General features: G+C 64.6%; 101 protein-coding genes, 1 rRNA gene and 1 pseudogene (1 of these 103 running past the window's edge). 46 read left to right on the top strand and 57 right to left on the bottom strand.

Going from position 1 to position 115,343, the window contains the following annotated elements; translation table 11 throughout:
* Positions 1-1,775 carry the 3' portion of a helicase-related protein gene (locus PUN71_RS10970; RefSeq protein ID WP_277798427.1) on the top strand. 1,426 nt of this gene lie to the left of the window's left edge, so only the last 1,775 of its 3,201 coding nucleotides appear in the window; its start codon lies beyond the left edge, outside the window; the stop codon is at positions 1,773-1,775.
* Complete coding sequence (drmB, locus tag PUN71_RS10965) at positions 1,768-3,858, top strand: DrmB family protein (protein WP_277798426.1); 2,091 nt, start codon at positions 1,768-1,770, stop codon at positions 3,856-3,858. The genes PUN71_RS10970 and drmB overlap by 8 nt, the downstream gene beginning before the upstream one ends.
* Positions 3,859-3,917: 59 nt before the next feature.
* Here drmB and PUN71_RS10960 read toward each other — a convergent pair whose 3' ends face one another.
* The 11 genes from PUN71_RS10960 to PUN71_RS10910 form a co-directional block, all read right to left on the bottom strand.
* Positions 3,918-4,847 carry a protein NO VEIN domain-containing protein gene (locus tag PUN71_RS10960; RefSeq protein WP_277798425.1) on the bottom strand — a complete coding sequence of 310 codons (930 nt, stop codon included), beginning with the start codon at positions 4,845-4,847 and terminating at the stop codon, positions 3,918-3,920.
* Positions 4,848-4,943: 96 nt separating this feature from the next.
* A complete protein-coding gene (locus PUN71_RS10955) occupies positions 4,944-7,199 on the bottom strand; it encodes a 3'-5' exonuclease (protein WP_277798424.1) in 2,256 nt (751 codons plus the stop codon).
* Between the two features lies 1 nt (position 7,200).
* The gene (locus PUN71_RS10950; protein WP_277798423.1) at positions 7,201-13,596 is read right to left on the bottom strand and encodes a DEAD/DEAH box helicase family protein; all 6,396 of its coding nucleotides are present in this window, start codon (positions 13,594-13,596) and stop codon (positions 7,201-7,203) included.
* The gene (locus PUN71_RS10945; RefSeq protein ID WP_277798422.1) at positions 13,596-18,185 is read right to left on the bottom strand and encodes an Eco57I restriction-modification methylase domain-containing protein; all 4,590 of its coding nucleotides are present in this window, start codon (positions 18,183-18,185) and stop codon (positions 13,596-13,598) included. Before PUN71_RS10945 ends, PUN71_RS10950 begins: the two co-directional genes overlap by 1 nt.
* Positions 18,185-21,046, bottom strand: coding sequence for a helicase-related protein (locus PUN71_RS10940; RefSeq protein WP_277798421.1), 2,862 nt, complete (start codon positions 21,044-21,046; stop codon positions 18,185-18,187). Before PUN71_RS10940 ends, PUN71_RS10945 begins: the two co-directional genes overlap by 1 nt.
* Positions 21,047-21,711: 665 nt before the next feature.
* Entirely contained in the window at positions 21,712-22,296 is a 585-nt protein-coding gene (locus PUN71_RS10935; RefSeq protein ID WP_277798420.1) for a hypothetical protein, read from the bottom strand.
* Between the two features lie 364 nt (positions 22,297-22,660).
* The gene (locus PUN71_RS10930; protein WP_277798419.1) at positions 22,661-24,136 is read right to left on the bottom strand and encodes an ATP-dependent nuclease; all 1,476 of its coding nucleotides are present in this window, start codon (positions 24,134-24,136) and stop codon (positions 22,661-22,663) included.
* On the bottom strand, positions 24,124-25,284 hold the full coding sequence (locus PUN71_RS10925) for a GmrSD restriction endonuclease domain-containing protein (protein WP_277798418.1): 1,161 nt from the start codon (positions 25,282-25,284) through the stop codon (positions 24,124-24,126). Before PUN71_RS10925 ends, PUN71_RS10930 begins: the two co-directional genes overlap by 13 nt.
* 75 nt (positions 25,285-25,359) lie before the next feature.
* Positions 25,360-26,139 carry a carbon-nitrogen hydrolase family protein gene (locus PUN71_RS10920; RefSeq protein WP_277798417.1) on the bottom strand — a complete coding sequence of 260 codons (780 nt, stop codon included), beginning with the start codon at positions 26,137-26,139 and terminating at the stop codon, positions 25,360-25,362.
* Between the two features lie 48 nt (positions 26,140-26,187).
* Positions 26,188-27,537 (bottom strand): APC family permease, encoded by a 1,350-nt coding sequence (locus PUN71_RS10915; RefSeq protein WP_277798416.1) that lies wholly within the window; start codon positions 27,535-27,537, stop codon positions 26,188-26,190.
* A 9-nt stretch (positions 27,538-27,546) separates the two neighbouring features.
* On the bottom strand, positions 27,547-28,425 hold the full coding sequence (locus PUN71_RS10910) for a carbon-nitrogen hydrolase family protein (RefSeq protein ID WP_277798415.1): 879 nt from the start codon (positions 28,423-28,425) through the stop codon (positions 27,547-27,549).
* Between the two features lie 96 nt (positions 28,426-28,521).
* Between PUN71_RS10910 and PUN71_RS10905 the strand changes: the two genes are divergently transcribed.
* Together PUN71_RS10905 and PUN71_RS10900 are read left to right on the top strand one after the other, a co-directional pair.
* Positions 28,522-29,295, top strand: coding sequence for a FadR/GntR family transcriptional regulator (locus PUN71_RS10905; protein WP_277798414.1), 774 nt, complete (start codon positions 28,522-28,524; stop codon positions 29,293-29,295).
* Between the two features lie 373 nt (positions 29,296-29,668).
* Positions 29,669-30,142 (top strand): hypothetical protein, encoded by a 474-nt coding sequence (locus PUN71_RS10900; protein WP_277798413.1) that lies wholly within the window; start codon positions 29,669-29,671, stop codon positions 30,140-30,142.
* A 160-nt stretch (positions 30,143-30,302) separates the two neighbouring features.
* Here the strand turns inward: PUN71_RS10900 and PUN71_RS10895 are convergent, their stop codons facing one another.
* The gene (locus tag PUN71_RS10895; protein ID WP_277798412.1) at positions 30,303-31,046 is read right to left on the bottom strand and encodes a hypothetical protein; all 744 of its coding nucleotides are present in this window, start codon (positions 31,044-31,046) and stop codon (positions 30,303-30,305) included.
* Between the two features lie 180 nt (positions 31,047-31,226).
* Here PUN71_RS10895 and PUN71_RS10890 point away from each other — a divergent pair, with 180 nt between their 5' ends.
* On the top strand, positions 31,227-31,436 hold the full coding sequence (locus PUN71_RS10890; protein WP_277798411.1) for a hypothetical protein: 210 nt from the start codon (positions 31,227-31,229) through the stop codon (positions 31,434-31,436).
* Positions 31,437-31,639: 203 nt separating this feature from the next.
* Positions 31,640-32,062, top strand: a complete 423-nt coding sequence (locus PUN71_RS10885) for a GIY-YIG nuclease family protein (protein WP_277798410.1) — start codon at positions 31,640-31,642, stop codon at positions 32,060-32,062.
* 146 nt (positions 32,063-32,208) lie between these two features.
* Here the strand turns inward: PUN71_RS10885 and PUN71_RS10880 are convergent, their stop codons facing one another.
* From PUN71_RS10880 to hisC, 4 genes are all read right to left on the bottom strand, one after another.
* Positions 32,209-32,562: a type II toxin-antitoxin system HicB family antitoxin gene (locus PUN71_RS10880; RefSeq protein ID WP_277798409.1), complete on the bottom strand. Its 354-nt coding sequence runs from the start codon at positions 32,560-32,562 to the stop codon at positions 32,209-32,211.
* Positions 32,563-32,811: a toxin HicA gene (locus PUN71_RS10875; protein ID WP_277798408.1), complete on the bottom strand. Its 249-nt coding sequence runs from the start codon at positions 32,809-32,811 to the stop codon at positions 32,563-32,565.
* 127 nt (positions 32,812-32,938) lie between these two features.
* Entirely contained in the window at positions 32,939-34,351 is a 1,413-nt protein-coding gene (locus tag PUN71_RS10870; RefSeq protein WP_277798407.1) for an amino acid permease, read from the bottom strand.
* A gap of 57 nt (positions 34,352-34,408) precedes the next feature.
* Positions 34,409-35,521 (bottom strand): histidinol-phosphate transaminase, encoded by a 1,113-nt coding sequence (hisC, locus tag PUN71_RS10865; RefSeq protein ID WP_277798406.1) that lies wholly within the window; start codon positions 35,519-35,521, stop codon positions 34,409-34,411.
* 93 nt (positions 35,522-35,614) lie between these two features.
* On the opposite strand from hisC, the gene PUN71_RS10860 reads away from it, so the two are divergent.
* The 3 genes from PUN71_RS10860 (at position 35,615) to PUN71_RS10850 (ending at position 38,576) form a co-directional block, all read left to right on the top strand.
* Positions 35,615-36,118: an Lrp/AsnC family transcriptional regulator gene (locus tag PUN71_RS10860; RefSeq protein ID WP_277798405.1), complete on the top strand. Its 504-nt coding sequence runs from the start codon at positions 35,615-35,617 to the stop codon at positions 36,116-36,118.
* A gap of 119 nt (positions 36,119-36,237) precedes the next feature.
* A complete protein-coding gene (locus PUN71_RS10855) occupies positions 36,238-37,902 on the top strand; it encodes a thiamine pyrophosphate-binding protein (RefSeq protein WP_277798404.1) in 1,665 nt (554 codons plus the stop codon).
* 224 nt (positions 37,903-38,126) lie between these two features.
* Positions 38,127-38,576: a hypothetical protein gene (locus tag PUN71_RS10850; protein ID WP_277798403.1), complete on the top strand. Its 450-nt coding sequence runs from the start codon at positions 38,127-38,129 to the stop codon at positions 38,574-38,576.
* Between the two features lie 140 nt (positions 38,577-38,716).
* On the opposite strand, the gene PUN71_RS10845 is transcribed toward PUN71_RS10850, so the two are convergent.
* The 3 genes from PUN71_RS10845 to PUN71_RS10835 form a co-directional block, all read right to left on the bottom strand.
* Complete coding sequence (locus PUN71_RS10845) at positions 38,717-39,460, bottom strand: hypothetical protein (RefSeq protein WP_277798402.1); 744 nt, start codon at positions 39,458-39,460, stop codon at positions 38,717-38,719.
* Between the two features lie 72 nt (positions 39,461-39,532).
* Complete coding sequence (locus PUN71_RS10840; protein WP_277798401.1) at positions 39,533-40,291, bottom strand: DUF6994 family protein; 759 nt, start codon at positions 40,289-40,291, stop codon at positions 39,533-39,535.
* An 11-nt stretch (positions 40,292-40,302) separates the two neighbouring features.
* Positions 40,303-41,079 carry a VWA domain-containing protein gene (locus tag PUN71_RS10835; protein WP_277798400.1) on the bottom strand — a complete coding sequence of 259 codons (777 nt, stop codon included), beginning with the start codon at positions 41,077-41,079 and terminating at the stop codon, positions 40,303-40,305.
* A gap of 341 nt (positions 41,080-41,420) precedes the next feature.
* Between PUN71_RS10835 and PUN71_RS10830 the strand changes: the two genes are divergently transcribed.
* The 10 genes from PUN71_RS10830 (at position 41,421) to PUN71_RS10785 (ending at position 51,383) form a co-directional block, all read left to right on the top strand.
* Positions 41,421-42,527 (top strand): DUF475 domain-containing protein, encoded by a 1,107-nt coding sequence (locus tag PUN71_RS10830; protein WP_277798399.1) that lies wholly within the window; start codon positions 41,421-41,423, stop codon positions 42,525-42,527.
* A 23-nt stretch (positions 42,528-42,550) separates the two neighbouring features.
* A complete protein-coding gene (locus PUN71_RS10825; protein ID WP_277798398.1) occupies positions 42,551-43,141 on the top strand; it encodes a TerD family protein in 591 nt (196 codons plus the stop codon).
* 27 nt (positions 43,142-43,168) lie between these two features.
* The gene (locus PUN71_RS10820; RefSeq protein WP_277798397.1) at positions 43,169-43,750 is read left to right on the top strand and encodes a TerD family protein; all 582 of its coding nucleotides are present in this window, start codon (positions 43,169-43,171) and stop codon (positions 43,748-43,750) included.
* A gap of 102 nt (positions 43,751-43,852) precedes the next feature.
* Positions 43,853-45,046, top strand: coding sequence for a toxic anion resistance protein (locus PUN71_RS10815; protein ID WP_277798396.1), 1,194 nt, complete (start codon positions 43,853-43,855; stop codon positions 45,044-45,046).
* Positions 45,047-45,076: 30 nt separating this feature from the next.
* Positions 45,077-45,586 carry a hypothetical protein gene (locus PUN71_RS10810; protein ID WP_277798395.1) on the top strand — a complete coding sequence of 170 codons (510 nt, stop codon included), beginning with the start codon at positions 45,077-45,079 and terminating at the stop codon, positions 45,584-45,586.
* The gene (locus tag PUN71_RS10805) at positions 45,587-46,138 is read left to right on the top strand and encodes a TerD family protein (protein ID WP_277798394.1); all 552 of its coding nucleotides are present in this window, start codon (positions 45,587-45,589) and stop codon (positions 46,136-46,138) included.
* A gap of 858 nt (positions 46,139-46,996) precedes the next feature.
* Entirely contained in the window at positions 46,997-47,746 is a 750-nt protein-coding gene (locus PUN71_RS10800) for an SDR family oxidoreductase (RefSeq protein ID WP_277798393.1), read from the top strand.
* 84 nt (positions 47,747-47,830) lie between these two features.
* The gene (locus PUN71_RS10795; protein ID WP_277798392.1) at positions 47,831-48,583 is read left to right on the top strand and encodes a hypothetical protein; all 753 of its coding nucleotides are present in this window, start codon (positions 47,831-47,833) and stop codon (positions 48,581-48,583) included.
* A gap of 71 nt (positions 48,584-48,654) precedes the next feature.
* The gene (locus tag PUN71_RS10790; RefSeq protein ID WP_277798391.1) at positions 48,655-50,196 is read left to right on the top strand and encodes an HD domain-containing phosphohydrolase; all 1,542 of its coding nucleotides are present in this window, start codon (positions 48,655-48,657) and stop codon (positions 50,194-50,196) included.
* A 251-nt stretch (positions 50,197-50,447) separates the two neighbouring features.
* Positions 50,448-51,383, top strand: a complete 936-nt coding sequence (locus PUN71_RS10785) for a hypothetical protein (protein ID WP_283532400.1) — start codon at positions 50,448-50,450, stop codon at positions 51,381-51,383.
* Positions 51,384-51,548: 165 nt separating this feature from the next.
* On the opposite strand, the gene PUN71_RS10780 is transcribed toward PUN71_RS10785, so the two are convergent.
* The 7 genes from PUN71_RS10780 to PUN71_RS10750 form a co-directional block, all read right to left on the bottom strand.
* Positions 51,549-52,649 (bottom strand): oxidoreductase, encoded by a 1,101-nt coding sequence (locus tag PUN71_RS10780; RefSeq protein WP_277798389.1) that lies wholly within the window; start codon positions 52,647-52,649, stop codon positions 51,549-51,551.
* Entirely contained in the window at positions 52,642-52,941 is a 300-nt protein-coding gene (locus PUN71_RS10775) for a hypothetical protein (protein ID WP_283532399.1), read from the bottom strand. Before PUN71_RS10775 ends, PUN71_RS10780 begins: the two co-directional genes overlap by 8 nt.
* Positions 52,942-53,033: 92 nt before the next feature.
* Positions 53,034-53,777: an SDR family NAD(P)-dependent oxidoreductase gene (locus PUN71_RS10770; protein ID WP_052259868.1), complete on the bottom strand. Its 744-nt coding sequence runs from the start codon at positions 53,775-53,777 to the stop codon at positions 53,034-53,036.
* A 26-nt stretch (positions 53,778-53,803) separates the two neighbouring features.
* On the bottom strand, positions 53,804-54,571 hold the full coding sequence (locus tag PUN71_RS10765) for an SDR family NAD(P)-dependent oxidoreductase (RefSeq protein ID WP_277798387.1): 768 nt from the start codon (positions 54,569-54,571) through the stop codon (positions 53,804-53,806).
* A complete protein-coding gene (locus tag PUN71_RS10760) occupies positions 54,558-55,949 on the bottom strand; it encodes an MFS transporter (RefSeq protein WP_277798386.1) in 1,392 nt (463 codons plus the stop codon). The genes PUN71_RS10765 and PUN71_RS10760 overlap by 14 nt, the downstream gene beginning before the upstream one ends.
* Positions 55,946-56,836, bottom strand: a complete 891-nt coding sequence (locus PUN71_RS10755; protein ID WP_043448838.1) for a polysaccharide deacetylase family protein — start codon at positions 56,834-56,836, stop codon at positions 55,946-55,948. The genes PUN71_RS10760 and PUN71_RS10755 overlap by 4 nt, the downstream gene beginning before the upstream one ends.
* A gap of 44 nt (positions 56,837-56,880) precedes the next feature.
* Positions 56,881-57,900 (bottom strand): asparaginase, encoded by a 1,020-nt coding sequence (locus tag PUN71_RS10750; RefSeq protein ID WP_277798385.1) that lies wholly within the window; start codon positions 57,898-57,900, stop codon positions 56,881-56,883.
* A 255-nt stretch (positions 57,901-58,155) separates the two neighbouring features.
* On the opposite strand from PUN71_RS10750, the gene PUN71_RS10745 reads away from it, so the two are divergent.
* Positions 58,156-59,217, top strand: coding sequence for a LacI family DNA-binding transcriptional regulator (locus PUN71_RS10745; RefSeq protein WP_277798384.1), 1,062 nt, complete (start codon positions 58,156-58,158; stop codon positions 59,215-59,217).
* Here the strand turns inward: PUN71_RS10745 and PUN71_RS10740 are convergent.
* Entirely contained in the window at positions 59,214-60,659 is a 1,446-nt protein-coding gene (locus PUN71_RS10740) for a PucR family transcriptional regulator (RefSeq protein ID WP_277798383.1), read from the bottom strand. The two genes, PUN71_RS10745 and PUN71_RS10740, sit on opposite strands and share 4 nt — an antisense overlap.
* Before the next feature lie 100 nt (positions 60,660-60,759).
* Between PUN71_RS10740 and pxpA the strand changes: the two genes are divergently transcribed.
* The 9 genes from pxpA (at position 60,760) to PUN71_RS10695 (ending at position 68,800) form a co-directional block, all read left to right on the top strand.
* The gene (gene pxpA / locus PUN71_RS10735; protein ID WP_043448831.1) at positions 60,760-61,524 is read left to right on the top strand and encodes a 5-oxoprolinase subunit PxpA; all 765 of its coding nucleotides are present in this window, start codon (positions 60,760-60,762) and stop codon (positions 61,522-61,524) included.
* A gap of 13 nt (positions 61,525-61,537) precedes the next feature.
* On the top strand, positions 61,538-61,777 hold the full coding sequence (locus PUN71_RS10730) for an acetyl-CoA carboxylase (RefSeq protein ID WP_043448830.1): 240 nt from the start codon (positions 61,538-61,540) through the stop codon (positions 61,775-61,777).
* Between the two features lie 9 nt (positions 61,778-61,786).
* Positions 61,787-63,136, top strand: coding sequence for an acetyl-CoA carboxylase biotin carboxylase subunit (locus tag PUN71_RS10725; protein ID WP_277798382.1), 1,350 nt, complete (start codon positions 61,787-61,789; stop codon positions 63,134-63,136).
* Positions 63,133-64,038: a 5-oxoprolinase subunit B family protein gene (locus PUN71_RS10720; RefSeq protein ID WP_277798381.1), complete on the top strand. Its 906-nt coding sequence runs from the start codon at positions 63,133-63,135 to the stop codon at positions 64,036-64,038. Before PUN71_RS10725 ends, PUN71_RS10720 begins: the two co-directional genes overlap by 4 nt.
* Entirely contained in the window at positions 64,028-65,014 is a 987-nt protein-coding gene (locus PUN71_RS10715) for a 5-oxoprolinase subunit C family protein (RefSeq protein WP_277798380.1), read from the top strand. The genes PUN71_RS10720 and PUN71_RS10715 overlap by 11 nt, the downstream gene beginning before the upstream one ends.
* Positions 65,015-65,257: 243 nt before the next feature.
* The gene (locus PUN71_RS10710) at positions 65,258-66,541 is read left to right on the top strand and encodes a hypothetical protein (protein WP_277798379.1); all 1,284 of its coding nucleotides are present in this window, start codon (positions 65,258-65,260) and stop codon (positions 66,539-66,541) included.
* 99 nt (positions 66,542-66,640) lie between these two features.
* Positions 66,641-67,054 carry an SRPBCC family protein gene (locus PUN71_RS10705; RefSeq protein ID WP_277798378.1) on the top strand — a complete coding sequence of 138 codons (414 nt, stop codon included), beginning with the start codon at positions 66,641-66,643 and terminating at the stop codon, positions 67,052-67,054.
* Positions 67,054-67,557, top strand: a complete 504-nt coding sequence (locus PUN71_RS10700) for a MarR family winged helix-turn-helix transcriptional regulator (protein ID WP_277798377.1) — start codon at positions 67,054-67,056, stop codon at positions 67,555-67,557. Before PUN71_RS10705 ends, PUN71_RS10700 begins: the two co-directional genes overlap by 1 nt.
* 10 nt (positions 67,558-67,567) lie before the next feature.
* Positions 67,568-68,800, top strand: coding sequence for an amidohydrolase (locus PUN71_RS10695; protein ID WP_277798376.1), 1,233 nt, complete (start codon positions 67,568-67,570; stop codon positions 68,798-68,800).
* Positions 68,801-68,892: 92 nt separating this feature from the next.
* Here the strand turns inward: PUN71_RS10695 and PUN71_RS10690 are convergent, their stop codons facing one another.
* On the bottom strand, positions 68,893-69,213 hold the full coding sequence (locus PUN71_RS10690) for a GYD domain-containing protein (protein ID WP_043448811.1): 321 nt from the start codon (positions 69,211-69,213) through the stop codon (positions 68,893-68,895).
* Positions 69,214-69,656: 443 nt separating this feature from the next.
* Between PUN71_RS10690 and PUN71_RS10685 the strand changes: the two genes are divergently transcribed.
* Positions 69,657-70,352 (top strand): DUF2306 domain-containing protein, encoded by a 696-nt coding sequence (locus PUN71_RS10685; protein WP_277798375.1) that lies wholly within the window; start codon positions 69,657-69,659, stop codon positions 70,350-70,352.
* Between the two features lie 102 nt (positions 70,353-70,454).
* Here the strand turns inward: PUN71_RS10685 and PUN71_RS10680 are convergent, their stop codons facing one another.
* From PUN71_RS10680 to PUN71_RS10670, 3 genes and pseudogenes are all read right to left on the bottom strand, one after another.
* Positions 70,455-71,594 (bottom strand): cyclase family protein, encoded by a 1,140-nt coding sequence (locus PUN71_RS10680; RefSeq protein ID WP_277798468.1) that lies wholly within the window; start codon positions 71,592-71,594, stop codon positions 70,455-70,457.
* Positions 71,595-71,678: 84 nt separating this feature from the next.
* Positions 71,679-72,011, bottom strand: coding sequence for a cytosine permease (locus tag PUN71_RS10675; RefSeq protein WP_277798467.1), 333 nt, complete (start codon positions 72,009-72,011; stop codon positions 71,679-71,681).
* A 62-nt stretch (positions 72,012-72,073) separates the two neighbouring features.
* Positions 72,074-73,237 (bottom strand): annotated as a pseudogene (locus PUN71_RS10670) (purine-cytosine permease family protein); the annotation flags it as partial.
* 233 nt (positions 73,238-73,470) lie between these two features.
* Between PUN71_RS10670 and PUN71_RS10665 the strand changes: the two are divergent.
* The 4 genes from PUN71_RS10665 to PUN71_RS10650 all read left to right on the top strand — a co-directional run bounded on the left by PUN71_RS10665 (position 73,471) and on the right by PUN71_RS10650 (position 77,855).
* Positions 73,471-76,140 carry a PEP/pyruvate-binding domain-containing protein gene (locus PUN71_RS10665; RefSeq protein ID WP_277798374.1) on the top strand — a complete coding sequence of 890 codons (2,670 nt, stop codon included), beginning with the start codon at positions 73,471-73,473 and terminating at the stop codon, positions 76,138-76,140.
* 32 nt (positions 76,141-76,172) lie between these two features.
* Complete coding sequence (locus tag PUN71_RS10660; protein WP_277798373.1) at positions 76,173-76,721, top strand: hypothetical protein; 549 nt, start codon at positions 76,173-76,175, stop codon at positions 76,719-76,721.
* Between the two features lie 373 nt (positions 76,722-77,094).
* The gene (locus PUN71_RS10655; RefSeq protein ID WP_277798372.1) at positions 77,095-77,535 is read left to right on the top strand and encodes a hypothetical protein; all 441 of its coding nucleotides are present in this window, start codon (positions 77,095-77,097) and stop codon (positions 77,533-77,535) included.
* 53 nt (positions 77,536-77,588) lie between these two features.
* On the top strand, positions 77,589-77,855 hold the full coding sequence (locus tag PUN71_RS10650) for a hypothetical protein (protein WP_277798371.1): 267 nt from the start codon (positions 77,589-77,591) through the stop codon (positions 77,853-77,855).
* A 44-nt stretch (positions 77,856-77,899) separates the two neighbouring features.
* Here PUN71_RS10650 and PUN71_RS10645 read toward each other — a convergent pair whose 3' ends face one another.
* Entirely contained in the window at positions 77,900-78,796 is an 897-nt protein-coding gene (locus PUN71_RS10645; protein WP_277798370.1) for a diacylglycerol/lipid kinase family protein, read from the bottom strand.
* A gap of 220 nt (positions 78,797-79,016) precedes the next feature.
* Between PUN71_RS10645 and PUN71_RS10640 the strand changes: the two genes are divergently transcribed.
* A complete protein-coding gene (locus PUN71_RS10640) occupies positions 79,017-79,619 on the top strand; it encodes a TMEM175 family protein (RefSeq protein ID WP_277798369.1) in 603 nt (200 codons plus the stop codon).
* A gap of 34 nt (positions 79,620-79,653) precedes the next feature.
* Here the strand turns inward: PUN71_RS10640 and PUN71_RS10635 are convergent, their stop codons facing one another.
* From PUN71_RS10635 to PUN71_RS10610, 6 genes are all read right to left on the bottom strand, one after another.
* Positions 79,654-79,920, bottom strand: coding sequence for a hypothetical protein (locus PUN71_RS10635; protein ID WP_277798368.1), 267 nt, complete (start codon positions 79,918-79,920; stop codon positions 79,654-79,656).
* 127 nt (positions 79,921-80,047) lie between these two features.
* Complete coding sequence (locus PUN71_RS10630) at positions 80,048-80,914, bottom strand: GmrSD restriction endonuclease domain-containing protein (protein ID WP_277798367.1); 867 nt, start codon at positions 80,912-80,914, stop codon at positions 80,048-80,050.
* Positions 80,915-81,179: 265 nt separating this feature from the next.
* Positions 81,180-82,244 carry a TerC family protein gene (locus PUN71_RS10625; RefSeq protein WP_082006918.1) on the bottom strand — a complete coding sequence of 355 codons (1,065 nt, stop codon included), beginning with the start codon at positions 82,242-82,244 and terminating at the stop codon, positions 81,180-81,182.
* A gap of 247 nt (positions 82,245-82,491) precedes the next feature.
* A complete protein-coding gene (locus PUN71_RS10620; RefSeq protein WP_277798366.1) occupies positions 82,492-84,315 on the bottom strand; it encodes a metallophosphoesterase family protein in 1,824 nt (607 codons plus the stop codon).
* Positions 84,316-84,329: 14 nt separating this feature from the next.
* On the bottom strand, positions 84,330-85,445 hold the full coding sequence (locus PUN71_RS10615) for a hypothetical protein (RefSeq protein WP_283532398.1): 1,116 nt from the start codon (positions 85,443-85,445) through the stop codon (positions 84,330-84,332).
* Between the two features lie 279 nt (positions 85,446-85,724).
* A complete protein-coding gene (locus PUN71_RS10610; RefSeq protein WP_277798364.1) occupies positions 85,725-86,594 on the bottom strand; it encodes a DUF1295 domain-containing protein in 870 nt (289 codons plus the stop codon).
* Positions 86,595-86,834: 240 nt separating this feature from the next.
* Here PUN71_RS10610 and PUN71_RS10605 point away from each other — a divergent pair, with 240 nt between their 5' ends.
* Positions 86,835-87,266 carry a DUF2177 family protein gene (locus tag PUN71_RS10605; protein ID WP_277798363.1) on the top strand — a complete coding sequence of 144 codons (432 nt, stop codon included), beginning with the start codon at positions 86,835-86,837 and terminating at the stop codon, positions 87,264-87,266.
* 235 nt (positions 87,267-87,501) lie between these two features.
* On the opposite strand, the gene PUN71_RS10600 is transcribed toward PUN71_RS10605, so the two are convergent.
* Both PUN71_RS10600 and PUN71_RS10595 read right to left on the bottom strand, forming a co-directional pair.
* A complete protein-coding gene (locus PUN71_RS10600; protein WP_167562144.1) occupies positions 87,502-87,648 on the bottom strand; it encodes an MFS transporter small subunit in 147 nt (48 codons plus the stop codon).
* 1 nt (position 87,649) lies between these two features.
* Positions 87,650-89,035 carry an OFA family MFS transporter gene (locus PUN71_RS10595; RefSeq protein WP_043448784.1) on the bottom strand — a complete coding sequence of 462 codons (1,386 nt, stop codon included), beginning with the start codon at positions 89,033-89,035 and terminating at the stop codon, positions 87,650-87,652.
* 360 nt (positions 89,036-89,395) lie between these two features.
* Here PUN71_RS10595 and PUN71_RS10590 point away from each other — a divergent pair, with 360 nt between their 5' ends.
* From PUN71_RS10590 to PUN71_RS10580, 3 genes are read left to right on the top strand one after another with little or no spacing between them, the layout of a single operon-like run.
* Positions 89,396-90,661 carry an alkaline phosphatase family protein gene (locus tag PUN71_RS10590; protein ID WP_277798362.1) on the top strand — a complete coding sequence of 422 codons (1,266 nt, stop codon included), beginning with the start codon at positions 89,396-89,398 and terminating at the stop codon, positions 90,659-90,661.
* Between the two features lie 2 nt (positions 90,662-90,663).
* Entirely contained in the window at positions 90,664-91,794 is a 1,131-nt protein-coding gene (locus PUN71_RS10585; protein WP_277798466.1) for an alkaline phosphatase family protein, read from the top strand.
* Positions 91,795-91,825: 31 nt separating this feature from the next.
* On the top strand, positions 91,826-93,502 hold the full coding sequence (locus tag PUN71_RS10580; protein WP_277798361.1) for an FAD-binding dehydrogenase: 1,677 nt from the start codon (positions 91,826-91,828) through the stop codon (positions 93,500-93,502).
* A 68-nt stretch (positions 93,503-93,570) separates the two neighbouring features.
* Here PUN71_RS10580 and PUN71_RS10575 read toward each other — a convergent pair whose 3' ends face one another.
* From PUN71_RS10575 to PUN71_RS10565, 3 genes are read right to left on the bottom strand one after another with little or no spacing between them, the layout of a single operon-like run.
* The gene (locus tag PUN71_RS10575) at positions 93,571-94,161 is read right to left on the bottom strand and encodes a DUF1254 domain-containing protein (protein ID WP_277798360.1); all 591 of its coding nucleotides are present in this window, start codon (positions 94,159-94,161) and stop codon (positions 93,571-93,573) included.
* On the bottom strand, positions 94,158-94,832 hold the full coding sequence (locus PUN71_RS10570) for a DUF1214 domain-containing protein (RefSeq protein WP_277798359.1): 675 nt from the start codon (positions 94,830-94,832) through the stop codon (positions 94,158-94,160). Before PUN71_RS10570 ends, PUN71_RS10575 begins: the two co-directional genes overlap by 4 nt.
* Positions 94,829-95,341 carry a GNAT family N-acetyltransferase gene (locus tag PUN71_RS10565; RefSeq protein WP_277798358.1) on the bottom strand — a complete coding sequence of 171 codons (513 nt, stop codon included), beginning with the start codon at positions 95,339-95,341 and terminating at the stop codon, positions 94,829-94,831. The genes PUN71_RS10570 and PUN71_RS10565 overlap by 4 nt, the downstream gene beginning before the upstream one ends.
* Positions 95,342-95,446: 105 nt before the next feature.
* Between PUN71_RS10565 and PUN71_RS10560 the strand changes: the two genes are divergently transcribed.
* Together PUN71_RS10560 and PUN71_RS10555 are read left to right on the top strand one after the other, a co-directional pair.
* Entirely contained in the window at positions 95,447-96,337 is an 891-nt protein-coding gene (locus PUN71_RS10560; protein ID WP_277798357.1) for a potassium channel family protein, read from the top strand.
* A gap of 37 nt (positions 96,338-96,374) precedes the next feature.
* Positions 96,375-96,881, top strand: a complete 507-nt coding sequence (locus PUN71_RS10555; protein ID WP_277798356.1) for a DinB family protein — start codon at positions 96,375-96,377, stop codon at positions 96,879-96,881.
* 26 nt (positions 96,882-96,907) lie between these two features.
* Here PUN71_RS10555 and PUN71_RS10550 read toward each other — a convergent pair whose 3' ends face one another.
* Positions 96,908-97,813, bottom strand: a complete 906-nt coding sequence (locus tag PUN71_RS10550) for a CPBP family intramembrane glutamic endopeptidase (RefSeq protein WP_277798355.1) — start codon at positions 97,811-97,813, stop codon at positions 96,908-96,910.
* 16 nt (positions 97,814-97,829) lie between these two features.
* Positions 97,830-98,879 (bottom strand): helix-turn-helix transcriptional regulator, encoded by a 1,050-nt coding sequence (locus PUN71_RS10545; RefSeq protein ID WP_277798354.1) that lies wholly within the window; start codon positions 98,877-98,879, stop codon positions 97,830-97,832.
* A gap of 174 nt (positions 98,880-99,053) precedes the next feature.
* Here PUN71_RS10545 and PUN71_RS10540 point away from each other — a divergent pair, with 174 nt between their 5' ends.
* Positions 99,054-99,488 carry a nuclear transport factor 2 family protein gene (locus tag PUN71_RS10540; RefSeq protein ID WP_277798353.1) on the top strand — a complete coding sequence of 145 codons (435 nt, stop codon included), beginning with the start codon at positions 99,054-99,056 and terminating at the stop codon, positions 99,486-99,488.
* Positions 99,489-99,499: 11 nt separating this feature from the next.
* Here PUN71_RS10540 and ppsA read toward each other — a convergent pair whose 3' ends face one another.
* The 3 genes from ppsA to PUN71_RS10525 form a co-directional block, all read right to left on the bottom strand.
* Positions 99,500-101,911, bottom strand: a complete 2,412-nt coding sequence (ppsA, locus tag PUN71_RS10535; protein WP_277798352.1) for a phosphoenolpyruvate synthase — start codon at positions 101,909-101,911, stop codon at positions 99,500-99,502.
* A gap of 149 nt (positions 101,912-102,060) precedes the next feature.
* Positions 102,061-102,879, bottom strand: a complete 819-nt coding sequence (locus PUN71_RS10530; protein WP_043448754.1) for a pyruvate, water dikinase regulatory protein — start codon at positions 102,877-102,879, stop codon at positions 102,061-102,063.
* Positions 102,880-102,977: 98 nt separating this feature from the next.
* Positions 102,978-103,787, bottom strand: a complete 810-nt coding sequence (locus PUN71_RS10525; protein ID WP_277798465.1) for a slipin family protein — start codon at positions 103,785-103,787, stop codon at positions 102,978-102,980.
* Positions 103,788-104,095: 308 nt separating this feature from the next.
* Between PUN71_RS10525 and PUN71_RS10520 the strand changes: the two genes are divergently transcribed.
* Genes PUN71_RS10520 through PUN71_RS10510 form a run of 3 tightly spaced genes read left to right on the top strand, consistent with a single transcriptional unit; the run spans position 104,096 to position 105,076 of the window.
* Positions 104,096-104,659 (top strand): hypothetical protein, encoded by a 564-nt coding sequence (locus tag PUN71_RS10520; protein WP_277798351.1) that lies wholly within the window; start codon positions 104,096-104,098, stop codon positions 104,657-104,659.
* Entirely contained in the window at positions 104,652-104,810 is a 159-nt protein-coding gene (locus PUN71_RS10515) for a hypothetical protein (RefSeq protein WP_167562143.1), read from the top strand. Before PUN71_RS10520 ends, PUN71_RS10515 begins: the two co-directional genes overlap by 8 nt.
* A 38-nt stretch (positions 104,811-104,848) precedes the next feature.
* Positions 104,849-105,076 (top strand): PLDc N-terminal domain-containing protein, encoded by a 228-nt coding sequence (locus PUN71_RS10510; RefSeq protein WP_277798350.1) that lies wholly within the window; start codon positions 104,849-104,851, stop codon positions 105,074-105,076.
* Positions 105,077-105,105: 29 nt separating this feature from the next.
* Here the strand turns inward: PUN71_RS10510 and PUN71_RS10505 are convergent, their stop codons facing one another.
* The 5 genes from PUN71_RS10505 to PUN71_RS10485 form a co-directional block, all read right to left on the bottom strand.
* Positions 105,106-105,363: a hypothetical protein gene (locus PUN71_RS10505; RefSeq protein WP_277798349.1), complete on the bottom strand. Its 258-nt coding sequence runs from the start codon at positions 105,361-105,363 to the stop codon at positions 105,106-105,108.
* A 201-nt stretch (positions 105,364-105,564) separates the two neighbouring features.
* Positions 105,565-106,644, bottom strand: coding sequence for a DUF2891 family protein (locus PUN71_RS10500; RefSeq protein WP_277798348.1), 1,080 nt, complete (start codon positions 106,642-106,644; stop codon positions 105,565-105,567).
* Positions 106,645-106,679: 35 nt separating this feature from the next.
* On the bottom strand, positions 106,680-107,651 hold the full coding sequence (locus tag PUN71_RS10495) for a DUF979 domain-containing protein (RefSeq protein WP_043448744.1): 972 nt from the start codon (positions 107,649-107,651) through the stop codon (positions 106,680-106,682).
* Positions 107,648-108,361: a DUF969 domain-containing protein gene (locus tag PUN71_RS10490; RefSeq protein WP_043448742.1), complete on the bottom strand. Its 714-nt coding sequence runs from the start codon at positions 108,359-108,361 to the stop codon at positions 107,648-107,650. The genes PUN71_RS10495 and PUN71_RS10490 overlap by 4 nt, the downstream gene beginning before the upstream one ends.
* Positions 108,362-108,573: 212 nt before the next feature.
* Complete coding sequence (locus PUN71_RS10485; RefSeq protein ID WP_043448737.1) at positions 108,574-109,251, bottom strand: GntR family transcriptional regulator; 678 nt, start codon at positions 109,249-109,251, stop codon at positions 108,574-108,576.
* 69 nt (positions 109,252-109,320) lie between these two features.
* Here PUN71_RS10485 and PUN71_RS10480 point away from each other — a divergent pair, with 69 nt between their 5' ends.
* Positions 109,321-110,304, top strand: coding sequence for a prenyltransferase/squalene oxidase repeat-containing protein (locus PUN71_RS10480; protein ID WP_277798347.1), 984 nt, complete (start codon positions 109,321-109,323; stop codon positions 110,302-110,304).
* Between the two features lie 7 nt (positions 110,305-110,311).
* On the opposite strand, the gene PUN71_RS10475 is transcribed toward PUN71_RS10480, so the two are convergent.
* From PUN71_RS10475 to rrf, 4 genes are all read right to left on the bottom strand, one after another.
* Positions 110,312-112,060 carry an acetyl/propionyl/methylcrotonyl-CoA carboxylase subunit alpha gene (locus PUN71_RS10475; protein WP_277798346.1) on the bottom strand — a complete coding sequence of 583 codons (1,749 nt, stop codon included), beginning with the start codon at positions 112,058-112,060 and terminating at the stop codon, positions 110,312-110,314.
* Complete coding sequence (locus tag PUN71_RS10470) at positions 112,053-113,729, bottom strand: 5-oxoprolinase subunit B/C family protein (protein WP_277798345.1); 1,677 nt, start codon at positions 113,727-113,729, stop codon at positions 112,053-112,055. The genes PUN71_RS10475 and PUN71_RS10470 overlap by 8 nt, the downstream gene beginning before the upstream one ends.
* 2 nt (positions 113,730-113,731) lie before the next feature.
* Complete coding sequence (locus tag PUN71_RS10465) at positions 113,732-114,490, bottom strand: LamB/YcsF family protein (RefSeq protein ID WP_277798344.1); 759 nt, start codon at positions 114,488-114,490, stop codon at positions 113,732-113,734.
* 433 nt (positions 114,491-114,923) lie between these two features.
* Positions 114,924-115,040, bottom strand: a 5S ribosomal RNA gene (rrf, locus tag PUN71_RS10460).
* Positions 115,041-115,343 lie beyond the last annotated feature (303 nt).

Below are 115,343 nucleotides of genomic sequence, written 5' to 3'. Positions count from 1 at the left end.
TCGAGCGCGCCGCCATGCTCATCTGCTCCCTGGAATCCGTGCGGCTGGACAACGAGAACCGTCTTGGAGGCGCATCGTTTAGCATCGGGCTCTGGGTCGGCGGAGGCGCCACCCCGAACGACATTGCGACTGCGAGGACGAACCTCGGAAAGCTCAGGAGCAATCAGGAAGTCATCGAAGGCAACCCAAGACAGATAGAAGCATGCCCTTGGTGTGGCACCCGACTCACCGTTGACGACTACAGGATTACCAAGGTCCCGACAGATCGAATGACTGTGACGTGTTCCAATCGTTCATGCGACTTCAGTGACGGTCTTCCCGTTCATATAGTCGACACGGATGTCTATAGGGAGCGCCCGGAGCTCGTGATCGGCACTGTCGACAAGTTCGCAGGGATGTCCTGGCGTGGCGAAATTGCAACCCTTTTTGGACGCCTCTCCCCTGCTGATCTGGGCCCGGACCTGATTATCCAGGATGAGCTTCACCTTATTTCCGGCCCCCTCGGTTCTACTGTTGGATTGTTCGAAACGGCTGTCGACCTGGCCGCCAGTGGCATCGGGCGTGAAGGGGGCTCAGAAGCCAGAAAGCCAAAGATCGTTGCCTCCACGGCCACGATTCGAAGGGCTGAAGACCAGATTCGTTCCGTCTTCAACCGGAAATCCAGCCTTTTCCCACCCCCGGGACTTGATCCTGACGACTCCTTCTTTGCCCAGAAGGCCCCCTCCGAGCAATTCGGAACACGCCAATACGTTGGAGTGCTCGCGTCCGGCACCAGTCACGCGACGCTCATGGTCCGCACATACGCCTCGTTGCTGCACTCGGCCAACCTGATTGACGCGGCAACGGCCGAAGACCGTGACCCTTACTGGACCCTCATGGGTTACTTCAACAGTCTCCGCGTTCTTGGCTCCGCTTACCTTCAGGTATACGACGACGTCCGGGCCCGGCTTAATCTGCTGGCGAAACGTGACGGCAGGCTTGAGGGCCGCGGAATTCAATTGAGTGAGCTGACAAGCCGCGTTGAAAACCACAAAATTCCAGAGGCGCTCAAGTCCCTGGAGAAGAGCTTGATGAGTGGCCAGGTACCTGAGGACGTTGTATTGGCCACGAACATGATCTCAGTTGGCCTCGACGTCGACCGTCTGGGTCTCATGGCAGTCATGGGACAGCCCCAATCAAGCGCGGAGTACATTCAAGCGACGAGCCGCGTCGGGCGACAGCACCCCGGCTTGGTAGTAACCATCTTCAACGCAGCGCGCACACGGGACCGCTCACACTACGAATCCTTCAATGACTTCCATGGAGCGCTTTACCGGGCAGTTGAAGCGACCAGTGCCACGCCTTTCGCTGCCCGATCGCGAGACCGGGGACTTCATGCAACGCTGGTGTCAGCACTGAGGATGCTAGTCCCCGAGCTACGTGGCACTGCAGGGCATGTCCGAGACAAATCCCCAGCAGTAGATGAAGTTATGACCTGGATAGGTAATCGGGTCGCATCCGTCGATCCTGGGGAATTTTCCGCTACGCGCGAAGAGCTGGAGCGACTTCTTAACATATGGCGGAAAGCAGCCCTCGCTGACGCTGATCTGCCTTACGAGGGCAAGCGGAATTCGCCGCGTTCGCTGCTCATCGATTCCAGCAAAGCCCTTGAAGATCCCGACTTCGTCTACAGCACAAGCACCATTCCCTGGCCCACGCCCCGCAGCATGCGCGACGTTGACGCAGAAACGGCACTCCGGCCCGCCCCAATGAGGAAGGATGCCACCCTTGGCTAAAAAGACCTATGCCGCTCGGCGCAGCCAGTTGATCTCCACGTTCGGAGTCGGCAGCCTGTTCCCAGCCGAAAACAACAGCTTCATGATCACCAGCATCGATCAGTGGGACCGGAAGCATTTGAAGCCGGTCAGCGAGCCACGTCTTGCGAGAAGCTTGAAAGTGTCTGAGCTTTTACTGCCCCCTGCGGGAGCTCGCGGAAAGATTCCGGTAGTTCGTTTCCCACAGATGCTTGTTTGTCCGAATTGCAACCGTCTCGGGAAGATACAGCAGTTACAGGCGTCCTACGAGGATCCCAAGTGTGGCCTATGTAAGTCACTGGCACCGCTGACTCCATCGCGATTCGTCGTCGCATGCGAGGACGGACATATCGACGACTTTCCCTATTCTTATTGGGTTCATGGCTTCACCCCCACAGAGGATGCCAACCACTTGCTCTCGCTTGCCTCGGAAGGCCGGACATCGTCCCTGGCCGACATGGTGGTCCGGTGTTCATGCGGAAAATCGCGGACAATGGCCGACGCCTTCAACTCCATCGCCTTGAAGGAGATGAAATGCCAGGGGAACCGGCCGTGGCTCGGCTGGGGATACCGGGAGCGTGAATGCGGTAAGCCTCCCAAGACGGTGCAGCGTGGTGCATCCAACGTCTGGTTTCCAGTAGTCAGATCTGCGATCTCCATTCCGCCGTATTCGGAGTTCCTGGCGAAGGTCGTGACATCGAAGGCTTCACAGCTCAGCCAACCACAGGCACTTGAACCAGCATCGGCGTGGGTTTTGGAGGGCGTTGTCCAAGAGTTCGATGGACGCTTCTCTGTGGACGAGCTGCGGGCCGAAATCAGACGCCAATTCCACGGCAGCGAAGAGACTGAGCTCTCCGAAGACCAGCTTCGTGAGCAGGAGTTCCTTGCGCTGATGAACGGCCGGAAGGACAGCCCTGACACAGATTTCGTCGCTGAGAAAGTAGCCGTTCCAACTGCCCACCAGCACTGGATCAAGGCGGCACGAAAAATCACCCGACTCAGGGAAGTCCGGGCACTCTACGGCTTCAGCCGCCTGCAACCCAGGGGCGAGGACAAGCCGGATGCGAAATTGTCTCCACTGTCACCAGATGACAACCGACAAAACTGGCTGCCCGCAATCGAGACCCTCGGCGAGGGACTCTTTGTCGCCCTGGACAGATCACAAGTCGAGGCCTGGGCAAAAACTGACTTCGCCGCAAGCCGTGAAAATACTTTGTGGATCAACGCCAAGCGCGCAGCGAAGCAGCGGGGACTGGACCCTGCCCCTGGGAGCATTGTGGAGACCCTGGTCCACACACTGTCCCACATCATCATCGACCAGCTTTCACTCGACGCCGGTTACCCGGCATCTTCGATCCGGGAACGTCTTTATGTGGGTCAGGATCAGGTCGGAGTGCTTCTTTACACGGCCTCATCGGACTCGGCTGGCAGTCTGGGTGGCATCGCAGCGCAAGCGAGCCCGAAGCGGCTTGGTCCTGCACTGGATGAAGGCTTGTTCCGTACATCGTGGTGCTCGACCGACCCTGTTTGCATCGAGTCTCGAGGATCAGGAACTGACGCGCGAAACCTCGCAGCCTGCCATTGCTGCGTCCTCGTCCCGGAAACTAGCTGCGAGCTGTTCAATTCCAACCTGGACCGGGGCACCCTATTCGGCGTGCACGGGCAAATTGGGCTCGGCTTTCTTGAATGGGCACAGTTGAATCCTCTAGGGACGCTTGGCGTCGAGGCTTCAGGGAAATCCTCCGTTGCCGAAGACTTGGGCATTCCGGAAAGCATCCGGCAGAGCGCCTGGCTGACCGTCTTTGCCGAATCCGGTCCCGATTTGAGGGAACTCATCCCCGAACTTGTAGAAGTCGAGGTAGAGCTCGGAGACTGGGGGGCGGACATCGGCCCAGACAACCAGTGGCAGGTAGATCTATTGTGGCCTTCCTCCCGAGTGGCAGTACTCGTGGACCGCGACGACGAGCGGGACGACTGGCTCGCGGAGCAGGGGTGGACTACGTATCACACGAAGGACTTCGCCCCTTCCGATCTCGCGGACAAGCTGGCCGACAAAGCTTACTGATGCCCTGTGCAGCGAGGGGGGTCGGGAGTCCGACCCCCCCCTCGAGCATCACAGGATTTCTAATCCAGGAAGTACTCATAACTCAAGGGCACGAGGTTTTCGGGCGACGGCTTCCAGTCGGGATATACATTCATCAGCCCGTCTGCGGTAGTGATCTTGCCATTCAGATGGCGCTCCCATTGGATCTCTGCAACCACCACTAGATCTGTCTGTTCGAACTCGTTGGCGCTGGTCACCTCATTGCGGGTGAGGATGACCTTCTGAACGTGACCTTGAGAGCCCTTCACTTCGACGCGACGAACTTCGTCGCCACACACCGCTTCCAGGTCGTAGGACCGGTATGCTCCGACGTCCTGCACCGTGAACCCCGAAGTCTCGTAGTGCCTAATTGCCTGACGCACGGCCTGCATCTCGATGGCCTTCTTCAGGACCGGATCCGCGCAAAAGCCAGCGTAGCGCTGCCTCACACCGTTTTGCCCACTCACAGGCGGCGCAACAAGCGGCCGATCAAAGCCGCCCCAGTCACTATCGGGCAGTAGGTCCGGAGCCACATCGATGACCTTCGCCGGAAGCTTGAACAGATACCCCTGATTCGGCTTCAACCCGCTCGTCGGATGCTCCTGAAACGGAAAATAGATGGTGAACTTGCCGCGCCCGGAGAAATCACGTTCAAGTTCGCTCTTAATACCGAGGATGTCGGACTGATGATCTGCACGGAGATCGGTCAGGAGATAGGGGTGAGGCAAAGGAGTGTAGTTCGTCAGGGGAATCGTGTTTGCGGGCTTCCCGTACCAGTCCCCAGCGCGCGGCTGAAGCTCCCCCGCTACGATCGACGCACCATACATGCCGGATTTGAAGCGCATTGGATTGTTCTTTCCAACCCAATGGAGAACAACATCTCCAACTCGCACGTCCCTCATCAAGTCATAACGCGGTGTATCGGGTGCAATGAGCTCGCTCCCCCAGGTGTCCACGTTGACCAGTTCCATCCAGTACCGCTGTTTAGCGTCTCCATGCCACCATCGGGACTTCGTCGCTGTCGATCCTGCCGCCATTTCTCCCCCAATTGCCGTTATGTATGGAAACTACTTTGTACCAAGCAGCTCTGACGGTTTGCCGCTCCATGAGACGACAAGCCCGTCGCGGGCCCTGGTAGCAGCCACATAGAGGAGCGAACGCTCGCGCAGAAGCGCATCCGCTTGTTCGGCCGGAGCCAGGTTCTGCAGCTGGTATGCGGCGGGCATCGACTGATCCGACATGCCGAACAGAACAACTCGGGTGAACTCCATGCCCTTTGATCGGTGCATGGTCATCACTGCAGGCACCCCGGAGGCAGCGGCGGATCCAGCAATTCGCGCCTCTAGTCCCCGTTCGTTTAGTCCGCTGATTACCTTGCCGATCTGGAAGTTCGCGCGAACCAGGATGCCGACTGTTTCAAGCGGCACGCCTTCCTCCTGCCATGTCCGCAGCGTCTGGGCGAGGTTGTCCAGCTCCTCCACATAGGACGTTGCCGCGTGTTCCTGAGGCTTCGGTCCCACACGGGAAGACGTATATCCGTTGACGGATTCATCGGTGCCCTCGATGTCCGTGACGGGAATGCCTTTCAGAAGTCCGACGGCGTACGCCAGGTTCTGCTGTGTGGTGCGATAGTTGAGGGTCAGCCGCCGAGACCTGCCGACAATTCCGATGCCAAAACGGGACAGCGGCACCTTCTGTCCGTAAATGCGTTGGTGCGAGTCCTCGGCAATAAACAGGTCGTCAGGACCCTGCTGCACCAGTTCCCGGAGGAAGAGCCAGTGACCTGCATGCAAATCCTGGGCCTCGTCGATAAGAACGTGATCTGCCATCCGAGTCAGGCCATTCTCGGCGCGCTGCCTCAGGATCAACGCTGCGAGGTGCGCCATCTCAACAAAGGAGGCATGCATGTCGATCCGGTTGTAGTACCTGTAGCCCTCGATGACCTTCCACACGGCCAGCCTCTTGGCTCGGTTCAGTGCGGTGCCGCGCCCCGCGCGGGGGACCTTGAGATACTCGTCTTTACCCGTAATAAAGTTTGGCAGCACAACGGTCTCGTATTCCTGCTGCAGGAACGTGGGGTTGGCGAGCTCGGGCTCCAGCTTGTGCTCCACGTCGCTAAGCGCGGATTCCCATTGTTGGCGCGCTCGATCGGCCTCCAGTATCTTGCCTGGAGCTGCAGCCTCGAGGCCAAACAGGTCCTTCATCGACTGCCGCTGTTCCACTTCGGAGGCGGCACGGAATACCTTGTTGACGAGCGAATCCACACCGGCGACATGAATGCCCGGATCACCAGGCTTGGACGCACGAGGAAGCCCCGGGTCAAGCTTTGCCAGTCCGCTCTCAAGCGATTCAGCAAGGGTGGTGGTGTACGTCGTCAGCACTATACGAGAAGACGGCTCCGCAAGAGCAAGTGCCCTTGCCCGGTGCAGCAGCACAACGGTTTTGCCTGTGCCGGCACCGCCGGAAAGCCTGAAGGATCCACTGTAGCGGCGTTCGGCATAGATGCGCTGTTCGGGGTGGAGGAAGGTACGCCAGGAGTCGAAGTCGCCGCCTTCGATGACTTTCTTCAGTTCTTCGGAGTTGTCCCCCACGAACGTGAACTGCATCTTCGTTGCCGGGTGCTCGAGCGCCCGCTTGATCTTGTCCTCTTCGGACTCCTCCGGGTCGTCGACATAGCGGCTCAGGGCCAGCTTGTCCCGTACCTCTGAGACGGATGTCCCAGCGGCGAGCTCCAGCAACGCCGTGGCCTGCCACTCCGGGGCATCACTCAGTACATCCAGAAGCTCCTCATCTGATGAAGCAGCGAAGGCTCGGCTCACTAGATCGGCAGCGAGACCAAGGCTTGCCACCAGCTCACCCTGATCCATCCCGCACGTTCCGAGCGGGTTCGTCCAGAGCTGTGGTGATTCGGGCTCTACATCCTCGGGAGCCTCCGGCTCGATCACCTCGACTGGCTCCTCGGTCGCAGTGTCCGACGGCGGCACGGGAGTCGGTGTTGATGCACGCACCACCTCGAGGACACCGTTGACAGAGTTCACCTGCAGCACGCTAGACCGGGCGATGTCGATTGCCTGGTCGTGGGGCCATGCACCGTAGTAGAAGTAGTGCGGGATGTTCTCAAAGGCGACTTTGAACAGCACGGCGCGGTAGTTCAAATCGATACGGCCCGTGCGGACGCGAGGGTCCGCAGGCGTATGCATCGGTTCGATGTGGAGGCCCGGTGCAGTGTCGTCTTTCTGCAACTTTTCAAAGAAGGAGTAGACCTTGGCTTTCATTGCGCCGTCGATCTTGTCCTTCTGCTTGATCCAAGTCACGAGTGCCACGTCAAGCCCCCTTTGCCTTCAGCAGTTCGCGTATTTCATCAACGTCAATTCCCACGGTGGTCCATCCCGAGGCTTCCAGCCCTTCACGTTCGTCACCGTCGAATACTACGGCAAGGTGGTGGTCCGGCCAGGCGATTGAAACTGGCACGCCGTCCACCTCGTATCCGAGCTCCGGCAAAATATCCAAACCGGCAGTGGCAAGCTGCAACAGCAATGTTTTCTCGAATTCAGTTGCCTGATCCAGAAGTGGCTTCCACGCAAGTCCGACCTCGTCCGCCATCTCCTGGCGCGCGACTTCTGCAGCAACCGAGCCGCCGGCGCTCACGCCGGAAGCTACGGATCCGATGGTCAAACCTATGGGTTTGAATGCCAGGAGGTTCGAGAGCTGCAGCCAAAGACGCCAAGAGGCTTCGTGTGAAGAAGAAGCCAGTGCATCTTGCCGATCATCAAGGCAAAGGCCGACGGCGATCGTGGACAGGCTGTTAGGCGAGCCCGCGGCAGCAAAGCCGATGCTGCCGGATCTGCACGTCCAAGCGGGCACACTGCCGGTGGGCAGCGGTGGCCCTTCTCCACGGGCCAAGGCCACAGCATGCCCGTAGACGGCGTCCGCGTCCGAAGGCTGCGGCTTCTCCTGCATGAGCATCAGCGGCACCAGTTCTGAGAACTTGGTCCAGGCTTCAGGATCCGGCTTGTTGACCCACTGCCAGAGCATGCTCATGGCATCCCGGCCCAGCAAGCCCATTATGGACGCGTCCACGGGGAACCTGGCCATCAGCTGTGCGTTGAGTTTTGCGTTGGCCCAAGACGGCAGCGCAACCGGCGCCGACGGACCCGCGTCAAAGGCAGTCACATCCTCCCATGTGACGGCCCAAGGGACCACGGCCGATGACAGTTCTGAGGTGTGCCGAAGCTTGTCGCGCTTCTCCGCGTCGTCCGCGATCCGGTTGTGCTCCGGCGATGCGTGGAATGCGAAGCCATCGGTATAAATCGCCAGCACCGGAAAGTTCGGGTCCGGCGGCCCTTTCAGCAGGAAGTCCGGCCGTGTGCCGGCAACATCTACCTGCGGCAGAAGCTGCCACTGGAAGTTCTGACCCGGAATGCGGAAGGTGATCGTGTCGGCGAGCGCACCGGGGGTGACCCTAGTGTGCGCGCCCACTGCTTTGAGGCGGTCCATCCAGGCCTTTCGGAAACGCTTTTCCAGCAGTGATTCGATGGACGTTTCGGCGCTCGGCGCTTCTTCGGTTACGGTCCAGTTCGAGTACGACGGCGGCACCTCACCATCGGCGGCCTTCTGCCCCGAGCGAAGGAGGAGACCAAGCAGCCGTTCGGCACTTGCCCGGGCCACCTTGTCGACCTGCCATGGCTCGGCGTGCGGCAGGAGGCAGTGGTGGCAGGCAAGGCGTTCCTCGAACCGGCAGCTGCAGTCGCGCACGATCTCCCAGGCTGCGTACAGCAGCTCCCACACCCGCTTCGCATCTGCGAACTCTGCCAGGTAGCCCGTGCCTCCGGGGACCTTATCGTGGAGCATGAGTGCAATCCGGCCGCCGCCATGCGCGGCATCGTTAATCTTCAGCACCCCGAGGTGGTCAGGCGCGCCGCCCAGGACTTTCTGGAGACCCATAAGCAGCGCGGCTTGAAGACTCGGCACGGAGAAATCATCGCCGTAGGTAACGTCGAGTGGAAGGTGCAGCACCACGCCCTGGGTATTGAGCTCGCGCGCCAGAACTACTTCTTTGATACTCTCCTGGGTTTCCTTCCGGAACTTGCACCAGAATCGGTGCTCGTTCGGCCGGTTCTCTTTGGCCGACTGATCGAGCTGGCCGCAGTAGGAACACAGCCGGAACATTGGTGTACGCACGTCGTCGCCGGCAATGGTCCGAACCCCGCCATTCGACGCGGTCCGCCCCGCGTTGATCCATCGGATGTCTACCCGGTTAAAGTACTCCGCGCCAAACTCATAGCCTTCCACGAACCAGCGCTTTTGCAGGTGCTGCTGGTCGATGTCGGCCGCCGCAGCGATCGTAAAGCGTTCACGGACACGGTTGTCGCGGCGGTCGTTGATGGCGGCCTCGTCGCGTCGGACTTCGGCGGAAACTTTTTTCATGACCACGACGTCGAAGATCTGGCCCATGTCGGCGATTGCCGCCGTCGTACACCTGACGCAACTCGCGACCGGCGCGCTGGTACTCACGTCTGTCTTGATCCAGCCGCACTGTGGACACACCTGCCATTTCTGGATGTGGCTTTGCTGCGGCCCGAGGTCCACTGCGTCGATGAGGATCTCCATGCCCTGGGCGTAGAACGTGGCGCCCGGTGCGAACTCGCTGAGCGCTATGGAGGCGCCACGGTTGTACGTCACGGTGTCCGTGACGAACTCCTGCGTGTCGGCGTCCTTCCATGACAGCCCTACGTCCAGGCTGACGGAATCGTCCAGCAGGGTGTAGTTGGGCAGGACGCCGTAGGCCTCCAAGACGGAGATCCAGTAGTCGCCGCGGAGCTGCTTGAGCTGGTCGCCGATCATGCGAAGAGTCGCTTTGGCCGTGCGGAGGGCCTGAACTGCCTCAGAGGACTTGTCGTCCAACCGTTCTGCTTCTTTGGCCGCGGCCTCCAGCTCGGGGAGAGCCTTGTCGATTTCCTTGCGGCGTGCCTCGAGCTCGTCGATGTCGGCTTTCCACTCCCCTGCCGCCCGGATGAGGTGCCGGGCGAGACCGCTGGGCTCGCCGTCGTCGTGCTCGGATGCCCAAGCAATCAGCCGCTGGCGGCTTCCCGCGGAGACCCTTTCGCCAAACTGGCCCAGGAACTCAGTCAGGTAATCCTTGGCATTCATTGTGGCGTCCTGGATGAGGTCGCCGATAAACGACCCCGGCGCAACGCTTCCGAGAGCCTGGACCGCGTCGCGGGGGTGGGGGCGACCGGCGGTCCGGGCGAACCGGTCTGCCACGTGGGCGACATACTGGCGTCCAAGAATCTCTTCTGCATCCAGGTAGGTTGCAGGCGGACGAACCTCACCGTTGATGACAGACAGCGGGTCATGCAGCTTGGGCAAATGCTCACCACGGCCCCGAACGAACGCGAGGACCAGCGAGTTGCCAGTCAGGCGGCCTGCACGGCCGACGCGCTGCAGGTAAGACGCGACTGAAGTGGGCAGCGAGGCAAGCATGACGCAGGAGAGGTCGCCGATGTCGATGCCCATCTCCAAAGTAGGCGTGGCCACCAGGACATTGGGCGCCTGCGGATTGTCGGATCCCGATTTGAACTGGGTCTCGTAGAGAATACGGGTCTTGTCGTCCAGGAGAGACGTGTGCTCACGAGCAACCACTCGTTTGCTTTCCCGCGAGGAGTACAGGTCCCGGTAGAAGTTCCGGGAGTCGCCCGCCTGGCGTTCCAGCCTGCCGTTGCACCGGACCAGAGTGCACGGGGCGCCGTCGAGCTGGTCGATGACGGTCAGGCTCCCTGGAGTGACGGCCTTGCAGACCTTACACGCAAGGACATGGCGGCCGGACTCGAGGTCATCGACAGCGGGAACGGAGAGCATGATCTTTGCCGGATCCAGCCAGTAGACGTCGGCTCCGGAGTTGGTGCTCGTCTTGCCCAGCACATTGTCATCTTCCAGCGCGGTGATCAGAGCCTTGGAAAGGTAGCTGCTGTCCGACGGCGCAATGCCGAGGCAGCGCGCCGTCCACCGGGAGTACCACGAGGTTGATGGAGTGACGGTATCCAGGTTGTCCGTCGCGCCCTCCGCGCGACCAATCCGCGGGAACGCCGGCGCGGGACGTCCGGAGGGGAAAGCAGGCATGCCTTCACCTTTGGGCCGGCCGCCCCAGATCTGCCACCGCTTGCCGTCCGTGGCGATGTACCCCTTGAGCCACTCGTGATTGATGCCGCCCTGAAGGCGGACTCGCTCCACGGTGCCGCGGATCCACTGCAGCAACTGCTGGTCTGTAGGCGGAGTGTCTTCCACCATCGTCTGGTGCTGCGCCGAATCGTACGCCCGACGGGCGACGGCGAGCATGCGCGTGGCGTTGCCCGCGTCCGTTTCGACGGCGAGAGAACCGGTAAGCTCGAGCGTCCGGCCGGTGCGGGATTGCAGGCCGAGCTCCAGGATGGCGTCGAACAGCAGGCGGCGCCTGGCGAACCGGCGTCCGCGGGCCTGTTCGGCCGGTGTTGCTTTCGGGTTCCAGAACTGGCGGAAGCTCTGCCGGTCTACGTATTCGGGGGCCACCAGCTGATAACGCTCCGCCGGCGTTTTCGCATTGGCGATGGCCGCTTCGACTACCTCTGAGAGTGTCGCGGTGTCTTCGCTCAGAGCACGGCGCAGCGCGGTGCGAAGCGTCATGGTGTGGGAGCGGGACTGGACATAGCCAGCACGGTGGGCGGCGTCCTGCACGCTGTCGGTGAAGACCAGGGCCTTCTTCTCCCCCTCATCAAGGCCCTCAGCGCCGAAGAGGTTGGAGATGCTCACGGAGAGCATCGTAGCGATGGCACTGCCCATAAATGCGATGCCTTCCTTGACCAGGCAGGATGGGCAGACGTCCCGCTTGGACTGCTCGTCCGCGTCCTGTCCGGTCAGCATTAGCACGGGAATGACGCGGCCTTCGGCCAGGTCAGCGCTGTCAGGAGCGGGAGGAGTCTTGGAAAGTCCCCGGTTAACAGTGTGCAGCCAGTGCAGTCCCTGGACCTGCTCCGCACCGTCCTGACGGAACTCGATGATGTCAGCCTCGGCGGCGGCGGAAATGAGAGTTCGAAACCTCGGGTTGTTCGCCAGGCGCGCCTCGCGGATCTTGGAGTCGTCCAGCTCAAGGTCCATGCCGGTGGGCGCCAGAACGGCGCCCCAACCGGAACGTCCGCAATGGCGGCAATAGACGGCGGGGAGGAACAAATCGTTGGACTGGTCAACACCGTCATCTGACCAGCGGAACCGCGGTACCGTGTCCACGGCGGCATCCACCCGGGACATTTCGCGGATCCACAGGTGCGTCTCCACGCTTAGTTCCGACCTCCCCGTAGTCGCTCGCACATGGCTCAGAAGGGCAATAAAGAAGGAAAGATACTCCTCCGCGTCGTCGAGATTCGCATCCCAGAGAATACTCCGGCGTCCGAAGATTCGCTTCGTCAGTTCCTTAAGAGTCACGGCCTGCGTCGCGTGCCTGAGGACCTCGCGAGTCAGGGGATGCCGACGGAGGCTTGCCGACAGGTCACATGGCGCAGTTCGAAATAGCGTGTCTGCTATCGCATCCGCCAACGAAGTTTCCGTTGGGAACTCTTCACCCGATTCTGCGTCGTAATACCAGCGTTCCGTGCCGGGAGCTACGTAAATGTGGTCCAGAGATGGCGCTAGGTCCTCAGCAATGGAATCCACGGAACGCCACTCGGCGTCGGTACCAGACTCCATCCATGATTCGGTCGTCATCCGCGCTTCGGTGACAACCGAATCGGCTGGGAAGACCTCGCCAAAGACGGTCTCGGCGAAGCGGAGCATCGCTTCCGGGTCGCCTTTGCTTCCCAGGGTTGCGGATGTGGCGACGGGTGTGACTCGTCCGAGAGGACGGGTCAGGTCTTCCTCGCTAAGCCCGTAGGGATGGTCCGTCAAGTCGTCCGGCCAGTAGCTCTTGAGGGTCATTCCGAGCCGGCGCAGCAGCATGGCGACGTCCGTGCCCTGTGCACCGTCGTAAGTGTGGAATTCGTCAAGGACCAGGTATTGCAGGCTGGTCGCAGACTTCTGCCACAGTGGTGCGTCCGTGTGCCGGAGCAGGAGCATGTCCAGCATTTTGTAGTTGGTCAGCAGAATGTCCGGCGGCTCCTGGTGAAACACCTCGCGGTCATTGATCAGTCCGTCCCGGGCCACCTTGGTACGGTTGGTGTCCTCCTGGCCGGTGTAGATGCCAGCGGTGATCCCTGACAGCTCGGAATGGGTTGTCAGAAGCTCAGCCAGGCGTTTGGCCTGGTCGTTGGCGAGGGCATTCATTGGGTAGAGGATGAGCGCCTTGATCCCGGTAATGCCGTCGTGTTTGGCGCGCAGCACGTGGTCCAGGATTGGGTACAGAAACGCCTCCGTCTTTCCGGAGCCGGTACCGGTGGTGACCAGCGTGGGTTCCGGGCGACGGGATGCCCCACGGGCACCCTTGCTGCTGAGCCGTTGGAAGGCCTTGGCCTGGTGGCCGTACGGCTCGAAGCCCTCGTACCAGTCCAGGCAGTCGCGCCAGCCAGGCTCGGCAGTTTCGAAGGGAAGCCGCAGCCGGACGTAGGCGCCCTTGAAAAGCCCCTGTTCCGGATCTGCCAGGAAGTCCCTGATGGCTGACTGCGCGTTCCCGTCCGTGAGCGCAAAGGTGGTGGCGAGGTAGTCGGAAAGTCCGCGGCGCAGGTCCCCGGCCTGGGTGGTGGGCAGAAGCTCAGACATCAGGACTTCTCCTCCAGCAAGCTCGAAAAGTGGGCGTAGGCCTTCCGCATGTCTTCCTCGCGGTCAAAGCTCCGGAAGGGGAACTCGAAGATGTATTCAACACCGCTCTGCGGGTGAGTCCAGGTGCGTTCCTCTACGGCTAGATCCTCGCCCCGTTGACGGTAGAGCCTATTGATTTCGGCGGGGACTAATCGACCTTCGAGATCGTAGAGGTCGAAGCTTTCATACTTTCGAAGAACAGGGAACTGCGTGTTGTACACGGTGCAAAGCTCGTCTTCGCTGAGCCCGAACATGATGGCAGCGAGAACGTCGATCTCGACAAGTGCCTGGCGCCGTTCAGCGCCACGCCGCAACATGGGCACACTACCGTCTGCTTCGGGCGTTCCACTTAGTTTCGAAAAAAGATCAGCAATAAGGTCAGCAGTTGGGTGCTCCCGACTGACCGGCAGCGAAAGAATTGAGTCAGCCGGAATGTGCCCTTGTCCGCGCATCTTGATCATGAAATCCAAGGGAATGGAACTGAACATGCCGCCGATGAAGGCCAGTTCAGCGGCTCTGTTTGGTTCGGCAAATCCATAGGCGTTCACCGCATGGATATGGGCAGTACCAGGCGGAATCATCGCAGCCTGCAGTGTACGTTTTCCAGTTACGCTTCCCACATATTCGCTGATTGCCAGACGAAAACAGGCTCGGATAGGGATCCGCGATCCGTCCATCTTCTCCCAGGAGCCATACCCAGCGTTGTATGCGACCCGGTCCCCTGTGGGTTCGTAGCTGGTCCGTGGGATGAAATCCACCGTTAGGGCTTCGAGGTCAATTTCGGTCCAGTCAAGATTGTTCTTCATCGTTGCGTTGGGCTGCTTGGCAAAAGGGTTCGCTACGGTGAAGTGCGGACCCTGGAGAATGACGTCAGCCCATGAGTTGGGGACAGCAGAGCCAACCTCGAAGTAACCGTTTTTCCGGTCTGTCGTCTCGTTCCAGCCCGATGAGTATTGCAGCCCAAGCTCCCGCACTCGTGGAGCTTTGCTGAGTTTTTCCAGTACTCGAGAGCTTGCCTGGTTGACGGGATAGACCATTCGAGCCTGGACGGCGGGAGTTCCCGGCTCGTCGAGGATGTCAGCCCAGACACCCAAAACCGATTCGTCCACGTTGATGATGCGTTCCCGGTGAGGTCGGGTATCCCATTTGCCAGCGCCGTCTTTGAGTCCTGGAACTTCGCCGGATCCGTCGTGGACCTCCGAGCGTGCGATTGTCTCCGGGTGGTAAAGGGATGCCGCCATTCTGAAGCGCGGAGATTCGCGACGCTCGCCGTAAATGTGCACACCGTAGGTCACCAGGTGATGTATTTCGAAGAGCGATAGTTCGTTGATGAACTGCCAATGTCTGCGCAAGCGGCGGTAGGTCTCGGCCCGGAGATGCGCGGCCTTCTTTTCGGTGAAATGCGATTCCGGGTGAAGCAGAGCAACTACTCCGGTCTGGGAAACGGAACCCCAAGTCCGCTCCATGAAGGAACGGTAAAGATCCGGACGGAGGCCAGCCACGATCGGGTAGGACGCGGGCGACGTCAGAAACTCCCGGACTGCCACGATCCCGGCGGCCTGGGAACACATGAACTGAACCTGTGTGGAATCAGCCTTGGCTTCAAGCTGCTTTTCAGTCTTCAGAGCCTGGGTCTGCTTATCGTTCAGCTGCCACCACGGATCGAACTCCGCGTAGACAGCGCTTTCGTCCCAGTCCGGCCGAACCCAGGGCGGGTTGCCTACCTGTAGATCGAAGCCACCGCGTCCAAACACTGAAGCGAAGTCCAGCTCCCAATGGAAGAACCCCTGGTCTGCGGCGATGTTCTCGCACACCTGCAGCCACGCATGCTGCTTCTTGGCGATGTCAATGTCGGCCACCAGGGCAAACTCAAGGTCGGCCCTTTCGGCGTCGTTGAGTTCTGCCCAGGTCGATGCGGCACCAAAGGTCTGCTGCCCTGCCATCTTCGATTCTTTGCCCTGTAGGCCAAGAATCCCTTCCAGCGCGGCGAGCCACTCGTCCAGTGTCGGAGGTGTTGCCCCGCAGGTGGCCCGCTCGGTCAGCGGCCAGAACCACAGAGCATTCCAGGCATCCATGACCCGGCGGAGGCGCTGGTAGGCGCCGTTCGGGTCGTTAAGAGTCTGCTCAATCTGCTCGCGGGTGACGGCCTGGACCCGAGTGTCGGCAGCCCCCGGCTCCATAACCGACGGCTGCTTGCCGAAGTAGTCGATGTCTCGGCGGGCCTCCGATTCGGCGACCTGGAGCCGGCGGAGGGTGAGCTTCCACAGGGATTCGACCCGGCGGCCGAGATTCACCATGCGATCTATCTGGGGCTTGCTGGGTTTGGACCTGACCTTGTTCCGCCAGGCCTTGAGGTCCTGTTGTGCCTCTGCTGCCAGGTCCTTGACCTCCTTGGCATCGGCGGCTGCACCCCAGCCTTCGGCGGGGAGCAGGAAATGGTGGATGCGGCCGGCTACATCGGGGTCGTCGGTGTTGTCGGTCATCGCCTTGACGAGCCCGGACAACGGAGCGTCCTGCGGGGCGCACTTCAGCCATGACTTGTCATTAACCGATTGGCGGGAGTAGGTGGCCCGGCGGGCGCCGATCAGCGAGTTGCCGCGTCGCAGGCGCAGTCCGAACCAGGGCGCCTGGAGGTCCTTGACCATGGTGTCCAGCCAGAGGGAGACTTCGGCGAGTTCCACGGCTGTCGAGTTCAGGTCCACGCCGTGGACCTGATGCAGGGCGATCTGCGCCTTGACCTTCTGGAGCTCCTGCGGGTATTCGTCTGCGGGGATACGGACGTCCAACTCATCCTGCTTGCGCTTCAAGTATTCGTCTGCGAGCTGGCGGACGGCTTCCAGGGCGAACGCGCCAGATCCCAAGGCCGGTTCACAGACGGTCAGTTTCAGAATGTCGTCGGCCGCGGTCTTCTCGTCATTCTGGTCCAGCAGTTCCTCGAGCGCCTGCGATACGACGAACTTTGTCAATACCTCGGGGGTGTAATAGGAGGCGGATTGCTGGCGTTCGCGGCCAGCGAGCCGAAACACGAACGAACCAGTTTCATGAAGGACAAGCTTTTTCTCGCCTGTCAGTTCGTCCTCGTACTTCACAAAGTGCTTTGCATCGATGGATTCGGAACGGTCCACCGGGACCACCCATGAACCCTTTTCGGGGTTGCCGTCTCTTGCCACCTCGTAGAGGGGTTCGGCGGCGATGAAGCCGGTATAGGACATCAGGCCTTCATAGACGGCGCCGAGCTGGTTGATGCCAAGCTCGGCGTAGGAAATGAATCCGCGGTCCTTTCCACGGGCTTCCTTGCTCAGCAACAGGTGCTGCAGGACGCGCTGAAGTTCAGAGTTGCTGAGCTTAGCATCGTTGATGAGGGAAGTGGCTGATTCTTGGAAGAGGTCGGCCTTCAGCGGCTGAAAGACCAGTCCTTCATTGTCTCCGGTAGGGTCCTCAGCGGCAGATGATCCGCTCCGAGGCTTGTGGCCGCCGTCGACAAGCCGGAACAGCCGTTCCAGCGATTCGTAAATGTGGGTACCACGCTGGGATTCCCGTGACTGAATGTTGACGAGCGTCAGTTCCCGGAGCCGGTCCAGGCCATAGCCCTCGTTGTATTCGCCAGCCCCAACGGGAAGCACACCCATCTCCGGGGAAGCTTCCGCGTACAACAGGAACAGTATGCGGTAGAGGAACCGCAGGGACTGCCGGGCCAGGTCCTGACCGTCGACATCTTCTACCGGGAGCCCTCGTGAGTCCCGCCTCCTGAGCACGTCGTTGGCGATAATTTCGATGGAACGGCGGATGCCTTCCCGTAGGTCCTGGGAGACACCCACCGTGTGCTTGACGGATGCCGCTAGGACGTCATCCCACCAGATCGATCCATCTGGGGTTGGCATGAGTGAGTCGCGGCCAAAAACGGCAAGGAACCGATCGGTTTCAGAATGCTTCTTGGTGTCGTTCCGGTCGGCAACCAGCAGGGCGTCAGCGGCAAGATACCGGCCCTCGGCCCAGCGCTCCTGCTCCGTCAGCACGAGCCACCGTCCGGCCATGACGACCACGTACTTGGGCGAGCGTTCGGAAAGATAAATTTCCGAGACGAGCTTGGCCAGCGTCAGCGACGGCATCTCCTTGCCGTCGACGAGCACGCGTCCGAGCGGCTTTACCGATGACAGAACATCTTCAGCAGCGTCGGCTGCACCGGCCTCAAGAAACACGACGTCGGCGTTGTCTGTCATCCATACGCCGGGAACCAATGTCTCAGTGCCGCTGCGCTCAAAGGTGACTGCCGCCGTCGTATTTTTGAACCCGAGCGCGGTGCGCAGGAGGGCGTATGCCTCGCGAGCGCCCGCGGGGTCCTCGGCCAGCCCGGCGAGCAGGATCTGCAGCCCCCCGCGGACTTCGGAGAAGCGGGACAGCGGGGTGGGGTGGCCTTCCTTGGCTTGCTCGTCCCAGGACTTCCGGAGTTTGATGACTTCCGCTTGGAAGGACTCTTTGGTGGAATCCGTGGTGAAGAAGTGTTCGCTAATCCAGTCTTCACCGACAACGATCGAATCAAAGGACGGCATTACTGGTCAGCACCTTCCGGTACGGCGGTAGGGGTATGGCGGGGAACGACGATTAGAAGCGGGCGCACCAGGCGCTGAGCCGGCGCGAGCGACTCGGCGATGAGCTGTTCCTCGGTGACCCGCTCCCGCTGTTTCCTGACCTCGGCCCGCTGTGCGAGCTCGAACGACAACTGGGTCCAGCCCGTAGCGCGGTCCGTCCACGACTGCAACCGCTGCTCGGCGGCCGTGGCCGCGGACTCAAACGTCAGCTGCATTGTTTGCCTGGCGTTTTCCACGGCTTTCGGGAGGAGGGCCTGAAGTCCATTGAGGCTGACGGGGCCGGGATTGGTTGCCTTGTTGTGGACGCCGATGGCTGCCAGGTGATCGCCCAGGTCCTCTAGGGGCTGGTCCATACAAAAGTTTGGATTACTTGGATCAGGGAATTCGACGGCGATGAAGGCCTTGGACACGACCTGTCCACGCCGGTTCATGAGCGTGCCCATAAGCAGGACTTGCGGCGCGTCGACGTCTCCCCGGACAGCGAGCACTTCGCTGCGGGACATCGAGCCCAGGGCGCGGTCGCTGGCCCAGTCCAGCACCGGATGGAGCGGGCCGAGGTAGTGGGCCTCCGGCCAGCTCATGTCATCAGATTCGCGGGCCCTTTCCAGCTCTCGGGTGCCGGCTTCCACGGTGGTGGCGAGCTTCAGGCGCTCGGTGACTTTGCGTTCGGAGAGGTAGTCCTGGGGAAGGTAGCCGAGCCGGTGCTGGAGGTCAGCGGGCGGGTTCAGCTCGGCGAGTCCGTGGCTCGGGTGGATGGTCCAGCCGAGTTTCTTCTGAGGCTCGCCGAATGCCTCGTTCAGTGCTTCGTTGAGAAAATCCAGGTCCGTGGCATAGAGGCCCGATGGCTTTTCTACTGGTACGTCCCCGCCGGGTCCATCCTGGTTAAGGGTTTCGAAGTCGAGGAAGTCCCAGAGGTCGCCGGACTCGGGGTCCGGGTCTGGCTCTCCAACGGTTTCTTCGAATTCCTGCTTGCCGAGCAGGACGTCCAGGATGGCGTCTTCCTCCTGCTTGACGCTGTACTTCCCCATGAGGGAGGCGACGTCGTTCAGCACAGCGTGCGCCTCATGCTCGCGTTCCATCAGGCGGGTGAGCACCTTAATGTCGCCCGAAAAGCGGGTGTTGTTCGGGTTCAGCAGGAGTGTGGTGATCTGCGGTTTGTGGCGCTGACCAAAGCGGTCGATGCGGCCGTTGCGCTGCTCGATCCGGATAAGACTCCACGGTATATCGAAGTGGATCAGGTGGTGGCACTCGGAGTGCAGGTTGACGCCCTCGGAAGCCACGTCTCCCGTGACGAGAACCCGCAGCGGGCTGTTGCCGCGCTTGAACTGGTCCACGATGCTCTGCTGCTCAACGTCGCTGAGGCCGCCGTGGAGGAGACCAACGTTTTCAGGCTTGAGGCCGAGGGCCTTGGGCAGGGTCTCCCGCAACCATTTGAGCGTCGCGACGCGCTCCGCGAAGACCACCGCCCGTGTTGAGGATCCTTTGCCGACGCCGATCTTCTCGAGGTAACCGACGAGCTCGTTGTACTTGCCTGATTCGCCCGTGTTGGCATTCTGTGCGAGGTTCTTGAGGCGACCCAGGGCCTCCGTCTCTCTGGCCTCGGTGGGGGCATCGGCGTCGAGCTTTTTCAAACGCTCCGTGACTGTCTCCAGGAGCGCTGCGGGGCTGGAGAGAAAGGCCTTCGCGAGCGTCCAGGAGAACAAGGACCCGTGCTGACCTGAGTATGGGGACGGCCGGCCCTCGGGATAGAGCCAGGTGTCCGAGAGCTCCTCTGCGATAGCATTCTCAGCTGCAGAGGCGGTGACGAGCCGGTTGTCAGGTTCTTCCCGCTCCGCCCAGTCTGCGCCGACTTCCTGGGCGACCTCGGGGCTGTGGCGGTGCCGGCGGATAATGAGGTTCTCCACCTGCTTGGGATCAAAGGTCCCGTCGGGGCGGACGACCGTGGGGTCCAGGAGACGGAGGAGCTCGGCGAAGGACTCGTTGCGGCCGTTGTGCGGCGTGGCCGAAGCAAGGATCAGGGCCTCTGTGTTGGGGGCGAGGATACGGGCGAGCTCGTTGTTGAGGGTGCCGGTGTTGGTGAGGTTGTGCGATTCGTCGATGACGACGGCGTCCCAGTGCAGCTTGCCGAGGTGCGCGCGGTATCTGGCGCTCTTGAGGGTGTCGATTGAAATGATGGCGCGCTTGTAGTAGGTGAAGGGGTTTCGTGTGGCCGGCAATTTCTGACGGACCTTTTGGATGCCGGCGGAGTCGAGGCGGACGAACGGTAGGGCGAAGCGGCACCAGAGTTCGTGCTGCATCTGTTCCAGGACGTGGCGGGGCGTGACCACCAGGATGCGCTCGCCGCGGCCGCGTTTGACGAGTTCGCTGAGGATCATTCCGATCTCGAGGGTCTTGCCCAGGCCGACGGCGTCCGCGATGAGGATACGGGGCCTGATGTTCTTGGTGTCCAGGGCTTTGGCGACTGCGATCTGCTGGTACTTCAGATTGCGGGACAGCATGCGGGTGGAGACCGTAAGGTGCGCCGCGGATTGCGGTGTGGGCGTCTTGCGGAGGGTGGTCTCCAGGAAGAGTCGGGCTTTGCGGTAGTTGGGGGTGTCATCCGCAACTACCTTGGACTTGGCGGGGTCCACGACCTCGATGTCGTCAAGGGCGGAGTAGAAGGCGGCGGTGGTGTCCCTTACCAGCTCGCTGAGGCCTTGGACCCTTATGAGTGATCCGTCCACGGACTTCTCGAGGCTGGTGACCAGCCACTCCTCATCCCGGACGTGGACCACCGAACCGGGTGCGACGTTGAGTTCCCGGTTTCCGGCTGTAACTGTCAAGACCTGCTCCTGTGTTTGCTGCTTCCCCATGGGGAGGTGCCACCCATCAGTTGCAGTAGACCCTCCTAAGCCATTATGTACGGCAATTTGGCATAAGGCAGGCCATCTTCCTGGCGGTGGTGCACATATAGGGCCACTGGTGCCGCTGCCAGTTCGGGTCTTCTTCAGACCCGGGGCTCACGGATGCATAAACAAGCCCTGGGGAAGAACCGGGCAGCAACGACGTGTGATGGTGTTAAGGGATTTACTGGACAGCAGGGTTAGCCCTTCGAAGCCATACCCTCCCTGCAAGTCAGCAAGACGGCTGGCGCTACAGGTATAGCCGTGCTGCTCCACGGCGAAGGACGAAAACCAAATCGCGAAACGCCCCGATCTGCGGGGTTCCGTCAAAATGTTTCGCTGATAAATTTTGTGCAGCCTAATTCCGCCGAACAGGACTTGCATCCTTCCGGGAAGCGGCCTAGAAGTAAACAAGCTACTACCGGCAGAGGTTCGGGCGTCGCTAAAAGTGCGAAGTAGTTATACCAAAGCAGCTAAGCCTGCAAGGTCTGCCTAGTCGATTTACACGTGTAGGCCAGCTGCAGTTGGGACTACCTATGATTTTGCACGAGCTCTAGTTGCAGGGGGAAACAGCTTGGCGTAACCAGCGAGAGACAGCTCCCAGCCTATTTGCCCTCGGTTCCCACTTGTGACATAGCGGGATCCTTTCCCTTGACCAGCGTCGCGCAAAAATTCTTATAGGGGCTGTCCATCAACGCAAGCCGATGTCGGTCAAGCCGGCCCTGTATGGCGGAGTAATCTCTTTGAAAAGTGGGCTCAGAAACCACAAGTAAGTGAATGAGCTTACCGATACTCGCAACTAACTCCGTCATTGCTTTAATTTGACAGTAGTCATAACGAGAGAGATTGCGCGATTCAACCAGAAACTCGTTCTCTTTGCGGCTCTTCAATTGCCACGTCCATTGACCGTGAGCTATTTTATTGCGATCTTCTATAACCGGATTAAGGCTTCCGGTGACCAGAGACTTCGTCTCTAGCAGTTGCGTCGCGGTCTCGACTACAAGGGCAGTATCCAATCCAATGTGAATCGGGACCTTGAAATGTCTACGATAAGATAATTCGATTGCTGACAACCAACGATCACTCTGGCTGGTCTTTCCCCAGATGATTGACCTCTCAGCATCATTAAATCCCGTAGGATCCACGATGAGCTTTCTAAGCGTAGCCTCCGCCATGATGCCAACTGTCAACAGATGCAGTCGCCTTATGGTTGCGACTGGGGCTGACGTGCGTTCGGGATTCCTCCAGTCCCCGCTAGCCCTGATCTGTTCCTTATGTAGCCGCTCGAGCTGTGTCAGACTCGCCTTTATTTCCTTCAGGTTCTCCGAGTTCTTCCTGAACTCGGCTGAAGTTGGGTATGCCACTCTCGACTCCTAAGCGCCACATCGCATGAATGACTCATGCAACCTGGCGCCCAGGAGTCGAACCTGGTCCTTCTGAGCGATGCTCAGACGCGCTCCGTGCGCTACGCCCATAAAAGGATAACAGACTCAGACGTCCACTTGCTCATTCATCGTAAAAGCCGATCTTAGCAAGACCACACGTACATCTTCTCTACTGCGAGTCCAAAAATGATCGAAGGCCATAGGCCTGCTGTACAAACTGTTCGTCATCGAAAAGAAATGCTGCAGTGACATCTAGGAACGCCGAGCTGCCGTTGAAATGCCGAGCCATCGATAGCAACCAGTCATGGTGATCCAGTCCTTGAGACTCAACTAGGGCGTCAGTGAGCTTCTGGGCGACTTCCGTGGAGAAATGAAATTCCTGTCGCCCGGTGAACCATGCCGTGAGCCTGTCCTGCAACATGCGTTCCGGCGGAAGGTCGCCCGGCAAATAGGAGAAGTTCTCTGAGCTGACGTCTGATGTCCGCTGATCGCCGTCCAAAATTCCGACCAGCCGGTGTATAGTCTGCCCCGTGCTGCGATATGCGTGCAGACCATTGACAATGGTCCTGACTCCTGATTCACCGTCTTTTGCATAGGAGATACCTACCGAGTCGAGCAAGCTCCTATCCAGAGTGCGCAAGACCATCTCCAGCATTTGGGCAGCAAATAAGTCTTCTGTTACAGCAATACAGCGCAGGGATCTCCTAAGACCTAGTCGGCTGGCCAGCGCCCTTGAGTCGAGCCCGGTAGTAACGGACATTTCCGGCAAAGAACCGATCAACGACACCTGCCCAGGAGGTAATGATTCGAAGACACCTGGTGAATGGGTGGACATAATGACGGTCAGGTCCCTCTTGGCGGAGATAATTGCCAGCGCCTCTGTTAATTTGCGTTGAGAAATTGCAGCAAGATGAGTCTCAGGTTCTTCCAGGATGACAATGCCGCCATCTGATATCTGCTCAAGTCTCCAGAGCAAATATATCGTGGCTAATTCGCCTCGACCCATGCCAAGGACATTGTATTCAGCCCCAAGGGCTCGAATCCGAAAAAAGGGAATTGCTAAATCTTCCTCACTTACGGAAGTAATCTCATAGATATCAATCGTGTCGTAGGCTCGATTCAATACGTATGAGGCGAGCGTAAGGGCGTCGGAGCTTGCGGGGGCAGGATCGACGCCTTCTATCAAGTCCAAATAATTGGGATCCTCGCGGAGCATGGCAAGGATTTTGCCGGTCTCAATGGCCGCATCGATGTAATGGACGTTCCCGGGAACATCTCCTGTCCGTACGACCTGCACGTCGCCAACACCGGACCGGCGAACCTGGATGCGCGAAGAGTTAAGATCTGTCCGGGTCCGGTCGTTGGACCATCGAATCTCAACTTCATCAATCTGAGCGAACCAACCGACGGAGTCCTCGGGTAGCTCCATAGAGGAGTCCAAGCAAATTCGAATCGCCTGGAGTAGGCTGGATTTACCTGCACCGTTGCCGCCGGCAATAACCGCCATGCCGTTACCGAGTTCAACTGAGTACCCCGCCGGGACTCTTGCACCTTTCAGGACTATTGACTTTGGACTAGCCGAATAACTTCTGACTGGAAGGCGCTTTATGTGGTTGGCGATATCGGCAGATCTCACACTGACCATTGGTCACCCCAACCGACGCTGTGGCCATACTGGTAAAGCTCACGGTCACTGGCCGACCTCAGATCTAGTGTGAAGAGGGCTCCTTCTACGGTACTCCGTATCAGAGGCGACGGCTCCCAGAAGCCTTTGCGCGTCAGGAGTATCGTTGCGCAAAGATCACGAAGAACGACAGATGACACATCTGCAACACGGGCCGTCGATCTGTCATGAAAGATTCGAAGCGCAGCCGAAAGCGCGTTGTCTTCAACAATGCTGGGCTCCCACCGATTGCGCTCAATCCATTCGACGCCCTCGTAGAAGCGATTAACTTCTGACTCTGATTTTCTGCTCACGCTAAATCTGGAGATGAGACAAAGCCAAGTATGAATCGTCGCCTTGTTGGGGCGGATCTGGGCAGTATTGGATTCGAGCATCGGCGACGACAGGAAGAAGCGAACGGAGTTCGTAGCGTCCTCAATAATTTCCTGAGGGAATTCCTTCACCTGCCGATATCGAGCGGTGATTCTACTGGCGGTAATTTTTTCGTTAAGCGAGCGATTTTCCATTGTAAGCAACAGGCGGCCTAACAAGTCGTCATAGGCCATCCGAGCGTTAGAAAAGCCGACCCGCTCCTTGTTCAGACCCGTCTCAGAAAATGCCTTAACGAGGTTTTTGATCTGATTTCGGGGACCACCAATAAACGCGTTGCGTTTCTCTGCCTCAGTCAGATTCGTCGGTTGGTTCAAACGGAAAAACAGCTCATGCGGCTCATCAGGATCGTAGTCGGTTAATTCAAATATTCTGATCGTGAATTTTCTAAAGTTCCGTTTGATCGACGGCGGAAGCTGATGATATCGGAGTCCGTCTAAGGGTAGTAGTGCATCACTTTCCGGCTCTATATTGCCGTCAATCGCGAACGCCCCATCCATGAAGTCGCGGATGGCTGTGAGTCGCTGTTGCCCATCGAGAACGTCACTGGTTCCTTCCGGGCGAGCAACAAGATGAACAGGCGGAATGTGCCAGCCTCGCAAAACCGTATCTATCAAGCGCTGTTGTTTTTTGAGCGTCCAAACCTCTCCTCGTTGAAAATCTGGCTGCAAATCGTAATCGGCATCAAGAATCCTGCGATATATAGTCTCGATATCAGGATCTTGCGTATTGAATTTCATAAAGTCCCCAAAGAAGTTCCAGCCACCCTGCGTACCCTGTCTTGTCCGTCATAATAGCGCTCCCACCTCACTCTGCTACAGCCGCCGCTGCCGGAACATAGGAAACGACTCCCGCACCCGGTCCACCGTCTCCAGCGAAACCTCCACGGCACGCACCCCAGGCTCCAGCCCGAGGTCGGCCTCAACCACTCCCATCGGGTCCACCAGCACGCTCCGGCCCACGGACACGGGCGGCGCCTGGCACACCCCCGCCACGTACACGCTGTTCTCGATCGCCCGCGCCGCGTTCAGCGCCAGCCACTGCTCCGTCTTGTGCTCGCCCGGCACCCAGGACGAGCAGACCAGAAAAACCTTCGCCCCGGCGTCGGCCAGGGACCTGGCCAGCTCCGGGAACCGCAGGTCGTAGCAGGTCATCAGCCCGAACCGCACTCCCCCGTGCTCGAACACCACCGGCTCAAGGGACCCGCCCGGTTTGATGAACTCGGACTCCCCGAAGCCCTGCGCGTCGAAAAGGTGGATCTTCCGGTAGGAAGCCAGCCGGCCGCCGTCGGGCCCGAACGCCACCAGCGTGTTGTACGCCCTCCCCTGTTCCTCCGAAGTTTCCACCACGCCCGCCACCAGCGCGATGCGGTGGCGGCGGGCAATAGCCGAGAGCTCCCGGCAGACGGGCCCGTCCAGCGGTTCGGCCACCGCAGCGAAGGTCGCGTCCACCTTCTTCTTCTCGTAGGTGGCGTACTCCGGGAAGGCGACCAGCGCGGCGCCGTCGCGCGCTGCCTCGGCGGCGAACCGGTCGATCGCGGCGAGGTTGGCCGGGATGTCGGCGCCCGACTCCAACTGCCCCAGCGCTATCCTCACGACTGTTCCTTCCCTTGGCCCGAAAGCCACGCTACAAACACAACAGGGTCAGGCGGCTGCCTCGACCGTCGCCTTCTCGGTGGCCGTCATCTCTGGCGGCGCGGCCTTGAAGCCGCGGGTGATCAGGGCCAGGACGATGATGCCCAGCGCCAGCCAGGACACCCCCAGCGTAATGGCGTTGCTGTCCAGCTGGGAGAGCAGGTAGGCGCAGATGATGGCGCCGATCACCGGGACCACCACGTAAGACACAGGGTTCAGCTGCTGCCCGGCCCGGCGCTGGCGCACGTAGTGGAACACCACCGAGGCGTTCACCAAGGTAAAGGCGGTGAAGGCACCGAAGTTGATGAACGACGTCGATGTGGCCACGTCCAGGAAGAGCGCGATCAGGCCGATGATGCCGGTGATGACCAGGTTGGCCACCGGGGTATGGAACTTCTCGTGAAGCTTGCCGAAGACCGCCTTGGGCAGAACGGAGTCGCGGCCCATGGCGTACATCAGGCGGGAGGCGCTGGCCTGCGCGGCGAGGCCGGAGGCGAACTGGGCCACCACCAGGCCGGCCAGGAACACGGCGCCGAAGAGCTCGCCGCCGATCTGCAGGGCGATGGCGCTGGCCGCGGACGCGGAGTCCTCGAACACGCCGCCGGGGTGCACCAGCTGCGTCACGTAGGACACGGCCACGAAGATGCCGCCGCCGATCAGGGCCACCAGCATGATGGCGCGCGGCACGTTCCGGCGCGGGTCGATGGTTTCCTCGGTGAGGGTGGTGACGGCGTCGAAGCCCAGGAAGGAGTAGGCGGCGATGGCGGCGCCGGCGGAGATCGTGGCGAAGCTGGAGGTGTCGTTGAAGAACGGCTGCCCGGTGGCCAGTCCCCCGGCACCGTTCGCGGACACCACGTTGCCCACGGCGAGCGCCACGAAGAACACGAGGACCAGCAGCTGGAAGGCCATCAGCACATAGTTGGCCTTGTCCGCCACCTTGATGCCCAGGATGTTCAGCAGCGTGGTGATGACGATGAAGCCCACGATCCAAACGCCGATCGGGATGCTGGGGAACTGGGCGGTCAGGTAGGAGCCGCCGATGAGCCAGATGACCATGGGCAGGAAGAGGTAGTCGAGCAGCACGGCCCAGCCCACCAGGAAACCCACGCGGGGATCGATGGAGCGGCGGACGTACGTGTAGGCGGAGCCGGCCACGGGGTAGGCGATGGCCATCCGGCCGTAACTGTGCGCGGTGAACAGCATGGCCACCAGCGCCACGAGGTACGCGGCGGGAGCGGCACCGCCGGTGGTCTCGGCGATGATGCCGAAGATCCCCAGGACGATGATCGGCGTCAGGTACGCCAGCCCGAACAGGACCAGCGAGGGCAGCTTCAGCGTGCGGGTGAGGGTTGTTGTCACGGTGTTTCCTTACGGCTTGTAGGACGGCGGTGTCCAGGTGGCCGGATTGATCCGGCCTTGGTAGACGGAAAGTTCGACGGCGGGCTCCCCCTGGCGGAACTGCGACCAGGGGCGGTTGAGGTTCTCCGTGCCGTGCGTGCGGACATGCTCGACGGCGGCAAGGTCCAGTTCCGCGGTGAGCAGCTGGGGGCTGTCGTCCGGGGCTTCGGCGAGGGTGTTGCCTTCCGGGTCCACGATGATGCTTTGGCCTTTGCCGGTGGGGCCGGCGCAGTTGACGCTGACCATGAAGACCTGGTTGACGATGGCGTTGGCCTTGGCCAGGATGAGTTCCTGCTTCCGGTCCGGGGTGGTGGTTTTGACGACGTTGAGGATCACTTCGGCGCCCATCCAGGCGAGCTGGCGGGACACCTCGGGGTACCAGACGTCGTAGCAGATGTTCAGCCCTACCCTGCCGATGCCGGGCAGGTCCACGGTGGTGAACCGGTCGCCGGGGTCGTACGGCTCGAACGGGCGCCAGGGGAAGATCTTGCGGTAGTAGCCGGCAAGTTCCCCGTCCGGGGACAGGACCAGCTGGGTGTTGAACAGCTGCCCTTCCGGGCCGCGTTCACAGACGCTGCCGGGGACCAGCCAGATGTTGAGGTCCTGGGCGAGCTGCTTGAGCTCTTTGACCCTTGGTCCGTCCAGGGGTTCGGCACTTGCCTGGAGCATTTCGGTGCGCTGCAGGTCCGGGTTTTCGTCGCCGAAGAGGTGGAGCTCGGGGAAGACCACCAGCTTGCTGTGCGGCTGGGCTTCGAGGACTGCTTTGACCTCGTCCGCGAAGGCCGAGACGGGTTCGCCGATGAGCCGGGGCCTTGCTTGGGCCGCGACGAGGGGAAGGATGCGTTGCATGGGTTTTTCTCCACTTAGGGGTGTGATCCGAGTTATATTAGATCAGAATGATCCAATAAAGGGAAGGGGGTCGGCATGGGCCGTAAAGTAGCGGTTATGACGGATCAGCTGGAGGACACCGCCGAGCCCTCACGTCTTGGTGCCGGCCGGCTGCCCGGGATGGAACGGCGCAGCGCCATGGACGCGGTCCGGATGCGGATCGGCATGGCTATTTCTCTGGGGCTGCTGAAGCCGGGCGAGCGGCTGCCGGACCAGGAGGACGTGGCCCTGGGTTTGTCAGTCAGCCCGATTACGGCCCGCCGTGCTTTGGCGAGCTTGGCCGAGCAGGGCGTGGTGGTGCGCCGGCGCGGCCGGGCCGGGGGAACGTTTGTGGCGGACGCGCCGCCCGCGGAGGTCTTGGCGTCACTTTCCGCGTCACCGGCGGAGTCCCAGGCGGTGAACCGGCTGGTCGACCGAAGGCTGTTGTTCGAGTGCGCGGTGACGCACTATGCGGCGGTCAATGCCACTCTGGAGCAGTTGGATGAGCTGGAGCGGCTGACGCGTGAAATGGCGGAGTCAAGTGACTGGTCCTATTACCACCGGATGGACGAGCAGTTCCACCAACTGGTGGGCACGGCGTCATGCCTGGACACCGCCGTCGAGGTCTACCACGAGACCCTCGCCGAACTGTACGACTACTTCATCCCCTACCCCATCGAGAAGCTGCACACGTCCAACCGCGACCACATCGCCTTGGTGGCGGCCCTCCGCGCCCGCAACGTGGAGGAAGCGGTGGAGGTCTCCCGTAAGCACGTGGACATCCTGCACCGGACGATGTTTATGGGGCTTGCGCCTACTACCGGCTCTCACGACACCGCACGTGGAAATTAAGTCGCATCAAGTAAGGAAGGACGAATCCATGAAGGACCCTCTGACCGCTGACGAGGCAGCCGATTTAGTAGGCCGCTCCGGAAAAACATTTCGAGCACATCTTCGGAAAATGAAGGCCAGCGGGACTTTGGATCCAGCGGGTGCATGGCAGGATCCGCCAAAGAAGAACGGGGTTTGGAGCATCCGACGAAGCTATCTAGCGAAGCTAGCGGCTGACAATGGTTGGCCGTTCGGAAACAGCTAACCCCTCATGGTGCTCGTTCTTGAGCCTCTCGAGTCCACGTGTGCTTCGGTTTCAATCAAACCGCCAGGTGTGCGTCCCTGATGCACGCGCTGATTGCCACTTAGAGAGCGAGTGCTCCACTCTAGACGCATGATGATCGAATCGCTGAAGGATCAGCACTTTCAGGGGTTTATTAGGTTCAGCGAAATACCAAGCGAACCAGTCCCCACAGAGCATGGTGTATACGCTGTAGTGCGCGAAGGCAGCCTTGAGCCGCAATTCCTCACACCGGGATCTGGCCGGAAAGGAAGCCACTACCCGCTGGAGCTCCTGCGGAAGGCCTGGGTGCTGGACAGTGAAATCCTCTACATAGGCAGAGCGCAGTGCAAGCTCGGAATCTATGAGCGCCTGAATAAATACCGCCGCTTCGGCAATGGCAAGAACAGCGGGCACAGTGGCGGCCGTGCCATATGGCAGTTGGCAGACGCCCAAGAACTCAAAGTATGTTGGCTGGTTACAGGGGAACACGATCCCGTCGAAGCGGAAAGCTTGCTCATCGAAGCTTTCAAGACGAACCACGATGGGCAGCGACCGTATGCTAACCGCATCGACGGCACGGGGTGAGACCGCATAGCGTATTCGCCAATAGAAACTGGGCATCTTGCGAACGCGAGACTGTCGGGGTCATCGTCCCTGCCAAGGTCCGGCCATCAGAAGTTGTCAATGCCGTATTGGTGCCTCAGCGCGAACAACGTCCCTGATGACGTGTGGACCTAAGGACGCTTCAGCCGTGCCAAGCTATTGCATTGCGAACGAAAGCGGCGATCCGGCGAACCGAGGCCTCACCGGAGGAATGAAGGGCTGAATATTGTTCTGCTGCCTGGGCAACACAATCATCCAATTCCTCCCACGAAATCCAACAGAAGATCTCAGGGATCCGTTCCAGCAATTCGGACTCTGGCGGGACCGCTTCGTCGCGTGTGCGTCCGAGAACCGGCCCAAGGAAGCGGCCGACAGCTTCGTGAATCTCTAGAAGTCCGGAGCCTTTGACTCGAATCGGTGGTGTCCCACCGAGAAGTAAAAGAATAGGTTTCGATGCGCCCGTGTTGGACATGAGCGCTACATATTCCCGAGCGAGTTGCTCAGGCTGAAAACTGCCGTACCGTATTCGTTTGGCCTCGACCAGTGTGTACGTGCTCGGCGTCTCAAAGACTGCGTCCGGCTGAACGAAGAGCTGCCCTTTGTAATTTCCAGATCCCAGCGGGAGATCGCCCGGAAGAAAGTACATTCGCAGCTCCTCGGCTTCGGCTGCAACCACTGATCTGGCTTCGCTGGCGCCGTGTGCAGATCGTAGGACGCCTCCGAGGAACTCCGTCCTGGGCAAAAAGTCCAAGCCCACCAGCACTTCGGCGGTCAAAACGTTCTCTCGGCCTTGGCCGCCCATTCTGTAGTCCCGCGCCTTCTCCCATGAGATTTCCTCGAGCAGCTTCCCGACGATGGAGCTGGAGGCCGTGCTTGAAATTTCCAATTGAACTCCATTGACTAGGCGCCGCAAATATACTGCCGCGACGATAGCTCAATTAAGATCCTCCACGTAGGGAACACGCCAAATCAGTTGTGCGGGCACCAAGGCAATCAATCACCGAACGTGTACATAAGCTTGTGACCGTGCCCGTATTTTCGGGGAACGATCATGTAAAGGATGTTCATGGAGAACAATCCTGCGGGCGAACTGCGACTTGGCCACCTGTTCCAGGCCGCCGGACTGGCCCAGGATGACGTAATGGTCATCCGGCACACCCTTAATCCTGGCGGACTGGAAACCCGGGCTGATGCCATGGGGCCAACTCTTCTGCCCTACACGCGGGAACAGGGGCAAACAACAAGCTCGGGAGAACGCCGCCTCGGATCTGGCTGAACTTCCTCGCCAACTCCGGCCGGCGGGCACGATTCATCACCGACTTCGAGAATCACGGCGAAGTTCCCGGCGAACGGACTGAGACGTTGCGCTTCTTTGACCTGCGGCCCTCTTTGGTCTTCTCGGCGATGGCAGACCGTCTGGTTATCGAATGGACTGCGGACACAGTGAATTGGGCCAAGGCAGGCAGGACCGCGAGCCTGATGCCTGTCGTCGAGATCGCCGACCCGCAGACCGAGCCATTTCCCGGATTCGACTCGCTTCTCATCAGCTACGACGAACTCCAAGCGGTGATTGCTGATGACCGCTACAGCCAGTGGCGTACAGCTCTCAGCTCTGTGCAGGGCATCTACCTCATCTCCGATGCAAAGACCGGCAAACTGTACGTGGGAAAGGCCGACGGGGCCGAACGCTTCCTGGGCCGCTGGAGCGAATACGCCAGGAACGGCCACGGTGGCAACGTCGCCCTCCGCGAGCTGGCCGGGGTCGATGCCAGCCATGCACGTTTCCAGTTCAGCATCCTGCGGGTTTTCGCGCCCAGCGCCACCTCTGCGCACGTGGATGCTGCCGAAGCCCACTTCAAGAGAGCACTGCTATCACGCCAGACCGGCCACAACCGGAACTAGGAGCCGGGGCGTGATGTAACGCAGTAACGGCGACAGATTGGCTTCTGCGGCTGCACCGAGGCGAGCTGTTCGTCCGACCTCCAGTACTTGCCACTTCAACCTAGTTCACAGGCCTCCGAGGGGAAGGGATGAGACTGGGCGAAACTTTAGGCCGTCAGCCGCTCCGTTGCGTACTTGTTGAGGGGCACGCCGTGATTGGCAGCTTCAATCGCGAGCCTGCGATGGAGTTCCGGGGGTACCCGGAGGTTGAGGCGGCCACTGAACTTCTGCATCGCGATGGGCTGGGGCACGGGCTCACCTGACTGTGTAAGTTCATCGATGACGTCCGACACCAAGCGTTCAATGCCGCGGAGCGCCTCAAACTGATCCTCGTCCAGCCAAGAAAGGGACGGAAATTCAAGGACAGTGGCCACAAACTCCTGATCCTCAGGCGACCACTGGACCGAGTAACGGTACTGCGCCACCGGGGACGGCGCGGCAGCTGCTTTTCGAGTGGACATCTACTTCTCCTTGCTCCGATCGATGGCGGCTATGGCTTGCTTCACCTGGTACGGCTTTGCCTTACCGTTCTTGTTCTGCAGATTGATCCTCGGATCCCCCACCCAGGGCATTTTGAAGATTGCGTTGTGGCTCCCCGAACCCGACCTAGGTTCGCCAAAGTAATGAGTACAGAGGTTGACCATGTCACTGTAGGAGACGTTCTCGGGTGAGTTTCTAGCTTGCTTTTCGATCTTGTCGATGCTCGCCACACAAACAATGGTGCCACTCTTGGCACCATTTCTCAAGGAGAGCTGGGCTTGTGAAAGAGCGCGCCCGACTGCCGGACGCGCCCATTCTGGGCAATGAAACTGCTAACTGCTGGTCTCAGCCCCTGATTCAGTCGATGAGCACCGGCTGCTTGTCACCGTCCAAAGATTCAACACCCGGCTGAGCGTCGCGCTTCCGGTGATTCACCCAGCACCCCACCGCCAGCAGGGCCACGAGCCCGAACGTGCTCAGCAGCTGCGGGCGGGAGTCCTCGCCGATGAAGCCCACCGTGAAGATCACCGCGAGGATGACCAGGCCAAGGGAAGTCAGCCACGGGAAGCCGGGCATCCGCAGCGGAAGCGCTGTTCCTTCGCGGTCAGCGCGAAGACGCAGTGCGAGCTGGGCGAGGAGCGCCGACGTCCACACCAGCAGGCAGGTCGAGCCCACGATGTTGAGCAGGACCGGCAGCACCTTCTCGGGGAACGCCAGCTCCAGCATCACCGTGACAACGCCGAAGGCAACGCTGGCCAGGACCGCGGCCACAGGAACCTTGGCCTTCGAAACGGAAGCGAGCCAGCGCGGCGCTTCGCCGCGCTCGGCCAGGGAGAACGCCATCCGGGAAGCACCGTACAGGTTGGCGTTCAGCGCGGACAGCAGCGCCGCAACAGCGACCAGGGTGATGGCGGTGGCCGCACCGGGCATTCCAGCGGCGTCCAGCACTGCAGCGAACGGGCTCTTCAAACCGGCAGAACCCACCGGAACAACTGCAGCGATCACGAAGATGGCGCCGATGTAGAACACCAGGATGCGCCACAGCACCGTCCGGACGGCCTTCTTCACGCTCCGTGCAGGCTCAGCCGTCTCGGCTGCCGCTACGGACACGATCTCGGTGCCGCCGAACGCGAACGCGACCACAAACAATGCCGTGGCAATCCCGGCAAACCCGCTGGGCGCGAACCCGGCCCCGGTGAAGTTGGACAGGCCCGGCGACTGCACGCCGGGCAGCCAGCCGAACAGAAGCGCGGCGCCCACCAGCAGGAATCCGACAATCGCCGCCACCTTCAGCAGGGCGAACCAGAACTCGAACTCGCCGAAGTTCTTCACGCTGGTCAGGTTCACCGCGGTGAGCACCACGATGAACACGAACGCCATCAGCCACACCGGCAGCGCCGGGAAGATGGTGGCCAGCAGGCCCGCCGCACCGAGCGCCTCGGCCGCGATCACCACGACCAGCTGCAGCCACCACAGCCAGCCCACCGTAGCGCCGGCCACCGGCCCGTACGCCTTGGCGGTGTAGACGGAAAAAGCGCCGCTGTCCGGGTTGGCGGCAGCCATCTCGCCCAAGGCCCACATGACCAGAATGATGAGTGTGCCGGCCACGAGGTAGGAGATGAGCACCGCGGGGCCTGCGGCCTGGATGCCGGCGCCGGAGCCGATGAACAGGCCGGCGCCGATGGCGCTGCCCAGGCCCATCATGGTCAGCTGCCGGGGTTTGAGGGCCGCGCCGAGGGCGCGGGCAGACGTCGTTGTCTGGTGTTCCATGGGGATTCCTCTAGTTAGTAGGTGGAACGGAGTTGGGGGTTGGGGCGTGTAAAGGTGTCAGGCCGCGTGGGCTGCCAGGAGCTTCAGCACCCGATCATTGGAGGCGGAGTCGGCAACGGTGATCCGCACGCCGTCGCCCTGGTACGCCCGGACCAGGATGCCGGCGGCGTCGAACGCCTCCACCAGCCTGGCCTTGAGTTCCTCGTCGGCGCGGATCCAGAGGAAGTTGCCCTGGCTCGGCTGCAGTTTCCAGCCCTTCGCTTCCAGCGCAGCGGCCATCCGGCCGCGCTCCTGCCGGACGGCGGCCACCCGCGCTGCCATCTCCTCCCCCGCGTCCAGGGACGCGATGGCCGCTTTCTGGGCCAGCGCGCTCACGGCGAAGGGCAGGGCGGTGCGCCGCAGTCCTTCGGCGATTGCCGGCGTCGCAATGGCATATCCCACGCGGAGGCCGGCGAGGCCGTAGGCCTTGGAGAAGGTGCGCAGGACGCAGACGTTCGGGTACCGGCGGTAGAGCGCCAGGGAATCGGGGCCGCTGCCGGCGTCGGCGTATTCCACGTAGGCCTCGTCGATCACCACCAGGACCCTGGACGGCACAGCCTGCAGGAAGGCCTCCACGCTCTTGTGGCTGAGCGGCACGCCGGTGGGATTGTTGGGCGTGCAGAGCAGGATCACCTTGGTGCGCTCGGTGACGGCGGCGGCCATGGCGCCGAGGTCGTGGCCTTCACACTCGTCGAGCGGGATGCGGACCGGCCCGGCGCCTGCCAGCTCCACCAGGATGGGGTACGCCTCGAAGGAGCGCCACGCGAAGACCACCTCGTCCCCGGCGTCGCACAGTCCGGTGATGATCTGCTGCAGGACGCCCACGCTGCCGGGCCCCACCGCGATCTCCCCGGCGGTGACGCCCAGGTGCCGGGCCAGCCGTTCGCGGAGTTCGACGGCGGCGCTGTCCGGGTAGCGGTTCATTGCACCGGCCGCGTGGGCCACCGCAGCCACGGCTGCGGGCAGCGGGTCGTAATGGCTTTCGTTGCTGGCGAGGGCGGCGATGTCTGCACCCGCCCCGCGCCTGCCGGGGACGTAGGCCGGAAGTCCAGCCACGGCGCCACGAAGGGTGGGGAGCGCGGTGCCCGGAAGGACGGGGGCCGGTTCGGCCTCGATCTGGTCAAGGGTCATGAGCACCGATCATGATTGTGACCCCAACCACAATGCAAGATACCCTCAACCCATTGGGACTTCTGCTCAACTTCTAGTACCCCTGGTGAAAATATGACCATCGCAACCTCCCGTGCCCTCGATTCCCTGGACGGCAGGATCATCCTGGCCCTGGACAAGGACCCCGAAGCCAGCGCCCTGGCACTCTCCCGGACACTCGGCGTCGCACGCAACACCGTCCACGCCCGGCTGGCGCGGCTGGAGCGCAGCGGCGCGCTCCGCACCTTCAGCCGCAGGCTGGACCCCGCCGCGCTGGGCTACGAACTCACCGCCTTCCTGTCCCTGCACATCAGCCAGACGCGCGCCGGCTCGGTGGAAAACGGCCTCGCCGCGATCCCGGAGGTCATCGAGGTGCACGCCACCGCCGGCGACGCGGACCTCATGGCCAAGGTGGTGGCCCGCGGCACCGCCGACCTCTACCGCATCACCAACCAGATCCTGGAGATCGACGGCATCCAGCGCACCAGCACGGCCATCTCGGTGCTGGAACTGATGCCGCCGCGCTTCGACGGCCTCCTGGGCCGGCTGTCAGAGCAGGAGGCCCGGGCCGCCGACTAAACCCAGGTGATCCACGACACAACTGGGCAAATTCTCAGCTTCTGCTGCTTTTGCTGCCAAAAGTCCCAGTCGAATACTTGGGTGTTGCCGATCTGCATGCCGTGGCGCACGATTCCTGCATGACTTCACTTACCGTCTCCGGCCGCGTGGCGCAGGTCCTCAGCAGCTATGTCAGCGACGTCTTCGGCGTCATGGGCAACGGCAACGTCTACTTCCTGGACGCCGCCGAGCAGCTGGGCCTGCGCTTCACCCCCGTCCGGCACGAGGGCGCCGCCATCGCCGCCGCCGACGCTTACTACCGGACCTCCGGACGGCTCGCCGCGGGCACCACCACCTACGGCCCCGGCTACACCAACGCGCTCACCGCCCTGGCCGAGGCCGTCCAGGCGCAGATCCCCGTCGTGCTGGTCACCGGGGACGCCCCCACCAGCGGCGCCCGCCCCTGGGACGTGGACCAGGCCGCCATCGCCGCCGGCCTCGGCGCGGCCACCTTCACCGTCACCCGCGATGCCGCGGGCGCCATCACCCGGCAGGCCGTGGAGTACGCACTCACCCGGCGCACCGCCGTCGTGCTTGCCATCCCCTACGACCTCGCCGCGCTGGAGGCTGAGGATGAGGACTTTCCGGAGCCAGCTGCCTTGGAGGTAACGGACGACGGCGGCACGGACCTTGCGCGGGTGGCCCGCCTGCTCGCCGGGGCCAGGCGGCCGCTGATCCTAGCGGGCCGGGGTGCGCACCTCGCCGGCGCCGGCCCGGAACTCCGCGAACTCGCCGACCGGCTCGGCGCACTGACCGCCGGAACCGCCCTGGCGCTCAATCTCCTCAACGGCGAGGGGTACCTGGGCGTCGCGGGCGGTTTCGGCACCGACACCGCGGCCGGCATCATGGGCGAGGCCGACGTGGTCCTGGTGGCCGGGGCCAGCCTGAGCCCGTTCACCATGCGGTTCGGGCACCTGCTCGGCCCGGATGCCACGGTCATCCAGATCGACACCGCGGTGGAGCCGACGAATCCGCGGGTGGACGTGTTTGTTTCCGCGGACGTGAAGACTGCTGCTTCACGGCTGCTCTCTTTGGTTGAAGAAGGGGCCGCGGCTGCTGCTTGGCGGGAGGAAGCCTCCATGCGCCTGGTTGCGGGGCCGGGGCATGACGTGGGTTCGACCGAAACCCTGGACGGCCGGCTGGACCCGCGCGCCCTCGCCACCGCGCTGGATGCCGTGCTGCCGGAGCGCCGCACCGTTGTCCAGGACGGCGGGCACTTCATCGGCTGGGCACCCATGTACTGGGACATTCCGCGGCCGCAGGACCTGGTGATGGTGGGGACCGCGTTCCAGTCCATTGGGCTGGGACTGGCGAGCGCCGTCGGTGCCGCCCGTGCAGTGGAGGACGGTCGCACCCTGGTGCTGGCCTCCGGCGACGGCGGGTTCCTGATGGGCCTTTCCGACCTCGAATCACTGATCGGTGCGGCCCGCAGTGCCATTGTGGTGATCTACAACGATGCCGCGTACGGGGCCGAGATCCACCAATACGGATCGCAGGGCCTGACCGAGAAGCCGATGCTGATCCCGGAGGTAGACTTCAGCGGTGTTGCGCGGGCGCTGGGTGCCGAGTCGGCTGTTATCCGCACGCTGTCTGATCTGTCCGCGCTGCAGCACTGGATCGACGCCGGCGCTCGTGGGACGTTCGTGGCGGACTGCCGGATCACCTCCAGTGTTCGGGCGCCGTGGATCACCGAGTGGATGAACGCCACGCGGGCAGCGAAGGCAGCTGTGGGCGCAGCGGGTTAAAGGGAGGCAAGGTGAGTCCGGCCGCCAGGATCGCTCTACCAAAAGGTCATCTGGGATTCCTTGGCCTCCGCTGGCAAAGCTTCAACGTCTCCTAAATAACCTTTTCGCGCTGCCCAAATCGAATGAGCAGCAATCTTGGCTGGATGACCTGTCCTGCCAAGGATGTGCGTCAGTCGCGCATATGATTCTCGATGCATCATTCAATTCTTTTTATGGGGGAATCCTTGAAGAAGTCCATCGCATCTATTGCTCTCATTTCCGTTCTTGCCCTAACCGGATGCAGCGGAACGGGCAAGACAGCTGCCGGTGCTGCCGACTCCAAAGCGACGCAGGAGGCTCCGAAGGCCCCTGACCTGACCGGCTCGTGGAAGCAGAGCAACCCGAGCAGCGAAAAGTCGTATCAGCAAGCCACCGTCACAGCTGACAAGGTGACTATCGAGTGGGTTTCCGACGGCGGCAATACGACCTCGACCTACTGGGTCGGAACGTTCACCGGCCCAACTAGCGCGAACGAGCCCTATAGCTGGACTTCAACGCGGGATGTTGATGCCACCAAGTCCTCCCTCCTCGCATCCAGTGACGCGACCAAGGAGTTCAAGTACGAGGGCGGCACTATCAGTTACAAGGTCAGCGCGTTGGGAACCACCACGACCGTGAACCTCAAGAAAGACTGAGGCCCGCACGGTAGATCCCCCTGCAGGACAGGACCTGCAGGGGGCCACTGAGCCATCTCGGCCCCTGCGCCCGCCGCCGTCGTTCGCTCTGCCAAACTCTTGCGCAGAAGAGATGACGAGATCATTCCGCACGGGAGTGCTCAAGCATGCCAAGCGATTGCGTTCCGGATGAATGAAGCAACGCGCTGTACGGAAGCGTGGGTAGAGTAGCGCCCCGCGACGTACCTGACTGCCGCTTCACGAACGCATTCATCCAGGTCCGGCCAAGATATCCAGCAAAAGACCTCCGGTATCCGCTCCATGAGTTCCAATTCGGAAGGAAGCGCTGGGTCACCGAGACGCTCCAGGACGGGGCCAAGGAACCGACCAACAGCTTCGGCAATTCCGAGTTGGCCATTCCCCTTGACACGGATGGGCGGTTCGACACCCAAAAGCAGGAGTAGTGGGACAGCACCTTCCGCTCGAGCCATGAGAGTGATGTATTCGCGGGCCAGTTGTTCGGGCTGAAAGCTGCCATATCGAATGCGTTTGGCTTCGACCAAAGTGTATGTGCTCGAAGTCTCGAAGATGGCGTCGGGCTGAACCACCAGTTTTGGCTTACCGCCAGTCATACCAGGGCTGAAGTCGCCTGGGAGGAAGTGCATCTGCAGTTCCTCAACCTCTGCGGCAAGTTTGCTGCGGCCGGCGTCGGCCCCGTGGGCCGCGCCGACAACGGCAGCGAGGAATTCGGTCCTGGGCAAAAAATCCAGGCCGATTAGCACTTCCGCGGTGAGGACATTTTCGCGACCTTGCCCGCCAGCGCGATAGTCTTTGGCTTTCTCCCATGATATTTCTTCGAGAAGCTTTCCCACGATCGAACTGGATGCGGTGGTTGAAGTTTCCAAGGGTTCCTTCCAGGCCAAAGTGATGTTTCCGGAAACACTAAAACGGCCAGTCGCAGTAGCTGGACGAAAATTTTATTCGCAAACCTCAATTTCAGGGTGGTTTTCGACCACCCATTTAGCCATCCGGCGTCCCCGTACAGCGATGAAGTTCAGCGAGGCTTCCCGGTAGGTCACGTATTCCGCCGTTGTCGCCGGAGTTCCTGTTCGCTTGAAGTTGTCGAACGGAAGGAAGAACCCGACCTCGTCGAAGCTAGGAGTAACCAGGTCCTGGAAATGGAAGAACTCCACGAATTCCTGAAACCCGTCAAAGAGTTCGAAGAAATCAGCGTAAGCAGTGATGACATCTGCGAGCGGGCTGTCTGACTCCCCCATGTAGTGACGCCGAATGCACTCAAGGGTAAGGTCGATGCGGTCAGCGATGCGCGGGCGCAGCCCCCGTGCCGTGTTCAGCGTGGGCAGGTCCTTCGACCTCACGGGCCAAATCATTGCACTGCCGATGGTGTACTGCGGGTTCAGATATCGGGACTTCTGCTCCTCGCTCAGCCCGGCGACAGCGCCGACCAGAGTCTTTGGGCGCAGCCAAGTGGTGTAGGAGTTGGTGATGGCATCACTGCCGTACCAATGCCTGTCCCCGGAAGGGTCGGTGAAGATGAGGTATCCTTTCCGACGCACTGACGGCGCAGTAGGAGCGAACAGGAGTCCCGAGTTCAGCTTTTTCGTCCACAGCAGCTGATGGTGCAGCCGGAGCTTGCGGCTGTCCCTGTCGGCGTCGGGCCTCGTTCTGGCAGGCTTGTCGGATTTGTAGTCGAAGGAAATGTCAAAGTCACCCATGCTGAAGGTCCTCACTTAAGCAGCCGCTTGGCCCGTGCTTCTCCAAGCCATTCCGGAAACTCCTGCAACATCTTCTTGAACAGCAGACTGTCGCTGATTGCATCCACGTCTCCGATGGGCTCGTAGTTGGCGTTATCGACAAAACGCTGCTTCATGTCATCCAGCTTTTCGAGGAAAGCTATGGACTTGCTGCCGATCGACAGGAACTTCCAAAAAATGGGTGCTGAAGAAACTTCAGTCAGCGCTTGCATGGCAGACTCCTTGCTGTCTGGGGCCCCGTCAGTAAGGAACAGCACGAAAACAGGAATTTCGGAAGGTGTTGCGGCCGGCGGGTTCCCCGCCGCGGCGGGTCCTTTGAGCAGACCGAACAACCCCCGTTTCGGCATCGGCGGGGGCTGGGGCACGAAGCCAAAATGCTCCCTGACCGTGAGGAATGCATGGGCGTAATTGGTAGTCCCCATGCTCCGCCCTCGGGTGAGGCGATCAACTGAACCAGGGAAATCGCCGATGCTGATCTCGCCCAGATAGGAAGCTCTGGTGTCGAAAACGAAGAAATCAATGGCCCCATCGTCGTCGAACTGCGTAGCCAGGGCCAGCACCTTTTCAACCAAGCGCTGCATCGCCCCGGATCTGTAAACCGCCGCCATCGATCCGGAGAAGTCGAGCACGACAGCAACCTTCGCTTTCTGCCCGTTGAGACCGGAGGTATCGACAGCTTGGTATGCCGTCTTGGCCAACGAAAGAAGGCTTGGTGCCTCACTGCTGATCTTTTCGAGGGAAAGTGCCATTACAAATCCTTCTGCCGTATCGGGATCATGAGAAGTCACGCGGCCAAGAGTGTCCGCATTGGAGGAAAATTCGACAGTACATCGGATTTGCGCGCCCTCACGGAGGCATATTAAGGGCATTTTCCTCCACGCGCCAGAGCAGACCGAAAAGTGAATTGCACAATCAACTTCTCATCAAGAACAGCCAAGGATTGGCAAAGAAAATGTGAAGGACGGGAATTTGACGTGCATGGGAAGCAGACGGTTCACTACCATCGTGAAGCAAGTCGGGGGGACTTACTCCCGTAAGTCCGTGGTCATTCTGCTTGAGAATTGGCCCATAAGTCGGGGGATGGACTAGCTTGCTGGTACGAACTTTTGGATGGTCATTGGGGGTAACTGCAGCCGCTCTGGCTGTTGCCTTCGTTTACGGAGGTCCACAGGCGCTCACACTCTGCCTGATTCTCGGCATCCTGGAAATCAGCCTCAGTTTTGACAACGCGGTGGTAAATGCGCGAATACTCGAGCGGATGAATCCTTTTTGGCAGAGGATGTTTCTCACCGTAGGAGTTGTGATCGCGGTATTCGGCATGCGGGTGCTTTTCCCCCTTCTGATTGTGGGTGTCACAGCGCATCTGAATCCGGTTGAAGCAGTGAACCTCGCCCTCCAGAAGGGTGATCCGCACACAGCCGGAACCTACGGATATCTGCTACATGAGGCACACCCTCAAATTGCCGCCTTCGGGGGCTTGTTCCTGCTGATGATCTTCCTTGATTTCATCTTCGAGGAGCGGGACCTCAAATGGATTAAGGTGCTGGAAGTCCCATTGGCGCGCTTCGGCAAGCTGGAGGGAGCCTCGATGGTCACAGCGCTGGCCGTCCTGACCATCGCTGGCTTCCTTGTTGGAGAGAAGCAAGGCATTGTGCTGCTGGCCGGGCTTCTCGGCATGATCACGTACCTGCTGGTGAACGGACTTGGCAATGTCTTCAATGTCGACGAGGACGCCGATGATGAAGCTGACGAGCTGCCGGTTGTAACCCGGCCGCGTGCGAGCGCGGGAAGGGTTGCGGGAAAGGCGGCCCTGATGCTTTTCCTCTACCTTGAGGTGATCGACGCTTCCTTCTCCTTCGATGGTGTTATCGGCGCTTTTGCCGTAACAGCAGACCCCATCATCATCGCCCTGGGACTGGGCCTCATCGGAGCCATGTTCGTCCGATCGCTGACTGTGTACCTGGTTCGTGAAGGAACCTTGGATGAGTTTGAATTCCTGGATCACGGTGCACATTGGGCAATAGGCGCTTTGGCCATCATCCTGCTGGTTACCATCACCGCCCCGGTTAATGAAGTCGTCACAGGTCTGATTGGAGTCATCTTTATCGGCGCAGCTTTTGCCGGCTCAGTCCTTCGCAATCGAAAGACCCGCGTGTCCGATTCCAAGCCTGAAGCGCTGTCGTCCACGCCAGCTTAGAAATAAATGACAGGAGTACAACAATGGGGTTGAGCTTGCAAAAGGGACAGTCGCTGTCGCTCACCAAACAAAATGGCGAGTCTTTAACTTTCATCCGCCTTGGGCTTGGCTGGGACGCGGCAGCACCTGCCAAACGCAGCTTTTTCGGCCGGCCTAAGCCCACGGAAATCGATCTGGACGCTTCAGCGATACTTTACGACGCCAGCAGGAACCCGCTGGACGTGGTCTATTTTCAGCAGCTGAGGAGCAAAGACGGATCCATTCAGCACACCGGTGACAACCTGACGGGCGAGGGCGAAGGTGACGACGAATCCATTCTCGTAAATCTTCCTGCGGTATCACCGACTGTCCAACACATCGTGTTCGTCATCACCAGCTATAGTCAGCAGACCTTCGACATGATCCAGAACGCCTTCTGCAGGGTCATGGATGATTCGGTGGCCGGCAGCCCCGAAGTGGCCCACTACCGGCTTAACGAGTCTGGGCACCACACCGCCATGGTCATGGCAAAAGTTTCCAGATCCCAGGGCACATGGGTTTTCCATGCCATCGGTTCACCAGCAAATGGCAAGACAGCATTCGACGTCGTGCGGCCCGCAGCCGCAACGCTTTAGTACCCGGAACAGAATAAGGAGACAAAATTGGCAACCCTGACCCTCAGTAAAGGCAGCAACCTCTCGCTAACCAAGGCCGATCCGCAGCTTCGCCGCGCAATGATCGGCCTCGGATGGGACCCGCGGACCACAGCCGGCGAGCAATTCGATCTGGACGCTTCGGCATTGCTGGTGACCGCCAGTGGCAAGGTCCGTTCGAACGATGACTTCATCTTCTACAACCAGCTGTCCTCGAAGGACGGTTCAGTTGTCCATCAAGGCGACAATCGAACCGGCGAGGGAGAGGGCGACGACGAGCAGATACTCATCGACTTGAATCTGGTCCCGGCTGAAATTGAAAAGATCGTCATAGTCGTCTCTATCGATCAAGCGGAGGCTCGCCGTCAAAGCTTCGGGCAGGTCCGCGACGCCTTCTGCCGTGTCGTCAACGAGGACACAAACAGCGAGATCGTCCGCTATGACCTGACCGAAGATGCCGCGGCCGAGACCTGCATGATTTTTGCTGAGTTGTACCGGAACAACGGCGATTGGAAGTTCAGGGCGGTTGGCCAGGGCTACGCCACAGGCCTTCGTGGAATCGCTACAGATTTCGGCATCGGCCTGGACTGACTTCCTTAGGCTCCCCGGTAGCGGCTGAGGCTGTCGGGGAGCCACATCACTTCATCTCACAGGCCTCTCCTTCGGCTTCTTCAACACGCAAGGATCATCATCATGAGTATTCAACTCACCCCGCCGGACGCCGCAGACGACGCCCTTCTGCTGAAGGCTCCGGAGGAACCTGAAATAGTCAGGGAAGACACCGCCGCGGCCATGATCCCCGTCGCGCCCGAGCGGCAGGCCGAGATCAACACTCAAGCGAGGGCATTCATTGCGGAAGTCGCTGCCTTAAATCCAGCCAGCCCTGAATACACCAGCAAGATTGACGGAATCAACCGCATTGCAGGGCAACAACTCGCGGCTTCTGCCAACACGTCCAATCGACTCCTGGAACGGTCGTCAACTTCAGTGGCCGGAGCCAAGAAGACAGGCAACAGTGCCCAAATCTATGTCGCCACCACGTTGGGAGAGTTGCGGACCACCGTAGAAGAACTTACGCCGAACAGAGCGGACCTCGGCCTTGGTCGAAAGATCCTTGGAATCCTCCCCGGCGGGAACAAATTGGTCAAGTACTTCCAGAAGTACGAATCCTCCCAGCAGCAGATTAACACCATCACAAAAGCGCTGTTGGCAGGCCAGGACGAACTTCGAAAGGACAACGCAAGCCTCGCTCAGGAGAAAGCCCGTCTTTGGGAGACGATGCAAAGCCTCAGTGAATACGCTGTGTTTGCAAAAGCTTTGGACGATGCAACCGTGGCGAAGCTCGAAAAGATGAGGAACATCGGTCAGATAGAGGACGCCGCCAAGCTGGACTCCGATGTACTTTTCCCGATTCGTCAGCGCCACCAGGACATCCTGACCCAGCTTGCAGTTTCTGTTCAGGGGTACCTGGCGATCGACATGATCCGTAAGAACAATACGGAGCTAATCAAAGGCGTCGAACGGGCTCGAACTACTACCCTTTCCGCACTGCGCACTGCAGTCATCGTTGCTCAGGCACTGGCCAATCAAAAGCTGGTACTCGACCAAATCGATGCCCTGAATACAACGACAAACAACATGATTCTCAGGACCAGCGAGATGCTGAAGGAACAGACCAGCCGGATTCACCAGCAGGCTGCCAGCTCTGGAGTCAGCGTGGAGACCCTCCAGCGGGCCTTCGACAATGTTTTCCAGACTATCGATGCCATCGACACCTTCCGCTCGGAGGCCAACAAGAGCATGGAGGGAACCGTGCGTGCTCTCGAGTCCGGCATCGAACGGGCCAAGCCTTACCTCGAACGCGTAAGGCAGCAAGAGGGCAACTGATGTTCAAGCTCAGCAAGGTGTATCGCAAATATGGCTAGCAGACTCTTCGGTTCGCTGTTCGGGTCTGGGCCGCCGCAGAGCCCGCGGCCGGAACAGCTTATCAACAGCGATGAGAACGAGGACGAGCTGAGCGCTGCAGAGGAAGCGCTCAGCTCGTTGGTCACCGAGTTGCGGAAAAGCGGTGCACACCTGCCAACTGTGGCGTACTCCCAGTTCGCCCAGATTGCAGACCTCCTGCGTGCACTCGTCGAGCATGCTTGCGCGATCGGATGCACAACGGAACAGCAGGTACTCCTTGCTGCCATGTCCTCCGATTACTTGCCGACGTCCTTGCGGACTTATCTAACCCTCCCACCAATCAAACGGGCTTCCAATTCCGCCGAAACAGGACTATTGCTAGAACAATTGGCAACGCTGTATTCGGCAGCCTCCACTTTGGAGAGCGAAATACGCAGCGGCTCCTCGACCGAATTGGCAATTCATGGCCGATTCCTGGAGGATAAATTCGATCTTGGCAGTCTGCTCCTGGAGGGTGACTAGATGGCCTCCATGGCTCCCGGCAGCAATGCAGCTCTGACGGCAGAAAATCCGGACCTCCAAAAGGCGCTAGTCGGATTTGGGTGGTCGCTGGTCCCAAGCCGCGGCCCGCAGGCAGAACTCGTCCCACTGGCGATAATGTGTGGCTCGGATGGACGAGCCATTTCGGACGAACACCTTGTGTTCTTCAACCAGCTGACCACACCGGACGATGGTCTCCAATTCGTCGGTTCGGATGACGTGGAACAAATCGACGTCGACCTCAAAAAGGTACCCGAGTTGGTGAAAAAGATCGTTTTCATTGTTTACGTCGATCCAGAGGTTAGGGGCCTCGGGACGTTTGCAGCAGTCAGGAGCGCCTACATCCGTGTGGCGGACCAGGAAAGCCGAGATCTTGTCCGCTTCGACGTTCCTTTGGCTGACCAATCACAGGTTCGGGCGATGCAGTTCGGCGAGCTCTACCGGCACGAAGGTGGATGGAAATTTCGTGCGATTGGGCAGGGCTACCTGAATGGGCTGTCGGGCGTGGCGTCGGACTACAAAGTGACTCTTTGACATGACGCACACGTCGAGGGTTCCTCGCCCGGACATCGCCTTCATCACTCGGCGCAGGCGGCCCATGTCAGCTACACCGGCCGCTGGGAGCAGCCAAACCAAAGCGGCGAATTCTTATGTCAGTCTGGTTGACCGCCCTTCTCTTCGATTGGAGAGGGAACCGCAAGGTGGACCGACGGTCGAGTTCTCGCATCCTGTCGGCCAGACGCCGCAGCCACTGGCGTCCCGGCTGTTTTCTGCACCTGCCGTCACCGAAATCGGGCATCTTTCGTCAGACAGCCCGGTGGCACGGCTCAATCCACGCCAGTCGGGCATAGGAACGCTGTTGGTAGCCGGTGCAGACGCCGTGGCCTGGGAAGGCGATGACATGACGACGGGAGCTGAGCGTCACAGCGGAGCTCTAACCGGGAGCCGTATCCAAACGGCCGGAAACCGGCCCTTGGTTGGATTCCACGACAGCTCGGCAGCCATAGCACTCCGCCATGTGCGGCAGCTGCGCCGGGCCCTTGTCATACCGGCAGAGCGACCACTTGTTGTCACGACCTTTGGAGGGGCCGGCATCGCCGTCCATCCCCGCAGCTCAACAGGACAGCAAGGCGTCTTGTACCTCGCGTGCATAGATGGACTGCTTGAGCTCCGCGCGGAGTACACCGTGAACGATAAGCATGAGGACATTTGGGCGGAATTTGGTTTCCGGATGACTCTCTCCGTGTCCACAGCTGAAGGTCCCGCAGGCTACCCGCCAGGGCACTGTACCTACTAAGGCAGCGTGCACCGACCTGCCCACGGTGAACTCATCGGGAACGGACGGTCGGGAGACCAGAAGTTTTGTCGTAGCCCCGGCCTAGGATTGCTTCCATGAGGATTGCCGTCGCAGGGGGAACCGGTACAGTAGGCCGTCACGTTGTGACCATCGCCAGGGAGCGCGGGCACCACGTGGTCAGCCTCAGCCGCACCGAAGGGGTGGACCTGGTCACCGGTCGCGGCCTCGACCAGGCACTGCAGGATGTCGAAACCGTCATCGACGTCTCCGGCATCCAGACTGTGTCCACCAAGAAAGCCGTGGATTTCTTCACCAACGCCACCCAGAACCTGCTGGCGGCCGAGAAAAAAGCCGGCGTAAAGCACCATGTAGCGCTGTCCATTGTGGGCATTGATAAAGCCAATTCCGGACTGTATGCCGGGAAGCTAGTGCAGGAAGACGAAGTCAGGCACGGCGGTGTTCCCTGGAGCCTCCTCCGGTCCACCCAGTTCCACGAGTTCGTGCCGATGTCCATCAAGGCCGCCTCCGTGGGACCGCTGGTCTTCGTGCCCACCATGCTCACCCAGCCGGTGGCGGCGAAGGAGGTGGCCGCGGCCCTGGTGGACGCGGCCGAGGCCGGCCCCCACGGACGCCTCCCGGACCTCGGCGGCCCGCGGGCCGAGCAGCTGAAGAGCCTGGTCGCGGCCTATCTGGCCAAGACGGGGCAGAAAAAGCGGATCGTCCCGCTCCGGGTGCCCGGCCCGATGGGCAGGGCGATGCGCAGCGGCGCGCTGATCCCGGCGCCGGGTTCCGCCGTCGGACGCGAGACGTTCCTGGAGTGGCTCGAAACCATCGACGCCGTGTAAAAGCCGATCCTAAATGGGGCAGTTGCCCCATGCCCCCGCTGCGGCCCGCTCCTAGGCTCAGGACATGGAGAAAAGGAGGCGGCCATGAACACCTACCAGCCGCAGTCATCAGCACAGGCAACACCGACACTTGCCGAACTTCCGTTCGACGCAGCGGAGCACTTCGCCGGCTACGCCGTCCTGGGATTGCCTTTCGCCAGCGGCCACTACCTGGCCTTCCGGGATTTTCCGGTGAGCTCCGTAGGCCCCGGCTACCGCTCCGTCTGGCACCGCACGCCCGGCGGCGAGTGGACCATCTACGCCAACACCGCACCGGAGTTCAGCTGCGCACGATACTTCGGGTCGGCCGTGCACCATACGGTGGAGACCGACGTCGACATCCAGTGGAGCGGGCCCTTCACCGCCCGGATCACGGTCCCGGGCGCCATTGACTGGCGCCTGGAGCTGGGCACCTCCGCGGCCACCTCGATGCTGACTGCCATGGCCGTCCGGATGCCCGAGACGCTATGGCGCAACGAGCTGGTGCTCCGCGCCATGGGAGCATTCGCCGGGCCGCTGCTGAACGCCGGCAGGATGAAGGTCTCCGGCGTGGTGCCCAACGGCCAGACGTTCCAGGCCCAGCCGCGCAAGCTGTGGCTGGTCACGGGCTCCCAGGCAACCATCCTGGGTGAGGACGCCGGACAGCCCGGGCCGCTGGAGGTGCAGGACCACCTGGCGGACTTCTGGCTTCCGCAACGCGGACTGTTCGGAGCGCAGGTGGGCGTGCGGTTCCCGTCCACCGCTCCATCCAGCGCGGAACCCGCCAGCGAACGCACCGGGAGGAAACAGGCGGCATGACGGCGGCGGCCGGTCCCTCCGGCCCGCATGCCCCTACTGCCCGAGGTGATGGCGTCCCTAGAATGGCACGTGTGAAGCAGCCACCGGCTGGACCCCGACGCAGTGAAGTCCTGGCCGCGCTGTCCCTCGCCATCGACCTGGGCCTCGGCCAACCGATGGAGCACATGCTGCGGTCCTGCCTGCTGGCGTTGCGGATCGCCAAGGCCGCGGGCGTTGACGCCGCCGGCCAGGGCAGGCTCTACTACGCCAACCAGGTGGCATGGATCGGCTGCCACGCGGATTCCTTCGAACTCGCGGCGCTGTTCACGGACGACATCGCCTTCCGCGCCGATTACTACAACCGCGACCAGCACGGGCTGCCCATGTACGCCGGCATGTTCAGCCACGCCGGCGCGGGCCTCCCGCCGTTCGCCCGGGTTGCCTACTGGACGCGTTTCGCGGCGACGGGCAGCGCCGCCGTGCGCACCATGATCGCCTCGCACTGCATTTCCGCCGGGGTGCTGGCCAGCAATGTGGGGCTCGACGGCGGCGTGGCAGGACTGCTTGCCCACACCTTTGAGCGCTGGGACGGCAAGGGCCTGCCGGAGGGCGTCGCGGGGCCGGACATCCCGCTGGAAATGCGGATCATGCACCTCGCGGATACGGCGGAGGTGTTCCTGCGGCAGGAGGGCGTGGCCGGTGCGGTCGCCATGGTGCGGGCGCGGCGCGGCAGCCAGTTCGATCCGGCCCTGGCCGGGCTGTTCATCGACCAGGCCGGGGCGCTCACCGAAGGACTGCTCGACGTCGACTGCTGGCAGGCGGCCTTGGACCTGGCTCCCAGCGACGCTCCCCTGACCGGCCCGCAGCTGGACGCGGTGCTCCAGGCGGTCGGTGACTTCGCGGACCTTAAATCTCCGTATACAGCCGGCCATTCACGCGCCGTGGCTGCCCTCGCGGCCGCCGCGGGCGGTATCCACGGGATGCCGGCTGACGACGTCACGCAGCTCCGGCGGGCAGGATGGGTGCACGACTTGGGCCGGCTGGGAGTATCCAACCAGGTGTGGGACAAGAAGGAGCCTTTGTCCCGGGCGGACCTGGAACGCATCCACATGCATCCCTACCTGGGCGAACGGATCCTCAGCCGCGTTCCCGGTTTGAAGGGCGAGGCGGCCCTGACCGGACTGCACCATGAGCGGATGGACGGATCGGGCTACCCCCGCGGCATTGGCGGAACCGAGCTGGGGATCAAGCAGCGGATCCTGGCGGCCGCGGACTCGTACCATTCCTCCCTGGAGCCGCGGCCGCACCGGGCCGCGCTCCCACCGGCCGACGCGGCGGCCAGGCTGCGGCAGGAGGTTTCTGCCGGCCGAATCAGCGCCGACGCTGCCGACGCGGTGCTCGTGGCGGCAGGCCAGCCGCACCGCCGTCCTGCCGCTCCAGCCGGGCTCACGCCGAGGGAAGTGGAAATCCTCGGCATGCTGTGCCGGGGAATGACCCCGGCCGAGATCGCCGCCAGCCTGTTCCTTGCCCGCAAGACGGTCCGCAACCACGTGGAGCACATCTACACGAAGATCGGTGCGACCAATCGGGTGGGCGCCACGTTGTTCGCGGTCCGGAACGGGCTCATCAATTAGAGGGTGGTGACGCCCCGCGAAAGCGGGGCGGCGACGTCGTGCCTGTAAATCTGCGGTCCGTTCTTCGTGACGGATGTCCCGCGCCGAATGCTGCAAATTAATCAAAATTATGTCAAGATCTGTGCAAATTTGTCCCACCAGAGACCACATATCACCACACCACTAGGGCAAGATTAAACGGCTCGAGAAGCTGCAGCCCCAGAAACAAGGCGAAAATCGCAGCGAGTTAGTCATTTTCAAAATAAAGAGTCATGAATGCGAAAAGCCAACTAATCTTTCATCATCATGGCATGACTACACCAGAGCTTCCGGGGGCAAGCTCACAGCAGACTGCGCCCCACCAGCAACCGCAATTTCCACCCATGCCACCGAACTACGGTCCTCCGGGCGCTTCGGGCCCGCAAGAGTACGCAAAGGCAAAAAAGCAGCGAAATGTCATCGGGCTCGTCGCACTCATTGCCGCAATTGTCGGTTTCATCTTTGCATGCATCCCCGGGGCTCTTATTATCGGTTGGGTCTTGCTGCCGATTGCGTTCATCCTGGCAATTGTTTCCCTCTTCTTGAAGGACAAAGCCAAGGGAATGGGCATCACAGCCCTGATCTTGTCGATCGTGGGAACCATCGTCGGCTTTGCCGTATTCTTCTCCGTTGTCACGGCGTCGGCCAAGGACGCTTTCGGAGGCGGCGACACCAAAGTTTCGGCGCCAACCGCTGAAGCAGGTAGTGGCGCTCCAGCAGCAGAGCAGGCGGGGGCGAAGACCGGAACACGCGAAAATCCTTCGCCAATCGGTTCAGTCGTGGAGTCAAAGGATTGGCGGGTAGTGGTTAACTCCGTCACCCTCGCTGCTACCGATAAAGTCGTGGCGGCCAACCAGTTCAATGACCCTCCCGCCGCGGGGTCAGAGTACATTCTGGTCAACTACTCGGCGACTTACATCGGTAAGGACGCCAATGGACAGACCCCTTCCTTCGTCTCGGTCGACTATGTCACTGCCGACGGGAAGACTGTGGATAGGTTCGACCACAGTGTCGTTGCACCTGATGCCATCGATAGCAATACCCTCTACAACGGCGGCACTGCAACGGGCAACATCGCTATTCAGGTACCAACCGCGACAGCAGACCAGGGCGTTCTCGCTGTCCGGCCGGGCATGATCGCAGACAAAGTCTTCGTCGCCGTCAAATAAGCAAATTCATCCACAACAAAGCAAGGCCTCCGGTACTCACCGGAGGCCTTGCTTTGCTGTGGGGCAGGCAGCGCCAGTCAACTGCGTTCGCTGCTTTGGCTGCTGCTGACTGGCCAGGGCATCCTGACCGTTGCTCTTGTTACCTGCGGCTTCGGCACCAAGGGGCTACCCGTCCTCCAGCTCCCAGTCCTTCACATCCGCCAGCGGAGCGAAGATGGACGGGTCCAGATCCTCGAACTCCATGTTATTGCGGACAAGGTGCGGCCAGTTCCGGTTGGCGAGAGCTCCCTTGCCCAGTGCAATCACGTCCGCCGAGCCCTCCGCCAGCATGGACGCTGCAGTGTCCGGATCGTCCAGCTTGCCGTTGGCGATCACCGGCACACCCGAGTACTTCTTCGCCAGCGCAGCCAGCGATTCCCCGGCATCCGCGAACGCAGGCTCGGTGGCGCGGTACTCGGTGGTATGGACAAAATCGATGCCCGTCGCGCCCAGGGCGCCAAAAATGACCTGGGCTTCTTCCACACCTCCGCTCCACTTGTGCTCAGTGTCGCTGACCTTGGCCTGGGAGATGCGGATCCCCACCGTCATGTCCGGGCCAACGGCCTCGCGGACGTCGTGGCAAATTTCAGCGGCTAGCCGCACCCTGTTTTCCGCTGAGCCGCCGTACTGGTCGTCGCGCTGGTTCAGGTAGTCCGTGAGGAACTGGTCCAACAGGTACCCGTTGGCACCGTGGATCTCGACGCCGTCAAAGCCGGCCCGCTGCGCGTGCAGCGCGGCCGACACGAAACCATCCCGCACCTCTTGCATCTGCGCCAGGGTGATCGCGGAAGGAACGGGATAGGGGCCTTCGCCGCGGTAGAACCCCAACTGCTCCCCCTTGGGCGCCACCGCCGAGGGTCCCACCGAGGTGGCCACATACCGGTTCCCCTGGCTCTGCGCCCCCGCGTGCATCAGCTGGGCGAAGATCTTGGCCCCTTCCGCGTGAACCCCGTCCACCACGTCCGCCCAGGACCGGGCCTGCTCCTCCGTGGCGATGCCGGGCTGGAAGTGGTAGCCCTGGCTGTGGGCGGTGTCCGGATAGATGCCTTCCGTGATCAGCAGCCCGAAGCCGCCGCGGGCAAACGTCCGATAGTAGGAAGCCATTCTTTCCGTGGCGTGCCCGTCCTCCGTTGCGCTGATCCTCGTCATGGGAGCCAGCGCAATCCGGTTCTCCAGTTCCGTGGAACCGATCCGGATGGGTGACCAGAGCGGGGTGTAGTCAGTCATTCACAATCTCCTTTGGGGTATTGGCCGCATCCGGGTTCGGACGCATTCCAGCCGCGCGTGCCGGCAGGCCCGCGTTGGCTGGATCAGCTGCGTACGCCTGCCGCCGTGTACGCAGTCGATCTACAACCACTGCGTCGGGAAAGCAGCCGAGCACGGCGGACCACAGTTCTTCAAGCGTCTGGCACTGCATCGAAGCCCCGGCGGCGCCGGTCATCAGCCACCCGTCCTTGAGGGCAGTAACCTTCGGGGCGCCCGGAAGGCCGGCGCAAACGGCGTTGACCGTGGCGGCCACGATCAGATGTTGCCGCATGGTCCGCACCGGTCCCAGGGCAGGATCGGCAACGGTGGTCCTTCCGCAGGCACCGCACATGTCGCTCCCCTTCCTTACGGCATGACGTCGCCGGAGTTGGGCCCCAGCGTCTGTCCCACGAACAGGTTTCCGCCCGGGTCGCTGGCCAGCAGCACTGCCGCCGGTGCCACTTCCGCCGGCGTCCCGAAGCGCCGGAGCGGAAGTTCAGCCCGTTTCGCGGCCTTCCAGCTTTCCGAGATGCCCTCCACCAAAGGCGTTTCAATCGGGCCTGGGGCGATGCAGTTGACCAGCACATTGTCGGCCGCCGTCTCCAGGGCAAGCGCCTTGGAAAGACCCACCACGCCTGCCTTCGCGGCACTGTAGTGCGTCAGCCCCACACCGCCCTTGATGGCCAGCTGGGAGGCGATGTTGATGATGCGGCCCCACTTGCGCTGCCGCATCTCCCCCACCACCTCCCGGCAGCAGAGGAACACTCCGGTCAGGTCCACCGTGAGGGTCTCGTTCCACATGGCCAGGGACATGTCCTCCAGTGGGGACTCCGTCAGCAGGCCCGCGCTGTTGACCAGGACGTCGATGCCGCCCAGCCTCTCCCGGGCCTCAGCGAACGCGGCCCGGACGCTGGCTTCATCCGCAACGTCCACCTGGATGGTGCCGTCACCTCCAGCCCGGTCCAGGACGGCCACCCGGTCCCCGTTGGCCAGGAAGGCCTCGGCAATGGCCTTGCCGATCCCGCTGGAACCGCCGGTGACTACCACCCCGCGGCCTTTCCCTGCTTGGGCGTGTCCGGCGGCCTGGTCAGCCTGGGTCGATATGTTCATGGTGTCCTTTCCTTCTCGGCGCGCCCTCAGGCGCGCATCTTTACGGTGAGGCCGCCGTCAACCACCAGCGCCTGGCCCGTGATGTACCGGGAATCATCGGAGGTGAGGAACCCGATTACGCTGGCCACTTCCTCCGGTTTGCCCACCCGCCCCCAGGGGATGTCGTTCCCGGCCCGCTGAAGCCCTTCGGGTCCCAGCGAGTTCACCGGGTCCAGGGACTGCGGCGTTTCGATGAGGCCGGGGATCACGGCGTTGGCACGGATCTGCCGCGGGCCGAGCTCCACGGCCACGCTGCGGACCAGGCCCAGGACGCCGGCCTTGGCGGCAGCATAGTGCGCGTGTTCCTCCCACCCGTACACCCCGCCGGCGATGGACGAGACCGCAACCAGCGCGCCGCCGTCGGTCATTCTCTCTGCCCCGGCACGCAGCGTGCGCAGCACGCCGGTGAGGTCCACGTTGAGCATGTCGTGCCAGCGTTCGTCCGTCATCTCCCCCAGCGGGGAATTGCGGAGGATCCCGGCGTTGGCGATGGCGTAGTCCAGCCGGCCGTATTCGTCCACGGCCCGCTGGGCCAGGGCGTCCACGGAGGCGGTGGTGCGGACGTCCACTTCGTGGATCACCGCCTCGCCGTTGGCCTCCTTGACCAGCCGGAGGGTTTCCTGGGGGTCGTGGGGATCGCCCGGGAAAGTGCCGATGACCGACACCACCCCCTGGCGCGCATAGTGAACGGCGAGGGCACGGCCGATGCCGCTGGCGGCACCGGTGATGATGGCGACTTTGTTAGACGACGTCATGGGGGTGGTCCTCCATCAGGGCTTCAACAGGCGGCTTGGCGGCGATCATCAGGAGTCCGGAGACGAGGGTGCCCAGGGCACCGACCCAGAGGGCCGCGGCGCCGGTGCCGGCACCTGCAGCGATGGCGGTGAAGATGGCGCCGCCGAGGATGGTTCCGGGCTGGCTCATGGCGCCGATGAAGGCGGTTCCGGTGGCCCGGCAGCTCACCGGGTAGCACTCGGCCATGAAGTACTGGATGGCGGCGTACGGGCCCACCAGGAAGAACAGGCCAGCGCCGTAGGTCAGGATGATCATGAACGGGCTGGTGGCGATCGGGCTGAGCATGATGGAGAAGGAGATGCCCGAGAGGATCCAGCCGCCGATGATGGTCCGCTTGCGGCCGATCTTGTCACCGAGCCAGCCGTGGAAGACGTAGCCGAAGTAGGCCAGCAGGTTGATGACGATCAGCATCCAGAACGCATCGGAAAGCTCTACGCCCTTCGCGTTCTTCAGTACCGAGCTGCCGAGGACGCTGAAGATGGTGATGCCGAAGAAGTTCACGATCCAGGCGAGCGAGAACACAATGGTGTTCCGGCGCAGGTGCGGCTCCCAGATGCGCTTGAGGGGCGCTGCCGAGGAGTGCTCGACGCCGTAGGAGTGGGCGAGGGCGTGCGCGTCCTCCGTCTTTCCGTGCTTTTCAAGCTCGGTCAACTTGTGGTGCAGCTCGAACTGGGGTGTTTCCTTGAGCTTCCTGGCGATGACCCAGACGATGACGGCGGCCGGGATGGTGGCCATCAGGTACAGGGCGCGCCAGCCCAGGGAGGGCAGGAAGGCCAGGGCCAGTGCGCTGGCCAGCAGGAAGCCGAGCGGCCATCCTCCCTGGATGAAGGAGTAATGGAAGCCGGGGCGCTTGCGCTTATCGGCCACCTCGGTGACCTGGTAGACCTCGTTCATGTAGGTGGCGTTCACGGCCTGCTCGGAGAATCCGAGGCCGCCGAAGGAACGGACCACCACCAGCATGGCGTTGCTGAAGAAGGGGATGCCGGTGGGGATCAGTGCCGTCAGTCCGGAGACGACGGCGGTGCCGCCGATGGTGGTCATCATGCCTTTGCGCCGTCCCAGGCGGTCGATGATTGGCCCGATGCCGAAGCAGACAATGGCGGTACCGACGGCGATCCACGTGTTGATGGCGTACGCCTCGGGGGCGGTCCAGCCGAATTCCTGCTCCATGGCCGGCAGCAGCGTGCCGAACAGCCCGTAGTCGAAGACGGCCACGGTCCACGCGAGCAGGGCGAGCACGGTGGCGGTTGAGGTGTTGCGCTTGGAAAAGACCGGGAAGCGGCGCTTCTCGTCCGGCCGGGGCTGCGACAGGTCGACAGCCGGTTCGTGGATGCTCATGACTTGCTGTCCTTTCGGGGGCTGCGTGCGAGGAAGGAGTCGGCGATCTGGTCGAAGGTGCACCAGGTGACGCCCTCATGGGAGTTGATGTGTTCGATGAGGCGCTCGAGCATGAGGAGCACCTGGGGACGGCCGGAGACGTCCGGGTGGATGGTCATGGTGAAGACGGCCTGGTCCATTTCGCGGTGGACCCAGTCGAACTGGTCCCGCCACATTTCCTCGATGTCGCGGGGGTTGACGAAGCCGTGCGAGTTGGGCGCGGACTTGATGAACATCATGGGCGGCAGGTCATCGAGGTACCAGTTGGCCGGGATCTCAACGAGGTCGGTTTCCTCTCCGCGTACCAACGGCTCCATCCAGGTCTGGGCATCCTTGGTGTAGTCGATCTTTTTCCATGAGTCGCCCACCCGGACGTAGTACGGCTCGAAGTCGCGGTGCATCAGGGAGTGGTCGTACTTGATGCCCCGTTCAAGCAGGATTTCGTTGGTGACGGGCGAGAACTCCCACCAGGGGGCGACGTAGCCCGTGGGGCGTTTGCCCGAGACTTTCTCGATGAGCTCGATGGACCGGTCAAGGATCGCCGTCTCCTGCTCGCGCGTCATCGCGATCGGGTTCTCGTGCGAGTATCCATGCACGCCTATTTCGTGTCCGGCATCAGCGATCATGCGCGTCAGATCGGGGAAGGTTTCGATGGAGTGCCCCGGCACGAACCACGTGGACGGAAGGTTGTACTTTTCGAAAAGGCGGATCAGGCGGGGCCCGCCGACCTCGCCGGCGAACATGCCGCGCGAGATATCACAGGGCGAGTCCTCGCCTCCGTAGGAGCCGAGCTGGCCTGCGACGGCGTCAACGTCCACACCGAAGGCGACTTGAATGTCCTTTGCCATGGGAATTTCCTTTCAATATGAATAAACCGGGATGTTCTGGGGTGTCAGGCGGAAGGTTCAGGGGGCCTCCCTCGTTGGGTGAAGATTTCGGTGATCCACGTCCTGTCGGGCTTGATCCGGAGCAGGAGGCTGAGCAAGATCAGCGACTGGGACGGTCGGAGGTGGCCGGAGGCTACGGCACCGGCGGCCCGGAGGTCTTCACCTCCGCCGCCTGCTCCGTAGATGGGGACCACGGGGCCCGCGTCCACGCGCGTGCTGGTGACCACCACGACGCCGGACGCCACCGCGGCGGCGACCTTGGAGCAGAGGTTGCGGTTGGCATTGCCGCTTCCGGTTCCTTGCAGGACGATGCCTTCCGCTCCTGCTTCAAGGGCGGCGTGCATCAGGGTGGAGTCGGCGCCGGGATAGGCGGCAACCAGGTCCACCCGTGGGGAGCGGCCGTCGGGCTCGGGCAAAGGCAGGGCCTCACGCCTGCTGCCACTGCCCGCCATTGCAACTTCTCCCCGGGCTGATACCTGGCCAAGTACCCCGAAATCGGGGTTCGCAAAGGCATTGAGCCGAAGAGTCTGGCTTTTCCTGACGCCGGCGGCCGGGAATATGGTGCCTGCAAAGCACACCATCACGCCTTTTCCCTTTCCCTCTTTTGAACCCGCGACGGCGATGGCCCGGGCCACGTTGTCCGGGCCATCGGGAGCGTCGGAGTCGGCGGCCCGCTGCGAGCCGGTGAAGACAACCGGCCGCTCGTCGCTGTGGGTCAGGTCGGCAAGGTAGGCAGTCTCCTCCATGGTGTCCGTCCCATGGGTCACCACCACGCCCAGGACCTTGGGGTCCTTAAGGACGTCCTTGATAGTGGCGCAGATCCGGAGCATGTCCTCGAATGTCAGGAGGTAGGACCCTTTCTGGAAGACATCGAGGACCCGGACGGGGTGGGAGGCGGGCGAGCCGAGGGCTTTGAACACTTGCTCCCCGGTATCGGAGGCGACTGCGCCGCCGCCCTGGGAAGAACGCGACGAGATGGTGCCTCCGGTAGCCAGCAGCACGACATGAGAGTCGGTAAGGGTCATTTCAGCTCCGGTGGTTTGCTCCGCGACCGGAAACCCAATCGTTTGGGTTGCACTGCGCGGAAGACGGGTATTGCACGGGACAAGGCTGGCGGCGCCGGGGATGGAGGTGCCGGGAGGAAGTTTTGGGAACTCTACCCAAACGTTTGGGTTGCGTTGATGAACGACTATAGGATGTGAAGCGAATCACGTCAAGAGCCGCTTGTAACCCTGCTGTGAAGGGCCGGGCGGCGGACCTGGGTTACAGTGGGCAGGAGAATGGACATGCAAGAAAAGGCCGACGGCGGCCGGACAGTCACGCTGAAGGATTTGGCCCGGGAACTGGGCGTGCATCCGTCCACAGTCTCCAGGGTCCTGCATTCCGGCTCTGACGTCGCCAAGGGAGCAGCCTCGGCAGCCACCGCAGAGCGCGTCCGCGACCTGGCCCGAAAGCTTGGCTACTCCCCCGACCCGCAGGCGGCCAGCCTTCGCACCCGTCGGACCAAGCTGCTCGGGGTGATCGTCCCGCGGCTCTCGGACCTGGTCCTGGCCATCATGTACGAGGGCATCGACGAGGCCTCCGCCGAGGTGGGTTACTCCGCCTTCGTGATGAACTCCCGCGATGATCCCGAGGAACAGCGGCGGAAGATAGACCTGATGCTGGCGCGCCGCGTGGACGGCCTCATCATTGGTGACGCGCACCTTGACGGCGGCCTCCTGCAGGAACTGACCGACCGGAAGGTCCCGTTCGTCCTCATGAACCGCCGGGTGCCCGGCTACCCCTCTGCCACCTGTGACGACGTCGTCGGCGGCGAACTCGTGGCCAGCCACCTGTGGGAGATGGGCCACCGGCAGGTCGCCGTGATCGCCGGTGAACCGTACGCAAGCACCGCCGTCGACCGCACCGCCGGCTTCCTGGACCGCTGGCGGTCTCTGGGCGGCACCATCTCGGACGATGACGTGGTCTGGTCCAGGTTCGATACGGCCGGGGGCCGGGAGGCAGGGGAAAGGATCCTCGCTAGCCGCAGGCCGCGGCCCACCGCCATCTTCGCCGTCAACGACTTTGCCGCCATTGGAGCCATGGGAGCCTTGCGCTCCCACGGCCTCACCGTGGGTCAGGATGTGGCGGTGGTGGGCTACAACGACACCTCCCTGGCCGCCGAACTTCCCATTCCGCTGACCTCCGTCCATTCCCCGATGGCCGACATCGGGCGGACGGCAGTGCAGTTGATCCAGGCCGTACTCAGGGGCGAAAGACCCCAACCTGAACGGCTGACGCCCACCCTGTGCGTCCGGGAAAGCAGCGCCGCCAGGGCGCCCGCGGAAATGGCCGCCAACTAGGTTCCGGCGGCGACGATCCGCAGTGCCAGCAGGCAGGTTGCCCGCACTTCGCCGTCGTCCAGGTCCACCCGGAGAAGCTCCTCAATCTTGCGCAACCTGTACGTCAGGGTGTTGCGGTGGATGAAGAGCTCCCTGCAGGTCTCGCGGGTATTCCCGCTGTGCCGCAGGTAGGCCTCGAGCGTTTCGCGCAAGGCCGTGCCGCCGTCGGACATCAACGGGGCCAGGAGCCGCCGGGACATGGCCACCAGCCCGGCGCCGGGCAGGCCTTCCACCACGCCGGCCAGGTCAGCGACCGGCGCCTGATGGAGCCCCGGCTCGCCCACACGGCGGCGGGCCAGCTGGAGCACCAGCGGCAGTTCGTCCAGGTTCCCGCACCCGGAGACGACGGCGGAGAGTTCCGGCGCGTCCTGGAAAGACTTCCGGACGGCGTCCATCAGTTCCATCCCGGCTTCCCCGCGCTGCACCAGCACGGTGGTGAGGCCGGCCTCCTCCATGAACCGCACGGTGCTGTACTCGGCCTGCAGGCCGACCCGCACCCGCCAAGCGATGGTCCTCAGCTTTGCGGGGGCCACCTCCCCGGCAGCGCCGATCAGCACCGCACCCCACTCCCCCTCGGGCTCGAATCCGGCCTCCACAGCGTAGCGCCGCAGGGCCGCTGCGGGCGTTCCCCTTGCCTCGTAAAGCGCCTCCATGAACCGGGCGGCCTCCCGCGAATGCAGGGGCGAGCGCGAACCCAGGGTGTAGCTCAGCTGCATGGCAATGACCGCAGCCACCGGCCCCAGCAGCGGCTGCAGGACCAGGCTGCTCGTGATGCCCTCGATGGCCAGCCTGAAGTGGAGGATTCCGCCGCTGGGCAGTCTCAGCGTGGTCCGGGCCGTTCCGCCGTCCGCTGTTCCTGCGGACAGGAGTTCAAAGCCGTTGTGGTCAAGGACCGCCACCCGCGCGCGGACGGCGGTGGCCACCCGCTCCAGAACCTGCGCCAGGGAATGGCCTCCCGCCGCCAGCCTGGTGCACTCATCCGCCAGCTCCCACCCGGCGCGGAGCTCCGCATAGCGTTCGGCCACGATGCGCTGGTCCACGTGCCGCATCACCAGGATGAACGGCACCTCCGGAGGCAGTTCAAGCAACGGAAGGCCGTGGGCTTCGCAGGCCTTTACCAGGCCGGCCGGCAGTTCGCGGTGTGCGGCGCCCAGGCCGAAAACGAGAGCGGACACGGGAACGGACATCAGGCGTTCAACGTAGGCATCCCAGATCCGGTAGTCCTTGACGTTGAGGCCCATCCCGTTGGTCAGCAGCAGAGCGTTGACGCTGAGGAAGGGCGTTGGGTCCATGTGCTCCGTGGGTGCACACCAGGCGATGGGCCGGGCGACGCGTTCCGGGCTGCCCTGCACAGCAAGGCGGATGTTCAGCGCCGGATCCGCCAGTAGATCGGCAACACGCATGGCAACTCCTCAGGGTTAGTGCAAGAAGCATAATCCGCGTGCCCAAATTCGGCGATCCGCCCAATTCCGGCCGGTCCGCTGGCTCTGTACCGTTGCCTGCATGCAAAAAAACGTGACGGAAACCACGCCTGCCCGGGTGCTCCTGAATTCGGACATGGGTGAAGGCTTTGGATTGCATGAGTTCGGAAACGACGTTGCCCTGATGGAGATCATCGATGTCGCCAACGTCGCCTGCGGCTACCACGCCGGGGACCCGGACGTCATGAACCGGACGGTGGCCCTTGCCGCCGAACACGGGGTGGCCGTCGGAGCCCATCCCGGCCTCCCCGATCCCATGGGTTTCGGCCGCCGCCGCATGGTCCTCAGCCCGGACGAGGTTGAGTCGATCATCCTGTACCAGACCGGGGCTTTGACCGCTTTCCTGGCAAAGAACGGGCTGTCCCTCAACCACATCAAACCCCACGGTGCCCTGTACGGCATGCTCGCCGGAGACGAAGAGCTCATGCAGGCGGCGGCCGGGACGGCGAAACAATTCGGTGTTCCTTTCTACGGCTTGGCAGGCACCGCCCACGAAACGGTGTGCCGCGCCTTAGGCGTGGACTTCGTTGCGGAACTCTACGTGGACCTCAACTACGGCCCGGGCGGTGAGCTCCTCATCCAGCGCCGGCCCGAGCCCACCGACCCGGCCGCGGCCGCAGAACGTGTCAGCCGGGCCGTGGCTGGTGAACCCGTTCCCGCCGTCGACGGCACTCCCCTGAACATCGCGTTCCAGAGCATCTGCGTGCACTCCGATGCTCCCAACGCCGTGGCCGTCGCCTCAGCCGTGCGCAAGGCACTCGACTCATCCACTTCCACCCACTCCTGAAAGCGAGCAGCACATGGCCACGATCGTTTCCCCACTTCCCGGAGTCTTCTACCGCAAGCCCGGCCCGGGCAAACCCCCTTTCGCCAATGAAGGCGACACCATCGAAGTCGGCCAGACCATCGGCATCGTGGAGATCATGAAGCAGTTCACCGAGATCCAGTCCGACGTCGCCGGCACCCTTGAATCCTTTGAAGTCAACGAAGGCGAGATGGTCAACCCTGGCGACACCATCGTCGTCATCCGGGAAGGATAAAGGCAGCCCATGAAACTGTTCATCGCAAACCGCGGCGAGATTGCCGTACGGATCGCCAGGACCGCCCGTGAAATGGGCATTGAGACGGTCCTGGGGGTCAGCGAGCCCGATGCGGAATCGCTGGCAGCCAAGTCCGCCGACCACTACGTAGTGGTCGGCCCGGCTCAGGCAGCGGCCAGCTACCTGAACCAGGACGCACTTGTGGCCGCGGCCCAAGAGCAGGGGTGCGACGCCGTGCACCCGGGCTACGGTTTCCTCTCGGAGAATGCCGACTTCGCCCGGAAGGTGGCGGAAGCAGGCCTGACCTGGGTGGGCCCGAACGCGGACACCATCGCCATGATGGGTAACAAGTCACTGGCCCGGGAAGCTGCGGCCAAGGCCGGAGTCCCCGTGCTTCGGGGGTCGGACGGCCCCCTGGATCCGGAAGCTGATGCCGTCGCAATTGCACGCGGCATCGGGTACCCGCTGGTGGTGAAGGCTTCCGCCGGCGGGGGTGGCAGGGGAATCCGGTTCGTGCACGACGAAAGTGAACTCCTGGAAACCATCGAGATGGCCAGGGGCGAGGCGGCCGCCGTCTTCGGCGACGCCACCGTCTACCTGGAACGGTTCGTGGAGCACGCCCGCCATGTTGAGGTGCAGGTCCTGGGCGATGGAACCAACTTCATCCACCTTGGCGACCGCGACTGTTCCATGCAGCGCCGTTCCCAGAAGGTTCTGGAGGAAGCGCCGGCCCCAAATCTTCCTGAAGCCGCCCGCGCAACCATCCGGGAGTCCTCCGTGGCCCTTGCCCGCGACTGCGGCTACCACGGAGCGGGGACTGTGGAGTTCCTGTACGACCCCCTCAACCACGAGGCGGCATTCATTGAAATGAACACCCGCATCCAGGTGGAGCACCCCATCACCGAGCAGATCACCGGCGTGGACCTGGTCCGCGAGCAGCTCCTGATTGCCTCCACCGGATCCATGTCCATTTCCCAGGACGATGTGCACTTCAGCGGCCACGCCATCGAATGCCGCATCAACGCGGAAGACCCCAGCAACCACTTCTTCCCCAGCCCCGGAACCATCCGGTCCCTGGACTGGCCATCGGGTGAGGGCATCCGCGTGGACACAGGAGTGGAAGCAGGTTCGGTTGTGAGCCCCTACTACGACTCCCTCCTGGCCAAGCTTGCCGTCCATGCCCCGGACCGGAATGCCGCCATCGCCGCCACGTTGGCGGCCCTGGAGGCAACACACATTGAAGGGGTCAAGACCACCGTCCCCGTCCACCTGGCGCTGCTGGCGCGGCCAGAATTCGCCGAGGTCAGCCACCACTCCAAGTTTATCGAAACCGCAGCCGACCTGATGGGGGCAAAATGACCACCGAAGCCGCTGTCCTCCCCGGGGCGCGCTACACCTGGGGCGGGGACGAATTCCTGTTCGTGGAAGTCTCCGAAGCGATGAGCCTGCCCGCGAACTTCAAGGTCATGTCCATCGCCGGCAGGCTCTCCGACGCCGGACTCCAGGGAATCGTGGACATCTGCCCGGCCAACGCATCCCTGCTGGTGCGCTTCGATCCCGACGTCCTGCCTCCGGAACAGCTGGAAACAGCTGTGCGCGACATCGAGCGGGACCTGACGTCCCACCAGGAACGGGCACTGGAGACCCGGATCGTTGAGGTCCCGGTCTGGTACGAGGACCCGTTCACCGCGGAAGTGGCCCAGCGGTTCCGTGAAGGGTTCCACCAGGAGCCTGAAGGCAGCGACATCGATTACGCGGCCAAGGTCAACCATCTCAAGGACGCTGCGGAGTTTATCCAGCGGCACCACGAACAGCCGTGGCTGGTGTCCATGGTGGGCTTCGTGGCCGGGCTGCCGTTCCTGTTCCAGCTGGTGGACCGGGACAAGCAGCTGGAGGTGCCCAAGTACCTGAGCCCGCGGACCGACACCCCCAGGCTGACCGTGGGGCACGGCGGATGCTTCGGCTGCATCTATTCCGTCCGGGGCGCCGGCGGGTACCAAATGTTCGGCGTGGCCGCCGCCCCTATCTTTGACCCCGACCAGGCACTGGCGGACTTCAAGGACTTCATGGTGTTCTTCCGCCCCGGGGACATCGTGAAGTTCAAGCCGGTGACCGAGACGGAATACAACGCCATCCAGGCCGACATCTCGGCCGGCACCTTCCGCTACCGGCAGGCGCCGGTGACCTTCGAGCTGTCCAGGGCACTGGCCGACCCGGAAGGCTACAACCGTGAACTCATGGAGGCCCTCAATGGCATTTGAAATTGGAAACCCGGGCCTGGCCACCACTGTCCAGGACCAGGGCCGCACCGGCCACTACAACGTGGGCATCCCGCAAAGCGGCTCCATGGACCAGTACTCCGCCGAGCTGGGAAACGCCCTGGTGGGCAACACGGCACGCGAAGCGGTCCTTGAATGCACCTACCTGGGACCGGTGCTGACCACCGACAGCGACGCCGTCATCGCTGTCACCGGCGCTCCTGTGGAGGTCAAGGTCAACGGGGAGCCGCGGCCGCAGTGGAGCCGCCTGCTGCTGAAGGCCGGGGACCAGCTTTCCTTCGGCGTCATCCAGGGCGGCACCCGCTACTACATCGCGGTCCAAGGCGGCATCGACGTCCCGGAGGTGCTGGGCAGCCGGTCCACGTACAGCCTGGGCGGGATCGGCGGGTTCAAGGGCCGCAAGCTCGAGACAGGCGACGTTGTCCCCGTGGGCGCTCCCCTCAACGGGGGAGGACTCCCCCAGGCAGAAAGTGTCCCGGATGAATTCCGGCCCGTTTACGCCAAGGAGCAGGAAGTCCGGGTCGTGCTGGGGTTGTATGACCATCGCCTGACCGATGAAGGGCTGAGCAACCTACTCAACGAGGAGTGGAAAGTGACTCCCGTAGCTGACCGGATGGGTCTTCGCTACTCCGGTCCGGGGGTGAAATGGAAGGAGCGGGAACAGCCTTTCGGCGCCGGCTCGGATCCCTCCAACATTGTGGACGCAGGGTATGCCGTCGGCTCCATCCAGATCCCCGGCGGGACCCAGCCCATCATTCTGCACCGCGATGCCGTCTCCGGCGGCGGCTACGCGATGGTGGGCACCGTGATCAGCGCCGACATGGACCTGGTTGCGAGGGCGGCCCCAGGAACGGCAACCCGGTTCGTGGCGGTAAGCCTTGCTGATGCCCTGAAAGCCCGCCGTGATCATGCCGAACGATGGACCAAGGCGTGGGCGGCGGTGGGTGCAAGCCGCTGACAAGTACGAGGCGGGTCTCAACGTCGGGACCCGCCTCGGCCAGTGGGCCTCAGCGTCCTCGACCCCGCGATCTTCTGGTCGCCCTTGGAAGATCACGGGCAACACCTACCTAATGCCCTCCCCTTTGAGCTCCCCTATCTGGCACCCCTCCGGGCTCAGGGGGTTTCAGCGGACGTATGGTGATCCGGCCGGGAGGTGATGAAACAGCCTCCCGGCCACCGACATAGCTCTGAGGGGACCGTTATGCGCCTGCTTCGCCTTGTCATCGCCCTGCTCCTCGCGCTAGGCGCTGCCGCGCTCCCCCTCCCAGCCCAGGCGGCCGACGTCGGAATTCCCGGCCCGTCCTACGCGGGCGACGGCGTCAGGACCCCGACGGCCGACAAAGCCCAAAGCAAGCTGTGGTTCCAGGACGGGAACTGGTGGGGGCTGATGTGGAGCCCGGCAGCCCACGCTACGACGATCCACCGGCTCGACGCGGCAACGCAGGCGTGGCAGGAGACGCCAACGGTGGTGGACGCACGGGCGAGTGCCCGCGGCGATGCGCTCTGGGACGCCCAGAACGGCAAGCTCTACGTGGTCTCGGGCACCACCGTGCGCTCGGAATGGAACTCGCCACCGTCCCAGCAAGTGGTAACCTCCGGGTCCGCGGAGCTTCACCGCTTCAGCTATGACGCGTTGACCAAGACCTACGCAGAAGATGCCGGTTTCCCCGTCACCCTTCACAGCGGGAGTACGGAATCAATCACGGTGGCCAAGGACTCCCTCGGCACGCTGTGGGTCACCTACACCTCCGTTTCGGCCGACAACAACAACCGCGTCTACGTGAACCACTCGACCACCAGCGACACAGCATGGGGAACCCCCTTCGTCCTGCCGACCACCAACGCCCAGGTGCACTACGACGACATCTCCGCCGTCACCTCGTTCCAGGGCGACAAGATCGGGATCATGTGGAGCAACCAAAAGCCGGGGCAAAAGAAGTTCTACTTTGCCATCCACCAGGACGGCCAGCCGGACAAGTCGTGGCAGACCGAGGTGGCGTACGGCGGCGGCAAGAACTGCACCGGCGGATGCGCCAACGACCACCTGAACCTCAAACAGCTGGCCAGCGACGGCAGCGGACGCCTCTTCGCCGCCATCAAGACAGCCAACCGGAACGCCGGCCAAACGTTGGTGGCGCTCCTGGTGCGCGACGGTAAAGGTGACTGGAGCAGCGCCGAGTTCGGTGAGGTGCAGGACCTCCATACCCGGCCCATGGTGATGATCGACGAGGAACACCACCAGGTCTGGATGTTCGCTGTCGCCCCGGAGGAGGGCGGCACCATCTATTACAAGAAGTCCCCGATTGACCATATTTCCTTCGCCCGCGGAGCCGGAACGCCCATCATCAGCAGCAGCACCGACACGGACATCAACGACCCCACATCAACGAAGCAAAACGTCACCAGCCAGACCGGCCTGGTGGTGCTGGCCTCCTCCAGGACCAACTCCCGGTACTGGCACGCGTATATCAACCTTGGCGGCTAGCCAGCCCAAGCCTCTCAGGAAAAAGGGTGGCGCCTCTGGACAAAAGATAGTCTTCGTAAAGATAATCTATACACAGACTATCTCTTCAGGAGGCTAATAATGTGGGAGTACCAGAACGCAGTAGAGACGACGGCCGCACCGGAAGCGATCTGGCGCCTCTGGTCCGACGTTGAGAACTGGGGCACCTGGAACGCGGAGATCGAGAAAATCGAGATCAACGGCCCGTTCGCGCCGGGGACGCAGATCCTGATGACGCCCCCGGGTGACGATCCGATACCCCTCGTCATCGCCGAGGCAGTGGAAAACGAACGCTTTGTGGACGAGGCCCGGTTCGGGGACCTGCTGCTGCGCACCACCCATCGCATCGACGCGGACCAGGGCAGGACCCGGGTGGTCTACCGCATGGAGATCACCGGCAGCGGCGCCGACGAAGCCGGCCCGCAGATCGGCCCCGGCATCACCGCGGACTGGCCCGAGACGATGGCAGCGCTGGTGAAGATGGCGGGCGGCTGATGCCCCTCAACCCCGGCGACAGCCCCGGTTTCCTGCTCTGGCACGCCACCCTGCGCTGGCAGCGGGAAATGGCGGCCGCCCTGGATCCGCTGGGTCTCACCCACGTCCAGTTCGTCCTGCTCGCGTGCGCCTGGTGGCTCAATGGGCAGGGTGTGCACCCGAACCAGCTGGCCGTGGCCCGCCAGGCCGGGACTGACGTCAAGATGGCCTCGCAGGTCCTGCGCACGCTGGAGGCCAAGGGACTCATCGAACGGGAGGTCGATCCCGCCGACACGCGGGCCAAACGGCTGCGCGTCACAGACGCCGGAGCGGACCTCGCGCCCCGCGCCATCGCCGCCGTCGAACTCGCCGATGCCCAGTTCTTCGACTCGGTACCCGTCGACGACGCCGTCTCCCTGCTCCGCCGCCTGGCCCGGCCCGACTTTGCCACGAACCCAAAGGGACCGGCTGGCGGTGACCAGCCGGACGCCGCCAGTCAACCCCCGCGGCACGCCCAGCCATAGACTGCAAGGCATGACTGTGGTTCTTCGCAATGTCCGTCCCTGGGGCGGGGACGCCGCCGACGTAACGCTCGACGGCGGGGTGATCGCCGCCGTCGTGCCCGCCACCCTGGACGGGGCTGCGTCAGCCGCCGGCACCGCCCAAGCAAACAGTGACGTGGTGGAGGGCCGCGGCCGGATCCTGCTGCCGTCCTTCTCCGACGTCCACGTCCACCTCGACTCGACCCGGTTGGGCCTGCCGTTCCGCCCGCACACCGGCTCGCCCGGCGTGTGGAACATGATGCTCAACGACCGCCGGAACTGGCGGGACGCCGAAGCCTCCATCACCGAGCGGGCCACCCACACCCTGGGCGCGATGATCGAGCGCGGCACCACGCGGGTGCGCAGTTACGCGCAGGTGGACGCCGACGCCGGGCTGGAGCGTTTCGAGGCCGTCCTCGCCGCCCGGGAAACGCACCGGGACCGGGCGGATGTTGCGGTGATCGCGTTTCCGCAGGCGGGCCTGCTCCGGGAGCCCGGCAGCGCCGAGGTCCTGGAGGAGGCGCTGAAGCTGGGTGCCGACGTGGTGGGCGGCATCGACCCGTGCGCCCTGGACCGCGACCCCGTCCGGCACCTGGACATCGTCTTCGGCCTGGCGGAAAAGTACGGCCTGCCGGTGGACATCCACCTGCACGAGCCCGGCCAGCTGGGCCTCTTTAGCAGCCAGCTGATCCTGGACCGCACCAAGGCGCTGGGCATGCAGGGTCTGGTGACCATTTCGCACGCCTTCTGCCTCGCGGAGCTCCCGGCCGGTGAGCTGCAGGAGCTCATCGACCAGATGGCAGGCCTGGATGTTTCCGTCGCCACCGTCGCGCCGGCCGGGTGGCCGCTGCCGCTGCAGCAGCTGGCGGCCGCCGGTGTCCGGGTGGGCCTGGGCGAGGACGGCCAGCGCGACTACTGGTCGCCCTACGGGAACGCGGACATGCTGGACCGGACCTGGCAGCTGGCGTTCACCAACAAGTTCCGGGCGGACGAACTGATCGAGCACTGCGCCGCGGTGGCCACCATCGGCGGCGCCAGCATCATCGACCCCACCGCGCAGCGGCTCGCGTCCGTGGCGGACCGGCCCGGCCTGGCGGTGGGAGATCCTGCCGAGCTGGTGCTGCTGGAGGGCGACTCTGTGACCGCCGCCGTCATGGACAAGCTGCCCGGCCGCACCGTCATCCACCGCGGCAAGGTGGTCGCGGACGGCCTGCACCTCGTCTGAGCCGGACGGCGCGTCCGCCCGCCCTCCCAAGCCGGCGTCCCGGCGTCGTGATTTTGTACGACGCCGGGACGCAGCTTGGTGCCGGACCTCCCCTACTGCCCGGGCGCCCGGTAGGCCGGGGTCTTCTTGGCGGCTTCGTCCAGGTCCTCCACGCTCAGCAATGGCTTGAGGCGGACGTTGACGGTGCCCGTCGAGTTGATCAGCAGCGACAGTGCCGCAGCACTGGCGTCGTCCGGTACGTCAAAGACGCCCAGGACGTCGTAGTAGCCAAAGGCGTAGTAGAAACTGTCCAGCGTTCCGCCCACGGACTTCAGCGCCTCGGTCAGGGCGTCACGCCGCGCGGTTCCGCCTTCCTTCATGAGCCCCTTGATGCCCTGGCCCACATACGTTGCTTCAAACAGATACTTCGGCATGGTGTGTCCTTCCCTGGATCGCTGACTTCGTGTTCCGCGGCCATCGGGAAGGCACCCGCGGATTCCGGGCACGGCTGGTGGGGACGGCGTCCACAGAATCCTCCTCACCTGGCTCAATGGCCCTGCAGGAGCGGCCCAGATCCGGCCCCCTATTATGTGGAAACGGGGCGACGGGCCCCGTTACCGCAGACGCTATTCCTCGGGCTGCGGGCAGTCAATAAGGGGTGATACCCCTTTATCCGCGGGCTTCGTTCCGGGGATGTGCCGGCGCCTATCGCTTACCCGGGCCACGTGCAGTACGTTGGGCGTAGGCCGTATGAACGCACGCTGCTGGGCGTTGTTGTTCCGGCCGCCACGCTGGAGTCCAACCCTCAGTCCTGAACATCCGAGCCACGGTCAAAGCCCGGCCGCCCTGCTGCCGCCTGGACCAGAGGTGCCATCCCATGAACACTGCAGCCATTCCCCGCTCCCGTCCGGCCCCCGCAGCCAGCTGGCTCGTTCCCGCCGGCCTGATTCTCCTCAGCCTGGTACCGGTCCTTGCCGGAGCCCTCCGGCTGACCGAGCTTGCCGGAGGCCAGGTGCGGCCGGACAACGCGAGGTTCTTCGACTCACCCGTTCCCGTGCTGATCCACATCCCCACGGTCACCGTCTACCTGGTTCTGGGCGCGTTCCAGTTCGTACCCTCCCTCCGCCGCGGCACGCGCCGCCGGCCCAGCTGGCATAAAGCTGCCGGCCGGATCCTCGCCCCCACGGGTCTGCTGGCCGCTCTATCCGGACTGTGGATGGCCGCCTTCTATGACCTTCCGCCCCTGGACGGTCCCCTCCTCCTGGCCCTTCGGCTGGTGTTCGGATCCGCGATGGTGGCGTTTATTGTGCTGGGATTCATCGCTGTGCGGCGCCGCAACTACGTCCGGCACAGCGAGTGGATGTCCAGGGCATACGCCATCGGCATTGCCCAGGGAACCATCGTGGTGGTCACCATTCCCTGGATTGCACTGGTGGGGCCGGTCACCGAGCTAAGCCGGGCCGTGCTGATCGGGGCATCCTGGGTACTCAGCCTGGCCGTGGCAGAGTTCTTCATCCACCGCCGCGCCAAGCAAGGGACCCTTTCGCCGGGTCCGTCCATCAAAGCGGCCTAGCTACCAAACCCCGACGGCGGCGCGGGGCGTTCCCCAGGCCGCGCCTTATCCGTCAAGCAGCGACGCGGTGCTGGAGGAGGCGCCGGGGCAGGAGCCCCAGCGTCATTCCGGCACGTGAGGCGGCACCGGCGAGAGGTGCTCATGGACGGCGGCCAGAACTCCTCCAGTACGCGTGAAGACGATCGTTTCGCGCTCATCGCTGACCGCAGTGGCTCCGCTCGGGTCGGTCTGCACCGTGGTCTCCACGCGGTGGGTAAAGACGGCGGTATCGCCCAGGAGCTGGATCTGCTGCTCGCTGCTGCGGCAGTCGACCACCTTCCATCCGGCGTCGATCCAGCCGTCCCAGAGTGTCCTGTACTCGTCCCTGGAGCCGAGCATCGCCGGCTCCGGGTGGAAGATGAAGGTCGCCGACGGGCTGAAGCAGGCGAAGTAGCGTTCGGTATCCGTGGCCGCGAACGCGGCGACCAGCCGGGCCGCAGCTTCCTCGACGTCGGTGCGCGTCAGGCCCCGCATTCCGGCCATCCCAGCCTGGGTGGCCCCGTCAGGGAACGTTGCGCGTGCCACCGCCCTGATCGGGGCGCCGTCCGCACCGGGGATGTTGAGGGGGAAAAGGAACACGTCCACCTCGGCGCCGTCGGCAAGGGCGTTGGCTACCTGCCCAAGTCCGGTCAAGTTCTCCACAATCGCGCAACCGCTGCCTGCCAGGATGTGGTGTGCCGGAAATGATCCGTCCGCGGTATCTCCCTGGCCAGCCGTCCCGCCAGCACTTTTGTCCACGCTCAATGCATCCAGCCCCACCGTTCGATAGCCACGCTCAACGATGAGCCGGGCGGCCGAAGCGTCGAGGAACGGGTGGTTGACATACTCCGGCGACTCCCAGTGCTCCGAGAAGCCGGTGTGCAGCAGCAGGATCCGGTCCTGCTGTCCGGGCGCGTCCGCGGCAAAGGCGGCCGGAAGAATGCCGTCCAGATGTCCGGCGGTAATGATGCCGCCCGGTCCCGCACTGCGGACATCCACCAGCTCCACCGGACCGCTAAAACGTGCCGGCGGCAGCGCATCGAGCCGCTCCCAGCCGTCGTGCACGTGGTACGGCGCGTCGACGTGGGTACCCGAATGCGAGCCGATCGAGAGCGAGAGAACGTTCGCTCCGTGGACAGGCACCGTCAGGGCCGGGGCAATGCTCACGGCGGGGTCGCCAGGATAGACGGGCATGCCCGACCGAAGCGGCACACTGAGGTCCATCCACGTCACGGCTGGGCCACCAGTTCCGCCGGCTCCGGCTCCTCGCTTTCCGGTCCCGAGCTCCCGGCAGCAACCATATTGCCCTTACTGTCTCAAAGGGGCCACCGGGGTGTCCCGGCTCGGGATCCAGCGCGGGCCGGCGGCCGGGAAGACAGCGCGGGGTTCCGGAAAGAGCCACAGGAGTCCGAGGTAAAGCACGGCCGCGAGGACCAGCGAGGCGGGGAGGCTGATGTCTACGCCGCCTGCCAGGTTGCCCAGTGGGCCCTGGAACTGGCCGGGCATATTGACCAGGCTCAGGCCAGCAGCAGCGCTGACCAGCCAGGACGCCATGCCGCGCAGGTTCCACCCGTGGTTGAACCAGTACCGGCCACCCGTCTGGCGCCGGTTGAAGACCTGGAGGGCATGGCGTCGTACCAGCCCCGGCGGGTGATGAAGCCGATGATCATCACCACCATCCAGGGCGCGGTGCAGGTGACAATCAGGGTGGCGAAGGTGGAGATGCTCTGCACGAGGTTGAAGGCGAAGCGGCCAATGAAGATGAACGCTATGGCGAGCAAACCGATGAAGACGGTGGCCTGGACACGGTTGAACCGGGGAAAAACGCTGCTGAAATCAAGCCCGGTGCCGTACAGGGACGAGGCGCCCGTGGACATGCCGCCGATCAACGCTATGGCGCACAGCGGGATGAAGTACCACGCCGGCGAGACAGCCAGCAGTCCGCCGACGTAGTTGGGCGCGGCCGGGTCCATGAACTCCGGGGCCTTGGTCGCGATGACGGACGCAGTGGCAAGGCCAAACACGAATGGCACCAGGGTGGCCAACTGGGCGAAGAAGGCAGCCCTGATGACCTTCCGTTTGGGAGTGGCGGTGGGAATATAGCGGGCCCAGTCGCCCAGGAAGGCGCCGAACGAGATCGGGTTGGACATGACGATCAAGGCGGCACCAATGAAGGCGGGGATGAAACCTTCGATGCCCACCCCGTCCCAGCCCGTGCCGAAAGCCCCGGCGAAGTTGAGGTCGAGATCACCGGCGAAGGCAATGAATCCGACGACGAACAACAGGGTGGCGGCGATAACGGCGATCTTGTTGACCAGGAGCATGAAGCGGAAGCCGTAGATGCAGACCACCAGCACCAGCGCCCCGAACAGGCCGTAGGCCACGGCGAAGGATCCCATGTCCTGGGGGACGCCCACGAGACGGTTCAGGCCTCCGACCAAAGCGTCACCCGAACTCCAGACCGAAATTGAGAAGAAGGCCGTGGCCGTCAGGAGCGACAGGAATGATCCGACGATCCGGCCATGCACGCCCAAGTGGGCCGACGAGGAGACCGCGTTATTGGTGCCGTTCGTGGGGCCGAACACTGCCATGGGCGCCAGGAGCAGTGCACCGACAACCAGACCCGTGAGTGTGGCCGCCAGGCCTTGCCAGAAGGAAAGCCCGAAAAGAATGGGAAAGGCTCCGAGGAACGCCGTGGCAAACGTGTTGGCACCGCCGAAGGAGACCCTGAACAGGTCGACGGCGCTGGCGTTGCGGTCCTTCTCGGGGATCTGTTCGATCCCGTAGGTTTCCACCTGGGTTGCCTTGCCGCTGGCCGCGCCGCCGACGGACCGAGCCCGTAAGGTTTTTGCCACTTTCGCCTCCATGGAATCTTGTTGCTCAGTGAGCATCATAAGTTGTTCCGGAGTCTACGGCGTGAAGCAGCTCACAGCAAGATGCAGGTCACATTGGCTGCCTCTGCGGAAACACCCCGCGTTGCTGCGCCAAGGCCATTCGGCCCTAGCGGATCGGTTGGGCTGGGCCGACGCTGGAACAGGTCGCACTCCTTGAGGCGCTGCTTTGGACACGGACGACGCCGGTTGGCAGCTAGGGCAAAGCCATGACATACATCAAGAGTTTGGGCGAGGTGGGACGCGATGAGGTGGCCCTGGCCGGCGGCAAGGCGGTGGGGCTCGGCGGCCTCATCCAGGCCGGGCTGCCCGTCCCGCCGGGGTTCGTCCTGACCACGGACGCGTACCGGGAGTTCGTCAGCGCCAACCACCTGGACGCCGCCGTCCAGGACCTCGCCGCGCTCCCGCCCGACGCATCGCCGCAGGAGTATGAGCATGCGTCCGTGCTGATCCAGACCCTGTTCCACAAAGGCACCGTGCCGGACGCCATCAAAGCCGACCTCGAGGCCGCCTACGCACGCCTCGGCAGCGGCAGCGGCAGCGGCACTCCAGTATCGGTCCGTTCCTCCGCCACCGCCGAGGACCTCGCCTCCGCCAGCTTCGCCGGACAGCAGGACACCTACCTGAACATCAGCGGCCCGGAGGCCCTCACCCAGGCCGTCTTCAACTGCTGGGCCTCCCTCTGGACGGCGCGCGCCATGGCCTACCGCTCCCGCGAAGGCGTGCGGCCTGACCAGGTGCGCCTCGCCGTCGTGGTGCAGCAGATGGTGGACGCCGACGCCGCCGGGGTCATGTTCACCGCCAACCCCGCCAACGGCCACCGCGACCAGACGGTGATCAGCGCCGCCTGGGGCTTGGGCGAGGCCGTGGTCGGCGGGACCGTCACCACCGATGACCTGGTGGTGGAGGCCGCCACGGGCACCGTCCTTTCGCGGCACACGGCCGACAAGCACGTCATGACCGTGCCCGCGGAGAACGGCACCGTAGAGCAGCCGGTGGCGGAAGACCGCCGTCGTGCGCCCGTCCTCGACGACGACGCCGCAGCCGCGCTGGCCGCGTATGGCAAGCAGGCGGCCGAGCGCTTCGGGTCCCCGCAGGACATCGAATGGGCGCGCGCCGGCGGCGGATTCTTCCTGCTGCAGTCCCGCCCCATCACCGCGCTGCCCGAGCCTGCGGCCGACACCCCGGACACCTGGCCGGTCCCCTACCCCAAGGGCCTCTACTTCCGGGCCAGCATTGTGGAGCAGATGCCGGAGCCGCTCTCGCCGCTGTTCGCCGACCTCATCGACGGCTCGGTGACGCGCTCCCTCTCGGCCCTGATGAACGATGCGCTGGGCATCAACGCGCTGCGCGAGGGCGACGTCCGCTTCCCCACCATCAACGGCTACGCCTATTACTACTACCGCACCTCGGCCATGTGGCGGATGACGGGCCGGACCGTGCCGGCGCTCGGCGCCCTGTTCCGGGGCAAGGCGCACATGGGTATCGCGGGCTGGCGGGACCATTCGCATCCGCGCTACGAACGCGTGATCAAGGACTGGTCCAGGCATCCGCCGGCCGGGCTCCCGGGCGGCCGGCTGCTGGCGGGGGTGCAGGAACTCCTGGATGCCGGCACCGTCTACTACACCGCCGTGCAGTCCATCATCCCGCTCGCCGACATGAGCGAAATCTCCTTCCGGGCCTTCTACGACAGGCTGGTGCGGCGCGCCGGCGATCCCCCGGCCCAGGCGTTCCTCCTGGGCTTCGACAGCGAACCGATCCGCGCGGAAAAGTCGCTGTATGACCTCGCCGGCTGGGCGCGCAGCGACCCCGTGCTGGCATCGGCCCTGCTGGAACGGACGACGGCGGAGCTCGCCGAGTGCCAGCGGACCGGATCCGCGCCGGAAGGGGTGGACAACGCCCTGTGGCAGGAATGGCGGTTTGCCTTCCGGGAGCACCTGGGACTCTACGGCCACGCGGTCTACAACCTGGACTTTGCCACCCCGGTGCCGGCGGACGACCCCTCCGCCCAGCTGGAGACCGTGAAGTTCTACCTGCGCGGGCAGGGAACGGACCCGCACGAGCGGCAGCGTCAGCTGACGGAACGCCGGGAGTCGCTCACCCGCGACGCCGCCGGGCGGCTGGGGCCGCGGCGGCGTGCCGTGTTCTTCCGCCTGCTGAGGTGGGCGCAGGAGGCGGCGCCGGTCCGCGAAGACGCGCTGGCCGACGTCGGACTCGCCTGGCCGCTGCTGCGGAGCCTGCTGCTGGAGCTCGGGCGTCGGCTGGTGGCTTCCGGGGTGGTGGCCTCGGCTGACGATGTCTTCTGGTTGCGCTTCAGGGAGCTGCAGAGTGCTGTCGAGTTTGGGCTGGCTGAACCCGGGATGCCGGCCGCGGTGACCGGGGCCCCGCGTCCTGTCCGGGCTGCCGCCGTCGAGGAGCGCAGGATGCTGTGGCGGGGTCAGGCCAAGGCCACCGCGCCGCAGATGCTGCCCCAGAAACCGTGGATGGAGAAGGCGTTCGGGTCCATGATGCCGGCGGGCCCGCAGCACCAGCCCGGCGACGTGATCAAGGGCGCCGGCGCCAGTTCCGGCCGGGTGACCGCGGCTGCCCGCGTGCTGCGCGGCCCGGAGGATTTCGGCCGGATGCAGCCCGGCGAGGTGCTGGTGGCCCGGATGACCACGCCGGCGTGGACCCCGCTGTTTGCGATGGCCTCGGCGGTGGTGACCGACGTGGGCGGCCCGCTCAGCCACAGTTCCATCGTGGCCCGCGAGTACGGCATTCCCGCGGTCCTGGGTACGGGCGTGGCCACGCAGCGGCTGGCCGGCGGCCAGCAGGTCACCGTGGACGGCGACGCCGGGACAGTCACCATGGAGCGTCCGTCCACCGCGCTGGACCGTTAGGAAAGAGGGGCCGCGAGGCGCATAGTTGGAAGATGACAGGTCCTTACACCCGGGGCGACTCCTTCAGCAGCGAGGCTTCCCGGAAACACATCAGGCAGGCGCTGGCGGAGTACGGCGCAACGGACGTTGTGTTTACCCAGCGGGGGAACCTGAGCGCTGTCGCCTTCAGGGGTGATGGCAGGCAGTTCCGCATCGTCATGCCGTTGCTGCAGTCTGAGGGCGCCCTGGAAATCAAGGGGGACGTCGCGGACAGCCGGCGCCGCGAAGCGAATGCCAAGATTTTGGAGCGGGCCAACCGCAAATCCTGGCACGCCCTCGCCCTGTCCATCGACGCCAAGCTGGGCGCAGCGGCGGCCGGCATCGCCACCCTGGAATCGGAGTTCCTGGCCCACGTTGTCCTTCCCGGAAACCACACCGTGTTTGACGAAATCGAGCCTGTCATCGACGTCGCCTACCGGTCCGGCCAGCGCCCGACATTCAGCGGTATAGACACCTCTGCGAGCCCTGCAGAACCGCAGGTCCCCGCTGAATTCCCGCCGCTTCGGGCTGTTCCTTCCCCCACGGCCGTCCGCCGGAGCTAGGCGCCACGGCTCCGGAAGGTGACCGCTCCCCCGTCACGGGAATGCCGCATGCAGCCGCGCCGTCCGGGGCTTGCCAACAGGCGTAGACTCAAAGGATCCCGGAACACCGCGACTGGATATCCGGCGTCCCGAAAACGAGTTCAATACCCTGCAGCCCTCCCGGGCTGCTGACCAGCGCCGTACCGAGTGACTTTGATACCGGCGCTGCAGGGAATTGTGACGACGAGGGCGGCCAAGAGCGCACCACGGCCCCAACGGCATCCGACCGTTCCCTCCCTTGCAGCCGACCCGGCCCCGGGTCCCCTGCCCCCCTTCACAGCCGGCCCTATTCCGGGATCCGGCAGTGCATTTTCCAGAACGCTGGTAGAACACCATGACCACCACCCAAGACTTCGCCGTCCGCGCCGACTCGGCACTGGCCCTTAGCGGAGTCCTCGCGTCCGCGCTTCCGCATGACCTGGGCACCGCGCAGGGGCCCACCCGCTACACCGTCCCGGTGGTCTTCTCCCGCCGGCCGCAGCCCCGCGAGATCGACCTTCTGCACGGTCCCGGCACCAAGCAGCGCCTCGCCGAAGCGGGATACAGCGACGTGGACCTCCGCGTCTCCGACCGCCGCCTCCTGGTGAGCAACACCAACCTGGCAGACCTCAAATCGGGGCTGGCCCACCTCCTGGGTTTGCTCCTGCGGGACATCTCGGCGCAGGCGGCCCAGGAACGCACCGAGCGGGCCGAAGAACTGGAAGCCCTGGGCCTCGTTGAGGAGCAGCGTCTTGAGGCGCTCCGCCGGGCCGCGGCCGACATCCACTTCGACTAAACCCGCCCCCGCCAACCGCCCACCCATGAACCACAGCCCGCGAAAGGCACACCATGACCGATTTGAGCATCCGGGACCAGTGGAACCGGCTTCCCTCCCCCGTAACGCAGTGGCTGCTGGAAAACCCCGGCTGCATGATCCTTCCGCGGACACTTTCCGCGCAAATCAGTGCTGCCACGGGCGAGGAGACCACCGGCGATCCGCACGGCGAAACCACCCTTAGCCAGGAGGACGTGGACTTCATCCGGACGAAGTCCCAGGAGGCCGAGCCCGCAAAGCCGGACCCGGGCTACACGTTCTTCGATTCAGTCCAGCCGTAGGAACGCCCCGCCGGAAAGTGAGGCCCCCGTTCCCGGACGCGGGATCAAATGGTGGCGAGGGCGCCCTTGGCGCTGTCCACCCGCACGTGGGCGCCGGCCTGGAGGTGGACCACCTCGCCGTCAATCTGGCACGGAACGGCGTCCCGCGTGGAAAATGCATAGCTTGTGACGCTGGGCTGATGTCCCAGTCCCAGCGTCACGGCGCGGAGCGTCATCAGGGCCATTTTCGTGAGCCCGGCGTGGGGCAGCGTCACTACCTCAAAGCGGCCGTCATCCGGGCGGTGTGACTCGCTGACCGTTCCGTACTTCGCCATCCGTGAGATGTTGGCCAGGATCAGGCTGTCGAACGTGGCGGTGGCCCCGTCGTCGCGCACCAGCTCGAACGGCTTGAGGCGGGACAGCGTCCGGGCAACAGAAACGAGTTCAAGGACCTTTCCCTTGCCGCCCTGTTCGATGCCGATGGCCATCAGCGGCGTGAGTCCGAAGCCAATGTAGGAGTGCGCATACTGGACCTGCTCCCGGCCTCCCGAACGGAACGTTACCCGCAGCAGGTCGATGTGCCGGACCCCGCCCGCGCCAACGGCGTCAGCGAAGGACCGCGCCGGCCGGCTCCGGAAGTGGTCGTTGGCGTTCCCGGCGGGAACCACGGTGCACACCGCGTTGCTGCCGGCAACGTCCATCACGCCGTTGACCACCTCGTTGTACCCGCCGTCGCCGCTCACTGACACGATCAACGGGGCGCCCCGGCTGGCTTCGGTCCTCGCAAGCCCGCGGGCGTGCCCGGCGTATTCCGTGGGCAACAGCTCAACGGGCAGGCCAGGCAGGTCCATGGCCAGCTCCCGCTGCAGGGCCCCGATCCGCCCGCCCATTCCGGCCCTGCCCGGATTGAAAATCAGGACGGCGCGGTCAAAGGGTGCCGCGGGTGCTCGGCCATCTGCCAAGGCGTGTCCCTTCATCCGGTTGCTGGTGTGTGTCCGGTTCCAGCCTAGCCGGACGCGGCCGCCCACGGCCCGCCGGGCAGGACGGCTGGCCACGGGGGCCGGGACGCGGCCGGCCACGGCCCGCAGGGCAGGACGGTTGACCACGGCGATGTGGACGGCGGCGCGGGAACAGCCACCACCGGATGATGCCCGGATCCTGACTTGGGCGCATGATATTCGGGTGAACAAGAACCGGCTCGAAGCCTTCAGCGATGGTGTACTGGCCATCATCATCACCATCATGGTCCTGGAACTGCACACGCCGGACGAACCAACGTGGGAGGGCGTTGCCGCCATCGTGCCGACGCTCTTCACCTATCTCCTGAGCTTCGTCTATGTGGGAATCTACTGGAACAACCACCACCACATGATCCACCTGGCGAGCAGGGTGAACGGATCCATCCTCTGGGCCAACCTTCACCTGCTGTTCTGGCTGTCCTTGTTCCCGTTCACCACCCGGTGGATGGACGAGTCCGGCTTAATGCAAGTGCCGGTGCTGCTCTACGGCATCAACCTGCTGTGCGCCGCGATCGCGTACTTCATCCTGGAACGGCGGCTGATCGCGGCGCAGGGCACGGACGGGGCACTCGCCCAGGCCGTGGGCCGGGACTGGAAGGGCAAGGCGTCGCCCGCGATCTACCTGGCCGGGATCGGACTCACCCTGGTCCAGCCGCTGTTCGGCATCGCTGTGTTCACCATTGTGGCGCTGATCTGGCTGGTTCCGGACCGCCGTGTGGAACACTTCGTCGCCAGGGCCCATGAAACCGGCAGCAATGCCAACTAAATGACGTCGTTGCCCCGGGCCTGAGACCCGCGGCCTACTCCCCCATGCCCGGATGCACGGGAACGAAATCAACCCTGTTGCCGGAGTTGGTCCGGCCCGCCGGGGCGCGGTTGAACCCTCGAGCGTCAAGCCCGTTCCTTGCGCGGAACTCGGCGAGCGCCGCGTCGTAGGCGTTGTTGAGGGTCTTGCCGGAGAACTCGCCGGTGCTGCCGTCGTTGAAGGCGATGCGGATCCGGACGCTGTCCGGGTAATGCCGGGTCATGCGGATGAAGCCGTCGGCGTCCTGCTGGAGGGTGATCACGGGATCCTGCTTTCGTTGGGGAGCAACCTCAAGTGTGCCGCATATGCCGCGGAAACCCTTGCCGGACCCGGCCGTGGTGGGCGCCAGGCGCCATGCGGCCGTCCACAGGCTCCGCGCTCTGGGCCTGCTACCCTTCGCAGGCCACCCCGTCGCCGTCGCCGTCCAGCCCCTGCCGGTACCCGGGACTGCCGGCGTAAAGGGGCGCGGCCCCGGCGGCGGCCGCCTCGGTGCAGTTGGCGTAGTAGACAACGGTGGCAGCGGCTGCCGGCTGCACGGTGGCCGGCGCAATCTGTCCCGGGCAACCCGCCAGGATGCCGGCGATGGCGTCGTGCTCCGCCTGCGTCACCCACAGGCTGTAGCGCGCCTTCACCGAAACCTGCCGTGCCGCGTATTCGCAGCGGAAGCCCTTGGCCGGCGGCAGCCAGGTGGCGGCGTCGCCGTCGCCCTTTTGCTGGTTGGTGGGCCCGTCCGTGGCCTGCAGGTTCAGCGGATCATTCGCGAATGCCGTCCGCTGCTCCGTGGTCAGCTGCTGGGCCCCTTTCTGCCAGGCGTCGCTCAGTGCCACCACGTGGTCAATCTGTACGGCGCTGCTGGTGGTGGTGCCGCGGACGAAGTTGATGACGGTGCCCGTGTAAGGGTCTGCAAGCACCCCGGCCTTAACGGTGCAGGGAACGCTGGTCACGTAGGTGATGTCCGTGAGGTCCCGGTTGAGGATGTCGTTGCGCGTGTCGCAGCCGTTCTGGTCCACGTCCGCCCACGTTGCCCCGAACAGCGACCGCTCATACCCGGTCTTCGGTGCCCGGCCCTTGACCGGAAGGGTCTCCAGCAGGTCGGCGGCCTGGACTGTTCCCGGCTCGACGGTGGTGGTGCTCTCCGCTGCCACGGCCGGAAGGTTCGCGCCGAAGAGCGCCAGCAAAGCGGAGAGGACGACGCCGGCTGCCCAGCGGGTGCCGGACGCCGACGTGGTGGTGGGCAAGGACGTGTAGGCGGACAAGCAGTTCCCCAGTTGTGCACGATGAGTGAAGGGCGTCAGCCCCCAATTGCGCTGACGCCGAGGAAAATCCTAGCGGCGGCAAATCCACTCAATGGCCTGTTCAGGCGGACCTGGGGCAATCCTTCCCGACTCCTGCGCCGATCCTGCGGGTGACTGGCCCCGGCGGTGCGATGACCCCCTCCGGCGTCCCGCTCCGGACGTGGCGACGGCGGCACCCACGCCGGGTGCCGCCGTCGGGCGTCCTGCTTACCTGGCCGGCAGGAGCCTAGCGCGGGGCGCCGGCCGTGGAGTCCGTGTCCTCACCGGCGTGGGAACCTGCCACCGCCTCCCGGGTGCCCGGATCGCCGTGGACCTCGGGGCCCCCGCTGCCGGGGCGGCGGGTCTTGGCCAGGCTGGCCACCGTGGCCACCAGGATGGTTGCGGCGATGAAGAGCAGGGAGAACCAAATGGGGATCTCGGGCACCCACAGGAGCGGCTGGCCGCCATTGATGAACGGGAGCTCGTTGACGTGCAGGGCGTGGAAGACCAGCTTCACACCGATGAACGCAAGGATGACGGCCAGCCCCTGGGCGAGGTACACCAGGCGCTCCAGCAGTCCGCCGATCAGGAAGAACAGCTGCCGCAGGCCCATCAGGGCGAACGCGTTGGCGGTGAAGACGATGTACGCCTCGCTGGTCAGGCCGTAGATCGCGGGGATGGAGTCGACGGCGAAGATCAGGTCCACGAAGCCGATGGCGATGATGGTGAGCAGCATCGGCGTCACGAACCGCTTGCCGTCCTGCTTCACGGTCAGCCGGTCCCGGTGGTAGTCCGGGGTGACCGGCAGGACGCGGCGCACCAGCTTCATGAACCTGCCGTCCGCCGGGTTGGCGTCGTGGCCGCCGAACGCCTGCCGGTACGCGAGGAACAGCAGCAGCGCGCCGAAGATGTAGAACACCCAGGAGAAGTTTTCGATCAGGGTGGCGCCGATGGCGATGAACCCGCCGCGGAGGATGAGGGCGATGATGATGCCCACCATGAGTACCTTCTGCTGGTACTTCTTGGGGACGGCGAACCCTGTCATCACGATGAGGAAGACGAACAGGTTGTCCACGGACAACGCTTTTTCGGTGAGGTAGCCGGCGAAGTACTCCCCGCCGAATGTCCATCCCGAGAACATGCCGATCCCGACGCCGAACAGGAGCGCGAGGCCTATGTAGAACGCCGACCAGCGGGCGGACTCGCCGATGGACGGTTCGTGGGGTTTGCGGACGTGGGCGAAGAACTCGTAAACGAAGAACAGGATGGTCACGGCGATGGTGATGATCCAGATGAGGGGCGTTACCTGCATGGCGGGCACTCCAAAGGGGTAGGCGTTGACATGTACGCCAAGGTCTCCTCCGCCCGGCAGGAACCGGAGCCGGTGGCCCGGGATGCATCGCTGCATCCGTATTGACGGGCCACTCACAGTCGGGAGTACTCCCCTTGATGGGATAAATCGTACCTGACCAACGTTCGATGGCGGCACCCGGTTCCGGATGCCGCCGTCGAATTCCGCCGCAGAAGGCTACTTCGTGTCCTTCGCCATCGGGCCAGGCTTACGGGCCTGCCGGCCGCACTACGATGGCCGAGCCGCACTGGTTGATGAGCGAGCCCAGGCTTGACGCCGCCGTGGCCGTCCTGGTGCCGGTCGCGGAAGTATCGGTCAGGGCCAGCGAATTCACCTCGATGGCCGCATTCGACTTGGACGCGATGCCCGAGCTCACATCGGTGACCTCTGTCATCCCTGCGGGCGGGGAGAACTGCGTGGTGGCCGAGTTGGTGGAGTTCCGCAGGCCGTGGGCCGTCAGCAACAGCGCTCCCGGTGTCACCGGCGTGATGGACGGAGCCCGCACATCCGGGTAGGCCACACCGCTGTTGGTGTCAGTGGCGGGCGTAACGTCCAGTGGCGTGGTGGTGTTGGCGCCCTGTACGGCCACCGTCGACCAGGCATACCGGGACGCCGGTTGGGCGACGCTCGGAGCGGTGTCTCCGGCCTGCATCACCCGGTACCAGACCGCCTGGTGCGCGGAGGTGGATCCGGCGCTGGTGAAGTCTCCCACCGCCTTCGTCCATCCCGCCGGAGCGGTGGTGTTGGCCGATCCGGCGACCGTCACCTGTGAGTACAGGAAAACCGTGTCGCCGGGTTGCCAGCCTGCCGGCAGCGACGTTGTGTACGAGCCGGCAGCCGTCAGCTCCCCTGCCCCGCTTGCGAACGACCGGACCGAGACTGCCGACGTTGTTGGCGGCGTCGTGGTGGTGGGCGACGGCGTCGGTGTCGGCGTTGGGGTCGGTGTGGGAGTGGGGGTCGGCGTGGCCGTCGTTGTGGGCGTCGGCGTGGGGCTCGGCGACGGCGCGGGGCGGGTGATGGTGAACTTGTCCGTGTAGGTTCCGCCCGAGGCCCGGACGAAGGACCCGGTCAAGGTGGTGCTTGTGACCGACACGTTCAGGAAGCCGTAGGTGGGGTTGTTGTTGCTCCCCATGAAGCTCTGGAAGTACGGCGCCGTCGTCGTGTTGCTTTCACTGTTGATCGACCTGCCGCCCGAACCGACGGTGGCCAGGATGGTTCCGGTGCCGGCGGCGAACTGGCCGTTGGGGTCCGTGTCGGCCACACAGTCCGGGTTGAAGCTGCTGACCGGGATGGCCGTGCAGCTGCCCTTGAGCGCGAGCGGGTAGCTGCGGGCGTACGCGTGGTCATGCGCCTGCAGGTACAGGTCCACCTTTTTGGACACGAGCATGTTCATCAAGTCCGGGCTCGCGGCGCAGGGGTAGTTGACCATCGACAGGCAGTACATGTGCATGCCCACCACCACGAACGGGATCCCGGCAGCGCGCGCCGAGTCGATGGCCGACGTGACGAACTTGTAGCCCTGGGTGCCGGACTTGTAGGACCAGTCAAGGCCGCTGCCGCTGTAGGTCAGCTTCGGGGACACCATGATCAGCCGGACCAGGGGGCTGCTGGCGGGGTAGTCGGTGTAGAACTGCTGGGCGTAGTTTCCTACGGAGCCGAGCTGGTCCGGCAGGCACGAGGCGAAGTTGGACCACACGCCGTCTGGCCCGTCGTCCTCGTGGTTCCCGGTGATGAATTCGTAGGGCATGGACCCGGCATGCTGCTTGACGAACGAGCACCAGGCCGATTCCGGGGTGATCTGGGAGTAGGACAGGTCGCCGAGGTTGAAGAATGCCGAGGTGCCGGCGTTGCGTGCCGCGTCAATCACCTTCCCGGTCACCGTGTTGCCGCCGGTGTCACCGGCGAACCCCAGGCTCACCGACGTTGCGGCGGAGGCCTCCGAGTCGTTCCGCGGGCTAAGGACGTCAATGTTGCCGAGCACGAGGACGGCGCCGAGCAGGACGGCCAGCACCGCGCTTACTGGATGGCGCAAGCGCCCCTGGCCTTTCACTTGCAGCTCCATTCGGTTGCGCGGCGCAGTCCGTTGTCAGCTGCGGAGAAGCCGATGACAACGGCGTTGGCACCCTGGCCTGACACCGAGGTGGCGGACCCGGACACGCCGGTGAACTGGGCATCGGATCCCGGCGGGAGGATCCGTGCACTCTTGCCGATCCAGATCACGGCTTGCGGCCTGGATGCACGGAAGGAGGGCGAACTGCCTGCTCCCACCGTCACGCCGGCAATTGCTGAGGCGGCACTGGACGTGGCACCGGCAGCGGCCGCCCCGACGTCGGTGACGGCGCCGGTCGCGGCCCAGGCCACGGCGTGGGTTCCGTCGGCCACGCCGCTCTGGCCCACTGCCTGCCCGGTCGAATCGATCCCGAGCACTACTCCGCCTTTGCCGCTAAGGGTGGGCAGGGCCTTCGGAGAGCCGTCCGGCCCCCAGAGGACCGGAGTGGCATCGTCCCCGATGGCCACCCCGCCGGCGGTGCCGTCCGGACCGACAGCGAAGGCATGTCCGCCCCGGGTTCCGGACGGCAGTGCGAGCTCGTGGGGTGCGGTGGTCACGGAGGGCCAAACGGCGGCCCGCTCATCTTCGTCGGCACCCGGCCCGTCTGAATGTTCCTCGTCGGCGACCAGCGCCCCGGCGACGACGCCGTTGTCATTCACTGCCGCCGGCATCGCTATGTCTCCGGGTTTGACAGGTAAGGGATGGTACTGCCCGTCCTGCCACCACCAGCCCACCAGCAACTCGTTGGCGGTGTCATACCCTGTGCCGACGACGACTCCTGCCGCGTTCACGGATGCCGGGGCCGCGGCCTGGAGCGGGATCGCAAGCTGGGTGGGTTGGCCGTTCCGCCAGAGCACCGGCACCGACTCGCCGGCGGCGGTATCGGCGAGGCCGACCACCAGGCCGTTGCTGCTCGACGCGACGGCGTTGCTGCCCCTGCCGCCGAGGCCGGGAAGGAGTTGCGGCGTGCAGTTCGTGGCCGCTGGCAGATTAGGACCGGCCGCGGTCGCAGCCACCGGCAACATCACCATGCCGCCCTCGGCCGCGAGCACCAGCGCCGTCAGCAGCGCCCCCGGCCGCATGTCCCTGGACTTGCCCAGCCGGGACAGCACGCTCCCACTGCCGGATGACGCCTTGTTGAAAAATCCGTACTTTGACAATGTTGCCCCCCGGAGTTGAACTCCAATGTCCCCAGAAGCATCGGCAGCGCGAGCGCATCTGCTTAGCGGCACTGTCTTTCGAGGCTAGATCCGGGGCAGGCGGGAGTCACGAGTAACTGATACCTGCTTCCCCGAATAGGGGGTACTTGGGGATCCCAGGCTTTAGCCGGGACAAAGGACGACGCCGGCACCCACCCGGGTGCCGGCGTCGTCCGTCCTGCCTGCGAAGCCCTACTTCAGCCTGGGTACCAGCACCGGCGTGTTCTTCTTGTAGGCCTCGTAGTCAGCCTGGCCGCCCCACTTCTTGTCCGCCTTCTTCTCCAGCGGCGGCACCCCGCTTCCCTTGGTGAGCAGCAGGGTGACGAAGACCGGGGAGATGAGGGCGGCCCACTGCCAGCCCTGGAGGACCGGCAGGGCGATGATGGCCACGCCCACCCACAGCGTGATCTCGCCGAAGTAGTTGGGGTGGCGGGACTTTGACCAGAGGCCGGTGCTGATGAAGCGGCCCTTGTTGGCGGGCTCGTCCTTGAACCGGTTCTTTTGCACGTCCGCCACGGTCTCGATGCTGATGCCCAGGGCCCAGACCAGCAGGCCCACCCAGAAGAATGCATCCAGGCCCACCTTCTTGTCCGAGGTGATGGCCACCCAGGCAAGGGCGGCGGTGAGCACCACCCACAGGCCCTGGATGGTCCACGTGTTCAGGAAGCGGAACAGGTCCGGCTTGAGCTCGTCGAAGCGGTCGTCCTTGCCGTGCTTGCTGATCCGCAGGAACAGGAAGCTGCCCAGCCGCGCGGCCCAGAGCACCACCATGGCCGCCAGCAGCATGCCGCGGGCGTCGATGCCCGGCGAGGCCAGGACCAGGAACACGGTGATGGAGATGTACGTCAGGGCGCCGGTGAGGTCGTAAAACTTCTCCGTCTGTGCCTTGTAGGAGGGGATGAAGACCAGCCACTGGATCACGAACGCCGCGGCGACACCCAGCGCGAACACGGGGAACCCGCCGATCCTGGCCCCGCCCTGGCTCCCTGCCAGGGCGATGAGCACCGCCACCACCACGGCAATGACGATGCTGATGAGCGCCTTGCGGCTCTTTTCGTTCACGGACACGTCCCTTTCGCAGCCGGCCGCGCGCTGCTGCACGGCCGGTCCCTGCCGCGCCCTACGGGGCACGGTTGTACCATCATCCAACTCAGCCGCGGTGGCCTCGTCCACTTGGTCTTCGGAGCGGACCGGGGAAAGTATGGGTGGTGCGGCCTTTCGGGAGCTCCGGTGCCCAGTCCGGGCGGGCAGCGGCAACGAACTGCTGCAGACCGGTTTACCCGCTGCCCCAAGGAGCCCTGCATGAGTCACCGCACCACGAACTGGCTGACCGCCTACATTGTGACCGCCGTGGTCTTCGCGGTGCTGGACGTGGCCTGGATCCTGCTGGTGGCCAATCCGCTCTACCAAAGCCAGATCGGTGGCCTCCTGGCGCCCAAGGCGAACCTGCCGGGCGCCGTGCTGTTCTACGTCATCTTCGTGGCCGGCATGGTGCACTACGGTGTCCGGCCGAACCACCGGGACCTGGCGGTCCGGCAGCGGGTTGGCGGCGCTGCGCTGTTCGGGTTCTTCACCTACGCCACCTGGGCTTTGACCGGTTTCGCCGTGCTCAAGGACTTCACGGCCCTGGTGGCGGTAACGGACATCCTCTGGGGCGCCGCGGCCTGCGGCCTTGTCACCTGGATTTCGGCGACCATCCTGCGCCGGCGGATCATGAAGGCGGCGGCGGCCTGAACTCACGCACCCGCGTCACGCAGAGCATGCTTTGGGCCCACGAGCGGCGGCGGAACCCCGGAACCCCCGGCGCCGCCGCCGTCCGTTTCGATGAAAGCCTGCTCGGCGTGACGCCCCGCGCACGGACTGGCCCAGTTTTCGGAGCGGATCGGCGGAAACCCAACGCTTCCGTGGGCGTCCGCGCCTGAAAACTGGGCCAGTGTGCCACCAAGGGCCGGCGCAGGAACTGAAGAGCTCAGCCGAACAGCGCGGCCACCTGGGTCAGCGTCTGGAAGACTCCGAAGGCCAACGGGATCCCCACCAAAACCCAGGCCAGGACCAGCCGGCCGGTGGAGCGCTTGACGGGCTCGTGCGCGCCGGGGGTGTGTGCTGTGCTGCTCATGTCAGGCCTCCAGGGGAGATTCGTGCCGCTCGGGGCGGGGTTCGTGGAACCGGTCATCGACGGGCTTGACCAGCAGGTTGGACACGAAGCCGATCACCAGCAGCGCCACCATGGTCAGCAGCGCGGGCTGGTAGGACACGGCGTTGAGCTGCCCGGGCTTGCCCTGCGCATCCAGGATGCTGTTGACGATCAACGGGCCCGCCACCCCGGCTGCGGACCAGGCAGTGAGCAGCCGGCCGTGGATGGCGCCCACCTGGTACGTCCCGAAAAGGTCCCGCAGGTAGGCCGGGACGGTGGCGAACCCGCCTCCGTAGAACGAGATGATGATGAAGGCCAGCACCACGTAGAGCGCGGTGGCCGTGGACCCGGCGAACGCCAGCACCGTGTACAGCACGGCGCCCACGCCCAAGTACATCATGTAGATGCGCTTGCGGCCGGTGACGTCGGAGGTGGCGGACCAGGCGAACCGGCCGGACATGTTGCCGATGGACAGCAGCCCCACGAAGCCCGCGGCCACCCCGGCGCTCACCAGGGACTTGCCGTCGGCCTGCCGGAAGAAGTCCTGGATCATGGGCGCGGCCTGCTCAAGGATGCCGATGCCCGCGGTGACGTTGCAGAACAGCGCAACCCAGACCAACCAGAACTGGCGGGTCTTGATGGCGTTCTTCGCCGAGACGTTCTCCGTGGTCACCAGCTTGGCGGCCTTGACCTTGGCGGGGTCGAACCCTGCGGGACGCCATCCCTCCGCCGGCACCCGGACGGTGAACGCGCCGAACAGCATGTAGGCGAGGTAGACGGCGGCGAGGGTCAGGAAGAGCTTGCCCACGGCGTCGCCGCTGGCTACCCAGCCCTGCGAGCCGGAATTGGGGTCGTACGCCTTGAGCAGCGCCTGGGATACCGGGCTGGCGATCAGCGCGCCGCCGCCAAAGCCCATGATCGCCATGCCGGTGGCCAGGCCCGGCCGGTCCGGGAACCACTTGATCAGCGTGGACACGGGAGAGATGTAGCCGATGCCCAGGCCAATGCCGCCCACCACGCCGTAGCCCAGGTAGACCAGCCAAAGCTGGCGCGTGAAGATGCCGAGCGAGCCGATCAGGAAGCCGCCGGCCCAGAAGATCGCGGAGGTGAACATCGCCTTGCGCGGGCCGTTGGTGTCCACCCAGGTGCCCATGACCGCGGCGGAAAGGCCCAGCATCACGATGGCGATGGAGAAGATCACGCCGATCTCGGTCAGGCTGGCGCCGAAATGCTTGACCAGCGCGGTCTTGTACACGCTGGTGGCGTAGGCCTGGCCGATGCATAGATGGACGGCGAGCGCTGCCGGCGGGACCAGCCAGCGGTTGAAGCCCGGCGGGGCAACGGAGTGGTCACGGTCCAGGAAGCCCATGGTTGATTCCCTTTGCTTGTCGAAGACGTCGATGTCTGATCGATCCAGAGGCGAAAGGCCCTACCCCCGTCAGGACTGATGCCTTCGGTAATCATCGGCCAAATCGTCAGTAAACATACTAATTCTGCGCCGAGCGGCGGGAAATGCGCGGCAAACGGTTTTCGAGCGGAGGCGCAGCCCCGGCGGAACCTCTGCTTAACACTCTATGAACAGAGCCTCGTTCCCGCCTTGGCGGCCACCCGGCCGTGATCTACTGGGGAACGCGAAAATCTTACCGACCAGTAACTTCGGTTCGGCGATCGGCCCATCGTGGGGGGCGTGCCCGCTTCGCCGTCTTCCGTGACGGACAAGGAATCTGACGTGAACCTTTCGAGACGCCGCTTCTTCGCGGCAGGCACCGCGGCGGCCACCACGCTCGCCGCCGGCAGCACGCTCCGGCCGGCCGCAGCGGCCCCCGCTGCGCTTCCGGACCCAGGGGCTTCGGGCATTGAGCACATCATTGTAGTGATGATGGAGAACCGCTCCTTCGACCACTTCCTGGGCTGGATGCCCGGCGCCGACGGGGCACAGTCCGGCTTGAGCTACACCGACCGCTACGGCATCCCGCACTCCACCTACCACCTGGCCGATTACCAGGGCTGCGGCCACCCGGATCCCGACCACTCCTATGAGGGCGGCCGGATCCAGTACAACAACGGCAGGAACGACGGCTGGCTGCGGGCCGGCGAAAATGACGAGTTCGCCGTCGGCTACTACGGCGCGGCCGACCTGGACTTCTGGCGGCAGGCCGGGCCGGACTGGACAGTCTGCGACCGCTACTTTGCGGCAACCATGGCGGAAACCTACCCCAACCGTTTCTACCAGCACGCTGCCGCCACGGACCGGATCCACAACTCCTCCGTAACCTCCACGCTTCCCACCATCTGGGACCGGCTGGCTGCAGCAGGCGTTTCCGGCAAGTACTACTACGGCGATATTCCCTTCACCGCGCTGTGGGGAACGAAGTACCAGGGGATCTCCCGCCCGTATGCGGAGTTCCTCGCGGACTGCTCGGCAGGAGCCCTGCCGGCCGTGTCCTTCGTGGATCCTCGCTTCACGGACGAGGGCTCCGGCACGTCCGGGGACGACCACCCCCACGCCGACATCCGCTCCGGCGAAACGTTCCTGGCGGAGGTCTACAACGCCGTCACGTCCGGACCCGGCTGGGCCAACACCCTGCTGGTGGTCAACTACGACGAATGGGGCGGCTTCTACGACCATGTGCCGCCTGGAACGGCCCCGGACACCAGCCCCGACACGGCCCTGCGCGGCTTCCGTGTTCCATCGCTGGTGGTCTCGCCCCGCGCCCGCCGCCGGTACGTAGCCCACGATGTCTACGACCACACCTCGGTCCTCAAGGCGATTGAATGGCGCTGGAACCTCGCTCCCCTGACGCCGCGGGACCAGGCTGCGAGGAACATTGCCGAAGTCCTTGACTTCGGCACCCCGGCCAACCTTTCCGCCCCCACGTACTTGGTCCCGCCATTCGTGGCGGGTCCCGCATGCAGCCCCGTCGGGCCGCCGCCGGCGGAGGAATGGTCGGGACTGAAGGACAAAGCACTCGCCGACGGATGGACACTCCCGTGAAAATGAGACTTCAAACTGCCGCTGCAGTTATCGCGGTAGCCGCCGCTGCCCTATTCGGCGGCGCCGCGGCCACCTCCACCCCCGTTGCCGCCGCACCGGCTGCCCCCGCCGCATCCACCAGCAAGGGCTACCTGCCCGGAGCCAACCACGTCTTCGTCATCAACCTCGAAAACAAGGGCTACGACGAAACCTGGGGCCCGGCGTCGGCCGCTCCCTACCTTTCGCAGACCCTCCGCAGCCAGGGCGTGCTAATGAACCAGTATTACGGTACGGCCCACAACTCCCAGCCCAACTATGTGGCGCAGATTTCCGGTCAGGGACCCAATCCCCAAATGCAGGCGGACTGCCAGACCTATACGCCGTTGGTTGGTGCCGGCACGGCCAGCCCCGGCCAGGCGGTGGGGGACGGCTGCGTGTTCCCCGACACCGTCCCCACCGTGGCCGGACAGTTGAAGGCTGCCGGGAAGACCTGGAAAGGGTATATGGAGGACATGGGCTCACCGTGCCGCCATCCTGCGCTGGGCGCCGTCGACGACACGCAGAAGGCGAAGGTCGGAGACGAGTACGCCGCCAGGCACAATCCCTTCGTCTACTTCGCCGGCATCACGGGATCGCCGGACTGCGCGGCCAATGATGTGGACCTCAGCGCCTTGACGACAGACCTCGCAACGGTTGCCACCACCCCAAACCTGTCGATGATCACGCCCAATCTCTGCCACGACGGGCACGACGCCCCCTGCGTGGACGGCCAGCCGGGCGGACTGGCAAGCGCCGACGAGTGGCTCAGGCAGTGGGTGCCGGCAATCACCTCATCCCCGGCGTTCAAGCAGGACGGGGTCCTGGTCATCACCTTCGACGAGTCTGACGGGCCGCAGTCCGATGCCAGCGCCTGCTGCGGCGAGGGCCCCGGCCCCAATGCGCCGCTGCCAGGCATCACCGGGATGGGCGGTGGCCGGGTGGGCGCCCTGGTCCTCTCCCCGTTCACCAAGGGCGGCACGTGGTCCACCACCCCCTACAACCACTACAGCCTGTTGGCCAGCATCGAGGACACGTTCGGTCTTCCATACCTGGGTTACGCTGGGTCACCCGGACTGAACCGGTTCGGACTCGACGTTTACAACGCAGGCGTCTGACGGATCAGGCACCAGCCGAAAAGGGGACCGGATGGACGCGGACGTCATCATCATCGGCGGCGGCCTGGCCGGCCTGGTGGCCAGCAATGAGTTGGTCCGGGCCGGCAAGCGGGTGGCCATCGTGGAGCAGGAGAACCCCGCCAACCTGGGCGGGCAGGCGTTCTGGTCGCTGGGCGGCCTCTTCCTGGTGGACACTCCGATGCAGCGCCGCCTGGGCGTGAAGGACTCCTTTGAGCTGGCCTGGCAGGACTGGCAGGGGTCGGCGCAGTGGGACCGCCTGTCCGGTCCGCTTCCCGAAGACGAGTGGGCGCAGCGGTGGGGCCGGGCGTTCGTGGAGTTCGCCGCCAGCGAGAAGCGCGCCTGGCTGCACGGGCAGGGCATCCGGTTCACGCCCCTGGTGGGCTGGGCCGAACGCGGCGACGGCAGGGCGGGCGGCCACGGCAACTCGGTCCCCCGCTTCCACGTTCCCTGGGGAACCGGCACCGGGGTATCGGAACCGTTCGCCGCCAAAGCCCGGGCGGCTGCCTCGGCGGGCGGCGTCCAGTTCTTCTTCCGGCACCGGGTGGACGGTTTAACGTACGACGCCGGGACGGTCACCGGGGTGCGCGGCGCCGTGCTGGCACCCGATGACGCCCCGCGCGGGGTGTCATCCAACCGGGACGTGGTGCGCGGGTTCGAGCTGCGGGCGCAGGCAGTGGTGATCGCCTCCGGCGGCATCGGCGGCAACCATGCCCTGGTGCGGAAATGGTGGCCGGACCGGCTGGGAACACCGCCGCGCAAGATGGTCACCGGCGTTCCGCAACACGTGGACGGAAGGATGCTCGACATCGCGGACGCGTCCGGCGTGCGGCTGGTGAACCGCGACCGGATGTGGCACTACACCGAAGGGATCCAGAACTGGAACCCCATCTGGCCGGACCACGCCATCAGGATCCTCCCCGGCCCCTCGTCCCTGTGGTTCGACGCCCTGGGCCGGCGGCTCCCCTCCCCCGGCCTGCCCGGCTACGACACCCTGGGAACCCTGCGCCTGCTGCGGACCACCCCCGGCCCCGCGCAGTACGACCATTCCTGGTTCATCCTCAACCAACGCATCATCGAGAAGGAATTCGCCCTCTCCGGTTCGGAGCAGAACCCGGACATCACCAACCGGGACCTGAAGCTGCTGCTGAAGACCCGGCTGGGACGCGGCGCGTCCGGGCCCATCGAGGCGTTCAAGGAACACGGCGCGGACTTCGTGGTGGCGGACACCCTGGAGGAGCTGGTGCGCGGGATGAACGGGCTGACGGACCAGCCGCTGCTGGATCACGCGCTGCTCCGGCGGCAGATCGGGGAGCGCGACGCCGAGATCCGGAACCCCTATTCCAAGGACGCCCAGGTCACGGGCATCCGCAACAGCCGCCGGTACCTGGGCGACAGGCTCTTCCGGACCGTGAAGCCGCACCGGATTCTGGACCCGGCCGCGGGTCCGCTGATCGCCGTCAGGCTGCACGTGGTCACGCGGAAGTCGCTGGGCGGGATCCAGACCAACCTGGACGGGCAGGCCCTCGGCCAGGACGGGGCCCCGATTCCCGGGCTCTACGCCGCAGGAGAAGCTGCGGGCTTTGGCGGCGGCGGCGCCCATGGATACAACGCGCTGGAGGGCACCTTCCTGGGCGGTTGCCTTTTCACCGGCCGCACCGTGGGCCGGGCGCTCGCCCGCGCACTGTAAGCCCGCCCGCGCGCTCCACGACGACGCCGCACCCGGGCGGCAACCGGGCCGCGCGCCGCCGTCGTGCTTTACGCCCCTGCCGGGCGCTGCCGTCCCGGCGCCAGGCTCATCTGTGTGGACAGTCGATGTGCTGTGGCCAGGTCAGCCCCGTCCAGGACCAGCACCCTGCCGACCAGGAGCACCGAACGCCGTGGCGACGCAATATGCCCCATCCCGTCGGGGACGGTGCCGGACCACCCGGGCCCGGTGATGAGGAAATTGCCGGCCCCGGTACCGGTGGTGCGCTTCCCCACATAGGCGAAATTGGTGTTGGTCGCCGGGTTGGTGAACTGGACGCTGTAGTAGCGCCCTGCCATATCCGGGACGTGGAGGACCAACGGGCCCTTCGAGAGATCCAGCCAGGCGAGCGTGAGGAGAGTGTCCCGGTTGACGCCGGCCGAGGCAAGCTTCGAGCCGCCCGCGGGCACCTGCAGGGTGTCGGCGAAGAGGGCCAGCGACTGCGTGTAGAGCGTGTTGACGGGGATGGGCCCCTCACCGAACCCCTTGGCAAGGATGGCGCGCTTGAACACCGACAGGAGCATGCGGGGCCAAAAATAGGTCGCGGCGAACCAGGTGGCGGCCATGACCGCGCCGAAGATCAGGAGATGCTCCAGTCTCATGGCGTCGCGCCTTCCACCCTGGCCACGGCCGGCACCACGTAGCTTCCGGCCAGGATCGCCGGGCCCGGCTGGTAGACGCGGAGCCACAAAATGAACTTTCCGGACGGCGCGGGAAGCCAGTTTGCGTCCCGTCCAGGCGGAGCCGCGGCCTGGATGTGGATGTCGACGGACCCGTCAGGGTTGGGGATGAGCCCGGACCGGTCGCCCACGCTGTACCTCCGGAGGGGATTGGGGACGAAACGGTTCCGGGCATCGCCCATGGTGAGCGACCAGAAGGCGTCGTTCGGCGGCAGGCCGCCGGCAGGGAACCGGAGGAGGTAGCGGTGCCGGCCGTCCAGCGTCGCACCATTCCCATCCGAGTTGGTCCACCAGTACACCGCTTCCTCTGCCGTGTTGACGGGGCCGGGGAACAGTTGCGCGCAGGCCGCCCGCATCAGCATGCCGTTGCCCGGATTGCCCAGCCGGGGCATGGTGGTCCACCCGTTGGTCCTCACCGCTTTGATCCTCGCGTAGGCCTGGGCTGTCACAAAGGCCAGGCCGAAGCCGATCAGGAAACCCTGCAGAACATCGCTGCGGACCGTCCGCGTCAACGGCAGGAAGAGCATGGCGAGGATGAACGCCACGCAGACCGTGCCGACCAGGGCCGCAAAGTACGTGTAGGTCCTGCTCACCCTTGGATTCCCGCCGCGTCCCGGCGGACCAGCCGGAGCTCGGGCAGTTCCTCCCACTCCACGGGCAGGGTGTTGCGCTTGCCGTCGGGCCGGAACCCCTGCTTCAGGTAGAAGGCGAGCGCCCGCGGATTGTTCTCCAGCACCCAGAGGTAGGACGGACCGGGGCCGACGGCGGCACGCACCAGGGCTGCCCCCAGGCCGGTCCCATAAGTGCGCCGGAGGGTATAGAGCGAGTACAGCTCCACGGGTTCGGGGGCGTCGTCCTCCCGGCCCGGGCCTGCGTCGGCATAGCCCACCAGTTCGCCGGTGGCGTCGAAGGCAAGGATCCGCGGATCTCCGGTGGCCAGGAACGCACGCCGGCGCTCCACCCGTTCCGGGATGGCTGCCCGGCGCCGCTGGAAGAACTCCGGTGACAGCAGGTGCCGGTAGCACTCCTCGTGCGCCAGCGTCTGCATCAGCACCACTTCCCCGGCGTCCTCCGGGGTGGCCTGGCGAAGTCGAAAGTCCATGGCGCCAGCCTAGCCAGTCGGACCGGCACCCGGGCCGGCCGCCGCCGTCGTACCCCTGCAATCTCCGCCGGGGCGCCGGCGATCCTGCGCAACTTAAGATGAGGCATGGACTTCGAGGACGTGCTCCTGACCGTGGCCGGCGCGGCACTGATTCTGCTGATGGTGGCCGACGTCTTCCACACGCTCCTGTACCCGCACGGCTCGGGTCCGGTGGGCCGGACCATCATGCGCGGGTTCTGGCTGGCATCCAGGAAGCTCAGGGGCGGAGCCTCCACCGTTGCTGCACCGCTGGCCATGGCCGCCGTCATCGCGGCGTGGGCCGCCCTGGCTGCGGTGGGCTGGGCGCTGCTGTACCTCCCGCACCTTCCGGACGGGTTCTCCTACTCGGCCGACGTGCCCCGGCAGGCCGACTTCGCCGAGGCCCTGTATATCTCTCTGGTGGCCCTCTCCACCGCGGGATTCGGCGAGATCGTGGCAACGCATCCCCTGCTGCGGCTGGTAATGGCGTTCCAGGCCGTGGCCGGTTTCGGCCTGCTCACCGCCACCGTCTCGTGGATCCTGCAGACCTACCCCGCCCTGAGCCGGCGGCGCGCGCTGGCCCATCAACTGAACCTCTTCCGGGAGGCGGCCGGCCCGTCCGGCATCGCTTCCCTTGACGCCCGGCACGCGGCTGCCCTGCTGGAATCGATGGCCGGAAACGTGGCCTCCGTGAGCATCGACCTGCTGTCCTTCCACGAGACCTACTATTTCCACGAGGTGGAGCAGCGCGGGTCCCTTCCGGCCACCATCGCCTATGCCCACCGCCTGGCCTCCGATGCCCAGGACAGCGACAACCCCGAGCTTCGGTTCGCCGGGCGGATGCTCTACGCGGCACTGGAGGACCTGGCCGGGGTGCTGCGGGGAAAGTTCGGCCACGTGGGAGACACATCCTCCGATGTGTTCGACCACTACGAGCTGCACCACCGCCACCGGCGCCCTCCCGGGCCACGGCAGTAGCCGCGGTGCCTGGGGCCCGGCTTGCTAGGGTCTGCGTATGGCTTCCCACTTCCACTCCATGGACGACGTCATCAACGAGCCCTGGCGCATCCAATTCGAGTTCTTTATTGACGAGCACCGGGAGATGCTCAACGAGTGCCTGGCCGGGCTCACCGAGGAGCAGGCCCGGCGCCGGCTGGTTCCCTCCCGCACCACCCTGCTGGGGCTGGTGAAGCATGCCACCTTCGTGGAGAAGGTCTGGTTCGACGAAGCCTTCACCGGCCGTCCCCGCAGCGGGATAGGCATCCCCGCCACCCCTGACGAATCGTTCATCCTGGCTGACGGCGACACCATCGCCTCCGTGCGGGCGGCCCACCGGGAGGCCTGCGCCGCATCCCGGGCAGCGGCCGCCCCTCTTGGCCTCGACGACGTAGTGACCGGCAACCGGCGGGGGCCGCTCCCGCTGCGCTGGGTCTACCTCCACATGCTGCGGGAGCTGGCGCAGCACTGCGGGCACGCGGACATCCTGCGCGAACAGATCCTGGCAGCCGAAAATCCGGAGTGACCCCGCCCCGGCGTGAAAGCGGGCGGCTACCTCCGCCGGTGCCCTGACTTGATGTGGATGGGCAGGAAACGCCGCGGGCCCGTCATCTCGCCCCGGTGAGTCAGAGCCACGGCGGCTACCACCAGCCACATGGCAGCCGCCTGCCCCCAGGGGTAGACCTGCTGGGGAACTCCTGGGGTCAGCGGGTTGAGGATGAACTGGAACGCCGCCAGGCTGGCGTGCATCAACGCCGCCACGGAGACGCTCCCCGTGTGCTCATACACCCAGACCATGAGCACCCGGTAGGCCGTCAGCTGGCCGGCCAGCACCGCGGCGACCCACAGCGGCATGAAGACCGTCAGCGGCACGCCCCCGTTCGTCCCGCCGCCGCCCCAGAAGTTCACGAAGAAGTGCCATGCTCCCCACAGCACCCCCACCAAAACCCCTGTCCAAAGAATGCTGTAGTGCTCCCTGGCCCTGGGAATGGCGAAGCCGGTCCAGCCGATCTCCTCGAGCAGCCCGACCACCAGCCCCAGGACGGCGGCCGTGACAAGTGTCCCGGCCCGGTCCGGCTCGGCGGCAATCCGCGGCGCATAGTCCAGGGAGGAGATCCACAGCACCAGCACGGGGACGGCCAGCGTCACGGGAGCGACCAGCAGGGCGAAGAGGTACCAGCGCCCGTCGACGCGCCAGGTGAGCAGCCGGGCCCAAAGGTCCCGGTAGCCTTCCCGCCCCGACAGGATCCCCGTCAGGACCAGGCCGGCCACCGCGGGTCCGAGCAGCATGGCCGGCACAGTGGCGGGGAGGGTGCGCTGGAATTGTTCCGGTGTGGGCGAGAGGCCGCCAGTGACTGCCCAGACGGCCGTCACGATGGCGCCCCAGGACAGGAGGAAGGTCACGGCGAAGTACCACGGCAGCGGGTGCTGACGTACGGAGCCCGCCAGTGGTTGCATGGAATTCCTCCGCCCTTCAGGCCACGAGCCGGGCCACCAGCTCCCCGCGGCTGCCGACGCCGATTTTTTCAAACAGCGACTTCAGGTGGTCGTGCACCGTGTGCGGGGAAATGAACAGGTGCCGGGCGATCTCCGCCGTCGAGCTTCCCGCCAGCACCTCCAGGCACACATCCCGTTCCCGGGCGGTGACCCCGTACGCCATCAACAGCAGGCCGGCGAGGTCGTGGGTGGTGGCCGGTTCCACGGTGACCACCATCTGTTCGGGGTCGTCGCCGGTGATCAGGCGGCTGGCCTGCAGCACCACCCAGCTGTTCCCCGCGTCGCGCATCCTGGCCCGCGCGGTTCCCGATGCCGCGGCAGAGGCCTGCGCCACCACCGAAAACAGCGTCTGGCTGAAGCGGCCAGGGGCAGCCTCCTCCACGTCGGCAAGCCAGGAAGCGGCGGCAGGCGTGGCGGCGCGCAGGTCGCCGTGCCGCCCGGCCAGGACGATCACGGGCCCAACGGCGGCCGGCCCGGCGGGGTGCGCCACCCGGACCGCTGCCCTGGTGGCGGCCGCAAGGGTGGCCGTCACCGCGCCCAGGAATTCCACTTCCCGGTCGGTAAAGTCGGGGCCGCCCTGCCGGAAGATGCTGCCCACTCCCCAGCACAGCTCGTCCACCCGGAAGGCTGCGCGCAGCTCATGGTCAAAGCCCAGCGGCTTGATCAGCTCGTTGATCCGGACGCTGCGCGCCACCTCCCGGTACGGTGCGTCCGAGATCCTGGCGACGGGGTGGGGGCGGCGCAGCAGCTCGGCGAACGTGTTGGGTTCCTGGCCCGTGTATTCGGACTGGGCAAAGCGGAGGAAGTACTCCTCGAACTGGGGCTCCGCCACCGGCCACGGCTTCCAGTTGGTGACGGAGGTCATCACCATGGAGGCGGGGTCGACGCCGGCCCAGCACCCCTGCTCGAACGGCACCTCCCGCTGCACCACGGCGAGCGCCGAGGTGTAGAGGTCAGGCAGGTCCATGCCGCCGGCGGCCAGGGCGGCGATGTCACGCCGGGCACGCTCCGCGCGCTCCTCCCACATACCTCAAGTATCCGCCCGCCGGGCAGCGCGGCAATCCCCCAAACCGGGGGTTTTCCCGTCCGCCGAAACCCCCGGCGAGGGGATCGCGGCCGCCAGTGCCGCCGTCGTATTTTCCCCTTACGGCGCCCCCACCTGGGCGTCCGGATGGACAGGACGGGAGCAAGGGAGGCTGCAATGGGACAGGCACGCGGGGTCATGGACCGGCTGATGGCGGCCATGGCCGCGAAGGACAAGGAGGCACTCGCAGGGTGCTACGCCGCAGAAGCGGCGCTCCGGACCCCGGACCGGGACGGAATCACCGGGCGTGAGGCAATCGCTGGCTACTTCGCCGGTTTCTGGGAGGCCATGCCCGACGTCCGGTACGAGCACGCGGACCGGCACGAGGCCGGGAATGTGGCGATTGATGAAGGCTTCGTGGTGGGGACGAACACCGGGCCGCTGGCCCTGCCCACGGGCGGGACCCTGCCGCCCACCGGGAGGCAGGTCCGGGTGCGCAGCTGCGACGTCGCGACGGTGGAGGACGGGCTCATCACCTCGCATCGCGCCTACTTCGACCAGCTGGAACTCCTGGGCCAGCTCGGGCTGCTGCCCGAGCCGGCCCAGGGGTAAGGGCCTACCCGCTATACGGCGGCAGCCGCGGCGACGTTCGGCGTCTCCTCCGATGCCCCGGCGAGACGGATCCAGGTGTCCACCACGGTATCCGGGTTCAGGGAGACCGAATTGACGCCCTCCTTCACCAGCCATTCGGCAAAGTCCGGGTGGTCGCTGGGACCCTGGCCGCAGATGCCCACGTACTTTTCCCGGGCGCGGCACGCCTTGATGGCCATGCTGAGCAGCTTCTTCACGGCGGCGTCCCGCTCGTCGAAGCTGTTGGCCACGATCGCCGAGTCGCGGTCCAGGCCCAGCGTCAGCTGCGTCATGTCGTTGGAGCCGATGGAGAACCCATCGAAGTACTCCAGGAACTCATCGGCGAGCAGCGCGTTGGACGGCAGTTCGCACATCATGATCACCTCGAGCCCGTTCTCGCCGCGGCGCAGGCCGTTCTCGGCGAGCAGTTCGATGACGCCCTGCGCCTCATCCAGGGTCCGCACGAACGGGATCATCAGCTTGACGTTGGTCAGGCCCATCTCGTTGCGGACGAAGGACAACGCCTCGCACTCAAGGTCGAAGCAGTCCCGGAAGGACGGCTCCAGGTAGCGGGAGGCACCGCGGAAGCCGATCATGGGGTTCTCTTCGTGCGGCTCGTAGGCCGGGCCGCCGATCAGGTTGGCGTATTCGTTGGACTTGAAGTCGGACATCCGGACGATCACGGGCTCCGGGGCGAAGGCGGCGGCGATGGTGGCCACGCCTTCGGCCAGGCGCTTGATGTAGTAGTCGCGCGGGCTGTCGTAGGCGCTGATGCGGTCCCGGATCTCTGCGGCAACGTCCGCCGGCTGGCTGTCCAGGTTCAACAGGGCCTTGGGGTGGATGCCGATCTGCCGGTTGATGATGAATTCCAGCCGGGCCAGTCCCACGCCGTGGTTGGGCAGCTGCGCGAACGTGAAGGCCTGCTCCGGGGTGCCCACGTTCATCATCACCTTCACCGGCGCCTCCGGCAGGTTGGTGATGCCGGTTTCCTCCACGCTGAAGTCCAGCAGCCCCTGGTAGATGGCCCCGGTCTCACCGTCGGCGCAGGACACGGTGACTTCCTGGCCGTCAGAGAGGGCGTCGGTGGCGTTGCCGGTGCCCACGACGGCCGGAATCCCCAGTTCACGGGCGATGATGGCCGCGTGGCAGGTGCGTCCGCCGCGGTTGGTGACGATGGCCGAGGCACGCTTCATGATCGGTTCCCAGTCGGGGTCGGTCATGTCCGCCACCAGGACGTCGCCGGTCTGGAAGGAGGCCATCTGGTCAATGGCGGTCAGGATCCGGACCTTCCCGGCCCCGATCCGCTGGCCGATGGCGCGGCCTTCCACCAGCACCGGGCCGGTGCCGTTGAGGCGGAACCGGCTCATGCTGCCGGGCGCCCGGCGCGACTGCACGGTTTCCGGCCGGGCCTGCAGGATGTACAGGCCGCCGTCGATGCCGTCCTTGCCCCACTCAATGTCCATCGGGCGGCCGTAATGCTTCTCAATGGCGACAGCGTGGCGGGCGAGCTGCTCCACGTCGTCGTCGGTCAGGCTGAAGCGGGCGCGCAGGGAGTCCTCCACCGGCACGAAGTCGATGGTGCGGCCGATCTCGCTGTTGGTGGTGTAGGTCATCTGCAGCGCCTTCTCGCCGAGGCCGCGCTTGAGGATCGCGGGACGGCCGGCGGCCAGGGCGGGCTTGTACACGTAGAACTCGTCCGGGTTCACGGCGCCCTGCACCACGGCTTCGCCCAGCCCGTAGGAGGAGGTGACGAAGACGGCGTCCTGGAACCCCGACTCGGTGTCCATGGTGAACATGACGCCGGACGCGCCGACGTCGGAGCGCACCATCCGCTGGATGCCCGCCGAGAGTGCCACCTCGGCGTGCTCGAACTTGTGGTGCACGCGGTAGGCGATGGCGCGGTCGTTGTAGAGCGAGGCGAAGACGTCCTTGATCGCCTGGAGGATGTTTTCGATCCCGCGGACGTTCAGGAAGGTTTCCTGCTGCCCGGCGAAGGAGGCATCCGGAAGGTCCTCGGCGGTGGCGCTGGAGCGGACGGCCCAGGACAGGTCGGCGGAGCCGGTGTGCTTGTCCACCAGTTGCTGGTACGCCTCGCGCACCTGTGCCTCGAAGTCCGGCAGGAAGGGGGTGTCGCGGACCAGGGCCCGGATTTCCTGGCCGGCGGAGGCCAGGGCGGTCACGTCGTCGGTGTCCAGCCCGACCAGCCGGTCGGCGATTTTCTGGTCCAGGCCCGAGTCGGCGAGGAACCGGCGGTAGGCGTCCGCGGTGGTGGCGAAGCCGTCCGGGACCTGCACGCCGGCGGAGGTGAGGTTCTGCACCATCTCGCCCAGGGAGGCATTCTTGCCGCCCACCTTGTCCAGGTCCTTGAGTCCAAGTTCAGAGAACCACAGAACGTCCGTCGTCATAATTGCTGCTCCTTTGCAGTGGGGTGGCGTAGGCGTGGACCGGCCGCCCACGGTAGTGGGCGGCCGGATGAAAATTCCTGTCAACAGTGGCAGGTTCCCGGCACACTTTCCACATGATGTGCCCCACACCACATCTGTTAAAACATTTGTCAGTGCTTGAGGTTCATCCGCTGCAGGATGGTGGCCGCCATTTCCTCCACGGAGACGGTGGCCGAGTTCAGGTACGGGATCCGGTGCGAGACATACAGCTGCTCGGCGCTGCGCAGCTCGAAACCGCACTGCCGCAGTGACGCGTAAGGCGAGCTGGGGCGCCGTTCGGTACGGATCTGGCTCAGACGCAGCGGGTTGGAGGACAGGCCGAAACACTTCGACACGAACGGCCGCAGCGGCTTGGGCAGCCCGTCCCGCTGGAAGTCCTCATCCACCAGCGGAAAGTTCGCCGCGAAGATCCCGTGCTGCAGCGCCAGGTACATGGTGGTGGGCGTCTTGCCGCACCGGGACGGGGCCACCAGGATCACCTGGGCCTTTTCCAGCGCACGCAAGCTCTGCCCGTCGTCGTGCTCCATCGCGTACTCCACCGCCGCCATCCTGGACTGGTAGCGTGCCGCGTTTCCCAGCCCGTGCGCCCTGCCCGGTTCGCCGCTGGCGGGCGTGCCCAGCGCCTCTTCCAGGACACCCACGTGGGTGCCGATCAGGTCCACGATGACGCCCTTGCAGCCGGCCAGGATCTGCCGGATCTCGCTGCTGACGGCGGTGGAGAAGACCAGCGGCCGGGGCCCGGTGGCGGCCAGGCCGTCGATGGTGCGCACCACGGACCGCGCCTGTTCGGCAGTGGTGATGAACGGGATGGTGACGCGGTCAAAGTCGGCCACCGGGAACTGGGTCAGCAACGTATTGCCCAGCGTTTCCGCGGTGATGCCGGTACTGTCCGAAAGAAAGTAGACAGGCCGTAGAGCAGCAGTGGTCATGGCATCGACTTTAGTGCCCGCCGGAGTCAGGCACCCAAACGGCCGGGACCCGGGGCGGGCAGCCGGGGATGCTCCACCTGCCCGCCGGTGCGTTGGCGTCAGGCCGCTTTGACCGGCGACTTTCCGCCGGAGGACGCGGCCTGGTTTTCGCGGGCCAGGAACGCGGAGAGTTCGCCGATGGTGCTCATGAGCGGGGCCGGGAAGACGACAGTGGTGTTCTTGTCGACGCCGATTTCCACGAGGGACTGCAGGTTCCGGAGCTGCAGCGCGAGCGGGTGGGCCATCATCGTGTCGGAGGCGTCACCGAGGGCAGCTGCCGCGATGGCTTCGCCTTCGGCGGCGATGATCTTCGCCCTCTTTTCACGTTCGGCTTCGGCCTGGCGGGCCATGGCGCGTTTCATGCTGTCAGGCAGTTGGATGTCCTTCAGCTCCACCAGGGTGACCTCCACACCCCATTCGACGGTGAGTACGTCGAGGATTTCGCGGATGTCGCCGTTGATCCGTTCGGTCTCGGACAGGGTCTGGTCCAGCGTGTGGCGGCCCACGACTTTGCGCAGGGTGGTCTGGGCGATCTGGTCGATGGCTGCGGCCACGTTTTCGATCGCGATGACTGACTTCACGGCGTCCACCACACGGTAGTAGGCCACCGCCGAGACATCGACGCTGACGTTGTCCTGCGTGATGATGCCTTGGGACTGGATGGGCATGGTGACGATGCGCAGGCTGACCAGCGGCAGCCGGTCAATGACCGGGATGATCAGGCGCAGGCCTGGATCCCTGACGCCAATAACCCTGCCAAGCCGGAACAGCACGCCCTTTTCGTACTGGCGCACGATCCGGATGGACATCCTGGCAACGACCAGCAGCAGGACCACAAGGACGATTACAACGATGGTGGTGGGGTCCATCAGGATCCCCTCCTGTGGGTGGCGGGACGTGCCGTCGCCGGGCCGGCGCCGTGACAGGTGCCCTGCCTCCATTGTCCCACCAAAAGGCGGCGAGGGCCCTGGGCCCTTGGGCCCGCGGGGAAGCGACCGACCCGGGGCTAGACTGGCCGGGTAAGGACGGATTGGGGGATCCATGGCGGCGCTGCCGCCGTTCCGCTGGTCGGTCGCAGCCAGCGGATCCAAGGACCACCATGACCTTCTTCCAAGACTTCCCCGTCCCTCCCCTGCCGCCGCGGCCGCGGTCTACCAGGCACGTCCCGCCCCCTTGGGTGGCTGCACCCGCGTATGAACTGCCTGCCGTTGTCCATCTCGGCCTGTTCGTGAGCCGGACGCCGGGAATGGTGGTGGCGGTCAAGAGCGCGGACGTGTTCTCCACCGGATGCGTGTTCAACCTGTCCTGGCTGTTCCGCCGGACCGATCAATCCGATAGGGACTGGGACGATTTGCAGCCGCTGTTCTTCCAGCCCGGCAGGGGCTTTCGCGGGCGCAGCGAACGGCATACCGGGTTGATGTTCGGCGTCGAATTTCCTGACGGTTCAAAAGCGAGCACCGGCAGCCAAATTCCCTACGGGCTGGTGGAGCCGGGCACCAACCCGGAGCCTCCGGTCCTCGCCCTGAACGGCGGCGGGGGCGGCGGGGGCGACGAAGAGTTCTCCGGCAGCGGCACCCTCTGGCTGTGGCCGCTTCCGCCTGCCGGCGACCTTCCGCTGGTTTGCCAGTGGACGGATTTCGGCCTGGAGGAAACCTCATTGATGCTCGACGGCGGGGCCTTGCGTCAGGCAGCGGCGTCCGTTCAGCCGTACTGGCCAGAGGAGGAGCGCAGCAATGGGTGACCTTACCGGGCTTGTCCTGTTTGTCCTCGTCGGCGCGGTCTTCTTCTACATCCTGTACGGCGTCATCCGTGCCGGCGTCCGCGACGGGATCCGCCAGGCCGACGAGCGGCGTGCCCGCCGCTCCGGGGAGTACACCCAGCACGGGCAGTAGGCCCCGCCGGCTTCAGGGAACCGGAGCATACTGATCCTATGAACGCGACAGGTGCCGCGCAGTGGCTCCCCTGGCTGGTCCTCATCCCCTGCCTGGCCGTTTGGGGCTACAGCCTAGTGGACTTCAGCCAGACGGACGAACGGGACATGCGGACCTTCGGCCGGGACGTCTGGCTGGTGCTCCTCGTCTTCGGCAGCGTGGTGGGCGGAGTCGCGTGGCTCGTGGCGGGCCGCCCCCGCCGGCCCGATGTCCGTCGTCGCACCTAGCCTGCGGCGGCCTGGACCCGACCGGCCCCCTAGATGGCAGTGACGATGCTTCCGTAGCCCTGCAGGAACATCCGGCGCCCCTGGCCTTCGTCCGTCCAGATCCAGATGATGGCGTAGTCGGACGTCACGGCGTCCACCACGCCGGTGCCGCCCAGGGTGCCTTCGGCGAAGCGGACCCGGTCACCCACCGCCAACCGGGGATGCCTGGTCCGCTTCCTCCTGGGCTTGAGGGCGGTTTGCCCTGCCGTTGCAGGGTCTGACGGGCAGGTACTGACGTGCTGGCGCATGATCTTCCTCAGGGCTCGCGGGCGGACGGTCAGCTCATTACGACCCTGCCCGCTGCTCCCAGGTCACGCGCTGGGCGTGGTGGAAAAAGACTAACGCGGCGGCGCCCGTTTGGGCACCGCCGCGTCCTTTCACACCGAGTGTGACTGGTTCATCCCGTCACCTGCTGGATGGTCAGTCCAGGCAGGTCAATCCGGGAAGACTCAGTCCAGCGCCGCCACGGAGCCCAGCGCATCCCAGGCGAAGCTGGCCAGCCAGTGGGTGGACATGAAGTCGCCGCTCTCCAGCCCGCGGAGGCCGGCCTTCAACAGCGGGTCCAGGGCCTCGTTGAGCACGGCCGCCGAGGCGGCGGCCTCCGATGTGGAGGATTCGCGGAGCGTAGCGATGATCCGGGCCACCTGCCCGGCGCGGGTCAGGTTCAGGCCATGCAGGTGCACCAGGTAGCCGTCCGTCTCATCCGTCACGCCCACCGGCTGCAGGATTCGCGACTCCGCGGTGAGGTTTGGCAGGAACCCGGCGAACCAGTCGGCGAACCCGTCAGCCGTCAGGACACGGCGCATCAGGTCCGCCTCGCTCAGGCCGGCGGAGAGGAAGTCCTGCCCGCTGAGCTCCCAGTCGCCCGGCCAGCCGCGGTCGTTTCCAAACCACGACCGGGCCGCTTCCTCGCAGGCCGCGGCAGCATCAGCCCGGCCCAGCGACCGGAACGCATCCAGCATGTAGCCCACGCCGAAGGCGGCGTTGGTGTGCAGCCCGTGCCGCACGGGATACTGCGCCTTGGCCATCCAGGCCGCACTGAGGTCTGCCACGGCATCCACCAGGGGATCCAGGGCGGCGCCCCATTCGCGGATCTCCGCATCCGGGGACGCGGAGCAGGTGGCGGCCAGCCGCATCAGCCACGCCCAGCCGTACGGCCGCTCCCAGGACGGGTTGGCCAGCAGGTAGTCCCGTTCCACCGCCAGCTTGGCGGGCGTCAGGTTGGCGCCCAGCGCCTGGCGCAGTGACGCAGCGGTGGAGCTGTCCACCCAGGCCGCCGCGCCGCCGTCGGACGCCTTTCCGGTCCCTTGCTGCGCGGCACCCAGCAGGCTGGCACCCAGCCAGTGCATGTGGACGCAGGAGTGCCAGTCGAAGGAGGTGTAGAAGGCGGGGTGGATTTCCTCCGGGATGGGCCGGTCCTGGGCGGACACCTGGGTGTGGTGGGCCGAGTGCGGGAAGGGCTCGGAGAGGTTGCCCAGCACCACGGCTGCGTAGTCCGGTGCCGCCTGTGCGCGAAGGTCGTTGTCCATCATGCTCCTTTGAAGGCCAGGGTGGGTGGAAAGGGTTAGTGGAAGGCCAGGAAGTACATCAGTGCGATGTTGACCGCCAGCAGCGGAATGGCCGTGCCCACCTGCGCCGTGATGACGCCGTATTTGTTCTTCATTTCCAGCAGCGCGGAGGGCACCAGGTTGAAGTTGGCGGCCATGGGCGTGCAGAGGGTGCCGCAGAAACCGGCGAGCATGCCGATGGCGAAGACGATCGCCGGGTCGCCGTGGAAGGTCTCCACCAGCACGGGCCAGCCGATGGCCGCGGTCATGATGGGGAAGGCTGCGAAGCCGTTGCCCATCAGCACGGTGAACAGGAACATGCCCACGCAGTACACGATCACGCCGGCGATCAGCGAGCCTTTGGGCAGCAGGCCGGAGGCCAGGGTGCCCACGGCGGTGCCCACGCCGGCCTTGGTGAACAGGATGCCCAGCGTGGTGAGCATCTGCGGCAGCAGCGCCGCCCAGCCGATGGATTCGAGGATCCGGCGGCTTTCGAAGATGGGCGTCGCCGGGTTCTTGGGCTTGAGGATGACCAGGGCGACGACGACGGCGGCCACGGCACCGATGGCCAGGGCTACCAGCGTGGTGTTCTTGGGGTCGAGCAGCGGGGTGCCGCCGATGGACAGCACGGGGGCGGCGAGCACGAGGATGACGGTGACCAGGGGCAGCGTCAGGGCCGGAATGAAGAGCTTGTTGCCGAAGCGCTTGGCGAAGGCCTCCCGCTCGTGGACGGTGGAGGTGCGGTGCTTGCCGTGGCCCAGCAGGCCGGTGGAGGCCAGCACCACCAGGATCAGGACGGCGATGCCCAGGATCCAGCCGGGTGCTGTGCCTGCCTGCACCCAGGTGCTGTAGAAGAAGCACAGGCCCAGCAGGCCCCAGAAGGCCGAGCTGCCCCAGCGGCGGGGGTGTTTGGTGTCGGCGGCAATCAATGATGCCCAGGCGACGAACAGAATGCCGATCAGCCAGTAGACGGCTTCAACGTTGATCATTTGGCTTCTCCTGCGGTTTCCTTCTGGGCGGTGAGCTCGTAGTCGCGGTATTCCTTGTCCAGCTGCTTGTCCAGGCGCAGCAGCCGGAAGCCGTGGATGAGGAAGGCCGCGATGGCGGTGGGGATGGCCCAGAGGGCCAGCTGAAGCGGTTCCAGGTGCAGGTGGTAGGTGGTGTCCACGAACGTGGTGATCAGCAGGATGGAGCCGACGGCCACGAACACGTCTTCGCCGAAGAACACGCCCACGTTGTCCGCACCGGCGGAGTGCCCCTTGATCTTCTCGCTGATCTTCTCCGGCACATGGCCGTAGCGGCGCAGCGCGGCGCCCTCGGCCATGGGGAACACCAGCGGGCGGACCGTCTGGGCGTGGCCGCCGATGCTGTTCAGGCCCACCGCGGCGGTGATCTGGCGGACGGCCAGGTAGCCGATCAGGACGCGGCCTGCCGTGAGCTTGGCGAGCCGGCCGATGAGGACCTTGGCCTGCTCCTGCAGCCCGAAGAACTCGATGATGCCCACCACCGGCAGCACCGCCACGAAGATGGTGACGGAGCGGCTGCTGGCGAAGCCGGTGCCGAACGAGTCGAGGATCTGCGCGGGGTTCATCCCGCCCAGGAGTGCGGTGACGATGCCGGCGACGGTGACGACAATCAGGGGGTTCAGGCGGATGGCGAAGCCAACGATCACCAGCAGCACCCCGATGAGTACAAGCATGATTATCCCTTCCCAGGGGACCCGTGACGGGTCTGCGAAAGTGGGGGCCGGCGCGTCCATGGGTTGGTCAAGTGGGGGTGACGGCGCCGAGGGGCGGGAGCCCCTGTCACGTTGGGGCTGCAGGGTTAAGTGAGCTGCAGAACAACGGTGTGATCTAAAGCATAGCTTTTTGTTCAACAATCCTGCAACCCCCCTTTTTGGGGAAGGGTTGGCTAGCGGCCGACGGCGTCGAGCAGCTGGGCCTCGGCGCGGTCCAGGTAGGCGGCCAGGAAGTCCGCTGCCGCGGCGAGTTCCCCGGTCTCCAGGAGTTCCACGATCTTCGCGTTGTCCTCCACGTAGGGTTCGTGGAAGGCGGGGTTGGCGGCCATGGAGTGGAACACCAGCCGCATCTCGGCCAGCACCTGGTCCATCAGGCTGTTGAGCCGCTCGCTTCCGGCGCGGTCAACGATGGCTCGGTGGAAGTCCTGGTTGGCTCCGGCCATGCCGGGGATGTCCCCCTCCGCGGCGGCGGCCCTGGCGGCCTTGATGATGCCCGCCAGGACCTCCGTCGGGGCGTCGCGGGACCAGAGCACCGCGGCGGGCTCCAGGAACCGCCGGACACGGTAGATTTCGCGGATATCGTCAGCGGTGGGGTGCGCCACGAACACGCCGCGGTTGGGGATCCGGGTGACGATGTGCTCGGCATGGAGCGCCGTGAAGGCTTCCCGGAGCGTGTTCCGGGACACGCCAAGTGCCTCCCGGAGGGCTTCCTCCGCGAGCTTGGAACCGGGCTTGAGCTGGCCGGCCGCGATCCTGCTGCGGAGCTGGGCGGCCACCCACAAGCCGGTTTCGGCGTGCTTGGTGGTTCTGGCCTGGGCTTGGAGATCGGCCAGTACCTCGTCAAACGTCATGGCACCACGATATCCGGCAGGACACCGGTACCCTGTCCGCACGGGACGTATTCCGCCATCATGGTGACCATGACGTGGCTTGACGGCCTCCGGTTCGACCCGATAGCCCCGCTGCTGTCGAGCGGTCACCCTGCCGTGCGCTCCTGGGCCGTCCGCGAGCTGGTCGCCGGGCCGGGAGGGCTGCCAGCCGCTCCCGCGGGTGCGCCGGACGAGGCACTCTGGGACCTTCCGGTCCCCCGCCGGATCCTGCGGCACCAAGCGGCGGATGGGTCGTGGGCCTATCCGGGAAAACGGCCCCGGGACCGCATGGACTACGACCTGCTGGAGACCTACCGGCAACTCGGGTTCCTCGTCGAGATGTTCGGGCTCACCCGCCGGCATCGGGCCATCGCCGCGGCCGCCGGTTATGTGCTTTCACACCAGTCCGGGCTGGGTGACCTTCGGGGGATTTACGGCAACCAGGTGTCTCCCAACTACACGGGGGCCCTCATCGGGCTCCTGTGCAAAGCGGGATACGGCGACGACCCTCGTGTAGAACGCGCGTTCAGCTGGCTTGAGGCGTCGCGGCAGGACGACGGCGGCTGGGCCCTTCCCATCCGCACCCGTGGGAGGAATCTGGACGCGCTGGACGAGCCGCAGACCATTCCCGGCGATCCGGCGCAGCCGTTCTCGCACCTGATCACCGGGGTGGTGCTCAGGGCCTATGCTGCCCATCCCGCGCACAGCGCAAGCACCTCCGCACAGAGGGCCGCGGAAATGCTGGCGGCCCGCTTCTTTGAGCCGGACGCCTATCCTGACAAGGGCCGCGTCTCCGACTGGACCGAGTTCTGCTTTCCCTTCTGGATGACGGACCTCGTTTCCGCCCTCGACGCCATCAGCATCATCCGCCCCGGCCTGCGAACGGAAAAAACCAACCAGGCGCGCGACTGGCTCTCCGCGCACCAGGAACCGTCAGGGCTCTTCACCGGCCACCTGCTCCGGGACAGGTTCCACGACCTCCAGCTCTGGTTCAGCCTGGCGGTGTGCCGCGTGTTCGCGCGGATGCCCTCGTGACGTGCGCTTAGGAGATGGTGGTGAGCACCTGCCCGGGCCCGACGGCGTCTCCGGCCGCGGCGTACAGCTCACCGACGGTCCCGGCGCGGTGTGCGGCCACGGCCGTCTCCATCTTCATGGCTTCGAGCACCAGTACCGCTTCGCCTTCCTCGACGCTGGCCCCGGGTTCAGCCAGCCACTTGACCACGGTGCCGGCCATGGTGGCCAGCAGGTCGCCGTCGTTCTTCTCCGGCAGCGTCTCCCCGCTGGCGTCCTGGCCTTCCGCACTCCGCCGGCCACCGCCGTCGAGCAAAGAATCCAGCAGCGCCTTGGGCAGTCCCAGCTCCATCCGCTTGCCGTCCACCTCGATGCCGATGGTCCGGCGGGGTTCATCCGGCGCGGCCGGGCTGAAGGCCGGGTCCGCGTCCAGGGCGGTGGCGAATTCGTTCTCGATCCAGGTGGTGTAGGTGTCCAGCCGGTCCTCGCGGGTGAAGTCCGGCGCCCCGACCACTGCCCGGTGGAAGGGCAGCACGGTGGCCAGTCCGCCGATCCGGAACTCCTGCAGGGCGCGGCGGGCACGCCGAAGGGCCTGCTGGCGGTCTGCACCGGTGACCACCAGCTTGGCCAGCAGCGAGTCGAACTGCCCGGGCACCGTAGAGCCGGCACGGACGCCCGTATCCAGCCGGATCCCGGGCCCGGTGGGCACCTCGAAGGATTCCACGGTCCCGGGCGAGGGCAGGAATCCGCGGCCCGGATCCTCGGCGTTGATGCGGAATTCGAAGGCGTGGCCGCGCGGCTCCGGGTCCTCCAGGACGGGGAGCTGCTCCCCCGCCGCGATGGCCAGCTGGGCAGCCACCAGGTCCACGCCGGAGGTCTCCTCGGTGATCGGGTGCTCCACCTGCAGCCGCGTGTTGACCTCCAGGAAGCTGAGGAAACCGGAGCCGTCCAGCAGGTACTCCACGGTGCCGGCACCGACATATCCGGCCTCCCGGCAGATGGCCTTGGCAGAGGCATGGATGGCGGCCCGCTGGTCCGGCGTGAGGAATGGCGCGGGGGCTTCCTCCACGAGTTTCTGGTGGCGGCGCTGCAGCGAGCAGTCGCGTGTGCCCACCACCACCACGTTGCCGTGCGTGTCCGCGATGACCTGTGCCTCCACGTGCCGGGGGCGGTCCAGGAATTTCTCCACGTAGCACTCGCTGCGGCCAAAGGCTGCAAGGGACTCGCGGACCGCCGAGTCGAAGCTTTCCTCGATATCGGCCAGGTTCCGGACCACTTTGAGGCCGCGTCCGCCGCCGCCGAAGGCAGCCTTGATGGCAACGGGGAGGCCCACCTGCTCGGCGAAGGCACGGACCTCGGCGGCGCTGTCCACGGGCCCGTCACTGCCGGGTGCCAGCGGGGCGCCGGCCCGGACGGCCACCTCGCGGGCGCTGACCTTGTCGCCCAGCAGGCGGATGGTGTCCGGGGAGGGGCCGATCCAGGTCAGGCCGGCGTCCAGCACGGCCTGGGCAAAGCCTGCGTTCTCGGACAGGAAGCCGTAGCCGGGGTGGACGGCGTCGGCGCCGCTCTTGGCCGCAATGGCCAGGATCTTGTCGATGTCCAGGTAGGTTTCCTGGGGCCTGGATCCGGCCAGCGAGTACGCCTCCGTGGCTGCTGAGACGTGCAGCGCATCGGCGTCGGGGTCGGCGTAGACGGCCACGCTTTCCAGGCCTGCGTCGTCGCAGGCACGGGCGATCCGGACCGCGATCTCGCCGCGGTTGGCTATGAGGACTTTACGCATGGGGGCTTTCCTTAGCTGTTTCGGGCAGTTCTGCCGGGGGTGCTGCAACGGTGAACCGCACGGCGGCGCCCGGGGGAAGTTGGGCCGCCTTGTCCAGGTCCGCGTGGACGACGACGGCGATCACCGGGTATCCGCCCGTCACCGGGTGGTCGGAGAGGAAGAGGACAGGCTGGCCTTCCGGCGGCACCTGGATGGCGCCCCGGACCGTTCCTTCGCTGGCCAGTTCACCGCCGCGGCTCCGGGTGAGGGCGTTGCCGTTGAGGCGCAGTCCGATCCGGTTGGACTGCGGCGTGACGGTCCAGTCCTGTTCCAGGAAGTCCTGCAGGGTTTGGGCACTGAACCAGTCCTGCCGGGGTCCGGGCACCACGCGGAGCACGGTTGCCGCGGACTGGTCCGGAAGGGGTGACGACTCGGGGTGGCCCACAATGCTGCCCGGCTTCGGTGCGAGCACGGGAAGGATGGTTCCAGCCTGGAGCGGTTCGGGCCCGATCCCGGACATGGTATCCGTGGACCGGCTCCCCAGCGCGTCGGGGCCGCCGATCCCGCCGCGGACGCCGAGGTAGCAGCGGAGCCCTGCCGTCGGGTTTCCCACCGTCAGCCTCTCCCCTGCCAGCAGCGCGAAGGGGGCGCCGCACCCGGGGTGCCGGGCCGCCATCGTACCTGCTGCCGCGTCTTCCGGCGGCGTGATCCCAAGTGGAACCTCTGCGCCGGTGACGGCCAGTACCTGGTCCGAGAGGGCCTCGAGTTCCAGGCCGCCGAAGAGGAGTTCGATGCCGGCCGCGTCCTCGGCGTTGCCCACCAGGCGGTTGGCGCGGCGGAGGGCCGCCCGGTCCATGGCGCCGGCGCTGCTGACGCCGAGGGAGGCGTAGCCCGGGCGGCCCAGGTCCTGGATGGTGGCCTGGAGTCCCGGCTTCCGGACGGCAAGCCCTGCGGTTGCGGGGTCTGTTCCCGCGGTGCTGGCCGCGTCCGGCCCGCGCTGTTCGGTCACAGCGTGGTCGGTCACGGTGGCCTGCGCCCGCACCGCGTTGAAACGGACCGTGTCGCCCGGCCGGATCAGGGCCGGGTTTTCTTGGTCCAGGTCCCACATGGCTGCTTCGGTCCGGCCGATCAGCTGCCAGCCGCCGGGCGACTGCCGGGGGTAGACCGCCGAGTACGCGCCGCCCAGTGCCACTGCACCGGCGGGCACAGCCGTCCTCGGTGAGTGGCGCCGCGGCACTTCCAGGCGGGAATCTTCGCCCGTGAGGTAGGCGAAGCCGGGGGCGAAGCCGGCAAAGGCGGCGGTCCAGAGCTGGCCTGTGTGGGCGGCAACGACTCCCTGGCGGTCCAGCCCGGTGAGCTTCGCGACCTCGTCCAGGTCCTCGCCGTCGTACACCACGTCGATGGTGACCAGCGTGCTCTCGGTGCCGGCCGGGGCTTCCAGGTCGATGCTGCGCACGTGAGTGGCCAGGGCCCGTGCCGCGTGGGGCGAGTCCGCGGTGATGAGGACGGTCCGGGCTGCGGCAATGACGTCAACCTGCCCCGGCTGGGGGTGTGCGGTGAGTTGCGCCTGGAGACTGAGGACGGAGTCCAGGGTGGGGAGCTCCACCAGGATGGCGCAGTCTCCGGCGGCCCGGACACCGGTCAGTGCGGCGTGTGGCGGCTTCTGTGCCTGCTGCTGTGTGGTGGGCATGGCTAGGCGAAACTTTGGATCTGGATGCCGGCGTCCAGCAGCGCGGCGCGGACGGCGGCGGCCATGGCAACGGCACCCGGCGTGTCACCGTGCAGGCAGATGCTTTCGGCCTTGACCTGTACCAGCGAGCCGTCGATGGCCCGGACCACGCCGTCCCCGGCCAGGCGCAGGACATGTTCGACGACGTCCTCCACCTTGTGCAGCACGGCGCCGGGCTCGCGGCGGGACACCAGGGTGCCGTCCGGGTTGTAGGCGCGGTCGGCGAAGGCTTCGGCCACGGTCCGCAGCCCGGCGGCGTCGGCCTGGCGCTGGATCTCGGAGTTGGGGAGGACCATGAGGGGCAGGGTGGGGTCCACGGCCAGGATGGCGGCGACGACGGCGCCGGCCTGCTGGGGGTGGTTGACGATGGTGTTGTACAGGGCGCCGTGGGGCTTGATGTAGCGCACGGCGGTCCCTGCGGCGAGGGCAACGGCCTGGACCGCGCCGATTTGGTAGACGACGTCTGCGGTGAGTTCCGCCGGAGTCATGTCCACGAAGCGGCGGCCAAAGCCGGCGAGGTCGCGGTAGCCGGGGTGGGCGCCCACGGTGACGCCGGCTTTCACGGCGGCCTGGCACGTGGCCATGATGCCCACGGGGTCGCCCGCGTGGAAGCCGCAGGCTACGTTGGCGCTGGAAACACTCTCGAAAATGGCGGCGTCGTCGCCGAAGGACCAGTTCCCAAAGGACTCGCCGACGTCGCTGTTCAGGTCGATGCTGGGCATTGTGATCTCCGTCTCGGATTGCTGTTCATCCAAGAATGCCCTAAAAACTCGGATTGTTCAACAATCTGCCCTCCCCTGTTTCAACAACCCCCTGCGACGCGCCATCACCTCCTGCCGGTTTCCCCGCGACGCGCCACCACCTCCTGCCGGTTTCCCGGGATGCGGGATCACATCCTGGGTTTCCAGGGGGTGCGTGATCAGTTCCTGCCGGCTTCCTCGGTTGCACCGTCCGTTAGGGCTGGTATCCGGTTGGTCCGGGACGGTATCTGAGGGTGCAGTTCGGGGTCCCCGGCCTGGCAAGCGGCCTGGGCAATGGGGTCTGCTGCGATGGGGGCTAGCAGGTTTTGTTAGTGCGGGCGATGCCCAGCGGTGGTTGGTGTGTTAAATGTGGGAGGCCCCAACCTGTGGTTGGGGCCTCGACCATGTAATGATGTTCCGGCGGTGACCTACTCTCCCACACCCTCCCGGGTGCAGTACCATCGGCGCTGTGGGTCTTAGCTTCCGGGTTCGGAATGGGACCGGGCGTTTCCCCCACGCTATGACCGCCGTAACCCTTCTACCCGCACCGCCCGTCACATGGTGTGGGGGTGGGGAAATCTTGTGGTTACAACTCGCTGACCTGTTGAGGACAGCGTTTGGTGGTGTTGTTATTCAATTGTTTGGTTCCTGTAACCGGTACCCCGGGTGGGGGTTGTTGGTTGGGAACCACATAGTGGACGCAAGCAGAATGTTGTATGTATCTGTGTGGTGTAAGTTGTTGGCCTATTAGTACCGGTCAGCTTCACGAGTCGTTAGTCCTCGCTTCCACATCCGGCCTATCAACCCAGTGGTCTGGCTGGGGGCCTCTCACACA

Source organism: Arthrobacter sp. NQ7, from assembly GCF_029581595.2.
In the GTDB taxonomy this organism is placed as follows: Bacteria; Actinomycetota; Actinomycetes; order Actinomycetales; family Micrococcaceae; genus Arthrobacter; species Arthrobacter phenanthrenivorans_B.
This window is presented reverse-complemented; position numbering and strand designations above follow the sequence as displayed.

What these genes read in the sequence shown, in the direction of transcription:
- PUN71_RS10960 (WP_277798425.1), bottom strand. Translation starts at nt 4,847, where the DNA reads ATGGAACTGGTCAACGTGGACACCTGGGGGAGCGAGCTCATTGCACCC.
- PUN71_RS10950 (WP_277798423.1), bottom strand. Translation starts at nt 13,596, where the DNA reads ATGTCTGAGCTTCTGCCCACCACCCAGGCCGGGGACCTGCGCCGCGGA.
- PUN71_RS10945 (WP_277798422.1), bottom strand. Translation starts at nt 18,185, where the DNA reads ATGCCGTCCTTTGATTCGATCGTTGTCGGTGAAGACTGGATTAGCGAA.
- PUN71_RS10930 (WP_277798419.1), bottom strand. Translation starts at nt 24,136, where the DNA reads ATGGTCAGTGTGAGATCTGCCGATATCGCCAACCACATAAAGCGCCTT.
- PUN71_RS10925 (WP_277798418.1), bottom strand. Translation starts at nt 25,284, where the DNA reads ATGAAATTCAATACGCAAGATCCTGATATCGAGACTATATATCGCAGG.
- PUN71_RS10910 (WP_277798415.1), bottom strand. Translation starts at nt 28,425, where the DNA reads ATGCAACGCATCCTTCCCCTCGTCGCGGCCCAAGCAAGGCCCCGGCTC.
- PUN71_RS10905 (WP_277798414.1), top strand. Translation starts at nt 28,522, where the DNA reads ATGACGGATCAGCTGGAGGACACCGCCGAGCCCTCACGTCTTGGTGCC.
- PUN71_RS10900 (WP_277798413.1), top strand. Translation starts at nt 29,669, where the DNA reads ATGATGATCGAATCGCTGAAGGATCAGCACTTTCAGGGGTTTATTAGG.
- PUN71_RS10890 (WP_277798411.1), top strand. Translation starts at nt 31,227, where the DNA reads ATGGAGAACAATCCTGCGGGCGAACTGCGACTTGGCCACCTGTTCCAG.
- PUN71_RS10885 (WP_277798410.1), top strand. Translation starts at nt 31,640, where the DNA reads ATGCCTGTCGTCGAGATCGCCGACCCGCAGACCGAGCCATTTCCCGGA.
- PUN71_RS10880 (WP_277798409.1), bottom strand. Translation starts at nt 32,562, where the DNA reads ATGTCCACTCGAAAAGCAGCTGCCGCGCCGTCCCCGGTGGCGCAGTAC.
- PUN71_RS10870 (WP_277798407.1), bottom strand. Translation starts at nt 34,351, where the DNA reads ATGGAACACCAGACAACGACGTCTGCCCGCGCCCTCGGCGCGGCCCTC.
- hisC (WP_277798406.1), bottom strand. Translation starts at nt 35,521, where the DNA reads ATGACCCTTGACCAGATCGAGGCCGAACCGGCCCCCGTCCTTCCGGGC.
- PUN71_RS10860 (WP_277798405.1), top strand. Translation starts at nt 35,615, where the DNA reads ATGACCATCGCAACCTCCCGTGCCCTCGATTCCCTGGACGGCAGGATC.
- PUN71_RS10855 (WP_277798404.1), top strand. Translation starts at nt 36,238, where the DNA reads ATGACTTCACTTACCGTCTCCGGCCGCGTGGCGCAGGTCCTCAGCAGC.
- PUN71_RS10840 (WP_277798401.1), bottom strand. Translation starts at nt 40,291, where the DNA reads ATGGGTGACTTTGACATTTCCTTCGACTACAAATCCGACAAGCCTGCC.
- PUN71_RS10835 (WP_277798400.1), bottom strand. Translation starts at nt 41,079, where the DNA reads ATGGCACTTTCCCTCGAAAAGATCAGCAGTGAGGCACCAAGCCTTCTT.
- PUN71_RS10825 (WP_277798398.1), top strand. Translation starts at nt 42,551, where the DNA reads ATGGGGTTGAGCTTGCAAAAGGGACAGTCGCTGTCGCTCACCAAACAA.
- PUN71_RS10815 (WP_277798396.1), top strand. Translation starts at nt 43,853, where the DNA reads ATGAGTATTCAACTCACCCCGCCGGACGCCGCAGACGACGCCCTTCTG.
- PUN71_RS10810 (WP_277798395.1), top strand. Translation starts at nt 45,077, where the DNA reads ATGGCTAGCAGACTCTTCGGTTCGCTGTTCGGGTCTGGGCCGCCGCAG.
- PUN71_RS10805 (WP_277798394.1), top strand. Translation starts at nt 45,587, where the DNA reads ATGGCCTCCATGGCTCCCGGCAGCAATGCAGCTCTGACGGCAGAAAAT.
- PUN71_RS10800 (WP_277798393.1), top strand. Translation starts at nt 46,997, where the DNA reads ATGAGGATTGCCGTCGCAGGGGGAACCGGTACAGTAGGCCGTCACGTT.
- PUN71_RS10795 (WP_277798392.1), top strand. Translation starts at nt 47,831, where the DNA reads ATGAACACCTACCAGCCGCAGTCATCAGCACAGGCAACACCGACACTT.
- PUN71_RS10785 (WP_283532400.1), top strand. Translation starts at nt 50,448, where the DNA reads ATGAATGCGAAAAGCCAACTAATCTTTCATCATCATGGCATGACTACA.
- PUN71_RS10780 (WP_277798389.1), bottom strand. Translation starts at nt 52,649, where the DNA reads ATGACTGACTACACCCCGCTCTGGTCACCCATCCGGATCGGTTCCACG.
- PUN71_RS10770 (WP_052259868.1), bottom strand. Translation starts at nt 53,777, where the DNA reads ATGAACATATCGACCCAGGCTGACCAGGCCGCCGGACACGCCCAAGCA.
- PUN71_RS10765 (WP_277798387.1), bottom strand. Translation starts at nt 54,571, where the DNA reads ATGACGTCGTCTAACAAAGTCGCCATCATCACCGGTGCCGCCAGCGGC.
- PUN71_RS10760 (WP_277798386.1), bottom strand. Translation starts at nt 55,949, where the DNA reads ATGAGCATCCACGAACCGGCTGTCGACCTGTCGCAGCCCCGGCCGGAC.
- PUN71_RS10755 (WP_043448838.1), bottom strand. Translation starts at nt 56,836, where the DNA reads ATGGCAAAGGACATTCAAGTCGCCTTCGGTGTGGACGTTGACGCCGTC.
- PUN71_RS10750 (WP_277798385.1), bottom strand. Translation starts at nt 57,900, where the DNA reads ATGACCCTTACCGACTCTCATGTCGTGCTGCTGGCTACCGGAGGCACC.
- PUN71_RS10745 (WP_277798384.1), top strand. Translation starts at nt 58,156, where the DNA reads ATGGACATGCAAGAAAAGGCCGACGGCGGCCGGACAGTCACGCTGAAG.
- PUN71_RS10740 (WP_277798383.1), bottom strand. Translation starts at nt 60,659, where the DNA reads ATGCGTGTTGCCGATCTACTGGCGGATCCGGCGCTGAACATCCGCCTT.
- pxpA (WP_043448831.1), top strand. Translation starts at nt 60,760, where the DNA reads ATGCAAAAAAACGTGACGGAAACCACGCCTGCCCGGGTGCTCCTGAAT.
- PUN71_RS10730 (WP_043448830.1), top strand. Translation starts at nt 61,538, where the DNA reads ATGGCCACGATCGTTTCCCCACTTCCCGGAGTCTTCTACCGCAAGCCC.
- PUN71_RS10725 (WP_277798382.1), top strand. Translation starts at nt 61,787, where the DNA reads ATGAAACTGTTCATCGCAAACCGCGGCGAGATTGCCGTACGGATCGCC.
- PUN71_RS10720 (WP_277798381.1), top strand. Translation starts at nt 63,133, where the DNA reads ATGACCACCGAAGCCGCTGTCCTCCCCGGGGCGCGCTACACCTGGGGC.
- PUN71_RS10715 (WP_277798380.1), top strand. Translation starts at nt 64,028, where the DNA reads ATGGCATTTGAAATTGGAAACCCGGGCCTGGCCACCACTGTCCAGGAC.
- PUN71_RS10710 (WP_277798379.1), top strand. Translation starts at nt 65,258, where the DNA reads ATGCGCCTGCTTCGCCTTGTCATCGCCCTGCTCCTCGCGCTAGGCGCT.
- PUN71_RS10705 (WP_277798378.1), top strand. Translation starts at nt 66,641, where the DNA reads ATGTGGGAGTACCAGAACGCAGTAGAGACGACGGCCGCACCGGAAGCG.
- PUN71_RS10700 (WP_277798377.1), top strand. Translation starts at nt 67,054, where the DNA reads ATGCCCCTCAACCCCGGCGACAGCCCCGGTTTCCTGCTCTGGCACGCC.
- PUN71_RS10695 (WP_277798376.1), top strand. Translation starts at nt 67,568, where the DNA reads ATGACTGTGGTTCTTCGCAATGTCCGTCCCTGGGGCGGGGACGCCGCC.
- PUN71_RS10690 (WP_043448811.1), bottom strand. Translation starts at nt 69,213, where the DNA reads ATGCCGAAGTATCTGTTTGAAGCAACGTATGTGGGCCAGGGCATCAAG.
- PUN71_RS10685 (WP_277798375.1), top strand. Translation starts at nt 69,657, where the DNA reads ATGAACACTGCAGCCATTCCCCGCTCCCGTCCGGCCCCCGCAGCCAGC.
- PUN71_RS10680 (WP_277798468.1), bottom strand. Translation starts at nt 71,594, where the DNA reads ATGGACCTCAGTGTGCCGCTTCGGTCGGGCATGCCCGTCTATCCTGGC.
- PUN71_RS10665 (WP_277798374.1), top strand. Translation starts at nt 73,471, where the DNA reads ATGACATACATCAAGAGTTTGGGCGAGGTGGGACGCGATGAGGTGGCC.
- PUN71_RS10660 (WP_277798373.1), top strand. Translation starts at nt 76,173, where the DNA reads ATGACAGGTCCTTACACCCGGGGCGACTCCTTCAGCAGCGAGGCTTCC.
- PUN71_RS10655 (WP_277798372.1), top strand. Translation starts at nt 77,095, where the DNA reads ATGACCACCACCCAAGACTTCGCCGTCCGCGCCGACTCGGCACTGGCC.
- PUN71_RS10650 (WP_277798371.1), top strand. Translation starts at nt 77,589, where the DNA reads ATGACCGATTTGAGCATCCGGGACCAGTGGAACCGGCTTCCCTCCCCC.
- PUN71_RS10625 (WP_082006918.1), bottom strand. Translation starts at nt 82,244, where the DNA reads ATGCAGGTAACGCCCCTCATCTGGATCATCACCATCGCCGTGACCATC.
- PUN71_RS10605 (WP_277798363.1), top strand. Translation starts at nt 86,835, where the DNA reads ATGAGTCACCGCACCACGAACTGGCTGACCGCCTACATTGTGACCGCC.
- PUN71_RS10600 (WP_167562144.1), bottom strand. Translation starts at nt 87,648, where the DNA reads ATGAGCAGCACAGCACACACCCCCGGCGCGCACGAGCCCGTCAAGCGC.
- PUN71_RS10595 (WP_043448784.1), bottom strand. Translation starts at nt 89,035, where the DNA reads ATGGGCTTCCTGGACCGTGACCACTCCGTTGCCCCGCCGGGCTTCAAC.
- PUN71_RS10585 (WP_277798466.1), top strand. Translation starts at nt 90,664, where the DNA reads ATGAGACTTCAAACTGCCGCTGCAGTTATCGCGGTAGCCGCCGCTGCC.
- PUN71_RS10580 (WP_277798361.1), top strand. Translation starts at nt 91,826, where the DNA reads ATGGACGCGGACGTCATCATCATCGGCGGCGGCCTGGCCGGCCTGGTG.
- PUN71_RS10575 (WP_277798360.1), bottom strand. Translation starts at nt 94,161, where the DNA reads ATGAGACTGGAGCATCTCCTGATCTTCGGCGCGGTCATGGCCGCCACC.
- PUN71_RS10565 (WP_277798358.1), bottom strand. Translation starts at nt 95,341, where the DNA reads ATGGACTTTCGACTTCGCCAGGCCACCCCGGAGGACGCCGGGGAAGTG.
- PUN71_RS10560 (WP_277798357.1), top strand. Translation starts at nt 95,447, where the DNA reads ATGGACTTCGAGGACGTGCTCCTGACCGTGGCCGGCGCGGCACTGATT.
- PUN71_RS10555 (WP_277798356.1), top strand. Translation starts at nt 96,375, where the DNA reads ATGGCTTCCCACTTCCACTCCATGGACGACGTCATCAACGAGCCCTGG.
- PUN71_RS10550 (WP_277798355.1), bottom strand. Translation starts at nt 97,813, where the DNA reads ATGCAACCACTGGCGGGCTCCGTACGTCAGCACCCGCTGCCGTGGTAC.
- PUN71_RS10545 (WP_277798354.1), bottom strand. Translation starts at nt 98,879, where the DNA reads ATGTGGGAGGAGCGCGCGGAGCGTGCCCGGCGTGACATCGCCGCCCTG.
- PUN71_RS10540 (WP_277798353.1), top strand. Translation starts at nt 99,054, where the DNA reads ATGGGACAGGCACGCGGGGTCATGGACCGGCTGATGGCGGCCATGGCC.
- ppsA (WP_277798352.1), bottom strand. Translation starts at nt 101,911, where the DNA reads ATGACGACGGACGTTCTGTGGTTCTCTGAACTTGGACTCAAGGACCTG.
- PUN71_RS10530 (WP_043448754.1), bottom strand. Translation starts at nt 102,879, where the DNA reads ATGACCACTGCTGCTCTACGGCCTGTCTACTTTCTTTCGGACAGTACC.
- PUN71_RS10525 (WP_277798465.1), bottom strand. Translation starts at nt 103,787, where the DNA reads ATGGACCCCACCACCATCGTTGTAATCGTCCTTGTGGTCCTGCTGCTG.
- PUN71_RS10515 (WP_167562143.1), top strand. Translation starts at nt 104,652, where the DNA reads ATGGGTGACCTTACCGGGCTTGTCCTGTTTGTCCTCGTCGGCGCGGTC.
- PUN71_RS10510 (WP_277798350.1), top strand. Translation starts at nt 104,849, where the DNA reads ATGAACGCGACAGGTGCCGCGCAGTGGCTCCCCTGGCTGGTCCTCATC.
- PUN71_RS10505 (WP_277798349.1), bottom strand. Translation starts at nt 105,363, where the DNA reads ATGCGCCAGCACGTCAGTACCTGCCCGTCAGACCCTGCAACGGCAGGG.
- PUN71_RS10500 (WP_277798348.1), bottom strand. Translation starts at nt 106,644, where the DNA reads ATGGACAACGACCTTCGCGCACAGGCGGCACCGGACTACGCAGCCGTG.
- PUN71_RS10495 (WP_043448744.1), bottom strand. Translation starts at nt 107,651, where the DNA reads ATGATCAACGTTGAAGCCGTCTACTGGCTGATCGGCATTCTGTTCGTC.
- PUN71_RS10490 (WP_043448742.1), bottom strand. Translation starts at nt 108,361, where the DNA reads ATGCTTGTACTCATCGGGGTGCTGCTGGTGATCGTTGGCTTCGCCATC.
- PUN71_RS10485 (WP_043448737.1), bottom strand. Translation starts at nt 109,251, where the DNA reads ATGACGTTTGACGAGGTACTGGCCGATCTCCAAGCCCAGGCCAGAACC.
- PUN71_RS10480 (WP_277798347.1), top strand. Translation starts at nt 109,321, where the DNA reads ATGACGTGGCTTGACGGCCTCCGGTTCGACCCGATAGCCCCGCTGCTG.
- PUN71_RS10475 (WP_277798346.1), bottom strand. Translation starts at nt 112,060, where the DNA reads ATGCGTAAAGTCCTCATAGCCAACCGCGGCGAGATCGCGGTCCGGATC.
- PUN71_RS10470 (WP_277798345.1), bottom strand. Translation starts at nt 113,729, where the DNA reads ATGCCCACCACACAGCAGCAGGCACAGAAGCCGCCACACGCCGCACTG.
- PUN71_RS10465 (WP_277798344.1), bottom strand. Translation starts at nt 114,490, where the DNA reads ATGCCCAGCATCGACCTGAACAGCGACGTCGGCGAGTCCTTTGGGAAC.